70 protein-coding genes, 1 tRNA gene, 1 rRNA gene and 1 pseudogene are annotated in these 93,903 nt (G+C 71.1%); 25 read left to right on the top strand and 48 right to left on the bottom strand.

Annotated elements, in window-relative coordinates; all coding sequences use genetic code 11:
* The coding region (locus ACH45E_RS41690) for an ATP-binding protein (RefSeq protein ID WP_361454616.1) at nucleotides 1–923 on the bottom strand (923 nt) is incomplete at its 3' end.
* A gap of 449 nt (nucleotides 924–1,372) precedes the next feature.
* Between ACH45E_RS41690 and ACH45E_RS41695 the strand changes: the two genes are divergently transcribed.
* Nucleotides 1,373–1,603: a hypothetical protein gene (locus ACH45E_RS41695; RefSeq protein ID WP_141357618.1), complete on the top strand. Its 231-nt coding sequence runs from the start codon at nucleotides 1,373–1,375 to the stop codon at nucleotides 1,601–1,603.
* 160 nt (nucleotides 1,604–1,763) lie between these two features.
* On the opposite strand, the gene ACH45E_RS41700 is transcribed toward ACH45E_RS41695, so the two are convergent.
* The 7 genes and pseudogenes from ACH45E_RS41700 to ACH45E_RS41730 form a co-directional block, all read right to left on the bottom strand.
* Complete coding sequence (locus tag ACH45E_RS41700) at nucleotides 1,764–2,630, bottom strand: serine protease (RefSeq protein ID WP_361454619.1); 867 nt, start codon at nucleotides 2,628–2,630, stop codon at nucleotides 1,764–1,766.
* Nucleotides 2,631–2,752: 122 nt separating this feature from the next.
* Nucleotides 2,753–4,297 (bottom strand): RNA polymerase sigma factor, encoded by a 1,545-nt coding sequence (locus ACH45E_RS41705; protein ID WP_361454622.1) that lies wholly within the window; start codon nucleotides 4,295–4,297, stop codon nucleotides 2,753–2,755.
* A gap of 386 nt (nucleotides 4,298–4,683) precedes the next feature.
* Complete coding sequence (locus ACH45E_RS41710) at nucleotides 4,684–5,571, bottom strand: FadR/GntR family transcriptional regulator (RefSeq protein ID WP_361454625.1); 888 nt, start codon at nucleotides 5,569–5,571, stop codon at nucleotides 4,684–4,686.
* Nucleotides 5,572–5,733: 162 nt separating this feature from the next.
* The gene (locus tag ACH45E_RS41715; RefSeq protein WP_361454628.1) at nucleotides 5,734–7,971 is read right to left on the bottom strand and encodes an ABC transporter ATP-binding protein; all 2,238 of its coding nucleotides are present in this window, start codon (nucleotides 7,969–7,971) and stop codon (nucleotides 5,734–5,736) included.
* A gap of 71 nt (nucleotides 7,972–8,042) precedes the next feature.
* On the bottom strand, nucleotides 8,043–8,801 hold the full coding sequence (locus tag ACH45E_RS41720) for an NUDIX hydrolase (RefSeq protein ID WP_361454631.1): 759 nt from the start codon (nucleotides 8,799–8,801) through the stop codon (nucleotides 8,043–8,045).
* 130 nt (nucleotides 8,802–8,931) lie between these two features.
* Nucleotides 8,932–9,848, bottom strand: a pseudogene (locus ACH45E_RS41725) (glycogen debranching protein); the annotation flags it as partial.
* Nucleotides 9,849–10,190: 342 nt separating this feature from the next.
* Entirely contained in the window at nucleotides 10,191–11,684 is a 1,494-nt protein-coding gene (locus tag ACH45E_RS41730; RefSeq protein WP_361454634.1) for a DUF4192 family protein, read from the bottom strand.
* 140 nt (nucleotides 11,685–11,824) lie between these two features.
* Between ACH45E_RS41730 and ACH45E_RS41735 the strand changes: the two genes are divergently transcribed.
* Both ACH45E_RS41735 and ACH45E_RS41740 read left to right on the top strand, forming a co-directional pair.
* Entirely contained in the window at nucleotides 11,825–13,990 is a 2,166-nt protein-coding gene (locus tag ACH45E_RS41735) for a RecQ family ATP-dependent DNA helicase (protein ID WP_361454637.1), read from the top strand.
* Between the two features lie 232 nt (nucleotides 13,991–14,222).
* A complete protein-coding gene (locus ACH45E_RS41740) occupies nucleotides 14,223–14,843 on the top strand; it encodes a hypothetical protein (protein WP_361454640.1) in 621 nt (206 codons plus the stop codon).
* Between the two features lie 333 nt (nucleotides 14,844–15,176).
* On the opposite strand, the gene ACH45E_RS41745 is transcribed toward ACH45E_RS41740, so the two are convergent.
* The 3 genes from ACH45E_RS41745 to ACH45E_RS41755 form a co-directional block, all read right to left on the bottom strand.
* Nucleotides 15,177–15,809 (bottom strand): hypothetical protein, encoded by a 633-nt coding sequence (locus ACH45E_RS41745; protein WP_361454643.1) that lies wholly within the window; start codon nucleotides 15,807–15,809, stop codon nucleotides 15,177–15,179.
* A 68-nt stretch (nucleotides 15,810–15,877) separates the two neighbouring features.
* On the bottom strand, nucleotides 15,878–16,579 hold the full coding sequence (locus tag ACH45E_RS41750) for a ribonuclease HII (protein WP_361454646.1): 702 nt from the start codon (nucleotides 16,577–16,579) through the stop codon (nucleotides 15,878–15,880).
* An 81-nt stretch (nucleotides 16,580–16,660) separates the two neighbouring features.
* Nucleotides 16,661–17,284 (bottom strand): TetR/AcrR family transcriptional regulator, encoded by a 624-nt coding sequence (locus tag ACH45E_RS41755; RefSeq protein ID WP_361454649.1) that lies wholly within the window; start codon nucleotides 17,282–17,284, stop codon nucleotides 16,661–16,663.
* A 182-nt stretch (nucleotides 17,285–17,466) separates the two neighbouring features.
* Between ACH45E_RS41755 and ACH45E_RS41760 the strand changes: the two genes are divergently transcribed.
* Nucleotides 17,467–19,014 carry an MFS transporter gene (locus tag ACH45E_RS41760; RefSeq protein WP_361454652.1) on the top strand — a complete coding sequence of 516 codons (1,548 nt, stop codon included), beginning with the start codon at nucleotides 17,467–17,469 and terminating at the stop codon, nucleotides 19,012–19,014.
* Between the two features lie 262 nt (nucleotides 19,015–19,276).
* Here ACH45E_RS41760 and ACH45E_RS41765 read toward each other — a convergent pair whose 3' ends face one another.
* The 3 genes from ACH45E_RS41765 to ACH45E_RS41775 form a co-directional block, all read right to left on the bottom strand.
* The gene (locus ACH45E_RS41765; RefSeq protein ID WP_361454655.1) at nucleotides 19,277–20,182 is read right to left on the bottom strand and encodes an ADP-ribosylglycohydrolase family protein; all 906 of its coding nucleotides are present in this window, start codon (nucleotides 20,180–20,182) and stop codon (nucleotides 19,277–19,279) included.
* A 12-nt stretch (nucleotides 20,183–20,194) separates the two neighbouring features.
* The gene (locus ACH45E_RS41770) at nucleotides 20,195–20,854 is read right to left on the bottom strand and encodes a histidine phosphatase family protein (protein ID WP_361454658.1); all 660 of its coding nucleotides are present in this window, start codon (nucleotides 20,852–20,854) and stop codon (nucleotides 20,195–20,197) included.
* A gap of 119 nt (nucleotides 20,855–20,973) precedes the next feature.
* Nucleotides 20,974–21,579, bottom strand: a complete 606-nt coding sequence (locus ACH45E_RS41775; RefSeq protein ID WP_361454661.1) for a YdbC family protein — start codon at nucleotides 21,577–21,579, stop codon at nucleotides 20,974–20,976.
* Between the two features lie 151 nt (nucleotides 21,580–21,730).
* Between ACH45E_RS41775 and ACH45E_RS41780 the strand changes: the two genes are divergently transcribed.
* Nucleotides 21,731–22,255 (top strand): TerD family protein, encoded by a 525-nt coding sequence (locus ACH45E_RS41780; protein ID WP_361454664.1) that lies wholly within the window; start codon nucleotides 21,731–21,733, stop codon nucleotides 22,253–22,255.
* 55 nt (nucleotides 22,256–22,310) lie between these two features.
* Here ACH45E_RS41780 and ACH45E_RS41785 read toward each other — a convergent pair whose 3' ends face one another.
* Complete coding sequence (locus ACH45E_RS41785; protein WP_361454667.1) at nucleotides 22,311–25,214, bottom strand: vitamin B12-dependent ribonucleotide reductase; 2,904 nt, start codon at nucleotides 25,212–25,214, stop codon at nucleotides 22,311–22,313.
* A 163-nt stretch (nucleotides 25,215–25,377) separates the two neighbouring features.
* Entirely contained in the window at nucleotides 25,378–25,929 is a 552-nt protein-coding gene (gene nrdR, locus ACH45E_RS41790) for a transcriptional regulator NrdR (RefSeq protein WP_361454670.1), read from the bottom strand.
* 504 nt (nucleotides 25,930–26,433) lie between these two features.
* Here nrdR and lexA point away from each other — a divergent pair.
* The gene (lexA, locus tag ACH45E_RS41795; protein WP_235460597.1) at nucleotides 26,434–27,213 is read left to right on the top strand and encodes a transcriptional repressor LexA; all 780 of its coding nucleotides are present in this window, start codon (nucleotides 26,434–26,436) and stop codon (nucleotides 27,211–27,213) included.
* Between the two features lie 185 nt (nucleotides 27,214–27,398).
* Here lexA and ACH45E_RS41800 read toward each other — a convergent pair whose 3' ends face one another.
* The 4 genes from ACH45E_RS41800 to ACH45E_RS41815 all read right to left on the bottom strand — a co-directional run bounded on the left by ACH45E_RS41800 (nucleotide 27,399) and on the right by ACH45E_RS41815 (nucleotide 33,986).
* Nucleotides 27,399–29,375 carry an ATP-dependent DNA helicase gene (locus ACH45E_RS41800; protein WP_361454675.1) on the bottom strand — a complete coding sequence of 659 codons (1,977 nt, stop codon included), beginning with the start codon at nucleotides 29,373–29,375 and terminating at the stop codon, nucleotides 27,399–27,401.
* Between the two features lie 170 nt (nucleotides 29,376–29,545).
* A complete protein-coding gene (locus tag ACH45E_RS41805) occupies nucleotides 29,546–30,349 on the bottom strand; it encodes a GNAT family N-acetyltransferase (protein WP_399042643.1) in 804 nt (267 codons plus the stop codon).
* 76 nt (nucleotides 30,350–30,425) lie between these two features.
* Nucleotides 30,426–32,387 (bottom strand): IucA/IucC family protein, encoded by a 1,962-nt coding sequence (locus ACH45E_RS41810; protein ID WP_399042645.1) that lies wholly within the window; start codon nucleotides 32,385–32,387, stop codon nucleotides 30,426–30,428.
* A gap of 63 nt (nucleotides 32,388–32,450) precedes the next feature.
* Complete coding sequence (locus ACH45E_RS41815) at nucleotides 32,451–33,986, bottom strand: diaminobutyrate--2-oxoglutarate transaminase family protein (protein WP_361454681.1); 1,536 nt, start codon at nucleotides 33,984–33,986, stop codon at nucleotides 32,451–32,453.
* Nucleotides 33,987–34,275: 289 nt separating this feature from the next.
* On the opposite strand from ACH45E_RS41815, the gene ACH45E_RS41820 reads away from it, so the two are divergent.
* On the top strand, nucleotides 34,276–35,493 hold the full coding sequence (locus ACH45E_RS41820) for a hypothetical protein (protein ID WP_361454684.1): 1,218 nt from the start codon (nucleotides 34,276–34,278) through the stop codon (nucleotides 35,491–35,493).
* A 105-nt stretch (nucleotides 35,494–35,598) separates the two neighbouring features.
* Here ACH45E_RS41820 and hflX read toward each other — a convergent pair whose 3' ends face one another.
* From hflX to miaA, 6 genes are all read right to left on the bottom strand, one after another.
* Nucleotides 35,599–37,089 carry a GTPase HflX gene (hflX, locus tag ACH45E_RS41825; RefSeq protein WP_361454687.1) on the bottom strand — a complete coding sequence of 497 codons (1,491 nt, stop codon included), beginning with the start codon at nucleotides 37,087–37,089 and terminating at the stop codon, nucleotides 35,599–35,601.
* Nucleotides 37,090–37,295: 206 nt separating this feature from the next.
* On the bottom strand, nucleotides 37,296–38,810 hold the full coding sequence (locus ACH45E_RS41830) for a M1 family metallopeptidase (protein ID WP_399042648.1): 1,515 nt from the start codon (nucleotides 38,808–38,810) through the stop codon (nucleotides 37,296–37,298).
* 98 nt (nucleotides 38,811–38,908) lie between these two features.
* On the bottom strand, nucleotides 38,909–41,113 hold the full coding sequence (locus ACH45E_RS41835) for an HD domain-containing protein (protein WP_361454690.1): 2,205 nt from the start codon (nucleotides 41,111–41,113) through the stop codon (nucleotides 38,909–38,911).
* 284 nt (nucleotides 41,114–41,397) lie between these two features.
* Nucleotides 41,398–42,267 (bottom strand): diaminopimelate epimerase, encoded by an 870-nt coding sequence (dapF, locus tag ACH45E_RS41840; protein WP_361454693.1) that lies wholly within the window; start codon nucleotides 42,265–42,267, stop codon nucleotides 41,398–41,400.
* Between the two features lie 141 nt (nucleotides 42,268–42,408).
* Nucleotides 42,409–42,912 carry a hypothetical protein gene (locus tag ACH45E_RS41845; protein WP_361454812.1) on the bottom strand — a complete coding sequence of 168 codons (504 nt, stop codon included), beginning with the start codon at nucleotides 42,910–42,912 and terminating at the stop codon, nucleotides 42,409–42,411.
* A 108-nt stretch (nucleotides 42,913–43,020) separates the two neighbouring features.
* On the bottom strand, nucleotides 43,021–43,959 hold the full coding sequence (miaA, locus tag ACH45E_RS41850) for a tRNA (adenosine(37)-N6)-dimethylallyltransferase MiaA (RefSeq protein ID WP_361454696.1): 939 nt from the start codon (nucleotides 43,957–43,959) through the stop codon (nucleotides 43,021–43,023).
* Between the two features lie 181 nt (nucleotides 43,960–44,140).
* Between miaA and ACH45E_RS41855 the strand changes: the two genes are divergently transcribed.
* Complete coding sequence (locus ACH45E_RS41855) at nucleotides 44,141–44,440, top strand: hypothetical protein (RefSeq protein WP_361454699.1); 300 nt, start codon at nucleotides 44,141–44,143, stop codon at nucleotides 44,438–44,440.
* A 25-nt stretch (nucleotides 44,441–44,465) separates the two neighbouring features.
* Nucleotides 44,466–44,747 carry an antitoxin gene (locus ACH45E_RS41860; protein ID WP_361454702.1) on the top strand — a complete coding sequence of 94 codons (282 nt, stop codon included), beginning with the start codon at nucleotides 44,466–44,468 and terminating at the stop codon, nucleotides 44,745–44,747.
* A 99-nt stretch (nucleotides 44,748–44,846) separates the two neighbouring features.
* Here the strand turns inward: ACH45E_RS41860 and ACH45E_RS41865 are convergent, their stop codons facing one another.
* Both ACH45E_RS41865 and miaB read right to left on the bottom strand, forming a co-directional pair.
* A complete protein-coding gene (locus ACH45E_RS41865; protein WP_361454705.1) occupies nucleotides 44,847–45,560 on the bottom strand; it encodes a class III extradiol dioxygenase subunit B-like domain-containing protein in 714 nt (237 codons plus the stop codon).
* Nucleotides 45,561–45,661: 101 nt separating this feature from the next.
* Nucleotides 45,662–47,188: a tRNA (N6-isopentenyl adenosine(37)-C2)-methylthiotransferase MiaB gene (gene miaB / locus ACH45E_RS41870; protein WP_361454708.1), complete on the bottom strand. Its 1,527-nt coding sequence runs from the start codon at nucleotides 47,186–47,188 to the stop codon at nucleotides 45,662–45,664.
* 244 nt (nucleotides 47,189–47,432) lie between these two features.
* Here miaB and ACH45E_RS41875 point away from each other — a divergent pair, with 244 nt between their 5' ends.
* Nucleotides 47,433–49,448 carry a serine/threonine-protein kinase gene (locus tag ACH45E_RS41875; RefSeq protein WP_361454711.1) on the top strand — a complete coding sequence of 672 codons (2,016 nt, stop codon included), beginning with the start codon at nucleotides 47,433–47,435 and terminating at the stop codon, nucleotides 49,446–49,448.
* Nucleotides 49,449–49,479: 31 nt separating this feature from the next.
* Here the strand turns inward: ACH45E_RS41875 and ACH45E_RS41880 are convergent, their stop codons facing one another.
* A complete protein-coding gene (locus ACH45E_RS41880; protein ID WP_361454714.1) occupies nucleotides 49,480–49,884 on the bottom strand; it encodes a MazG nucleotide pyrophosphohydrolase domain-containing protein in 405 nt (134 codons plus the stop codon).
* A gap of 92 nt (nucleotides 49,885–49,976) precedes the next feature.
* Here ACH45E_RS41880 and ACH45E_RS41885 point away from each other — a divergent pair, with 92 nt between their 5' ends.
* Complete coding sequence (locus tag ACH45E_RS41885; protein WP_361454717.1) at nucleotides 49,977–50,975, top strand: TAXI family TRAP transporter solute-binding subunit; 999 nt, start codon at nucleotides 49,977–49,979, stop codon at nucleotides 50,973–50,975.
* 10 nt (nucleotides 50,976–50,985) lie between these two features.
* Here ACH45E_RS41885 and ACH45E_RS41890 read toward each other — a convergent pair whose 3' ends face one another.
* Together ACH45E_RS41890 and ACH45E_RS41895 are read right to left on the bottom strand one after the other, a co-directional pair.
* On the bottom strand, nucleotides 50,986–52,398 hold the full coding sequence (locus ACH45E_RS41890) for a HAMP domain-containing sensor histidine kinase (RefSeq protein ID WP_361454720.1): 1,413 nt from the start codon (nucleotides 52,396–52,398) through the stop codon (nucleotides 50,986–50,988).
* A gap of 10 nt (nucleotides 52,399–52,408) precedes the next feature.
* A complete protein-coding gene (locus ACH45E_RS41895; protein WP_361454723.1) occupies nucleotides 52,409–53,095 on the bottom strand; it encodes a response regulator transcription factor in 687 nt (228 codons plus the stop codon).
* A 295-nt stretch (nucleotides 53,096–53,390) separates the two neighbouring features.
* Between ACH45E_RS41895 and ACH45E_RS41900 the strand changes: the two genes are divergently transcribed.
* The 8 genes from ACH45E_RS41900 (at nucleotide 53,391) to ACH45E_RS41935 (ending at nucleotide 59,908) form a co-directional block, all read left to right on the top strand.
* Entirely contained in the window at nucleotides 53,391–54,167 is a 777-nt protein-coding gene (locus tag ACH45E_RS41900) for an amino acid ABC transporter ATP-binding protein (RefSeq protein ID WP_361454726.1), read from the top strand.
* A 79-nt stretch (nucleotides 54,168–54,246) separates the two neighbouring features.
* A complete protein-coding gene (locus ACH45E_RS41905) occupies nucleotides 54,247–55,092 on the top strand; it encodes a glutamate ABC transporter substrate-binding protein (RefSeq protein WP_361454729.1) in 846 nt (281 codons plus the stop codon).
* A 73-nt stretch (nucleotides 55,093–55,165) separates the two neighbouring features.
* Nucleotides 55,166–55,831, top strand: coding sequence for an amino acid ABC transporter permease (locus ACH45E_RS41910; RefSeq protein WP_361454732.1), 666 nt, complete (start codon nucleotides 55,166–55,168; stop codon nucleotides 55,829–55,831).
* Entirely contained in the window at nucleotides 55,828–56,733 is a 906-nt protein-coding gene (locus ACH45E_RS41915) for an amino acid ABC transporter permease (protein ID WP_361454735.1), read from the top strand. Before ACH45E_RS41910 ends, ACH45E_RS41915 begins: the two co-directional genes overlap by 4 nt.
* 262 nt (nucleotides 56,734–56,995) lie before the next feature.
* A complete protein-coding gene (locus ACH45E_RS41920) occupies nucleotides 56,996–58,708 on the top strand; it encodes an FAD-dependent monooxygenase (protein WP_361454738.1) in 1,713 nt (570 codons plus the stop codon).
* A 118-nt stretch (nucleotides 58,709–58,826) separates the two neighbouring features.
* Nucleotides 58,827–58,874 carry a hypothetical protein gene (locus ACH45E_RS41925; RefSeq protein WP_309506048.1) on the top strand — a complete coding sequence of 16 codons (48 nt, stop codon included), beginning with the start codon at nucleotides 58,827–58,829 and terminating at the stop codon, nucleotides 58,872–58,874.
* Between the two features lie 72 nt (nucleotides 58,875–58,946).
* Complete coding sequence (locus ACH45E_RS41930) at nucleotides 58,947–59,474, top strand: cysteine dioxygenase (protein WP_361454740.1); 528 nt, start codon at nucleotides 58,947–58,949, stop codon at nucleotides 59,472–59,474.
* Nucleotides 59,471–59,908, top strand: a complete 438-nt coding sequence (locus ACH45E_RS41935) for a rhodanese-like domain-containing protein (protein ID WP_361454743.1) — start codon at nucleotides 59,471–59,473, stop codon at nucleotides 59,906–59,908. Before ACH45E_RS41930 ends, ACH45E_RS41935 begins: the two co-directional genes overlap by 4 nt.
* A gap of 12 nt (nucleotides 59,909–59,920) precedes the next feature.
* Here ACH45E_RS41935 and ACH45E_RS41940 read toward each other — a convergent pair whose 3' ends face one another.
* The 3 genes from ACH45E_RS41940 to recA all read right to left on the bottom strand — a co-directional run bounded on the left by ACH45E_RS41940 (nucleotide 59,921) and on the right by recA (nucleotide 64,534).
* Nucleotides 59,921–62,449, bottom strand: a complete 2,529-nt coding sequence (locus ACH45E_RS41940) for an ABC transporter permease (protein WP_361454746.1) — start codon at nucleotides 62,447–62,449, stop codon at nucleotides 59,921–59,923.
* Between the two features lie 180 nt (nucleotides 62,450–62,629).
* A complete protein-coding gene (gene recX / locus ACH45E_RS41945; protein WP_361454749.1) occupies nucleotides 62,630–63,403 on the bottom strand; it encodes a recombination regulator RecX in 774 nt (257 codons plus the stop codon).
* A 3-nt stretch (nucleotides 63,404–63,406) separates the two neighbouring features.
* Entirely contained in the window at nucleotides 63,407–64,534 is a 1,128-nt protein-coding gene (recA, locus tag ACH45E_RS41950) for a recombinase RecA (protein ID WP_361454752.1), read from the bottom strand.
* 280 nt (nucleotides 64,535–64,814) lie between these two features.
* Between recA and ACH45E_RS41955 the strand changes: the two genes are divergently transcribed.
* Nucleotides 64,815–65,558, top strand: coding sequence for a hypothetical protein (locus ACH45E_RS41955; protein WP_361454755.1), 744 nt, complete (start codon nucleotides 64,815–64,817; stop codon nucleotides 65,556–65,558).
* A gap of 40 nt (nucleotides 65,559–65,598) precedes the next feature.
* Here the strand turns inward: ACH45E_RS41955 and ACH45E_RS41960 are convergent, their stop codons facing one another.
* Together ACH45E_RS41960 and ACH45E_RS41965 are read right to left on the bottom strand one after the other, a co-directional pair.
* A complete protein-coding gene (locus tag ACH45E_RS41960) occupies nucleotides 65,599–66,858 on the bottom strand; it encodes an AI-2E family transporter (protein WP_361454758.1) in 1,260 nt (419 codons plus the stop codon).
* A 60-nt stretch (nucleotides 66,859–66,918) separates the two neighbouring features.
* Entirely contained in the window at nucleotides 66,919–67,113 is a 195-nt protein-coding gene (locus tag ACH45E_RS41965; RefSeq protein ID WP_361454761.1) for a DUF3046 domain-containing protein, read from the bottom strand.
* An 80-nt stretch (nucleotides 67,114–67,193) separates the two neighbouring features.
* On the opposite strand from ACH45E_RS41965, the gene ACH45E_RS41970 reads away from it, so the two are divergent.
* The 4 genes from ACH45E_RS41970 to ACH45E_RS41985 all read left to right on the top strand — a co-directional run bounded on the left by ACH45E_RS41970 (nucleotide 67,194) and on the right by ACH45E_RS41985 (nucleotide 74,898).
* Complete coding sequence (locus tag ACH45E_RS41970; RefSeq protein WP_361454764.1) at nucleotides 67,194–68,147, top strand: hypothetical protein; 954 nt, start codon at nucleotides 67,194–67,196, stop codon at nucleotides 68,145–68,147.
* Between the two features lie 92 nt (nucleotides 68,148–68,239).
* Nucleotides 68,240–73,198: a DEAD/DEAH box helicase gene (locus tag ACH45E_RS41975; RefSeq protein WP_361454767.1), complete on the top strand. Its 4,959-nt coding sequence runs from the start codon at nucleotides 68,240–68,242 to the stop codon at nucleotides 73,196–73,198.
* 57 nt (nucleotides 73,199–73,255) lie between these two features.
* Nucleotides 73,256–74,101 carry a DNA-formamidopyrimidine glycosylase family protein gene (locus tag ACH45E_RS41980; RefSeq protein ID WP_361454770.1) on the top strand — a complete coding sequence of 282 codons (846 nt, stop codon included), beginning with the start codon at nucleotides 73,256–73,258 and terminating at the stop codon, nucleotides 74,099–74,101.
* Between the two features lie 32 nt (nucleotides 74,102–74,133).
* Nucleotides 74,134–74,898, top strand: a complete 765-nt coding sequence (locus ACH45E_RS41985) for an SDR family NAD(P)-dependent oxidoreductase (protein ID WP_361454773.1) — start codon at nucleotides 74,134–74,136, stop codon at nucleotides 74,896–74,898.
* Between the two features lie 273 nt (nucleotides 74,899–75,171).
* On the opposite strand, the gene ACH45E_RS41990 is transcribed toward ACH45E_RS41985, so the two are convergent.
* The 9 genes from ACH45E_RS41990 to ACH45E_RS42030 all read right to left on the bottom strand — a co-directional run bounded on the left by ACH45E_RS41990 (nucleotide 75,172) and on the right by ACH45E_RS42030 (nucleotide 89,682).
* Nucleotides 75,172–75,642: a DNA starvation/stationary phase protection protein gene (locus ACH45E_RS41990; RefSeq protein WP_361454776.1), complete on the bottom strand. Its 471-nt coding sequence runs from the start codon at nucleotides 75,640–75,642 to the stop codon at nucleotides 75,172–75,174.
* Between the two features lie 151 nt (nucleotides 75,643–75,793).
* Nucleotides 75,794–76,168, bottom strand: coding sequence for a helix-turn-helix transcriptional regulator (locus ACH45E_RS41995; RefSeq protein WP_361454779.1), 375 nt, complete (start codon nucleotides 76,166–76,168; stop codon nucleotides 75,794–75,796).
* 109 nt (nucleotides 76,169–76,277) lie between these two features.
* Nucleotides 76,278–76,823, bottom strand: coding sequence for a CinA family protein (locus ACH45E_RS42000; protein WP_361454782.1), 546 nt, complete (start codon nucleotides 76,821–76,823; stop codon nucleotides 76,278–76,280).
* Complete coding sequence (pgsA, locus tag ACH45E_RS42005; protein WP_361454785.1) at nucleotides 76,820–77,608, bottom strand: CDP-diacylglycerol--glycerol-3-phosphate 3-phosphatidyltransferase; 789 nt, start codon at nucleotides 77,606–77,608, stop codon at nucleotides 76,820–76,822. Before pgsA ends, ACH45E_RS42000 begins: the two co-directional genes overlap by 4 nt.
* Nucleotides 77,605–79,077 (bottom strand): 30S ribosomal protein S12 methylthiotransferase RimO, encoded by a 1,473-nt coding sequence (gene rimO, locus ACH45E_RS42010; protein ID WP_361454788.1) that lies wholly within the window; start codon nucleotides 79,075–79,077, stop codon nucleotides 77,605–77,607. The genes pgsA and rimO overlap by 4 nt, the downstream gene beginning before the upstream one ends.
* A 109-nt stretch (nucleotides 79,078–79,186) precedes the next feature.
* Entirely contained in the window at nucleotides 79,187–80,029 is an 843-nt protein-coding gene (locus ACH45E_RS42015; protein WP_361454791.1) for a RodZ domain-containing protein, read from the bottom strand.
* A gap of 289 nt (nucleotides 80,030–80,318) precedes the next feature.
* The gene (locus ACH45E_RS42020) at nucleotides 80,319–83,087 is read right to left on the bottom strand and encodes a DNA translocase FtsK (protein ID WP_361454794.1); all 2,769 of its coding nucleotides are present in this window, start codon (nucleotides 83,085–83,087) and stop codon (nucleotides 80,319–80,321) included.
* A gap of 124 nt (nucleotides 83,088–83,211) precedes the next feature.
* A complete protein-coding gene (locus tag ACH45E_RS42025; protein WP_361454797.1) occupies nucleotides 83,212–83,895 on the bottom strand; it encodes a response regulator in 684 nt (227 codons plus the stop codon).
* Between the two features lie 327 nt (nucleotides 83,896–84,222).
* Nucleotides 84,223–89,682: a HAMP domain-containing protein gene (locus ACH45E_RS42030; RefSeq protein WP_361454800.1), complete on the bottom strand. Its 5,460-nt coding sequence runs from the start codon at nucleotides 89,680–89,682 to the stop codon at nucleotides 84,223–84,225.
* 377 nt (nucleotides 89,683–90,059) lie between these two features.
* Here ACH45E_RS42030 and ACH45E_RS42035 point away from each other — a divergent pair, with 377 nt between their 5' ends.
* Nucleotides 90,060–92,816, top strand: coding sequence for a SpoIIE family protein phosphatase (locus ACH45E_RS42035; protein WP_361454803.1), 2,757 nt, complete (start codon nucleotides 90,060–90,062; stop codon nucleotides 92,814–92,816).
* A gap of 52 nt (nucleotides 92,817–92,868) precedes the next feature.
* Here ACH45E_RS42035 and ACH45E_RS42040 read toward each other — a convergent pair.
* The 3 genes from ACH45E_RS42040 to rrf form a co-directional block, all read right to left on the bottom strand.
* Nucleotides 92,869–92,944 (bottom strand) — tRNA-Thr (locus ACH45E_RS42040).
* A gap of 97 nt (nucleotides 92,945–93,041) precedes the next feature.
* The gene (locus ACH45E_RS42045; RefSeq protein ID WP_361454815.1) at nucleotides 93,042–93,704 is read right to left on the bottom strand and encodes a DegT/DnrJ/EryC1/StrS family aminotransferase; all 663 of its coding nucleotides are present in this window, start codon (nucleotides 93,702–93,704) and stop codon (nucleotides 93,042–93,044) included.
* Between the two features lie 113 nt (nucleotides 93,705–93,817).
* Nucleotides 93,818–93,903: ribosomal RNA gene (gene rrf / locus ACH45E_RS42050) — 5S ribosomal RNA — on the bottom strand; the annotation flags it as partial.

Genomic DNA, 93,903 nt, shown 5'->3' on the forward strand with positions numbered 1-93,903 from the left:
AGCTCACGGGTGACCTCGGTGGGAGTCATCTGGCCGTGCTCGTCCAGGACCGGAACGGTCTCCTTGAAGACGCCCTGACCCGTCAGGCGGAGGACGTCGCAGACCGGCTTGTCCGCGGCCAGGTACTCACAGAACTCGCTGATGCCACCATCGAAACGGAACGACTCCTCACCCTTGCTGCCCCCCTCGCCCAGGCCGTACTCGTCCCGGACGACGATGGTCAGGCCCGGCACCAGGAACGCGGTCTGACGCGCGCGCTGGTGCAGGTTCTCCAGGGAGAGCTTCGCGTCCTTGAGGAAGATCTGCCGGTCCGCCCAGTACCGCACACGCGTGCCGGTGCGCGACTTGGGGATCTTCTTGGCCTTGCGTAGACCGCCCGTGGCCTCGAACTTCGCGTCCCCGCCGTTGCCCGCGAAGGCACCCGGAACACCTCGCCGGAAGCTGATCGCGTGGGTGTGACCGGCGCGGTCGACCTCGACGTCAAGGCGGGCGGAGAGCGCGTTCACCACGGAGGCGCCGACACCGTGCAGGCCGCCGGAGGCCGCGTAGGAGCCCCCGCCGAACTTACCGCCGGCGTGCAGCTTGGTCATGACGACCTCGACGCCCGAGAGGCCCGTCTTGGGCTCGACGTCCACGGGGATGCCACGGCCGTTGTCCCGGACCTCCACCGAGCCGTCGTCGTGGAGGATCACCTCGATGTGGTCGCAGTAACCGCCGAGGGCCTCGTCCACGGAGTTGTCGATGATCTCCCACAGGCAGTGCATCAGGCCACGGCTGTCGGTCGAGCCGATGTACATGCCAGGGCGCTTGCGCACAGCTTCGAGGCCCTCGAGGACGAGCAGGTGCCGCGCGGTGTAGTTGGAACCGTCCCGGTCTGCTCCTGCCAGCAGCGCTGTGGACGGCACGGACGTCTCGGCGGTCACGCGGTTCGCTCCTCGCTGAATTTCAGGTGGGCCCCACTTGGGTAAGGGCCCGGCTTCGGTCGCCGCTCAGAGGGTACCGAGGCCTGGTAGAGCCGTTGTACCGCCACCCTCGTCTTGAACTCAGACTAGTCCAGACTCGCATACGCGTTCGATCCCTCGTTGGAGTGAAGCACACATCACGTTCCCTTCGAGGCATGAACCATTTAGGCTCCGGGCACGTCCTCATGAACAACCGGCAAGCCAGCCGGGAGGACGGATACCGACCGAACACTGACAGCGCGAACCCGTAAGCACACAAGAAACGCAATACGGCACATTCGCCGCCAACCGGCAGCAGACAGCCGCCCCGGGAAAGATTTTTTCCAGGAGAAGCCACGAGCGGGAACGTTTTCGGGCTGGTTGGATGTTGACCCTGGTACGACAGCTCGTCGAGCTAGAGAAGAGGCGACGTGACTACTGTTCTGACCCCCGCGAGCCCGTTGACGGCCGCCGATCGCTGCGACCGCTGCGGCGCCCAGGCATACCTGCGCGTCGTCCTGCTCAGCGGCGGAGAACTGCTCTTCTGCGCCCACCACGGCCGCAAGTTCGAGCCGGAACTCAAGAAGATCGCCGCTGAGATACAGGACGAGACGGAGCGGCTGACGTCCGTTCCCGCAAACGCGTCCGAAGAAGAACGCTGACATCTCGCACACACGACGAGCCAGCCCCGGCACAGGCCGGTGAACGGGCGGCCCCTCCCGACCGACGGGAGAGGCCGCCCGTACTGGTTCACCCATCGGCTCTGGGCCCGCCTGCCCTGGTTGGCGCCGTCCCAGAAGACCCACAGGGCCCACGGGGCCCTCAGACGCCCTCCTGCGGCCCCCGAACGCCGCTCTGCGGGTTCACCCACCCCAGCGCCCGCATGATGTCGGAGACCCGCGTATACACGCCGGGGCTGCCCGGTCTCCCGCAGCCGTTCCCCCAGGACACCAGTCCGATCAGTCGTCCCTGGGCAACCAGGGGGCCGCCGCTGTCCCCCTGACAGGCGTCAGGGCCGCCCTCGGCCTCACCGGCGCACACCATGGAGTCCGACCGGTACTTGCCGTCGGGCCCACCGGGATAGGCCCGGGTACAGAGGGCATCGGCCAGCACGCGCACGCGTGCGGCGTGCAAGTGCCGGGTGTAGTCACCGGCGCCGGTCGTGTCACCCCACCCGTAGACCAAGGCGTCGGTCTCCGGGGTGTACGCCGGGTCGCCACCGGCCGCCATGGGCACGACAGAGCTCTGCGGCAGGGTCTCGGCCAGGGTGAGCACAGCGAAGTCCCCGGCGTTGCTGACCTTGTCATAGCCGGGGTTGACCCACATGTCGCGCACGGCGATCTCCTCACCCACGCTCGACTGCAGGTCCGTACGACCGGCGATGACCTTGAGGTCGCGCGTCTTGTCCGGCGGCGTCCCCAGAACCTCCTCGGCGAGGCAGTGGGCCGCGGTCAGCACCGTGGTCCGCCCGACCACCACCCCGCCGCAGAACTGCCCCGCCCGCGTACCCCCGAACCGGTCACGGCTGGCCAGCGCCACCGTCCACGGACTCTCGGACACGTCTACGGGAAAGCCCCCCACGACAACGCTGTCGGCCGCCGCAGGAGCCGCGTCGGCCAACGGTATGGCGGCGGTGACGGCCGCCAGGAACAGCGGCCGGATCAACACTCGGACACAGGGCCGGCGCATAGGGGCTCCTCACTCTGGGTGGGATCAGGACACCCAGAGTCATCCAGAGCGCCACGGCGCGCAGCGCGAAGGCCCGGTCGTCCCCGCGCGGGGACGACCGGGCCTTCGATGGAGCGAGTGACCTAGTCGAGGTAGTCGCGCAGCACCTGCGAACGCGACGGGTGGCGCAGCTTCGACATGGTCTTGGACTCGATCTGGCGGATGCGCTCGCGCGTCACGCCGTACACCTTGCCGATCTCGTCGAGGGTCTTCGGCTGACCGTCGGTGAGACCGAAGCGCATCGAGACGACACCGGCCTCGCGCTCGGACAGGGTGTCGAGCACCGAGTGCAGCTGCTCCTGCAGGAGCGTGAAGCTGACCGCGTCGGCCGGGACGACGGCCTCGGAGTCCTCGATGAGGTCACCGAACTCGCTGTCGCCGTCCTCGCCCAGCGGGGTGTGCAGCGAGATGGGCTCGCGGCCGTACTTCTGGACCTCGATGACCTTCTCCGGGGTCATGTCGAGCTCCTTGGCCAGCTCCTCCGGGGTGGGCTCGCGGCCCAGGTCCTGGAGCATCTGGCGCTGCACGCGCGCGAGCTTGTTGATGACCTCGACCATGTGCACCGGGATACGGATGGTGCGGGCCTGGTCGGCCATCGCGCGGGTGATCGCCTGACGGATCCACCAGGTGGCGTACGTGGAGAACTTGTAGCCCTTGGTGTAGTCGAACTTCTCGACGGCGCGGATCAGACCGAGGTTGCCCTCCTGGATGAGGTCCAGGAAGAGCATGCCGCGGCCGGTGTAACGCTTGGCCAGGGAGACCACCAGACGGAGGTTGGCCTCCAGGAGGTGGTTCTTGGCGCGGCGGCCGTCCTCGGCGATGATCTCCAGCTCGCGCTTGAGCTTCGGCGCCAGCTTGTCCGCGTTGGCGAGCTTGTCCTCGGCGAAGAGGCCGGCCTCGATGCGCTTGGCCAGCTCGACCTCCTGCTCGGCGTTGAGCAGGGGGACCTTGCCGATCTGCTTGAGATAGTCCTTGACCGGGTCGGCGGTGGCGCCGGCCGCGGCGACCTGCTGGGCGGGCGCGTCGTCCTCGTCCTCGTCGGAGAGCACGAAGCCCGCGCTCTCGGCACCCTCGGGCTCGTCGGCGACCTTGGTGTCCTCGAGGACCTCTTCCTCGAGGACCTCGGCGTCGTCCTTCTTCGCGGTCGTCTTCTTGGCCGCCGTCTTCTTGGCGGCGACGGTCTTCTTCGCGGCCGCCTTCTTGGCGGTCGTCTTCTTGGCTGCGGCCTTCTTGGCGGGTGCGGCTTCCTCGGCGGGATCGACGGCGGAAGGGTCGGCGGGCGCGGCCGGAGCGGCCGTGGTGGCGGTGGCCTTCCGCGTGGTCACCGTCTTCGCCGCGACCGTCTTGGTGGCGGTGCGCTTGGCCGGACTCTTCGCTGCGACGCTCTTCCGGGTCCGCTTGGGTTCCGCGGCACTGACCATCAGCGTCACACCCTCTTCCTCGAGGATCTGGTTGAGGCTGCGCAGTACGTTCTTCCACTGAGTGGCCGGGATCTGGTCAGCTTCGAAGGCCCGACGCACATCGTCGCCGGCGATCTGCCCCTCAGCCTTTCCCCGCTCAATGAGCGCCATGACAGAGACGGACTCGGCGATCTCCGGCGGGAGCGTACGGGATGTGCTGGCCGACACGAACAACCTCTCGGAACGTTGGAAAACGGCTTCCGGCCCCGTCCAGGACGGACAGGAGCCGACCACCGGCTTGGGGATGGGCCGACGGCGCGGGCGGGGGCCGGGAAGATGCACAGCGCCTTGCATGGCGTCCGTATTCCCTCCGCGGCTGTCACCTCTTAGGTCATCGCGTTGTTCCCACAAGCGTTACGCCCAATCTACGTGGCCCGAGTCACACCCCGTAAACACGCAAAAACGGCCAGACACGGACAGACAAGGTCGCATATGATCACGCCGCCGGACCCGCGGGTTCCCGAAGGATCCGACGCGGTCCGGCGGCTGACGGTTCCCGGGCCCGGCCACACCACGAGAACGCGGCACTCCGATCCCGCCGCCCGACGGAGCGGTCAGTGCTCGCGCGGGGCGGGCACCACGCGCTCGACCTCGGGATGGACGGTGAGCAGTTGGCGCACGGCCGCCTCAGCCGCCACGCCGTCCCCGGTACCCAGCGCGTCGACGATCCGCGCGTGGTGGGCGACCGACGCCTCGTTCGGCCGCTCGCAGCCGGTGACGGGGCCGCCGGAAACCTGCAGGGCGGCCGACACGATGCCGTAGAGGTGCTCCAGCATGCGGTTGCCCGCGATCTGGATGAGCAGCGCGTGGAACTCGGCATCGGCGCGGGAGAAGGTGAGCGCGTCGCCCTGCGTCATGGCGTGACTCATGATCTCGACCATGTCGGAGAGGCGCTGCTGGACGTCCTCGCGCCCGTGCCCTGCGGCCAGGCGCGCCGCGAGCGGCTCGATCGTCCAGCGCAGCTCGCTCAGCTCCCGTCGCTGGTCGTCCCGCTGCGGCCCGAAGGCGCGCCACTCGATGACGTCGGGGTCGAGGAGGTTCCAGTCGCTGACGGGGCGCACGCGCGTGCCGACGTTCGGGCGGGCACTGACCAGCCCCTTGGCCTCCAGGACGCGGAGGGACTCACGGACGACGGTGCGGGAGACCTCGAAGCGCTGGCCGATCTCCTCGGGCACCAGCGGGCGGTCCGCGCCGAGATCGCCCGAGACGATCATCTGACCCAGCTGCTGCACGAGCTGGCCGTGCAGTCCGCGGCCGCGGCTGCCCGCGGCACGTCGGCCCACACGCCCCAGTTCGGGGTCCGCGCCCTCCCAGACGGGCGCTCCCACGCGGTCGACGGCGGACGTCTCGGCGTAGGGGTAGCGGTCGAGTTCGCCCGGACCGGACAGACCTGAGTCGGCGGAGCGGGCGGCGGTCATCATGGTGTGCGCAAGGGTACTCACGGATCCTTTGTCGGCGCCGTTTCCAACTCCCTTGAGGGCTTTGGTGAAAAGCACACGAAAGGGTGATCGCTTACCCCGTCGCACTTGACGCCTTATCGGAAAGAAATGGGCTTTCTGTGGGGAGTTGTGCGCATGACGGGGTCAGGCAAGTACGGACAGTAGTCAGCGGAGCCTGCTCCTCAGGGTCGTGAGCAGATACGCGCAGAGCAGGGCGGTCAGCGACAACGTCAGGGCGCCGCCGACGGGTTGGGCGATGACCCGGGCCGCGGCGACCAGGTAGCGCTCGCCGCCGAAGGGCCACTGCAACAGGAAGACCTGATGCATGCGCAGCGGGAAGTCCGCCGCCATCCGCACGGCGGGTCCCTCCAGTGCCTTCTCCACGAGGGGTACGACCACGACCGGCACGGCGACCACCGCGGCGAGCCCGGCCGTGGTGGACCGGAAGACTCCTGCGGCCAGCACACCGGCCCAGGCGCACCCGATCACGAGCCCGAACCAACTCGCGCCGAGCGAGAGCCAGTCGGCGGGAACCTTCGCGAGTTCCTGTCCGTAGACGACGTAGAGCACCTCGGCGTCGCAGCCCACGGTGAGGAAGGCCAGCAACCCCGCCGTGGCACCGGAGACGAGGAGTTTCGCGGTCAGCAGCCCCAGCCTGCGGGGCACGGTGCCGCGGTCGGCCGCCAGGGCGGGATGGCGGAACTCGTCACCAAAGGCCAGCGCGCCGAGCAGCGCCGCGCCGAGCGCCGCGGGCGGCAGGGGCAGCTCCAGCGGCCATGCGGCGAACAGGCGCGCCTGTGAGGTGTGACCGAGGCGCGCGAGCAGCACGGCGGCGAGCGCGGACACCAGGAGCACGGCTCCGCAGGTGAGGAAACCCGTGCCGATGCCGGAGGCGCGACGGAGTTCGTAGCGGAGCGGCCGGAGGGGGCTGGGGGCGGAGCGTACGGAGATGGGGGGTGGGAGCGGGGACAGGGGGTCGGGGACGGGGTCGGGGACGGCATCCGCGGTGGCGAGCCCGAAGCTGCTCGGGACGGTCCGATCGCCGGCCGGGGCATGCTCGTCGTGCGGCGCGTACGTTTCGGTGCGGGACGGACGACTGGTCACTGCGGCGGTGGAAGCGTCTGCCTGCGCCTGGACGGCCTGGGCCGTGGCGGAGTCCTGAGCGCCATGCGTGGCGGTGGCGGTCGCGACCGTCACCACGGCAGACGGGGCGGGGATCGACGGTGCCGCGTCCGCGGCCGGCGAGTCACCGTCGTGCTGCGACTGCCCTCGAGTCCACAGCGAACCGCCGACCGGGGCCCGGTCCGCCACCGACCGCTCGCGGGCGGCCTGCGCTCGGTCCAGGTCCGAGAACTCGTGGGTGTCCTCCGCTCGCTCCACCGCGGACGCCTCCTCCGCGCCGGAGCGCTCGCCCTTGCGTGGCTGCCCGACAACGGGGTGCCCGTCAACGGCTTTCCGCCGGCTCGCCGACGCCGCTTCGTCCGCGTCGCGAGGTCCGCCGCCCGCCGACGGCCGCGCTCCGGCACCGGGCCCCATGTCCCCCACCTCGTCCGCGAGTTGGTGGACGAGGATCCCATGGCGGAACGCGGTCTCGCCGACCTCGGCGGTCGTACTGCCGTACACGGACAGATGGTTGCCGCCCTCCGGTACGACCTCGACGGAGCGCCGGGCTGTGCGGGCCTCCTTGGCGAGGAGGGCGGCGAGGCGTGGGGCGTGCGGGCTGCGGACGGCGACGCGGGGACGCAGACGGGTGCGGCCGAACTCCGAGGCGTCCTGGTCGGCGAGGAGCCTGCCCCGCTCCAGCGTGACGACGCGGTCGGCGGCGCGAGCGGCCTCCTTGGGGTCGGCCGTGGTGAGCAGGACCGTGCCGCCCTGCTCTGCGTGCGCACGCAGCATGCAGTGCAGCCAGCGACGCTCCCGGACGGACAACCCGTCGGCGGGATCGTCCAGCACGAGCGTGTGCGGGTCGGGCAGCAGGGCGCAGGCCAGGCCGAGCCGACGGTCCACGCCGCGCGAGAGCGTGCCCAGGCGTTCCTCGCGCAGGCTGACGAGCCCGACCGCCTCGAGCACCTCGTCGGCACGCCGGACGGGCACTCCCGCCGCGGCGCAGAGCATGCGCAGATGACCGCGGACCGAGCGTGCCGGGTGCCCGGGTACGTCACCCAGGAGCGCGCCGACCTCACGCGACGGGTGGGCGATGCGGTGCAGGGGCAGTCCCTTGAAGTAGGTGATCCCGCGCCCCGGTTCGAGTTCCAGCATCAGTCTGAGCGTCGTCGTCTTGCCCGCGCCCGGTGTTCCCAGGAGCGCGGTGACACAGCCCGGCCGCGCCTCGAAGGAGACGTCGTCGACGGCAGGCGGGCATCCCTTGCGGGCGTTGCTGGTCAGTCCGATGGCCTGGATCACCCGCAGCAAGATAGCGCGATATGTCCGAATTTTCGGGTACCGCTTCACTGTCGTCGCTCGGCGCCGGAGCGTCAGACCTCGGGGCGCAGCATCGGAGGGTTGAGCAGTGTGGCGCCGCCGGCCCGGAAAAGCTGGGCCGGGCGGCCACCTTGGCGAGTGGTCGTACCGCCGGTCGGAACGAGGAACCCCGGGGTGCCGGTGACCTTGCGGTGGAAGTTGCGGGGGTCGAGCGCGACAGCCCACACCGCCTCGTAGACCCGGCGCAGCTCCCCGACGGTGAACTCGGACGGGCAGAACGCGGTGGCCAGCGACGAGTACTCGATCTTGGACCGCGCCCGCTCCACCCCGTCGGAAAGAATCTGGGCGTGATCGAAGGCGAGAGGTGCCACCGGCTCCCCGGCGCGGCCGTAGCCGCCCTGCTGCAGCAGTTCCTCGACGGGCGCCCAGCGCGCGTTGCTGGCGTCGCCGCCCGCGCGGGGTGCGGGCAGGTCAGGGGCGAGCGCGAGGTGCGCCACGCTGACCACACGCATCCGCGGGTCGCGCTTGGGGTCGCCGTAGGTCGCCAGCTGCTCCAGATGCGCACCGTTGTCCTGGGTCTCCGCGTCCGGGTCGTGGGAGCGCAGCCCGGTCTCCTCGGCGAGTTCGCGCGCCGCGGCCTGTGCCAGGTCCTCGTCCTCCCGCACGAAGCCGCCCGGCAGTGCCCAGCGACCCTGGAACGGCGGCTCGCCCCTGCGCACCGCCAGCGCACACAGGGCGTGACGGCGCACGGTCAGCACGACCAGGTCCACGGTGACGGCGAAGGGCGGGAACGCTGACGGGTCGTAGGGCATGCCGCGATCATAGTCGTCTGCCTGACGATAAACACGCCCTTCGCCGGTCGCATCGGCGTCTGATCCACTTCAGCCCGTTATGCGGCCCGTGATCGGCTCCAGCTGATGTCATCCTTCGTATCATCCGTGGTCACACTCCCGGTTGCAGGGCGTCCGCAGCCTTCTCGACCATGGCCAGGCCCAGTCTGCTGATTCGCATGGAGAAGGGCGCGCCCGCGACCCGCAGTCCGGTCAGGCCGATCTCGCCCAGGGGCGCGCTGAGCATGGGGCGCAGGGTGACCGTGCGGCCGGGCACGTCGGGGCGGATGCCCGCGAGCGCGGCGAGGACCAGCACCCCGGAGGCCGCCCCCGTGGCCGCCGGGCGGCAGGCCGCCGGATGCGGTACGGGCGCGCTGCCGTCGGCTCGCTGCTCCCCGGCGTACATCTCGGGCAGCCGGTGCCCGAAGTGCCCGGCCGCGGCGAGCAGCCCCCGCAGCAGTCCGCCGGCCTCCTTCTCGTAGCCCGCTTCGGCCGGCCCGACGACGGCGAGGCCCGTCTCCTGGACGCGGACGGCTCCGGTCCGGTGGCCGAACGGATTGTGCCCCGCTTCTTGGCGCCCAGCCCACGCAGGCCCCAGCCGGAGTGCATGGCCGGGCCGCCGAGCAGCCGGGCGAGCTGCTCGGTCCGCACCTTGTCGAGCAGACCGGGCGCGAGCTCTCCGGCGCCCAGCAGACCCCTGTTTCAGGAGATGGACGGCGGCGGAGCCGAGGTGCGGAACGGGGCGGCCGTCCGGACCGCGGGCCGCGGCAGGGCGGCCGCCGCCCGGAACCTCCGCCCAGAAGTCCTCGCGGGACGCACTCCGCAGCTCCTGCGCCCACTGCCGCAGCCCGTCGCCGCCCGGTCTGCCGTACGCGTCGAGCAGATCGGCGCCGTGCAGCGCGGCGCGGTGCGCGTGGGTCTGTGTCTCGCAGCCTATGGGCCCACCCGGTTGTGGATCGCGGAGGTAGGGGCCCCCTCGATCGTCCGCAGCCACGTCAGGCAGCGCTCCGCCGTGGGCAGCAGTTCTTCGGGAAGGACAGGGAACGTGCGGCGGCACGGCCCGTCCAGGCGTGTCCGCCCCTCAGGTGAACGGATCGGGGCTCCTCCGCATCACGCCTCCCCTCGGATGAGTCGAGTGGATGGCTGCGCGTCCGGAGGGCCGGGGCGGGGTTCAGGCGGCCGCGCCGGTGCCGGCATAGGTGCCGGGCCACCGGAACGGGCGTCGCTCCCCCGGACCGGGCGATGCCCGCGCCAGCCGGTCGGCGGCGGCCCTTCGCAGCCGTCACAGCCCAGCCCCACCGGGGCGACGCCGGAGCCGGAGCCGTGCGAAGGAGCGGGGACGGGCCGCCGGCAGTCGAATCCAGCCGGTGTTCACATGTCCCCCTCCACGCCGTTGCCCATGGACCGCGTGGCCTCGGGCGCGGTGGCGTCGCGTCGGCCGCGGCTCTTCCCCGCCGCACGCGTGCGCGTGCCGCCCGGCTTCGAAGTGCCGGGGCGGGTGCGGTCCGGGGCAGGGGGACGGGCTCGCCTGCCCTGCGCCGTGCGTGCCGGGCGCGGGTGGGCCTCGGGGCGCTCGCCGGAGCGGGAGCGGTGGCGTCGGTCGCCGCCGCTCTCCGGCACGTCCTGGCCGGTCGCGGCGGCGTCCGTCTGCGTGATGTCCTCGGCCGTGTCGTCCGGCCGGGCACGTCCCGCGCGTTCCGCGCGCAGGCAGCGGCGGATCGATTCCGGGTCCAGGCCCTCGTTGCATGCCTGGTGCAGGAGGCGGGCGAAGAGGTAGTCGGGGTCCGCGCCCAGCGCCATGGCCAGGGCTTCACGGGCCTCGAGCTCGTCGCCGGCGGACCAGGCGACCCAGCCGGCCAGGGTGAGGGGTGCGGCGGCGTGTTCCCCGTACGGTCCCACGCAGCGGCGGGCCAGGGCGCGCCACAGACGCAGGGCCGGGCCGGCCTCCTCGCCCTCCATCCATGCGGCGGCGCGGTCGCGGGTCGTGCGGTCCTGCAGGCCGAGAATGAGCGTCGCGGCCTCGTCGTGACCGATCAGTTCGTCGTCGCGGCGGTCCTCCTGGAGTGCGCCGGACACGGAAGGAGCCGCCGCGAACCGGCCGATGATCCGCTCGGCCAGCCCGAGGGTTTCCTCCGCCACGTCCGCACGGCTCGCGTCGTCGAGGATCCGGGGCACCAGATCCATGCCGGCGGCGTCCAGGGCGATCTCCTGCTCCAGCGCGGCGGCGGTCTCCCAGGGCAGCAGCCTGGCATGCACCTCGCGGAGTGTGCCGCGCACCTGGATGCCGGCATAGGTGGCCGCAGCCGCCAGCACCGAGGTGCCGGGCAGGCCCATCGGCGTGCCCTCGGCCGGGCAGCAGCCCTCGTGCGGGCAGCAGTACGACCAGAAGCGGCCGCCGGAGACGCACAGCGCCTCGATCACCGGTACGTCGAGGCGGCCGCACTCGGTGCGCAGCAGCTGGGCAAGCGGACGCAGTCGCCGCATGACCGCGTCGCCCGGCTCGCCCTTCAGCGGTTCCTGGCAGACGTAGGCCACCATCTGCTCCGGGCGCGCGCCCCGGCGTTCGCTGCCGGTCACGAGACCGTGGGCCAACTGCCGGGCGGCCGCGGCCCAGTCGTCCGGGTTCGCCGGGATGCCGAGCCGGGCCCGCCCGCCGAGCCGGCCGCGGCCGTCGCGGTCGTGGAGGGCTACCAGGACGATGCTGTCCTCGGGGCGGTACCCGAGCAGGTAGGGCAGGGCGTCGGCCAGCTCGGCCGGGGAGCGCAGGGTGACCTGGCCGTCGTGTGCGATGGGTGCGTTCGGTGCGCCGGGTGCGGCGACGTCACCGTTTTCGGCGGGTCCGGTCGTTTCGCTGTGGTTCGTCATGCGCCGACGATCTCGCGGATCCCGAAATTCCGCTTGCGCCTGTGGATAACTCCGAGCAGGGACACGCCAAGCGCCATCGCTTCCCGTTCCGGGCGCCGCGGCGTGCCCGGCTGTCAGTGCCGTCCTGTTGTATGGAACGCATGGAGCACACGAGCAACGCGGATCTCCGGACACAGGCCGACGCCGTCCTCGCCCGCCTCGTCGGGGACACCACCGGTGCCGCCCGGCTGCGCGAGGACCAGTGGCGGGCGATCGAGGCACTGGTCGCCGACCGGCGCCGGGCCCTGGTCGTCCAGCGCACCGGCTGGGGCAAATCCGCGGTGTATTTCGTGGCGACCTCGCTGCTGCGGGCCCACGGCAGCGGGCCCACCGTGATCGTGTCACCGTTGCTGGCGCTGATGCGGAACCAGGTCGGGGCGGCGGCCCGCGCCGGCATCCACGCCCGGACGATCAACTCCTCGAACACCGAGGACTGGGATGCCGTTCAGGCCGAGATCGCCGCCGGCGAGGTAGACGTCCTGCTGGTCAGCCCGGAGCGGCTCAACAATCCGGACTTCCGCGACCAGGTCCTGCCCAAGCTCGCCGCCGCGACCGGCCTCCTCGTCGTGGACGAGGCCCACTGCATCTCCGACTGGGGCCATGACTTCCGCCCGGACTACCGCCGGCTGCGCACCATGCTCACCGACCTCCCGCCGGGCGTCCCCGTACTGGCCACCACCGCCACGGCCAACGCGCGCGTCACCGCCGACGTCGCGGAGCAGCTCGGCACCGGCGGTACTTCGGACGCGCTGGTGCTGCGTGGCCCGCTGGACCGGGAGAGCCTCACCCTGAACGTCCTCGGGCTGCCGGACGCCGCGCACCGCATGGCGTGGCTCGCCGACCACCTGGACGACCTGCCTGGCTCCGGGATCGTCTACACGCTCACCGTGGCCGCCGCCGAGGAGGTCACCGCCTTCCTCCGGCAGCGCGGGCACGCCGTCGCCTCGTACACCGGCAGGACGGAGAACGCCGACCGGCAGCAGGCCGAGGAGGACCTGCTCGCCAACCGGGTCAAGGCGCTCGTGGCGACCTCGGCGCTCGGTATGGGCTTCGACAAGCCCGATCTCGGATTCGTCGTCCATCTCGGCTCGCCTTCCTCCCCCATCGCCTACTACCAGCAGGTCGGCCGCGCGGGCCGTGGCGTCGAGCACGCCGAGGTGCTTCTCCTGCCGGGCAAGGAGGACGAGGCGATCTGGGAGTACTTCGCGTCGCTCGCCTTCCCCTCGGAAGACCTGGTGCGCCGCACCCTCGACGTGCTCACCCGTGCCGACGGCCCGGTGTCGCTGCCCGCCCTGGAGCCCCGGGTGGAACTGCGCCGCTCCAGGCTGGAGACGATGTTGAAGGTCCTCGACGTGGACGGCGCGGTCAAACGCGTCAAGGGCGGCTGGATCGCCACCGGCCGGCCGTGGACGTACGACTCCGAGCGGTACGACTGGGTGGCACGCCAGCGGAAAGCCGAGCAGCAGGCGATGCGTGAGTACGCCGCCACCACGGGCTGCCGGATGGAGTTCCTGCAACGCCAACTGGACGACGAGGGCGCGAAGCCCTGCGGCCGCTGCGACAACTGCGCGGGCGCGCGTTTCACCGCGGACACCTCGACGGCCGCGCTGGACGCCGCGCGTGTCGATCTGGGCCGGGCCGGTGTGGAGGTGGAACCCCGCCGCATGTGGCCGACGGGACTTCCGGCGATCGGCATCGAGCTCAAGGGCCGTATCCCCGCCGCCGAACAGGCTGCCCCGGGGCGGGCCCTGGGGCGTCTGTCGGACATCGGCTGGGGCAACCGGCTGCGGCCGATGTTCACGCCCGGGGCCGCCGACGCACCCGTACCGGACGACGTCGCACACGCCGTGGTGGGCGTTCTGGCCGACTGGGCGAAGGGCCCCGGCGGCTGGACCCCCGGCGCGTCCGATGCGCAGGGCCGCCCGGCGGGCGTCGTCACCGTCGCCTCACGGACCAGGCCGCGGCTGATCCATTCCCTGGGCGCCCGCATCGCGGAGATCGGCCGGCTGCCCCTGCTGGGCTCCGTCGCGTACGCCGGTGACGTGCCGCGTGCCTCCCGCAGCAACAGCGCGCAGCGACTCAAGGCCCTGGACGGTGCGCTGACCGTGCCGCCGGAGCTCGCATCGGCCCTCTCCGGGGCACAGGGCCCCGTCCTGCTCGTGGACGACTACACCGAGACGGGCTGGACCCTGGCGGTCGCGGCCCGGCTTCTCAGGCGGTCCGGCGCACGGGGGGTGTTGCCGCTGGTCCTCGCCGTCCAGGGGTGATCGTCCTCCTCTTGCGTCACCAGGCGGCCCAATGGGTAGGGATATAAGCCACGCACCGCCAGATAACAGTCGGTGGCCCCAATTGCTCGTTGCCGCATCCAAGTTCGACAGGAAGAATTGAAGTCCGCTCCCCGCACGGCTCGTCCGTGATCCGACTGGGTCCTGTTGCGGTGCGCGCTCCCCTGACATCCGACCTCGCCCCCAGTGTGGGCGCGTAGCCGAAGGGAGGAACGTGACCTTCGGATTCGCTCCGTCCTCGGCGGCATCGCTGTCGACGTCCGCGTCCGCCGCGTCCGCCAGTCGTCTGCTCGAGCCGGCGGAATGGGCCGCCGCCGGAATCCCGCTGCTGCGCAACCCCCGCGAGGTGGTCAGCGGGCTGCACGCCCGGCACCTCCCCAAGCCGGCCACCGCGATCGTGGCCGTCCTGGACCCGGAGGACCGGTTGTGCGCCAGCGCCTCGTTCACCCGCCGCACGGCCCCGGCCGACGGCTGGATGTTCCGCAACGCACTGCTGGCACAGCTGCGCCGGGTCATTCCGCACGACCTGCGGCGCCGCACCCCGGTCCGCACCGCCGTGCTGCTCTACTGCCGCGCGGGGGACGCGCGTTGGACGGAGGAGGACGGAGCGTGGATGTGGGGCCTGCGTGACGCGTGCACCCTGCACGGGCTGCGCTGCGGGGCGTACATCACGCTGACCCGGGACGGCTGGCAGGTCCTCGGCGAAGGCCGCGGTGGCCGCCGCCCGAACGCGGACTCGGCACCGGAGTCGCTCGCCGCCTCGGACGCTTCGCCCCCGCTGCCCCGTACCGGCGGCGCCGTCTCGGAGGTCCTTCGGCGCGCGGCGGCCCGCTGAGCAGGGCCCGCACGGGCACAGGAGCCGTTACGGCACCCCCGCGACGCACGGCAGTCGCCTGTCGGCCAGGCACTTTTCCGGTACGACGCCAGGGGGTGACGTACGACGGCGACGCCGCACTGCGGCGACGGTCGCTCTGCGGTGGCATACGACGGCCACGGCATCGTCGGACAGCGCACGCAAACCCCGCGCGCGATGTCCCCGCGCCGTGCCGCGCGGGGAGCGCCGCCGCCGCCCGCCCGTCACGCGGGCATCCCGAAGGCCGCACCGTGCACGTGCCGCCGCAGCGGCACCGGGGTCACGTACGGTGCCCCCGGACGGGCCGGACGTGGATCAGACGCCCGCGCCCAGCACCGAGTTGATCTGCTGCGGGTCGCCGCAGACGATCAGCAGGGCGCCTGCCCGCGCGTGGGCCAGCGGCAGGGCGGCGGCGGCACCGTCGGAACCGCCGTTGACAGCGACGACGACCACAGGGCGGGACGCGGCGCGGGAGGCGATGGCGGCGTCGGTGTAGAAGACGTCGTCGCCCGCGTCATGCTGCGCCCAGTAGGAGGCTTCGCCGAAGGTCAACTCGTGGGCGGCCCACGGGTGCGATTCGCCGGTGGTGATCACCAGCACCTCGCCGGGGGCACGACCCGATTCCAGGAGCAGGTCCACTGCTTCCTCGGCGGCGTCGAGGGCACCCTCGGCGGAGGCGGGGATCAGCTGGATCTGCGGGGTGGCCGTCGCGGTGGCGGCGGCAGCGGCCGGGCCCGACGGGCCAGGCTTGGCAGTGGCCGTGTCACGCGGCGTGCGTTGCACCGGCGGCGCGGGCCGCAGAGGGCCCGGACGACCGGGACGCGACGGAGCCGCGGGGCGGGGGCCGGGTACGGGACGGGGGGTCGGCGCGGTACGGCCACTGGCCGGGGTGACGCGGGGACCCTGGGCACTCTCGTGAATCTGAGGCTCCTCGGGAATGAGAGGCATGAGCTGATTTTTATCAAACGTTGGTGCGGCTCGCGTGACCGGGTGGTACATCAGTGCGAGCGGAAAGGTCAGAAATCGAAGCCGAGCTGACCCTCGATTTCCGGAACGCTTCCATCCGCCCAGCTGCGGACCTTCTTGAGGTGCCGCCACTGGGGCAGCGCATCAAGATACGCCCACGACAACCGGTGGTGCGGGGTGGGGCCTCGCTCCTCCAGTGCGGCCTTGTGCACGGGTGACGGATACCCGGCGTTGTCCGCAAAACCGAAGTCTGCATGGTCGATACCCAGTTCGGCCATCATTTTGTCGCGCTGAACCTTGGCGATCACCGAAGCCGCCGCGACAGCCACGCACGACCGGTCACCCTTGATCACCGTGCGCACCCTCCAGGGCGCGCCGAGATAGTCGTGCTTCCCGTCGAGGATGACGGCTTCGGGTCGGACGGGCAGGGCTTCCAGGGCGCGGCCCGCAGCGAGCCGCAGCGCGGCCGTCATCCCGAGATCGTCGATCTCTTCCGGTGAGGCATGTCCCAGGGAGTAGGCCGTCACCCACTGACGCAGCACCACGGCGAGCTCCGAGCGCCGCTTGACGGTCAGCAGCTTGGAGTCGGTGAGGCCCAGCGGCGGGCGGCGAAGGCCGGTGATCGCCGCGCAGACGGTCACGGGCCCGGCCCAGGCGCCGCGCCCCACCTCGTCGACACCGGCAATGACCTTGACTCCGGTCGTGGCTCGGAGCGAGCGCTCGACGGTGTGAGTAGGTGGTTCGTACGGCATGGCGCCCTTAGCCTACGCCGCCGAGATCGCCGCGCGACACCCTGGTTGCCCAACCGTGGCCGAGACCGATGCGGCCGGCGCTCAGGGGCTGTTCGGCCGCAGCAGCGGAAGCATCAACTCGTCGATCAGCTCCTCCAGATCCCGGTCACTCCATTCGCTGCCGCCAACCTTTGATCGGTACATCATCATCGCCGGAATGGCGTCGAAGACATAGCTGTTCGCCGCATCGAGCCGCACCTCTCCTCGCTCTATTCCACGAGTGATGACGTCACGCAGCAGCCTGACAGTCGGCTCGACGACACCGTTGAAGATCACACTGTGGAAGCGTTCTGCCTGTATGGGATCGCATTCGTGAATCACGGCGCGCAGCGCGAACCCAGGGCGGGAGAACATGGCCCGGCGGGCCTGGAGGCAGAGCGCGAGCAGGTCCTCGCGAACACTGCCCAGATCGGGCGCCTCCTCGAGGCGCGGCAGTCCGGCCTGCAGCGCGTCCACGACGAGGTCCTCCTTGGACGGCCAGCGGCGGTACACCGCCGCCTTGCCGGTCTGTGCTCCGGCGGCGACACCCTCCATCGTGAGGCCGTTCCAGCCGACCGTACTGAGCTGCTCCAGTGCGGCGTCCAAGATCGCACGTTCGAGTACGGCGCCGCGCCGACGGGGGGCGGCCGGCCGGGCGGGAGCGGCCGTCCAGCGCGAGGTAACCATCCGAGTTTCTCCAGGGAGCGGGGAGCGGGGATTCAGGTAGCAGGGCAGGCGCCGCGCGGCAGCAAGGGGGACGCACCGCGACGGCACGTTAAGTGAACGCTTGCGTTCTCTATCGGGGACTCACTACCGTTGACGCGACAGTGAACGCGAGCGTTCACTAACGGCTTTGTGGGGGACCGAAGGTGACAACCTCTCAACTGATTCAGGACGACAAGCCCAAAGCGGCCCGCCGGGAGGGGCATCCCGGCATCGCACTCACCGTCATCGCAGCCTGCCAACTCATGGTGGTACTCGACGCGACGATTGTGAACATCGCGCTTCCGCACATTCAAGACGCGCTCAAGTTCAGCACCACGGACCTCACATGGGTGGTCAGCGCCTACACGCTCACCTTCGGTGGCCTGCTGCTGCTCGGCGCGCGTGCCGGTGACATCCTCGGCCGCCGTCGGGTGTTCATGACCGGAATCCTGCTGTTCACCTTCGCGTCGCTGCTCGGCGGTCTCGCGCAGGAACCCTGGCAGCTGCTCGCGGCACGGGCACTGCAGGGCATGGGCGGCGCGATCGCGTCGCCCACCTCGCTGGCGCTCATCACCACCACGTTCCCCGAAGGTCCGGAGCGGAACCGCGCGTTCGGCGTGTTCGCCGCGGTCTCCGCGGGTGGCGGGGCCATCGGCCTGCTGGCGGGCGGCATGCTCACCGAGTGGCTCGACTGGCGCTGGGTGCTCTTCGTCAACGTGCCGATCGGAGTACTGATCGCCTTCCTGGCACCGCTCTACATCAGCGAGTCCGAACGGCACCCCGGGCGCTTCGACATCGCCGGGGCGCTGACCTCCACGGCAGGCATGGCGACGCTCGTCTACGGTTTCATCCGGGCGTCCGAGGAGGGCTGGCGCGACGGTCTGACCCTCGGGTCCTTCGGCGCCGCGGTGGTCCTGCTGCTGGCCTTCGCCTTCACCGAGAGGCGGGCCAAGGAGCCGATCACCCCGCTGAAGATGTTCGCCGACCGCAACCGGTCGGGCACGTACGTGATCATGTTGAGCCTGGCCGCGGCGATGTTCGGCATGTTCTTCTACATCGTCCTGTTCGTCCAGAACGTACTGGGCTACAGCCCGATCAAGGCCGGTGTGGCCTTCCTGCCCGTGACGGTCGCCATCGCCGTCGGCGCGGGGCTGTCGCAGCGTTTCCTGCCCGTCCTCGGCCCCAAGCCGTTCATGACGGTGGGCTCGACGCTCGTGGCGATCGGGCTCGTCTGGCAGGCCTTCATCAGCCCCGACAGCTCCTACCTCGCTGGGGTACTGGGGCCGATGCTGGTGTTCGGCTTCGGCATGGGCCTGAACTTCGTGACGGTGACGGTCACGGCGGTCTCCGGCGTCGCCCAGCACGAGGCCGGCGCCGCGTCGGGGCTGCTCAACGCCACACAGCAGGTGGGCGGTTCGCTGGGGTTGTCGATCCTGACCACGGTGTTCGGGTCCGCCAGCAAGGACGAGGCGAAGAAACAGCTGCCGAAGTTCCTCGCCGACAGCACCTCCCAGCAGCAGGCCGAGTTCGCCAAGACGCATCAGCTGCCCGCCCCTTGGGGACACGAGGTGCTGGCCCATGGCATCTCGACCGCGTTCGTCCCCGCTGCCGCGATGGCCGTACTGGCGCTGGCCACCGCCGGTCTGGTGATCAAGGTGCGCAAGAGCGACCTCGAGGCCCTCGCCGGCAGCGCGGGCCCGGGCATCGGCTGACCCGGCCGGGTCCGCGCGAGGCCGCGGACGGCCGGCCCGACAGACCGGCAAGCAGGCACGGAGGAGAGGCATGAAAAGTGCCATCACAAACACGTATGCCACGCCCCCACCTCCTGCTGCCCGAGCGGCTCGATGACCGCGCGCCTTCTGCCGTCGCACGGCAACTGTCCGGACAACGCGCAACGATCACGCACAGTTCCCATCGGGCACGCAGAGTTTCCGCACGGGCGCCGGGCGAACCGCGTTCAGGCACCCACGGATGTCACCCGGTCACCGGCGCCCAGTCCGGCAGCGACTCCGTCCGCTGCACCCACTCGGCAGGCGGAGTCCCCGCCCTACCTGCCGCCAGCACACCTCCGACGATGGCGCAGGTGGTGTCCACGTCACCGCCGACCTGCGCGGTGGTCCAGAACGCCACCTCGTAGTCACCGAGGGACCGGGCGGCCGACCAGAGGGCGAAGGGGACTGTGTCATGGGCGCTGGTACGCCGACCGCAGCCCAGCACCGCGGCGACGGTGCCGGCGTCGCCGTAGTCGAGCATGTCGCGGGCGCGGCGCAGGCCCGCACCGACGGCGCTCTTCGGGACGAGGGCGACGACCGAGTCGAGAAGTGCTTCCGGGCTCGGCGGACCACCGGGGGCCGCGACCAGGGCTGCGGCCGCGGCGACGGCCATCGCGCCGACGACGGCCTCGCGGTGCTGGTGCGTGGGATACGCGGAGATCTCCGCCTGGTGAGTGGCCTGCTCGGGGTCGTCCGCGTACCAGGCGCCGAGGGGCGCGATCCGCATCGCAGCGCCATTGCCCCAGGAGCCCTGTCCCTTGAAGAGCGCGGCGGCCAGCTCTCGCCAGTCCTCGCCCTCCCGGACGAGACGCAGCAATCGGTTGACCGCCGGGCCGTAGCCCCGGTCGAAGTCGTGGTGGTGGGCGAAGGAATGGGCCAGGGCGTCCTGGTCGATGCGGTGATGGGCGGCCAGCACGGCGACCACCGAGCAGGCCATTTCCGTGTCGTCGGTCCACTGCCACGGACCGGCGGGCAGCTCGCGGCGTTTGAGCAGGGGATAGTGCGCCGGAACGAAGAACTGTGAGCCCAGCGCGTCCCCCACGGCGAGCCCGCGCAGGCTGGCCAGGGCGCGCGCCAGGCGGTCGAGGGGAGAGGAGTCAGCGGTCATCGCCCTGTCACTCTAGCCGTTGATCCAGTACGGCATCGGTTCCCGCCACCGCTCGAAGGGCCGGTCGAGGGCGTACTTGCCGTCGTCCCCGAGAACGAGCATGCGCATCTCGGCGTTCCCGGGGTTGGACAGTGCCTCGAACTCCGCGACCGGCCAGTGGAACCAGCGCATGCAGAAGAGGCGCATGGCCAGGCCATGGGTCACCAGGAGCACGTTCGGCGGATGGTCTGGGGCCTCGAAGCTGCGGAACAGGCTCTCCAGGAAGCCGCCGACCCGGTCGTACACGTCGGCACCGGACTCGCCCTGCGGGAAGCGGAAGAAGAAGTGCCCGTAGGCGTCCCGGTATGCCTTCTGGAGGCGTACGTCGTCGCGGTCCTGCCAGTTTCCCCAGTCCTGCTCGCGTAGCCGGGGCTCCTCGCGCACACGTATGAGGTCCGGGTCGAGGTGGAAGGCGCTCAGAGTCTCGTGGGTACGCCGATATGGGGACACGTACACGCTCACGCGTTCGCGTCCGAACACCTCGCGGATTGTTTTCCCGGTCTCTTCCGCCTGCTGCCGGCCCCGCTCGGTGAGCGCGAGGGCGTGGTCGGGCTCCCGCTCGTACACGGAGTCATCAACATTGCCCGTTGACTCCCCGTGTCGGACAAGAACGATGCGCCGTGGTCGTGCCATGCCAGAACCCTAGATCGAATGAGAGCCGGTCGAGCACTCGTACGGGCTCCATACGGCATAGGTCACATGAATCCCGCGTCACGGACCACACAAGCACACTCGGCTCGGGGCTGCGGGTGTCAAACCGTCCAGCTCGGCTCCAGTTCCACGATGTCGCCGGTGAGTGCGGCGATGTCCGCCTCGGTCTGTGCGCGCAGGGCGAGGCGTTCCACACGCTCGGTGCGGTACTTGCCGTGTTCGGCCGCCGATCGCCACATGGACAACACCAGGAACTCCTGCCCCGGAGCCTCACCGAACATGCCACGGATCATGCCGGGTGAGCCGGCCATCGCGGGGTTCCAGACCTTCTCCTGCATCAGCGTGAAGTGCTCGACGCGCTCCTCGTGGACACGGCAGAGGGCCACGCGGATCAGGTCGGTGTCCGTGAACCGTGGTTCGAAGCCGGTCTTCACGTCGAAGCGGTACTCGAACAGCTTGACCTGGATGTCCTTGAAGGTGCCCGATTGCGACGCCGCCAGCCGGTCGTGGGAGCGGGCCATGAAGGAGTCGTAGAAGGCACGGCTCTCCCAGAAGGCGAAGGTGTGCGCCACCCCGGGCCGCTGTCGGCTCCACCCTCCCCCCTGCCCCCGAAATCCCGGCTCCCCCAGAAGCCCCGCCCACTTTCGCTGCCCCCGCTCGAAGCCGCGGCGGTCCACCACGGTGCAGCGAATCCACTTGACCAGCACCGCGCCATGGTAAGGCCACGGGGCGTGGCGTCGGTCACGCTCCGGCGAAGATCGCCCGCGCACGCGCCCCCGCGCCCATGGCACGATGGACAACGACCTGTCGCTGTTCAGCAGTTGAGGCAGTGAAGCCTCTAGGGGGAAGGGGACACCGGTGACCGGCTTCAGCAAGGGGATCCGCAAGGCCGAGGTGGCACTGAAGTGGGACCCGAGCCCGGTGGGGCAGCCACCCACCGATCTGGACATCGTCGCCGCGCCGTTCCTCGCGGGTGACCCGCACGGTGCTCCTGCGTATGTGGTGCACTTCGACAGCCGCTCCCCCGACGGCACCATCTTCCTCAACCGGGACAGCACGGACGGCAAGGGCTTCGGCTGGGACGAGGTCATGACCCTTGAGCTCGACCGGATCGACACCCGGTACGCGCGCGTGGTGGTCGGTGTCGTCATCCAGCAGCGCATCGTGGACCGGACCTTCGTCGGCGTTCTGAACCCCGCGGTGCGCATCCGGGAGGGTTACAACGTGCTCGCCGAGGACGACTTCGGCTCGGTGCTCGGGGCGACGGCGGCGACGGTCGCGGAGTTCGTGCGCGACGAGTCCGGCGGCTGGAACTTCCACCCGGGCGTGCACGGCTTCGAAGACGACCCGGCGACCTTCACCAGATCCATGGGCCGGATGTGACGGTAAGGGGCGCCGGCCTATGGCCGGCGCCCCTTACCTCAGGCGATGCCTGTCATCAGCTGCAGCCGCTGGTCGAGCCGCAGCCCTCGCAGATGTAGCAGGAACCGGCCCGCTGCATCTTGGTGCCGCAGGAGAAGCACAGCGGGGCGTCGGCCTGGATGCCCAGCTGCATCTCCACCAGCTCGGCGCTGGTGTGCGCCTGCTGCGGGGCGGGCTTGGCCGCCTCGGACTCGGTCTTCGGGGTGGCGACGGCCTTCAGCTCCTGGGCGCGCGGCGCCGACTGAGCCAGGCCCTCGACGTCGACCTCGTCCTCGGTGGGCTCGTAGGAGCCCGTCTCGAGGTGCCGCTGGCGCTCCTCGGCGGAGTGGATGCCGAGCGCGGAGCGGGTCTCGAAGGGCAGGAAGTCCAACGCCAGGCGGCGGAAGATGTAGTCGACGATCGACTGGGCCATCCGCACGTCCGGGTCGTCCGTCATGCCGGCCGGCTCGAAGCGCATGTTGGTGAACTTCGAGACGTACGTCTCCAGCGGCACTCCGTACTGGAGGCCGACCGAGACGGCGATGGAGAAGGCGTCCATCATGCCGGCGAGGGTCGATCCCTGCTTGGACATCTTCAGGAAGACCTCGCCGAGACCGTCGTCCGGGTAGGAGTTGGCGGTCATGTAGCCCTCGGCGCCGCCGACAGTGAAGGAGGTGGTGATACCGGGACGTCCCTTGGGGAGGCGCTTGCGGACCGGGCGGTACTCGACGACCTTCTCGACCGCCTCGCGGATGACCGCCTCGGCCTTCTCCGTGACAGCGTCGGTCGCGGACTTCTCCTTCTCCTTGGTCTTGGCGGAGAGCGGCTGGCCGACCTTGCAGTTGTCGCGGTAGATGGCGAGGGCCTTGATACCCATCTTCCATGCCTCGAAGTAGACCTCTTCGACGTCCTCGACGGTCGCCGTCTCCGGCAGGTTGACCGTCTTGGAGAGCGCGCCGGAGATCCAGGGCTGGATCGCGGCCATCATGCGGACGTGGCCCATCGCGGAGATGGAACGCTCGCCCATGGCGCAGTCGAACACCTCGTAGTGCTCGGACTTGAGGCCGGGGGCGTCGATCACGTTGCCGTGCTCGGCGATGTGGGCGACGATCGCCTCGATCTGCTCCTCCTGGTAGCCCAGGCGGCGCAGGGCCTGCGGGACGGTGCCGTTGACGATCTGCATCGAGCCGCCGCCGACCAGCTTCTTGAACTTGACCAGGGCGAGGTCGGGCTCGAGGCCGGTGGTGTCGCAGGACATCGCGAGACCGATGGTGCCGGTCGGGGCGATGACGGACGCCTGGGAGTTACGGAAACCGTTCTGCTCGCCGATGCGCAGGACGTCCTGCCAGGCCTCCGTGGCCGCGGCCCAGACCGGGGTGTCCAGGTCGTCCATGCGGACGGCCACGGTGTTGGCGTCGGCGTGCTGCTTCATGACGCGCTTGTGGGCGTCGGCGTTGCGGGCGTAGCCGTCGTACGGACCGACGACCGCGGCGAGTTCGGCGGAGCGCTTGTACGCGGTGGCGTTCATGAGGGAGGTGACCGCACCGGCCAGCGCGCGGCCGCCGTCGGAGTCGTAGGCGTGGCCGGTGGCCATCAGCAGGGCGCCGAGGTTGGCGTAGCCGATGCCGAGCTGGCGGAACGCGCGCGTGTTCTCGCCGATCTTCTGGGTCGGGAAGTCGGCGAAGCAGATGGAGATGTCCATCGCCGTGATGACGAGCTCGACGACCTTGGCGAAGCGCTCGACCTCGAAGGACTGGTTGCCCTTGCCGTCGTCCTTGAGGAACTTCATCAGGTTCAGCGAGGCGAGGTTGCAGGACGTGTTGTCCAGGTGCATGTACTCGCTGCAGGGGTTCGAGCCGTTGATACGGCCGGACTCCGGGCAGGTGTGCCAGTGGTTGATCGTGTCGTCGTACTGGATGCCCGGGTCGGCGCAGGCCCAGGCGGCCTCAGCCATCTTGCGGAAGAGGGACTTGGCGTCGACCTCCTCGATGACCTCGCCCGTCATCCGCGCGCGGAGGCCGAACTTGCCGCCCCGCTCGACCGCCTTCATGAACTCGTCGTTCACACGGACCGAGTTGTTGGCGTTCTGGTACTGGACGGAGGTGATGTCGTCGCCACCGAGGTCCATGTCGAAGCCCGCGTCGCGCAGGGCGCGGATCTTCTCCTCTTCCTTGACCTTGGTCTCGATGAAGTCCTCGACGTCGGGGTGGTCGACGTCCAGGATGACCATCTTGGCGGCCCGGCGGGTGGCGCCACCGGACTTGATGGTGCCGGCGGAGGCGTCGGCGCCGCGCATGAAGGAGACCGGGCCGGAGGCGTTGCCGCCGGAGGACAGCAGTTCCTTGGAGGAGCGGATGCGGGAGAGGTTCAGGCCGGCACCGGAGCCGCCCTTGAAGATCATGCCCTCTTCCTTGTACCAGTCGAGGATCGACTCCATGGAGTCGTCGACGGACAGGATGAAGCAGGCGGACACCTGCTGGGGCTGCGGGGTGCCGACGTTGAACCAGACGGGGCTGTTGAAGCTGAAGATCTGGTGCAGGAGGGCGTACGCCAGCTCGTGCTCGAAGATCTCGGCGTCGGCGGGCGAGGCGAAGTACTTGTGGTCCTCACCGGCCTTCCGGTACGTCTTCACGATGCGGTCGATCAGCTGCTTGAGGCTGACCTCACGCTGCGGGGTGCCCACGGCACCGCGGAAGTACTTGCTGGTGACGATGTTGACCGCGTTCACGGACCAGAAGTCCGGGAACTCGACGCCACGCTGCTCGAAATTGACCGAGCCGTCGCGCCAGTTGGTCATGACGACGTCACGGCGCTCCCAGCTCACCTCGTCGTACGGGTGTACGCCGGGGGTGGTGTGGATGCGCTCGATACGCAGGCCCTTGGTGGCCTTGGCGCCCTTTGATCGGGAACCTCGTGCCGGACCGCTCGCCGTCTCTGTCATGCCGCCTCCCTGTACGGGCAAAAACGCCCTGAAATGCCACGATGTTCCCGTGGCACGGTGTTCTGTCGTGTGTTGCGGACGCCCTCACGCGTCGCCCGCAACAGGTCTGTGGTCGCCGCCGTCCTGCCGGAACCGGTGTCTCCGACCCGTTCCGGCCTGCTGGTCAGTCGGCGGCGTGGGCGGGCACGGGGACCTGGGAGGTCCCTCCGCGCCCGCGATCGTCTTCCTTGCTCCCCGCTCCCGCGTCTTCGTCGTCCGCGGCGGGGCCTCGTGGCGCCTCCCTGAGCTCCGCGATGGCGGCCTCGAAGTCCTCGAGCGAGTCGAATGCCCGGTAGACGGAGGCGAATCGCAGATAAGCGACGAGGTCGAGCTCCTGCAACGGGCCGAGTATGGCCAGCCCCACGTCGTGGGTGGTCAGCTCGGCGCTTCCGGTGGCCCGCACCGCCTCCTCGACCCGCTGGCCGAGCAGGGCGAGTGCGTCCTCGGTGACAGGCCGCCCCTGGCATGCCTTGCGCACACCGTTGATGACCTTGGTACGGCTGAAAGGCTCGGTGACTCCGGACCGCTTGACCACCATGAGCGAGCACGTCTCCACGGTCGTGAAACGACGGGAGCAGTCAGGGCACTGGCGGCGCCGGCGGATCGACGTGCCGTCGTCGGTCGTGCGACTGTCGACCACGCGGCTGTCGGGGTGCCTGCAGAAGGGGCAGTGCATGATCTCCAACCCTCCTCACAGCAGACTGAACAGCCCCAAGAGGCCTCACGGGCCCTCGAAGCAGCCACCAGCATAGGGGATCACAGGAGCACCACCGACCCCGGGGACCACAACTTGTGGGTAGCTGTAGCGATCCAACCACTACATGTAGGGCTTGGCCCATACACCGACACGCGCGCGTGTCGCAGACGTGTCGCGGGGGCGGATACGGAGATACCGTGGGCGCGGCACGGAGGACGCGTAGGACTCCGGCGCAGAAGGAGTCCGCTACCCGGTTGACGAGCTTCCGGATGGCAGACTGGGGACGCGACCCACGAGGTCGCCACCCCGGCGGTGAAGAGTACCGCAATGAGCCTTTTTGTCCGCCAGGTGCCGCGTTGGCCATACACCTGCACAAGTGATCGCGTCAGGTGAATCGCGTTTTTTCACTCGAACGTGTGTTTGGCGCAACCTTTCGAAAGCAACTACCGTTGTCCAGCAGGGAGACCATCGAGAGGGGCCGACGTGACCACCACCGCAGACAGTGCCACCATCACCGCCCAGGACCGCTCCCAGGGCCGACTCGAGCCGGTGCACGCGATGAACGAAGCCACGAATCCCGAGGGACACAAGCGCTCCCTGCCGGGCCGACCTCCAGGCATCCGGGCGGACAGCTCCGGACTCACCGACCGGCAACGCCGGGTGATCGAGGTCATCAGGGATTCCGTACAGCGGCGGGGCTACCCGCCGTCGATGCGGGAGATCGGCCAGGCCGTCGGTCTCTCCAGCACATCCTCGGTCGCGCACCAGTTGATGGCGCTGGAGCGCAAGGGCTTCCTGCGCCGTGACCCGCACCGCCCGCGCGCGTACGAGGTGCGCGGCTCCGACCAGGCGGTGACGGTGCAGCCCACCGACACCGCGGGCAAGCCGGCCGCGTCGTACGTCCCACTGGTCGGCCGTATCGCCGCCGGTGGCCCGATCCTCGCCGAGGAGTCGGTCGAGGACGTCTTCCCGCTCCCCCGACAGCTGGTCGGTGACGGCGAACTCTTCGTCCTCAAGGTCGTCGGCGACTCCATGATCGAGGCCGCGATCTGCGACGGCGACTGGGTCACCGTCCGCCGCCAGCCGGTCGCCGAGAACGGCGACATCGTGGCGGCCATGCTCGACGGCGAGGCCACCGTCAAGCGCTTCAAGCGCGAGGACGGCCATGTCTGGCTCCTGCCCCACAACTCGGCCTACGAGCCGATCCCCGGCGACGACGCCACCATCCTGGGCAAGGTCGTCGCGGTGCTGCGGCGCGTGTGACGGCTGCGGCGGACGGCCGGAGGCGGCTCGTCCACTGACCGGGCCCCGGAACCCCTGCGCCGGTTCCGGGGCCCTGTACTGTGCGGACCTCGGGGGCCCGGTGCTGGGCGGGCCGGAGGCCCGGTGCTCGCGTCAGGGCTTGCGTCGTGGTGGCCCGTCCCGGCAGGCGGACGGGCCACGGTTGATCAGCTCGCTTCCGCCTGCTTCGCCGCCGCATCGATGGCGGCCAGGGACTTCCGGACCTGATTGCGGTCCGTGGTGTACCAGAAGTCCGGCAGGGATGCCTTGAGATAGCCGCCGTACCGTGCGGTGGCCAGCCGCTGGTCCAGTACGGCCACCACACCCCGGTCCTCCGACGCCCGTACGAGACGGCCGGCACCCTGGGCCATGAGGAGCGCGGCGTGGGTGGCGGCGACCGCCATGAAGCCGTTGCCGCCGGCATCCTCCACCGCCTTCTGGCGGGCGCTCATCAACGGGTCGTCGGGGCGCGGGAACGGGATCTTGTCCATGACGACCAGCTGACAGCTGGGGCCGGGGACATCGACGCCCTGCCACAGCGACAGCGTGCCGAAGAGACACGTTTTCGGGTCCGCCGCGAAGTTCTTGATCAGTTCGCCGAGGGTCTCCTCTCCCTGGAGCAGGATCGGAAACCCGGGGATGCGGGAACGGAGCTCCTCGGCGGCAAGCTGGGCGGCACGCATCGAGGAGAACAGGCCGAGCGTGCGGCCACCGGCGGCCTCGATGAGCTCGGTCAGCTCGTCGAGCATGTCGACCCGGTCGCCGTCCCGCGCGGGACGTGCCAGGTGCTTGGCGACGTACAGGATGCCCTGCTTGCGGTAGTCGAAGGGCGAGCCGACGTCGACACCCTTCCACTGCGGGATGTCGTCGCCCTCCGTGCCCTCGGGAGCAAGCCCCACGGAGGCGCCCACACCGTTGAAGTCACCGCCGAGCTTGAGCGTCGCGGAGGTGAGGACGACGGAGCGATCCGCGAACAGCTTCTCCCGCAGGAGGCCGGAGACGGACATGGGGGCGACACGCAGGGAGGCACCGAAACGGTCGTGCCGCTCGTACCAGACGACATCCCACTCGGAGCCGTTGACGACGCGCTCGGCCACGTCGTGCACCGTCTCCACAGAGGCGAGGGCCTGCTTGCGGACCGCGTCCTCGTCCTGGACCGACTTGTCGCGGGTCGTACCGATCGCCGAGATGACCGTGCGCGCAGCGTCCCGAAGGGCCATGAGGGCGTACCCGAGGTCCTCCGGGATCTCCTCGAGACGGCCGGGCAAAGCGAGCTCCATCAACCGCTCGAAGCCCTCGGCAGCGGTCTGCAGCTGGTCGGCGGCCTTCTCGTTGACCAGCTTGGCGGCGCGGCGCACCGCGCGGTTGACCTGGCCGGGCGTGAGCTCGCCCGTGGCGACACCGGTGACGCGCGAGACCAGTTCGTGCGCCTCGTCCACGATCAGCACCTCGTGCTGCGGAAGCACCGGCGCGCCCTCGATCGCGTCGATGGCGAGCAGAGCGTGGTTGGTGACGACGACCTCGGCGAGCTTGGCCCGTTCGCGGGCCATCTCGGCGAAGCACTCGGCGCCGTACGCGCACTTCGAGGCACCCAGGCACTCCCGGGAGGACACCGACACCTGGGACCAGGCGCGGTCGGAGACGCCGGGTGTGAGGTCGTCCCGGTCGCCCGTCTCCGTCTCGTCCGTCCAGTCACGCAGCCTCAGCAGGTCCTGGCCCAGCTTGCTGGTCGGTGCGGCGGCCTCGAACTGGTCGAAGAGACCCTCCTCCTCGTCCTGCGGCATGCCCTCGTGCAGACGGTGCAGGCACAGGTAGTTCGACCGGCCCTTGAGCATGGCGAAGTCCGGGCGGCGGCGCAGCAGCGGATGCAGCGCCTCCACCGTGCGCGGCAGGTCGCGCTCCACGAGCTGGCGCTGCAGGGCCAGGGTGGCGGTCGCCACGACGACGCGCTCCCCGTGCGCGAGCGCCGGCACGAGGTAGCCCAGCGACTTGCCGGTGCCGGTGCCGGCCTGGACCAGCAGGTGGGATCCGTCGTCGATCGCCTCGGCGACCGCTTCGGCCATGGTGACCTGGCCGGGGCGCTCCGTGCCGCCGACGGCTTCGACAGCCGCGTGCAGGAGTTCGGGGAGAGAGGGCTTCGTCATAGCGCGTCAACCCTACGGCCCGGCGCTGACAATCGGGCGATCAAGTCCGGAACCGGGGGTGGGAACGCGGAGGCGCGGGACGGGATCAAGAAATTTCCAATTCGTCCGGCCGGCTGGGAACCGGGTCGGCTCGGGCTTCGTTCCATCTGTGACGGCGTCATCACGCAGTGCTACATCAGATGGCGCAGGGTCCGGTCCCGGAGCATGAGGGCGGCCCGCTTGGCGGGTAGGTCGACCTCGGCGCCGAACCGGAAACCGGCGCTCAGGAAAGCGGCCACGGAGGGGGTGTTGCGAAGGTCGGGTTCCGCGACGACGCGAGCGCAGGCCGGGCGGTGGTCCAGGATCAGGTCGGCGACCGATCTGAGCAGGGCCGAGCCGAGGCCCCGCCCACGGTCGGCGACCGCGCCGATGAGGAGGTGGATCCCGGTGTCGTGCGGACGGGCCGGGTAGTGGCGGGCCAGGGGGTCCAGGTCGGCCCGGTACACCTCCCAGTAGCTCATCGGGGTGCCGTCCAGCATGCCGACGCACGGGACGCTGCGTCCGTCACCGTCCAGTTGGGCGCGCAGGTGTTCCTCGGTCCGCGCCGGGGAACCGGCCAGCTCCCAGAAGGCGGAGACTGCGGGGTCGTTCATCCAGCGGCTGATGAGCGGCAGGTCACGCTCGACACGGACCCTGGCCAGCTGGAACATGCCTACGGGTGTGGAGGCCGGGCCCCAGCCTCCGACTCCATCGAGCAGGGCGTCGGCGGGCGGGGACGGCGCGCCGGTCTCCTTGGAGCCGCCGAGTGCGTGCCCGTCGGCAGGTGCGCATCCGTCGCGGGGTGCGGTGCCGGCCGTCTCCGCGGTGAAGAGAGCGACGAGTTCGTCGGGCAGCCGCAGCTCCAGTGTGTCCTCGCTGTCGCCGCCCGGATCCGCGCAGTCCGGATGGTGGACCGGGACGGGGACGGCGTCGGTGCTCGCGTCGATGGGAGGCACGGCGCGCTCCTCTCAGGAGATGGGGTGGGTCATGTTCCTCGGAGGTGGATGAAATCGGTGGTGTCTTGCTGTCGGTTCAGGAGTGAAGGGGGTTGGCGATGGTGACGTAGACGGACTGGGTGTCGACCGGGCCGACCAGCTCGTCGAGGCCGTGCAGCCGGGTCAGCAGGTTGGCCTTGCAGCGCAGGACGGGCGAGTCGAGCAGGAGGGCGGGCAGGGCGGTTCGCAGCGGGGCGGGGCCGGAGGCGACGTCGCCGAGGAACCGGCGGAAAGCGGCGAGCAGCAGGTGTTCGTCCGACAGGTGCTGGGATCCGAACGCACCGATGAGGCCGAGCACGTTGTTGATGGCGAGGTAGTACGCGAAGCGTTCGTTCGTGACCTCGTCGGAGACGAAGGTGTCGCTGTGCACGCCGATCCCGGGCAGACGCGCGTCGAGTTCGGCACGCCGGGACTCGCGGAAGTAGTAGCCCTGGTTGTCGCGGTAGCGGCCACCCGCGGGCCAGCCGTCACCGTCCAGGAGGAGCAGAGTGTTCTGCTGGTGGGCTTCGAGGGCGATGCCCGCCTCGCTGTCCAGCCACAGGACGGGCCGGACGACCTGCTCCAGGTAGCGCAGGAACCACTCGGCGGCGACGGCGCCCCGGGGCCGGCCCGTGCGCTCGGCGAGCCGCGTGACGACAAGGGCCAGCCGGGAGCGGAGGGGCCGCATGCCGGTCCGTGGACGATCGCCGCCGGTGGCCGGGTGTGCGCCGGGCCGGGGTGAGACGAGTCCGGCGACGCAGGAGACGTCGTCGGACGGGGTGAACGGGTTGTGCCGGATCATCACGTCGAGCCCGGGCACGGGCCTGCCGTGCGGGTCGTCGACGGCCAGCCATGCCGGGTCGCGGACGATGTCGAAGCCCGGGTGCGCGGCCTGCCATTGCCGGGACAGGCCGCCGCGCAGCAATCGGTGCACCTCGACGCCGCGGTGGAGTTCCTTGCGGAGGTTCTCGCGTCGGGAGTTGGTGATCCGCAGGCCGAGGGACAGCTTGAGCATGGCGGCGGAGCCGGACTGGTGGACGGTCCGTACGGAGGAGGTGGGGTGCCATGGGGAGCCTTGGGTGCCGAGTGGCCTGAGCAGCCCGGCGTCGAGGAGGGTCGCGGTCGTGTCGCGGTGCCGGACCTCGCGCCACTGCCAGGGGTGCACGGGCAGGGCGGCGTATCCGTCGGGCAGGGGCAGACCCGGGCCGGCGAGCCGCGCCGTCAGCCGGTGGGCCGGCACGGGTCGGCCGCTTTCGGTCCAGGCCGAGTCGGTCGCGAGCAGCGAGGGGGCGACAGCGATCCAGTGCAGGGGGAAGGAGCCGCGCAGTTCGGGTGAGTAGAGGAGGGCTTCGGAGTCGGTCAGGCCCTCGCGGCTCTTCGGGGTCGGGTGGAAAGGGTGTCCGAGCAGCAGTGCCTGTTCGGCGGCGAGGAAGCGATCGGGGCCGTCGGCGGGACGTGCGCGCCGGTCGCTGATGAAGGTGACGGTGCGGCGGAGGGAGTCGGCCACGCGTGCGACGAGGTCACCGTCGTCGGCGGCGGCGCCGTACGGGTCCGCGTCGGTGCCGTCGGTTCGCCCGTGTGTCTCCCGGCTGATCAGGGCCGCGAGAGTCACCGCGTCGAGCGGTGGGGCACTCTCGGGGGCGTCGGCGAACCGGGGCGGTCCGAAGCGGTGCCAGCCGGTCGGGGACCAGTGGTGGACGGGGGTGATCGCAGCGGTGCCACTGGCGGGGAAGGGGATGTGGAGGGCGCCGGTGTCCGGGGCGGAGAGGTCCGTCTCGCGTACCCAGCAGCGGAGCAGGTTCTCCACGGCGGCGGCCTGTGCGGCGGTGTGCGGGTCGGGGTGTTCCAGAGGGTCGGCGGTGACGACGCGCGCCGGCCCGGTCTCCGGGGACCGCGATGTCAGGCGGGGCACCGGCTCCGCGGCCGGTTCGGGTGGGGCTGGTACGGGTGGAGAGGGGATGCGGTGGGCGCGGAGGTGGGGGGCGTGGGCACGGCCGTTCGGTGCCGGGGTGGCGTTCAAGTCTGGTCCTCCGGGGTTCGTGCGGGGGGTCGCTCGGCGGCGCGGTGGGCGGAGGGGTATGCCTCAGGTTCGGGGCGTGGCGGCTCCGTCGGTGCGGGACAGTCCGCGGGACACGGCCTCGACCGCGTCGGCGAGGCGGTCGAGTACGGCGGAGGCCTGCTCGTCGCTGATCGTCAGGGGCGGCAGGAGCCGTACGACGCTGGAGTGGCGGCCGCCGAGTTCGACGATCAGGCCGCGGCGCAGGCACTCCCGCTGCACGGCTGCGGCGAGTTCGGGGTCGGCGGGGCAGGGACTGCCGGGACTCCGGGGTCCGGCGACAGGCGCTTTCGGACCGCCTTCCGGGCCGCCTTCCGGACCGCCTTCCGGACCGGGAACAGGTCCCGGCACGAGAGGGGCGTCGCCCCGCCCGTCCGTGTTCGTCTCCCCGCCGGCTTGCCCGCCCGCCTGGCCCTCTCCCTCCGAGTCCACCATCGGGTCCACCATTTCGACGCCGATCATCAGCCCCCGGCCCCGCACATCGCCGACGCAGGGGAACTCGTCTTTGAGGGCGTGGAGTTGGGACAGCATGCGCGAGCCGAGCAGGGCGGCGCGTTCGGCGAGGCGATTCTCGCGGACGTGGGCGAGTGTGGCCGTGCCCGCGGCCATGGCTAGCTGGTTGCCGCGGAAGGTGCCCGCGTGGGCACCCGGTTCCCACACGTCGAGGTCGTCGCGGTAGACGACGACGGCGAGGGGGAGGCTGCCGCCGATGGCCTTGGACAGGACCATCACGTCGGGCGTGACGCCACTGTGCTCGACCGCCCAGAAAGTGCCGGTCCTTCCGACTCCCGTCTGGACCTCGTCGGCGATCAGCGGGACGGAGCGGGTGGCCGTGATCTGCCGCATGCGCCGCATCCAGGCGTCCGGGGCGGGAATCACTCCGCCCTCGCCCTGGACGGGTTCGAGGATCATCCCAGCAGGCAGTGGCACACCCGACTTGGGGTCGTCGAGGACGGACTCGGTCCAGCGAGCGGCGAGTTCGGCGCCGCGCGGACCGCCGACGCCGAACGGACAGCGGTAGTCCTGCGGGTAGGGCAGGCGGGCCACCCGTACGTCGCAGGCGCCGCCGGACGCGGCCAGGGCGCCGGTGGTCATGCCGTGATAGGCGCCGGTGAAGGCCAGAATGCCGGAGCGGCCGGTCGCGGCGCGCACCAGCTTGAACGCGGCCTCCACGGCGTCCGTGCCCGCGGGTCCGCAGAACTGCACACGGGCCCGGTCCGCGAGGCCGGGCGGCAGGGTGCGGAACAACTCGGTGATGAAGGCGTCCTTGACCGGGGTCGCCAGGTCCAGGACGGACAGAGGAGCGCCCGAGTCGAGAACCTTGCGGATCGCCTCCAGGACGACCGGGTGGTTGTGGCCGAGAGCGAGGGTTCCCGCACCGGAGAGGCAGTCGAGGTAGCGGCGGCCGTCGGCGCCCTCGATGGTCAGGCCGCGCGCCCGGACCGGCACGATGGGGAGGGCGCGTGCGTAGGTGCGCGCCGCGGACTCGCGCGCCGACTGCCGCCGCAGGATCCCCTCGTGTGTTCCGCGCGCTCCCCCGGACACCGATTCCGTCACGGCCACGGCCTTGTCCTCCCGCTGTCCAGAGGCGACTTGCTCCCTCATGGGGACCGGGCACAGGCAGCAGGCCCCCCACCGCTACCAACCTCCGACCGGCCCACCGGTTACGGGTTGCTTCAAGATCCTTACCGTGACGGAACCGTTGCCGTTCCGTCGGAAGTCCCCCACAGCGAGCGCATAGTGTGTGATGCCGTTCCCAGACGTCCGTGAGACCGGCGTGAACTCCCCATGAGTTCCGCCGGATCACGCGGACACAGCGCCGAGTTCCTTTACAGCAGGGGGAGTCAAGACCATGCGATCCATACGGCCGTCGTCCACCGTCCGCCGAGGGAGGGGCGGGCCCCGCAGAACCTCCCCCGTGCTGGCGGCCGTCGCCCTCGCCTCCGCGCTGGCGCTGACCGCCACCGCCTGCAACGGTGACGACAATGCCGACAGCAAGCCGACCACCGCCGCGACCATCGGCGACGGAAAGATCAAGATCCCGGACGACATCAAGAACAAGCTCAAAGAGCACGGGATCGACATCGACAAGTGGAAGCACGGCGCCTGGAAGAACTGGGACAAGGACGACTGGCTGCGCGAGGCCAACGACTTCGTCAACCCGATCATCAAGGGCCTGTGGGACCCGGGCCGCATGCGGGACGCCAACGACCCGGACAAGGGTGTCGACGACAACGACATCTCCGGTGACCAGGGCGTGACGGACCCGACGCCGGCTCCGGTCAAGGCACAGGCGGTGCGGGCGCCGTACCACGCCAACGCGGCCACGGCCGGCAAGGTCTTCTTCGACTCCCCCGAGGGCACGATGGTGTGCTCGGCCACGGTCGTGAAGGACCCGGCGCACCCGGGCAAGTCCAACCTCATCTGGACGGCCGGCCACTGCGTGCACGCCGGCAAGAACGGCGGCTGGTACCGCAACATCGCCTTTGTGCCGTCGTACAACAACGCCGGCATGACGGCCAAGCAGTTGGAGAGTGCCAGCAGGGACCAGGTCGCCCCGTACGGGGTCTGGTGGGCCGATGCGGCGCAGACGTCCCAGCAGTGGATCGCGCAGGGCGGTGAGACCGGCGGGAACGGCGCTTCGTACGACTTCTCCGTCATCCACGTCACGCCGGAGCAGGGCAATGGCGGCAAGTCGCTGGAGGAGACGGTCGGTTCGGCGCTCCCGGTGAACTTCAACGCACCGGCTGTGCCGAAGGTGCAGAGCATCACGGCGACCGGCTACCCGGCGGCGGCGCCGTACGACGGCCGGCTGGCGTACCAGTGCCAGGACAAGCCGGGCCGGCTGTCGATCCAGAAGTCGGACCCGACGATGTACCGCATCGGGTGCACGATGACGGGTGGTTCGTCCGGCGGCGGCTGGGTGGAGACGGGCTCGGACGGCAAGCCGGCCCTGGTCTCGAACACCTCCATCGGTCCAGTGTCCGCGGGCTGGCTGGCGGGTCCGCGGCTGGGTGACGTGGCCAAGGACGTGTACAGCAAGGTCAGCAAGCAGTTCGCCGGTCGGTAGACCTCGGTGAGCCGGCCTGACGCCGGTGTGCGAAGGCCCGCCCCCTGGACCGGGGGCGGGCCTTCGCCGCTGTGCGTCAGAGCGGTTGTGCGGGAGCGGTTGTGCTCAGTGCGCGGGGGCGGGCGTGTACGGCGCGAGGTCCGACGCCAGCTCCTCGTGCACCCGTACCTTGAGCAGGGTGCCCTCCGCGGTGTGCTCCTCGGAGATCACCTCGCCCTCGGTGTGGGCACGGGCGACCAGCTTGCCGTGCGTGTACGGCACCAGCGCCTCGATCTCGACGGACGGCCTGGGCAGCTCGTTGTCGATGAGTGCCAGCAGCTCGGTGATGCCCCGGCCGGTGCGGGCCGAGACGGCGATGGAGCGCTTCTCGATCCGCATGATCCGCTGGAGCGTCAGCGGATCGGCCGCGTCCGCCTTGTTGATCACGACGATCTCGGGCACGTCGGTGGCGCCGACGTCCCGGATCACCTCGCGCACGGCGGCCAGCTGCTCCTCCGGGTTCGGGTGCGAACCGTCCACGACGTGCAGGATCAGGTCGGAGTCGCCGACCTCCTCCATGGTGGAGCGGAACGCCTCGACCAGGTGGTGCGGCAGATGCCGGACAAAGCCGACCGTGTCGGCCAGGGTGTACACGCGGCCGCTCGGGGTCTCGGCCCGGCGCACGGTCGGGTCGAGGGTCGCGAACAGGGCGTTCTCGACCAGCACGCCCGCGCCCGTGAGGCGGTTGAGCAGGGAGGACTTGCCGGCGTTGGTGTAGCCCGCGATGGCGACGGACGGCACCTTGTTGCGTCGGCGCTCCTGGCGCTTGACCTCGCGGCCGGTCTTCATCTCCGCGATCTCCCGGCGCATCTTCGCCATCTTCTCGCGGATCCGGCGCCGGTCCGTCTCGATCTTGGTCTCACCGGGGCCACGCGTGGCGAGGCCGCCGCGACCGCCACCCATCTGCCGGGACAGCGACTGACCCCAGCCTCGCAGCCGCGGCAGCATGTACTGCATCTGCGCGAGCGCGACCTGCGCCTTGCCCTCTCGTGACTTGGCATGCTGGGCGAAGATGTCCAGGATCAGGGCCGTACGGTCGATGACCTTGACCTTGACGACGTCCTCCAGCTGGATCAGCTGGCCAGGACTCAGCTCACCGTCGCAGATGACGGTGTCCGCGCCCGTTTCGAGGACGATGTCACGCAGCTCCGCGGCCTTGCCGGAGCCGATGTAGGTGGCCGCGTCGGGCTTGTCCCGGCGCTGGATGACGCCGTCGAGCACGACCGCACCGGCAGTCTCCGCGAGGGCGGCGAGCTCCGCGAGGGAGTTGTCGGCGTCCTGGGCGGTTCCGGTGGTCCACACCCCGACGAGGACGACGCGCTCCAGCCGGAGCTGGCGGTACTCGACCTCGGTGACGTCCTCGAGCTCGGTGGAGAGGCCCACGACGCGGCGCAGGGCCGCGCGCTCGGAGCGGTCGAACTGGTGGCCGTCCCGCTCTCCGTCGATCTCGTGGCTCCAGGCGACGTCCTCTTCCATCAGGGCATCGGCCCGAAGACCTTCGGGGTAGGCGTGCGCGAAGCGCTTGGTGTCCTGGGAAGAGGAAGAAGAGGAGGTCATTTGATCCTTACGTCGATGGGGAATCCGATGGGGCGGCAACGGTGTGATTCGTCCGTCACTGTGAACAACGCACGAGTACCCGGAGAGATTCCCGTCTCCGTGCCGCGCCGACCCGAAGATGGTCGCACGGCACGACCCGTCTCGTCACCGCCTTATTCCGCGGCGGTGGGACCACGAGCCCCTGTGTCTTCGCCATCCGCCTGCGGCTATTTCTTCGCCACCCGCCGCGGCGCCGCCGCCTTCCAGTCCGGGTGACCGGGCATGGGCGGCGTCTTCTCGCCGTACAGCCAGGCCTGGAAGAAGCCGGTCAGGTCGCGGCCGGCGATGTTCGCGGCGAGGCGGGTGAAGTCGGCGGTGGTCGCGGTGCCGTCGCGGTACAGACGTACCCAGGTCCGCTCCAGGCGTTCGAAGGCGGGGCGGCCGATCTCCTGGCGGAGGGCGTAGAGGGCCAGCGCGGCTCCGTCGTACACGTTGGGCCGGAAGATGCCGATCTTCTGGCCGGGCTCGGGCGGCTTGGGCAGTGCGGGCGGGCCACCTGAGGCGCGCCAGCGATCGGAGGCGGTGTAGGCCGCCTTCATGCGGTCGACCATGGGCTTGTGCGCCTTCTCCTCCGCGTAGAGGGCCTCGTACCAGGTGGCGTGCCCCTCGTTGAGCCACACGTCGGACCAGGTGCGCGGGCTCACGCTGTCGCCGAACCACTGGTGAGCCAGCTCGTGCACCATGATCGACTCGATGTACCACTTGGGGTAGGCGGCGTCGGTGAAGAGGTCCTTCTCGAAGAGGGAGAGGGTCTGAGTCTCGAGTTCGAAGCCGGTGGCGGCCTCGGCCATGAGCACGCCGTACGTCTCGAAGGGATAGGGCCCGACCTTGCTCTCCAGCCAGGCGATCTGGTCCGGGGTCTTCGCGAGCCAGGGTTCGAGTTTCTTGCGGTCGGCGGCGGGGACCACGTCGCGCACCGGCAGTGCGTGCGGTCCGGTGCGGTGCAGCACCGCGGATCGGCCGATGGACACCTGTGCGAGTTCGGTGGCCATGGGATGTTGGGTCCGGTACGTCCAGGTGGTGGAGCCGCCCGCCCTGGTCACGCCGGCCGGGATGCCGTTGGCGACGGCCGTGTAGCTGTTGGGCGCGGTGATCCGGATGGTGAACATCGCCTTGTCGGAAGGGTGGTCGCTGCAGGGGAAGACCAGGTGCGCGGCGTCGGCCTGGTTGGCCATGACCAGCCCGTCGGTGGTCCGCACCCAGCCGCTGTCCCGGCCCGCGACGGCTCTGGGGTCGCTGGTGTGCCGCACGGTGATCCGCGTCCAGCTGTCCTCGGTCAGCGGCGTCCCGGGGGTGACCACCAGGTCGTCGCCGGCGCCGGTGAATGCGGCGGGCCTGCCGTCGACCTCCACGGACTCGACGGTGCCGTGGGCGAAATCGAGGTTGAGCCGTTCCAGCGGGGCGGTCGTCCGGGCGTGGATCGTGGTGACGGCCTGAAGGGGTTTGTCGTTGCCGCCGGGATAGATGAAGGAGAGGTCGTACGAAGCCACGTCGTATCCGGGGTTGCCCAGGTACGGGTAGAGCCGGTCGCCGACGCCCAGGGGGACGGCGGGGGCGCTCGCGGCGAGGAGACAGGCGGAGACGGCGGAGGCGAGGAGGGCGGCGGCCCTCCGGCGGCGGGCGGCGGGTCGGGCACTGGGGACGCCGGGTCGCCGATCCGGCATGCGGGGCGTGAGCAGCATGGACCACGGCTACCAGCACGCGCCCGCCCCGCCGCGACGGCGCGCGACCGGCCCACCCGAACGGGGGCCGCCGGGTTGCCGGGGCGTGTTTCTCGGGATCAGGAATCGGGTCCCTGGTGCTGGGCCCGGCCGACGTCGTACACGCCCGGCACGTTCCGCATCGCGCGCATGAGAGCCGGGAGGTGGGCCGCGTCGGGGAGCTGGAGGGTGTAGGTGTGGTGGACGCGCTGCTGGCTCGGCGGGGCGACGGTGGCGGAGACGATCTCGGCGCCTTCGAGGGCGATCGCCTCGGTGAGGTCGGCGAGCAGATGGGGACGGCCGAACGATTCGGCGACCAGTGTGACCCGGCACTCGGTGGTGTCACCCCAGCGCACGCCGACCTCCGCGCGCCCGGCGCTCTTCATACGCGCCACTCCGGCGCATTCGACGCGGTGCACGGTCACCACGCCGCCGCGTACGGCGAAGCCGGTGACCTCGTCGGGCGGTACGGGCGTACAGCACCCGGCGAGCCGCACGGCCGCCCCGGGCCGGTCGACGACGGCGCTGGCCGCCGCGGGGCGGGTGGCAGGGGCGTCGGTGGCGGGACCGGTTCCAGCGCGGGAATCCCGGTCGGCCGCCGCTTCGGAGTGCTCGCCCGTGCCGCCGTCCGCCCCGCCGGGGGACTCCGTACCGCTCCAGTGGACCTTGCCGGTCTCCCGTGCCCCCGCGTCGCCGCCCTCCGGGTGGGCGGCCAGCCACCGCTGGATGGCGATCCGGGCGGCGGGGGTGTGGGCGTGGTCCAGCCACTCCCGGGAGGGCTCGGAGGCGGGGTCCTGGCCCATGAGGAGCTGAACGGTGTCACCGTCCCTCAGCACGGTGCTCAGCGTCGCCAGCCGGCCGTTGACGCGCGCGCCCATGCAGGCGTGCGCGTCCTCGCCGTACTGCGCGTACGCGGCGTCCACACAGGTGGCGCTCTCCGGCAGGCCCAGCGTGCCCCCGTCGGGCCGGAAGACGGTGATCTCGCGGTCCTGGGCGAGGTCCTCGCGCAGGGTGGACCAGAAGGTGTCGGGGTCGGGTGCCGCCTGCTGCCAGTCGAGGAGACGGGAGAGCCATCCGGGGCGGGTCGGGTCGACGCGCTCGTCGCCCGCGGCCTGCTCCTCCGAAGGGGGCGCGTACGGGTTGCCGAGCGCGATGACCCCGGCCTCGGCGACCTTGTGCATCTGGTGGGTGCGGATGAGGACTTCGACCACCTGTCCGTCGGCGCGGGCGACGGCGGTGTGCAGCGACTGGTACAGGTTGAACTTCGGTACGGCGATGAAGTCCTTGAACTCCGAGACGACGGGGGTCATGCAGGTGTGCAGCTCGCCCAGCACGCCGTAGCAGTCCGCGTCCTCGTTCACCAGCACCAGCAGGCGGCCGAAGTCGGCGCCGCGCAGCTGCCCGCGCTTGCGTGCGACGCGGTGGACGGAGACGAAGTGCCGGGGGCGGATGAGGACTTCCGCCTGGATGCCGGCTTCGCGCAGGACCACGCGGGCCTCGTCGGCGACCTCCGCGAGGGGATCGTCGGGACGGTTCGCGTTGTCTGCGATCAGCCCGCGCGTGTGGGCGTGCTCCTCGGGGCGGAGGATCGCGAAGACGAGGTCCTCCATCTCGGTCTTGAGGGCCTGGACACCGAGACGCTCGGCGAGCGGGATGAGGACGTCCCTGGTCACCTTGGCGATGCGCGCCTGCTTCTCGGGGCGCATCACGCCCAAGGTGCGCATGTTGTGGAGCCGGTCGGCGAGTTTGATCGACATCACGCGGACGTCGTTTCCGGTCGCGACCAGCATCTTGCGGAAGGTCTCGGATTCGGCGGCGGCCCCGTACTCGACCTTTTCGAGTTTCGTGACCCCGTCGACGAGATAACGAACCTCCTCACCGAACTGTTCCCGCACCTGATCCAAGGTCACATCGGTGTCCTCGACGGTGTCGTGCAGCAGAGAGGCCGTCAGGGTCGTGGTCTCGGCGCCGAGTTCGGCGAGGATCAGGGTCACGGCGAGCGGATGCGTGATGTACGGCTCGCCGCTCTTGCGCATCTGGCCGCGATGCGAGGACTCGGCCAGGACGTAGGCCCGCCGCAGGGGTTCGATGCCGGCGTCGGGGTAGTGGGCGCGGTGCGCCTCTACGACGTGGCCGATGGCGTCGGGCAGCTTGTCGCGAGCGCCGGGGCCGAGCAGCGCGGCCCGGCCGAGTCTGCGCAGGTCGATCCGGGGGCGGGCCTTCCTGCGGGGCACTGTAGGGGCTACAGGGCCAGGGCTCGCAGGATTCGTGGCCTCCGCACTCATGGGCACCTCCGGCTCGTGGACCGGCGGACGGGCCCCCCAGGGCATACACGGCTCAGGGATGGCGACGTTCCCCCGTCCGTGCCGGTGCTTGATGCTACCGAGCCCACCATGCCCGACTGACCGCCTCTCGCCGAGCGTGAAACGGATCACCCGTTCGTGCGACGGCTGAGAGGTTTACGATTTTGCGCCACGTGGTCGTCGACCTGCCGTCGATTCGCGCCGATCCGGCCGCCGGAAGGCGCGAATCGGGTGGCCTGGGCCGGTTGGAGCCACGGTTCATATGGTCAACGGACCGCGTTTTCCAGCCATTCGGCGTCGATCTCGCCCTCGGCGACGATCACGGCGGGTCCGGTCATCTCGATCTGGCCGTCCGGCCGCTCGGTGATCACCAGTCGCCCGCCGGGTACGTCGACCGTGTAGGTCGCCCGGGTGCCGGTGACGGCCGGATCGGCGCCGTCCCGGCGCGCGGCGGCCACGGCGACGGCGCACGCGCCGGTGCCGCAGGACCGGGTCTCGCCGGAACCGCGCTCGTGCACGCGCATCGAGACGTGGCGGGGGCCGCGGTCGACGACGAACTCGACGTTCACCCCGTCCGGGTAGGCGGCGGCCGGGCTGAAGGGCGGCGGTGCGAGCAGATCGCCGGCGTGCGCGAGGTCGTCGACGAAGGCGACCGCGTGCGGGTTGCCCATGTTCACGTTGCGCGCGGGCCAGCTGCGCTCGCCTACGCTCACCGTGACGTCCCCTTCGGGCAGGCGCGCGCTGCCCATGCCGACGGTGACGTCCCCGTCCTTGGCGATGTGGACGGTCTTCACGCCCCCGCGCGTGGCGATCGCGGTGTCGCCTTCGGTCACGTGCCCGGCGTGCTGCAGGTAGCGCGCGAACACCCGCACTCCGTTGCCGCACATCTCCGCGATCGAGCCGTCGCCGTTGCGGTAGTCCATGAACCACTCCGCCTCGCCCGCCATACCCTCGGCCTCCGGGTGGGCGGCGGACCGTACGACGTGCAGCACGCCGTCGGCGCCGATGCCGGCACGGCGGTCGCACAGGGCGGCCACGGCGGCCGGGGTCAGGTCGATGGCGTTCTCGGGGTCCGGGACGATCACGAAGTCGTTCTCCGTGCCGTGACCCTTGAGGAAGGCGATCCGCGTGCTCATTCCTCGATCGTACGGGAGCGCTCCGCCGGCGGGCCCATGGAGCGGTGCGCCGGGAGGACGGGTGCGGGCCGTGTGTGGCTGATCGCGCCCACGCGGCGGAGCCGCATGTCGACACCGGACCCGCGCCCCTTTCGCGGCGCCTCAGCGAAGCCTTGCCACCCGCCACACGGCGAGAACCGCCACCACGGCCACCAGCAGCACGTACCCGAGCACGACCCGCCAGTCGGCGCGGCCGGCCGAGCCTCGGGCCGGCAGGCCCGGCCAGGTGTAGCCGACGCGGCGGGCGGCCATCATGCCCCAGCCCGCGGCGCAGGAGCAGATCAACAGACCCAGCATGGCGATGACGGCGCCGCTGTCACCGAAGTCGAAGGCCAGCGGGAAGGCGAACATCAGGGAGCCGACCGCGGCCAGGCCCACGATGGGCGCGAGCTGCCAGATGCGCAGCCGGCGCTGCGGGCGCAGCTCGACCTCGACCTCCGGGCCGCCCGCGAACATCTCCTCGGGCTCGGGGCCGTCGTCGGTCACACCGTCCGGCGTCTCGTCCGGTCCGTCGGGGCTGAGTCGGTCCTCGCCCTGTTCCGGTTCGCCGCCGCCGGTGGTGACGTACTCCGTGCTTCGTGCGGTGTCGCGAGGGCCGGCCTCCATCGCCACGCGCCCTCCCAACTAGGACTCCACTTGGTCGATCGAAGCTCGATGATGGCACGGTGTCGGAGGCCGCGATGACCGGCGGCGCATCCCGATGCCATGACGTGATCAGGCTGTGACCGGTCGTTCGACCAACGCCAGCGCGAGCTGCGGAAGTTCCTTGCGGTCCGCCGCGGCCCCACTCAACCACTGCACCCGGGGATCGCGCCTGAACCATGAATCCTGGCGGCGCGCGAAGCGTTTGGTGGCGCGTACGGTCTCGGTCCGGGCCTCGTCCTCGGTGCACTCCCCGGCGAGCGCCGCGAGGATCTGCTGGTAGCCGAGCGCGCGCGACGCCGTACGCCCCTGGCGCAGGCCCCGCGCCTCCAGTGCGCGCACTTCGTCCACGAGCCCCGCCTCCCACATGCGGTCGACGCGGCGCGCGATGCGCTCGTCGAGTTCGGGGCGGGCCACGTCGACACCGATCTGGACGGTGTCGTAGACGGAGTCGTGACCGGGGAGGTTGGCGGTGAAGGGCTGGCCGGTGATCTCGATCACCTCCAGGGCCCGGACGATGCGACGGCCGTTGCCGGGCAGGATCGCGCGCGCGGCCTCGGGGTCGGCGGCGGCCAGCCGGGCGTGCAGCGCGCCGGAGCCGCGCAGCGCGAGCTCGTCCTCCAGGCGGGCGCGGACCTCGGGGTCGGTGCCGGGGAACTCGAGGTTGTCGACCGCTCCCCGGATGTACAGGCCGGAGCCACCGACCAGAATGGGCCAGCGTCCCTCGGCGAGCAGTGCGTCGATACGGGCGCGGGCCAGCTTCTGATACTCGGCGACGGAGGCCGTGACGGTGACGTCCCAGATGTCCAGCAGATGGTGCGGGACGCCGTCACGCTCCTCGAACGTCAGCTTGGCGGTGCCGATGTCCATCCCTCGGTAGAGCTGCATGGAGTCGGCGTTGACGACCTCGCCGCCGAGCTGCCGGGCCAGGAATACGCCCAGATCGGACTTTCCGGCCGCGGTGGGTCCGACAACGGCGATGACGCGGGGGGCGGGGGATGCACTGCTCACCGCACCAGTCTCGCAAACCTCCCGGCCGTGCCTCGAACGAGTTACGTGACGAGCCGGGTCCGGGGTCGTTGCCCGTTGCGAGGTACCTGCCGCCCGCTCCCGGAGGCGGTGAGCCGGGTCGCGCAAACGGGCGCACCGGGCTGCGCGGGATTCGCCCGCACGAGTAACGTATGGAGTGGATATGGGTGTTTTTGCGCGACTTTTGCGGAGGTCGAAGGCGACGGAGGAGGCGTCGGCCACCGAGCCGCTGACCGGAGCGGAGTCGGGCGGGTCCGAGGCGGAGGAACCGCCGGAGGAGGCGACGCCGGCGGCGTCGGCCGAGAGTGGGGCGTCCGAGAGCGGGGTACCGGCGTCGGAGGCCGCGTCCTCCGACGGCGGGGAGACCGGCCAGGCGGCTGCCACCGAGGCCACCGAGATCCCCAAGCAGCAGTCCGCCGAGGAGGCCGCCGACAACGAGGCCGGTGACGGCGCCCGTACGTGACCGCACCGCGAGGGAAGGTGGATCAATGGGTCTCTTGCACAATCTGAAGAGCAGGCTCGCCCCGGCCAAGGACAAGATGTCGCACTTCGCGCACCAGCACGAGGACACGATCGACAAGATCGAACACGGCATCGACAGGGCCGCGAAGGCCGTGGACGAACGGACCAAGGGCAAGTACAGCGACAAGATCCACGCCGGTACAGGGAAGGCCAAGGGCGCCATGGACCGGTTCGCGCACAAGGGCGGTACCCAGGCGAGTGACGACGGGCCCGGCACGGGACCGGACGTGCCGCCGCCGGTTTCCTGACCGGCAGCGACCCATCGATCGGCGGACGGCCGCGGAGCGGGACGCCTCCCGGCCGTCCGCCGTTCGCGCCGCGCCGCCGGTCCGTCAGGGGCCGGCCCGCTAGGACCAGGCCGCGACCACGTACCCCACGCCGTACGGCGCGTCCTCGTAGAGCAGCGTCCCTGTCAGGCCCGCGTTCTCGGCCGCGCCCGCCAGGACCTGCCAAGGGGCGCGGCCCGACGCCTTGAGCTCGGACGCCAGCCGGGCGTCCAGCGCCTTCAGCGCCACCACGTCCGCCGACCCCAGTGCCCGGGAGACCCCCGCGTCGAAGGGCGCGGCACGCTCGTCGAGGTAGCCCGGTGCCTTGACCGTGCGGCAGGCGCTCGCGTCGCCCATCACCAGCAGCCCCACCCGCGTCCGCCGCGCGCCGATCTCCCTGCCCGCCTCGACGCACCGCTCGGGGGCCAGAAGCTCCCCCACTCCGAGCCCCTCGATCGGCGCGTCCGCCCAGCCCGTGCGCTCCAGCAGCCAGCCGGCGACGGCGAGCGAGGGCGGCAGCGTACGGTCGTACGCCGCCCCCTGGCCGGGGCCGAGCCGTACGTCGAGGTCCACGCCGAAGCCGCGGAAGGATCCCGGAGTGCCCTGCGGGTGCGGTCCGCGCCCGCTCCGCCCGGCGGGCCCGACCACCACCAGCAGGTCGGTGCGGGCGGCGGCGAGCACACCGAGCGCGTCCGTGCACGCGGCACGCGCCGCGTCCAGCTCGGGTGCGGCTCCCGCGGCGACCTCCGGCACGAGCAGCGGCGGACAGGGGCAGAGTGCGGCGGCGACAAGCATGATCGGCAGGGTAGCGCCGGCCCGGGCCTCAGCCGCAACCGCTCGTCAGTCGTAGCCGCTCGTCAGTCGTGGCCGCGACAGTTCGTCGGCCGCAACCGCTCTCAGTCGCAGCCGCAACCGCTCGCGGCGACGGGCAGCGGTGCCGGCACGCCGATCTTCGGCAGCCCGAGCAGCACACCGGCCGGCTTGGCGGCCTCCGCGGCGTTGCGCTTCTCCCAGGCGTCGCCCGCGCGCGTGGGTCGCACGGCGAGGACGGGGCCCTCGGCGAGGAGGTGGTGCGGGGCGGCGTACGTCACCTCGACCGTGACCACGTCGCCGGGGCGCACCTCCTGCTCCGGCTTGGTGAAGTGGACCAGCCGGTTGTCCGGGGCGCGGCCGGACAGCCGGTGGGTGGCGCCGTCCTTGCGGCCCTCGCCCTCGGCGACCATCAGCTCCAGGGTGCGGCCGACCTGCTTCTTGTTCTCCGCCCAGGAGATCTCCTCCTGGAGGGCGACGAGACGCTCGTAGCGCGCCTGGACGACCTCCTTGGGGATCTGGTCGTCCATGGTCGCGGCGGGCGTGCCGGGCCGCTTGGAGTACTGGAAGGTGAACGCCTGCGTGAACCGTGCCTCGCGCACCACGTGCAGGGTCTGCTCGAAGTCCTCCTCGGTCTCGCCGGGGAAGCCCACGATGATGTCGGTGGTGATCGCGGCGTGCGGGATGGCGGCGCGCACCTTCTCGATGATCCCGAGGTAGCGCTCCTGCCGGTACGACCGGCGCATCGCCTTCAGGACGGTGTCCGAACCGGACTGGAGCGGCATGTGCAGCTGCGGCATCACGTTCGGGGTCTCGGCCATGGCGGCGATGACGTCGTCGGTGAAGTCACGCGGGTGCGGGGACGTGAAGCGCACGCGCTCCAGGCCCTCGACGCCGCCGCAGGCCCGCAGCAGCTTGCTGAAGGCCTCGCGGTCGCCGATGTCGGATCCGTAGGCGTTGACGTTCTGCCCGAGCAGCGTGATCTCGGAGACGCCCTCGGCGACCAGGGCCTCGACCTCGGCGAGGATGTCGCCGGGACGGCGGTCCTTCTCCTTGCCGCGCAGCGCCGGGACGATGCAGAAGGTGCAGGTGTTGTTGCAGCCCACGGAGATCGACACCCAGGCCGCGTAGGCGCTCTCGCGCCGGGTCGGCAGCGTGGAGGGGAAGGCCTCCAGCGACTCGGCGATCTCGACCTGCGCCTCCTCCTGCACGCGCGCGCGTTCCAGCAGGACCGGCAGCTTGCCGATGTTGTGCGTGCCGAAGACGACGTCCACCCAGGGCGCCTTCTTCACGATGGTGTCCCGGTCCTTCTGCGCCAGACAGCCGCCGACCGCGATCTGCATCCCGGGGCGCTGCGTCTTCTTCGGCGCGAGCCGGCCCAGGTTGCCGTACAGCCGGTTGTCGGCGTTCTCCCGGACCGCGCAGGTGTTGAAGACCACGACGTCCGCGTCCCCGTCGGATCCCTCGGGCGCGCGCACGTAACCGGCCTCTTCGAGCAGCCCGGACAATCGCTCGGAGTCGTGGACGTTCATCTGGCACCCGTAGGTGCGCACTTCGTACGTCTTGGATGAGGGGACGTCCACCGCGGGGCTCCGGTCGCTGCTGCTGGTCATTCCTCAAGGGTAGGCGGTCCCGGGAGTGCCCCGGGCCGGGCGGTCGGTACCGGTCCGGGCGCGGCCCACGAGGTCGCAGCCGCTCTCGCACCAGGCGGTGATCGTGTCGCGGAGGGCCGGCCGGTCCGGCGGGACCACCCCCGCGACCTGCCCCGGCTGCGCCGCTGGGCCGGCACATCGGCACCGGCCCGTAAGACGCGTGATGCAATGGGCCCACTGAGCGGATCTCGGGCTGGAGTGAGGCGTGTTGAGCGAGGGCGGGGCCGATGCGGGGAGTTTCGAGCCGCTGGAGGACGGTGATCCGCGGGTCGTCGGCGGGTACCGGCTGGTGGCGCGGCTCGGGTCCGGCGGGATGGGGCGGGTGTATCTCTCGCACACGCCGGGCGGGCGGGCCCTCGCGGTCAAGGTGATCCGGCCGGAGCTGGCCGAGAACGCCGAGTTCCGCAAGCGGTTCCGGGCCGAGGTGGCGGCGGCGAGCCGGGTGCACGGGCTCTATACGGCTCCGGTCGTGGACAGCGACACGGAGGGAGCCGTGCCGTGGTGCGCGACCGCCTATGTGCCGGGGCCGTCCCTCGCCGACGCGGTCCGCGGCCACGGGCCGCTGCCCGTCGGCACGGTGCTGCGGCTGATCGCCGGTGTCGCGGAGGCGTTGCAGGCGGTGCACCGCGAGGGCATCGTGCACCGTGACCTCAAGCCCTCGAACGTGCTGCTCGCCGCCGACGGCCCGCGTGTCATCGACTTCGGTGTCGCGCGGGCCGCGGACGCCACGTCGGTGACACAGAGCGGCACCACCTTCGGCACGGTCGCCTACATGGCGCCGGAGCAGGTACTCGGCGGGGTGGCCGCCGCCTCCGCCGACGTGTTCGCCCTGGGGCAGACCGCCGTGTTCGCGGCGACGGGCGCCGGTGCCTTCGGGGACGGGGATCCGCACGCGGTGCTCTACCGGGTGGTGCACGAGGAGCCCGACCTCAGCCGTGTGCCGCGGGAGATACGGGAGCTGGTGGCGCGGTGCCTGCGCAAGCCCGCTGCCGAGCGGCCTTCCGTGGAGGAGGTCATCCGCGCCGTTCAGACGATCCAGGCCGACCGCGGGGACGACGCGCGGCTCACGTCCGGGGCGTGGCTGCCGGACGAACTGGCGGCGGGGATCGCGGCTCGGGTGGAAGGCGCTGATCAGGGCCGGGCGGGAGCGGGGCCGGGAACGGTGGCGGGAGCGGGAGCGGCTGAGGGCGCGCAGGCCTCCTCCGGTGCCGGGCCCGCGAGTACGGAGGGCTTCGGGCCTGCGGGTTCCGGCGGTTTCGGGCCCGCGAGCAGTCCCGGCGGCTACGGTGCCGGGAGCAGCCTGGGCGGCTACGGTCCCGCGGGCGATCCGGGCGGTTACGGTCCCGCCGCGGCCTACTCCCCCACCCCACCGTCCCCTTCCGTGCCACCCGGGCCCTTCGTGACCCAGCCAGGAGCCGCACCGAATCCATACGCTCCGTCTCCCTGGGCACAGTCGCAGGAGGCGGCCTCCGCGCGGACCGCCCCGCAGACCTCCGCCGGGCCCGCGGGCGGAAAGGGCCGCCGGGCACGGGTCTGGATGCTGTCGGCGGCCGCCGTCGCGCTCATCGCCGGTGGGGCGGCCGCCGCACTGCTGTTCGTCCCGCGGGAGGACGACAAGAGCGCCGGCCGGGTGCGGGAGGCGGCAGCGTCGCGGTCGGCCACGGCCACCGAGGCGTCGCCGTCGGCGTCCGGCTCCCCGTCCACCCGGGCCTCGAAGAAGCCGAAGCCCGCCAAGTCCGCTCCGCCGCCCAGCCCTTCGGGACCGGCGACACCCACGCGGACCGCGGCCTCGGCTGCCCCGACTGCCGCGACCGGCAAGCCCACGGCCTCGAAGGCCCCTGTCGCGACCGCTTACTCCGGGATCCGGATGACCGCGAGCCACGACCTGTACCTGGCGGACACCCCGGTGCGGTCCAAGGCGGACACTGGGACCTCCGACGAGGATCTGACGTACGCCGTCTACTCCTCGGGCGCGGTCCTCGCCCCCGGCACCGACTCCGGCAGCTCCCTCGCGCTGCTGCCCACGGGTCGGCAGGGCGGCCTCGACGCGTGCAAGGCCGCGACCGGCTACAAGAGCTACATCTGGGTCAAGGACCTGGCCGTCGGCCAGCAGATGTGCGTCATCAGCGGGACGGGGCACGTGGGGCTGGTGACGTACCGGGGCTCGTCCGGGACGACGTACGCGACCTTGGACGTGAAGGTGTGGCGCGACGCGGCCTGAGGCCACGGACCGCGCGCGGCCTCGGGGTCGGTCAGGCGCCGCCGGAGGCCCATCCCTGGCGGCGCAGGACGGCCGACACGTCCGGCGCCCGGTAGTGCTCGCCCTTGAGGACCTTGCCGTCGGCGCGGCGGGCTATCTGCCCGTCGGGGCCCAGCTTGCTCATGTTGGCGCGGTGGATCTCGGCGATCACCTGGTCGAGGTCGACCCCGTGCACCAGTGCCGTGCCGTACGCCACGTAGACCACATCGGCCAGTTCGTGCACGAGCCGGTCGAGCGGGCCGGTGACCGACACCTCGGCGACCTCCGCGGCCTCCTCGGCGAGCAGTTCCCCGCGGTGCGCGGCCAACGCGGGGGCCACCTCCGTCGGCACGGTGCGGGCGTCGAGGCCGAAGGCGCGGTGGAACTCACGGACGAGGTCGGCGGGCGATGAGCTCATGCGGCGACTCTAACGGCCACCACTGACAGTCCCCGTCCTCGTCGCTCGCCCCGCGCTGGTCAGGACCGCGGGCGGCTGGCAGGATCGCGCGCATGTCCAAGGTGTTCCCCCGTATCGGCAGGCGCCGGGCCCTCCAGGGCGTGGCCGCCTGCTTCGTGGTTTTCGGGCTGCTGCTGTGGTGGCTGCTGCCCCTGGGCGAGGACCCGCCGAGCGGGACGATCACCTTCAGCACCGGGGGCTCCCGGGGCGTCTACCAGGAGTACGGCGACCGGCTGCGCAAGGAGTTCGGCAAGGACATGCCGGGTCTGAAGGTGAAGCTGCTGGAGAGCGCCGGCTCGCAGCAGAACGTGCGGCGCGTGGCCACGGGGGAGGCCGACTTCACCATCGCGGCGGCCGACGCGGTGGAGACGTACGAGCTGGAGCACCGCAGTGGCGCCGGGCAGCTGCGCGGTGTGGCGCGGCTCTACGACGACTACGTGCAGCTGATCGTGCCGCGCGACTCGGACATCACGACCGTGGCGGACCTGCGGCACAGGCGGGTGGCGATCGGGCTGCCCAACTCGGGCGTCCGGCTGATCGCCGACCGGGTCCTGGACGCCGCGGGGATCGACCCCCACAAGGACATCACCCCGATGTCCGACGGCATCGACACCGGACCCGGCCGGCTGCGGCACGACAAGATCGACGCGTTCTTCTGGTCGGGCGGGCTGCCCACCAACGGCCTGGTCGAGCTCGCCAGGAAGTTCCCCTTCCGGTTCATTCCGATCGACGGCGAGGTGGTCACCAGGCTGCACGCCCAGGGGGACGTCGCCCGCTACTACCGGACGACCAACATGCCCGAGTCGGCCTACCCGTCCCTGCGGCGGACCTCGACCGTGGCGACCATCGCGGTGTCCAACCTGCTGATGACCCGCAAGGACATGGATCCCCGGCTCACCGAGTGGATCACCCGCATCGTCATCAAGAGCCGTGACGGCATAGGCGCCCACGTCCACTCCGCCCAGCTCGTCGACCTGCGGACGGCGATCTACACCGACCCCCTCGCCCTGCACGAGGGCGCGCGCCGCTACTACCGGTCGGTGAAGCCCTAGCGGTTCTGGATCAATCCCGGTGCGTGGGTCCGTTCCTCGGCACCGTGACCGTCACCCGCAGCCCCTGCTGTTCGTGGTGGGCGTACGCGATCGAGCCGCCGGACGCCGTGAGCAGGGCGCGGGTGATGGACAGGCCCAGGCCCGAGCCCTTGACGTTCTGATGGCGGCCGCTGCGCCAGAAGCGGTCGCCGACCCGGGCGAGTTCCTCGTCGGTGAGGCCGGGGCCGGTGTCCGTGACGACGACCGTCGAGGTCTCGCCGTTGGAGGAGACGGTCACCCCGACCGTGCCCCCCTCGGGGCTGAACTTCACCGCGTTGTCGATCACCGCGTCCAGCGCGCTGGACAGCGTGATCGGATCGGCCCAGCCGGTGGCGGGCGGGCAGTCGCCGACCAGCCGGACGTCCTTCACCTCGGCGGCCGGTGCCCAGGCGGCCACTCGCTCGGCGGCCAGCTGACCGATGTCCGTGAGCCGGATGTCCGCCTCGGCGTGCTCGGCCAGCGCCAGGTCGAGCAGGTCGTCGAGGACCTGCGCGAGGCGCTTGCCCTCAGTCCGGACCGAGGCGATCTCCTCGTTGTCCTCGGGCAGTTCGAGGGCGAGCAGTTCGATACGCAGCAGCAGCGCCGCGAGCGGGTTGCGCAACTGGTGCGAGGCGTCGGCGACGAAGGCGCGCTGCTGTTCCAGCACGTCCTCGACGTTGTCCGCCATCTCGTTGAACGACCGGGCCAGCCGCCTGAGTTCCGGCGGCCCGCCGGCCACCGCGACCCGGGACTTCAGGCGTCCGGTGGCGATGTCGTGGGTGGTGGCGTCGAGGACCCGTACGGGCAGGAGCACCCAGCCGGTCAGCCGCAGTGCGGCGCCGACGGCCAGCAGCATCGCGGCGATCTCGCCCGCGCCGATGAGCAGCCAGCCGTGCAGGATCCGCGAGCGCATCGCGCCGGTGGGCGAGTCGGTGACCACGACCGCCACGACATCGCCGTCCCGGATCACCGGCGAGGCGACGATGAGACGCGTGCGCTGCCAGGGCCACACCTGCTCCGGGTCGTGGCTGCGCCGGCTGAGCAGGGCTTCCTGGAACGCGTCCCGCATCACGCCCCGGTCGGGCAGGATCCAGTCGTCGGGCGCGTTGGCCATCGCCGAACCGTTGCGGTAGAAGACGCCCGCGCGAATGCCGTAGACGCCGTAGTAGCTGGCGAGTTCACGGCGCAGGGTCTCGGTGCGCTCGTCGACGCCTGTGCGCCCGGATTCGCCGGGCCCGTCGGTGACGAACTGGGCGAGCGCCGCGAAGCGGGCCGTGTCGTCGATCCGGTCGACGACCACACCCTGCTGCTGGGCCGCCGCCACACTGACGGCGAGCGGGAAGCCGAGGGCGAGCAGTACGGCTGCCATCAGGACGATGAGCAGCGGGAGGAGCCTGGTGCGCACCCGTCCCCCGCTAGGCGGCCGGGGCGACGAGGCGGTAGCCGACGCCGCGTACGGTCTCGATCAGAGCGGGCATGCGCAGCTTGGCGCGCAGGGAGGCGACGTGCACTTCCAGGGTGCGCCCGGTGCCCTCCCAGCTCGTCTGCCACACCTCGCTGATGATCTGTTCCCGTCGGAAGACCACTCCGGGGCGCTGGGCGAGCAGGGCGAGGAGATCGAACTCCTTGCGGGTCAGTTGGACGACCGAACCGTCCACGCTGACCTGGCGGGTGGGCAGTTCGATGTGCACGGGACCGAGTCGCAGGGTGCTCTCGCCGCCCGGCCCGGCGTCCTCGTGGGCGGTGCGCCGGCTGACGGCGTGGATCCGGGCGAGCAGTTCCCCGGTGTCGTACGGCTTCACCACGTAGTCGTCGGCGCCGAGATTGAGGCCGTGGATGCGGGAACGGACGTCGGAGCGGGCGGTGACCATGATCACCGGGATGCTGGTGCGCTTGCGGATCTTGCCGCAGACCTCATAACCGTCCTGGTCCGGCAGGCCCAGGTCGAGCAGGACGACGCCGAAGCCGGCGTCTTCCGGGACGAGGGCCTGCAAGGCTTCCTCACCGCTGCGCGCGTGGGTGACGTCGAACCCGTGCCGCTTGAGGACCGCGGACAGCGCGGCGGCGACGTGGTTGTCGTCCTCGACGAGCAGCAGTCTCATCCCGGCCCCCTCCGGTTCGAACGGTCGTAGTCTCTGTTTGTAGAAATCCGTGAAAACTCGCGTGCACGCGCGCGTGCACCAAGGCAGTCACGCTGATGGACGACGACGGCGTCAAGAGGGTTCCGGTTGCCCGCGACTTCCGTTACCCGGCCGATACCGCACCGGTGAGAACTGCTACGACACGTGTCCGATTGCTATCGGATCGTGATGCTCAGATTCCCCTCAGATGTAATGACGCAGGTCACTCGGCCTCACTACTGTCCTCCGAAACCGAGGAGGACGGAGCCTGAAAGCGATGACCGAAGTATCGGTGGCCAAGGAAGACGTGGCCGCGACCGGCGAACTGGTCGTCCTGAAGAGCGTCAACAAGCACTTCGGCGCGTTGCACGTGCTCCAGGACATCGATCTGACGATCACCCGCGGCGAGGTCGTCGTGGTCATCGGGCCCTCCGGGTCCGGCAAGTCCACCCTGTGCCGCACCATCAACCGGCTGGAGACCGTCGATTCGGGCACCATCGCGATCGATGGCAAGCCCCTTCCCCAGGAGGGCAAGGAGCTGGCGCGGTTGCGGGCGGACGTCGGGATGGTCTTCCAGTCCTTCAACCTCTTCGCGCACAAGACCGTGCTCGAGAACGTGATGCTGGGCCAGATCAAGGTCCGCAAGATCGACAAGAAGCAGGCCGAGGACAAGGCCCGCGCCCTGCTCGACCGGGTCGGTGTGGGCACCCAGGCCGACAAGTACCCCGCGCAGCTCTCCGGCGGCCAACAGCAGCGTGTGGCGATCGCCCGGGCGCTGGCGATGGGCCCGAAGGTGATGCTCTTCGACGAGCCGACCTCGGCCCTCGACCCCGAGATGATCAACGAGGTCCTCGAGGTCATGCAGCAGCTCGCCCAGGACGGCATGACGATGATCGTCGTCACCCATGAGATGGGTTTCGCACGATCGGCTGCAAACCGAGTGGTCTTCATGGCGGACGGCCGGATCGTCGAAGAGGCTGCGCCCGACCAGTTCTTCAGCAATCCGCGCAGCGACCGTGCCAAGGACTTCCTGTCGAAGATCCTGCACCACTGACGGCGGCCGCCCCACCCCAAGCTCTGTGCTCACCCGGGCCGAGGGCCCGCATCTCCTCACCACACGAAGGATGTTCACCATGAAGCTCCGCAAGGTCACCGCCGCCTCGGCCGTCGTGCTCGCCCTCGCCATGGCCGCCACGGCGTGCGGCGAGAACAAGAAGGACAAGGAGGGCGGCTCCTCCGGCAGCGGTGGCGGCAACAAGATCACCATCGGCATCAAGTACGACCAGCCCGGCATCGGCCAGAAGACCCCGCAGGGCTACGCGGGCTTCGACGTCGACGTGGCGACGTACGTGGCCAAGAAGCTCGGCTACAGCGCGGACCAGATCGAGTGGAAGGAGTCGAAGAGCGCCGACCGCGAGACCATGCTCAAGCGCGGTGACGTCGACTTCATCGCCGCCTCCTACTCGATCACCCCGGAGCGCCAGAAGCTGGTCGACTTCGCCGGCCCGTACCTGCTCGCCCACCAGGACGTGCTGGTCCGCGCGGACGACAACACCATCAAGTCGCCTTCCGACCTGAACAAGAAGAAGCTCTGTTCGGTGACCGGCTCCACGTCGGCGCAGAACGTCCACGACAAGCTCGCCCCCAAGGCGCAGCTCCAGGAGTACCCGACCTACTCCGCGTGCCTCACCGGTCTGCAGAACAAGGCCATCGACGCCCTGACCACCGACGACTCGATCCTCGCCGGTTACGCCTCCCAGGCGCAGTTCAAGGGCAAGTTCAAGCTCGGCGGCCTCAAGATGACCAACGAGAACTACGGCATCGGCGTCAAGAAGGGCAGCGACCTCAAGGCCAAGATCAACAAGGCGCTGGAGTCGATGGTCTCCGACGGTTCCTGGCAGAAGGCCGTGGACAAGAACTTCGGTCCGGCCGGCTACAAGAACGAGCCCGCCCCGAAGATCGGCGACGTCAAGAGCTGAGGCAGTGCCCGCCGGTGCGCCGTCCAGCGGCGGCGCACCGGGGGCATCCCTACACGCGGAAGCGCGGGAGATCGTGTTCGACTTTGTTGGCAATTATGACGTGTTGGGAGCCTTCTGGACGACGGTGCAGCTGGCTCTGCTGTCCGCCGTCGGCTCCCTGATCTGGGGCACCCTGCTGGCCGCGATGCGGGTCAGCCCGGTGCCGCTGATGCGCGGTTTCGGGACCGCCTATGTGAACATCGTGCGGAACATCCCGCTCACGGTGATCATCCTGTTCGCCTCACTCGGCCTGGCCAATACGCTGAACATCACCCTCGGCGCGGACCTCGTCAAGGACATCAACTTCCGGCTCGCCGTGCTCGGTCTGATCGTCTACACCTCGGCCTTCGTGTGCGAGGCGCTGCGCTCCGGCATCAACACCGTCCCGGTGGGGCAGGCGGAGGCGGCGCGGGCCATCGGTCTGAGCTTCACCCAGGTGCTGGCACTGGTCGTCCTTCCGCAGGCCTTCCGGGCCGCGGTCGGCCCGCTGACCAACGTCCTGATCGCGCTGACGAAGAACACGACCGTGGCCGCCGCGATCGGCGTGGCGGAAGCGGCGTACGTGATGAAGGAAATGCTCGACAAGGAAGCCCAGCTGATGGCGATCTCCGCGGTCATCGCCTTCGGCTTCTGCTGCCTGACGCTGCCGACCGGTCTGATCCTCGGCTGGGTGGGCAAGAAGGTTGCGGTGAAGCGATGAGCTCGGTCCTGTACGACGCCCAGGGTCCCGGTGCCAAGCGGCGCAACGTCCTGTACTCGGTGGGCTTCCTGGTCGCCTTCGCGGCCGTCCTGTGGTGGGTCTTCAGCTCCCTGTCCGACAAGGGCCAGCTGGAGTGGGTGCTGTGGAAACCGTACTTCGGCGGCACCGAGGCCTATTCCGCGTACATCTGGCCCGGTCTGCAGAACACGCTGAAGGCCGCGGCGCTCGCCATGGTCATCGCGCTGCCGCTGGGTGCCGTCTTCGGCATAGCCCGGCTGTCGGACCACGTCTGGATCCGCGTACCGGCCGGGGTCGTGGTCGAGTTCTTCCGGGCCATTCCCGTGCTGATCCTGATGATCTTCGGGAACGCCCTGTACGCCGACTACACCGACATCAGTTCGGACGACCGTCCGCTGTACGCGGTCGTCACCGGCCTCGTGCTGTACAACGCGTCGGTGCTCGCGGAGGTCGTCCGGGCCGGCATCCTCTCGCTGCCCAAGGGCCAGTCCGAGGCCGCGATGGCGATCGGGCTGCGCAAGAACCAGGTGATGCGGCTCGTCCTGCTGCCGCAGGCGGTCACCGCCATGCTCCCGGCGATCGTCAGCCAGCTCGTGGTGATCGTGAAGGACACGGCTCTGGGCGGCGCGGTCCTCACCTTCCCCGAGCTCATGTCCGCGGCCAACACGATGAGCGGCTACTACGGTGCCAACACCATCGCCTCCTTCACCATCGTGGCGCTGATCTTCCTGGCGCTCAACTTCTCCCTCACGAGCTTCGCCACCTGGCTGGAGAGCCGCCTGCGGCGCGCCAAGAGGACGAGCGGCGCGGTGCTGGCGCCGGACGACGCGTCGATCGCGGGCACCGCAGGGACGGGCGCGGGCGGTGGCATGGGAGCGCTCTGACGTCCCTGGCTCGGCCCTCGGGCCGAGTCCGGTCTTCCAAGGGGTGGCACGCATGCGTGCCACCCCTTTTCCGCGCACCACCCGGCGCGCGACCTCAGACCGCCCCGAGGGGCGACTTGATCTTCCCGACCGCCACCACCCCCCGTCGCTTGACGCAATCACCGCGAATAGGTTGCATACGTTCTGTGATCGTGCACCCTGCTCCACCTTTTTGTTCACACTCATCCGTCAGGGCACCGCTGCGGGCAGGGGGCGACGCGCTGTGGACCCGGTGATCATCGTCGGGGCGGGGCCCGTCGGGCTCACGCTCGCGCTGGCGCTGGCCCGCCAGGAGGTGCCGTGCGTCGTCCTCGACGAGGGGCCGGGCAAGGACGAACCACGGCTCGCGCGCACGGTCGTCCTGCGCGAGGACACCGCCGCGCTGATGGAGCGGCTGACCGGCGTCCCGCTCGGCGAGCGGGGTGTCCACTGGGCCGGATGGCGGTCATTGCGGCGCAAGCAGGTGATGCGTGAGATCACCTTCGGCACCCCTGGTGAGGAGGCCGCGGCCACCGAGGGCACTGTGGTGTCCGAGGAGGGGGCCGACGGGGGCACCGCCCCCGCTCCGCTGCACCTCGCCCAGCACGTGCTGACCGGCGCGCTGCGTGCCGCCGCAGCTCGTGAGCCGCTGCTGAAGGTCGCCGTGGACAGCCGCGTGGACGCGATCGAGCAGGAGCGTTCCGGCGTCGCCGCGCACACCCGGGGGCCCGGCGGCACCTGGTGGCGCGGCAGTTACCTGGTCGGCTGCGACGGCCCCCGCTCGACCGTGCGCAAGCTGCAGGACATCCGCTTCCCGGGCCGTACGGCGGTGGAGCGACACGCCGTAGCCGCCCTGCGCGTGGAACTTCCCTGGCCGGGTCGTGCGTTGTTCCATCGGATGCCGCCGTGGCGGACGTCCGGACCCTCGGCCGCGGAGGTGACCGCCCGCCCCCTCCCGGACGGGGTGTGGCGGCTGGACTGGCTGTTGCCACCGGGCAAGGACCTGGTCACGCCCGAGCTGCTGGTGGCCCGTGTCCGCGAGACCCTCGCGGGCTGGACGGACGGCACCACACCGCCGTACGAACTCCTCGACACCGGAGTCCACACGGTGCACCACCGGCTCGCCCGCCGGTGGCGCGCCGGCCGGGTCCTGCTCGCCGGGGACGCGGCCCATCTGCTCGGCGCGCTGGGCACCCAGGGGCTGGACGAGGGGCTCCGGGACGCCGACAACCTCGCCTGGAAGCTGGCGCGCGTCTGGCACCACGGCCCGCACGAGCCGCTGCTCGACAGCTACCAGGCCGAGCGGCGCGCGGTGATCGCCGCCAGACTGCGGGCCGCCGACCAGGCGCTGCCGGTGCTGCGCGGCGGCGGTGGGCTGCGCGCGTACGTCCCCGGCACCGCCCGGGGGCAGGACGCGCTGTTCACGGACGGTCATCTGGGGCGAGGGCCACTCGGTGCGCCGGGGACGTACGCCGACTCGCCGCTCGCGCCGCCGCGCCTCGAGGGCGAGATCACCGTCGGCACCCCGCCCGGCGCACAGGTGAGCGATGTACGGGTCACGGCGGAGGACGGCACCTTCGTACGACTGCGGGACCGGCTCGGCCGTGGCGCGCTGCTGGTCGTCCTGATCGCGCCCGGCACGGGCGTGTGGGACCGCAAGCACTGGGTGACCGCAGGAGTCATGCCCCGGCTCGCGGGCGCGGTGACCGCGCTGCCGCACCCCGCAGAGCTGCTGGTCGCCGAGAGCTATCCGGGTGCGCCCGCGCACAGCGTGCTGCTCGTGCGCCCCGACGGTCACCTGGTGACCGCGCTGAGCGGGGTCCGCCCGGCCGATCTGTACACGGCGGCGGAGGCGGCGGTGGGCGGCCCGGCCGCGGAGAAGAGTGAGGCGGACTCGGAGGCTGACGCCAATGCCGGCGCGGAAGCGCAGGCCGGGGCGGGCTCCGGCGCGCGTTGAGCGCACATACAGTCACACTGTGGTCCACATAGTGACTGTGAGTTGACCGGTGGACGCCGCCAATGGTGTACTCCGGACCATGACCGACACTGATGTGCGCCTGTGGCGGAGGGTCCATATGGACCTCGTCCGCTATGCGGGCTGCGTGTGTCGCCCGTCCTGCTGAATTCGCTTCCCCTTCTCTCTCCGGGCGCCCCGTTGGGCGCCCCTTCGGCGAACGTTCTTCAGGACGGTGCACGTGTCTGTCTCTCCCCCCGTGTCCGCGGCCGTTTCGGCACCCACGCAAGCGGACCTCCTCGACTTCGTACGGCGTACGGCTGCCGACGCCGAACTCATCGCCTCGCTCCCGCTCGACCCGGAGGGCCGTACCTGGGTGCGGCTCGAGGGCCCCGGCGGCAGCGAGGCCTGGCTGATCGGCTGGCCGCCGGGCACCGGCACCGGTTGGCACGACCACGCCGAATCGGTCGGTGCGTTCCTCACCGCGGCGGGCGAGCTGAAGGAGAGCTCGCTCGCCGCCCGGCTGCCCACCGACGGCTGGAAGACCCTGGAGCTCAGCGACGGCGTGGACCGCGAGCGGCGGTTGCCGGCCGGCAAGGGCCGTTCCTTCGGCCGTCACCACGTCCACGAGGTGCTCAACGAGTCCACCGAGCGGCACGCGATCTCCGTGCACGCCTACTATCCGCCGCTGCCTCAGATCCGCCGTTACAGTCGCACCGGACAGGTGCTCCGGCTGGAGCAGGTCGAACGCCCGGAGGACTGGCAGTGAGCGGCACGACAGGACAGCCGCCCGGCATCGACGAGTTGCTGGAGCGCGTACGCGCGGGCTACCAGCGCATCGAGGCGCGGGAGGCGTACGAGGCGGCACGGGCGGACCACGCGCTGCTGGTCGACATCCGGTACGCCGCCCTGCGCGACCGGGACGGCCTGATTCCCGGCGCCCTGGTCATCGAGCGCAACGAACTCGAGTGGCGCCTCGACCCCCAGGGCAGCCACCGGGTTCCCGAGGCGACCGGTCACGACCTGCACATCGTGGTGATCTGCAACGAGGGCTACGCGTCCAGTCTGGCCGCCGCCTCCCTGCACCAGCTGGGACTGGACCGGGCGACCGACCTGGTCGGCGGGTTCCAGGCGTGGAAGGCGGCGGGACTGCCCGTGGTGCCTGTGTCGCCTGTGTCGCCTGTGGTGTCGGAAACCGCCTGACGATCTGGCGGGCTACTCCCTCGCCGTCGCCACCCTCACCGCGGGCACCCTGAGGGCCACGCGCCCCGGCAGGGCGGTGGCCACGAGGGCGAGGAGGGCGGCGGTCGCGACGACCGTGACGTACAGCAGGGGCGTGACCGCGGGCGCGGCCCGGCCCGTCATGCCGACGCTGAAAGCGGTCAGGACGGCGAGGGCGATGCCGCTGCCGAGCGATGTGGCGAGGAGCAGCACCGACAGCGCCTCGGTCCGCAGCATGCGCAGGACCTGCCGGCGGGTCGCCCCGGCGAGACGGAGCAGGGCGAACTCCCTGACCCGCTCGGACACCGACATGGCGAGCGTGTTGACGACGGCGATGGCGGTGAAGACGAGGACCAGTCCCATGGCCAGGAAGTTGACCTCGGCGTTGGCCTGCTGCCGTTCCGCCTCGAGGGAGTCCGCGGCGGCCGGGGAAAGAATTCGGAGACCCGGGAACTTACGGAGCGTAGTCGCGAGTTGTGTCTGTGTACGGGTCGTGGCGACGAGCACGGAGGAGGCGAGCGGGTTGTCGACGTGGTGCGCGACCAGGTCGTGCGCGAAGGTCACGTCGCCGAAGCCGAGACCCCGGCGGTAGACGGCGGCGACGGTCAGCGTGGCGGGTGTGCCGTCGCCGAGCGTGAGCTTCAGGGTGCTGCCGGGCTTGAGATGCTGCTGGTCCGCGGCCAGTTGGCTGACGGCGACGGTGCGCGCGGTGAGCCGGCTGAGGGAACCGGCGGTGACGTCCGGGTCCCATGTGCGGGTGAGGCCCGCCGGGGTGACGCCTTGGGCCGGGTATTTGTCCAGGCCGACGCGGACGGTCGTGCGGACGACTTCGGTGACGGCGTCGTCGTGCGTGCGCAGCAGCCGGGCGGCCTCGGCCGGGACGCCCGGCCCCTGGGCCGCCACCACCCAGTCGGCACGGACGCCCTCGCGTGCCTGGGCGCGGGCGGCGTCGCCGAGGGTCGACTGGACGAACAGGACGGTGCAGGTCATGCCGATGAGCAGGGTGAGAGGGGTGACGACGGAGGCCATCCGGGCGGCGTTGCCGCGCAGGTTGGCGGTGGCGAGCCGGCCGCCGGGGCCGCTGAGCCGCAGTGGTCCGGACAGCAGCAGCGTGGCCGCCCGCACCAGCAGCGGGCCGAGCAGGGCCACGGAGGTGGACAGCACGATGACGGCCAGGAAGGTCACCGGCGTCGAGGCGGGCTCGGTGCGCAGACCGGTGAGCACGACGACGAGGACCACACCACCGGAGAGGAGCAGCAGACCCGCGACGATCCTTCCCCACGCGGGGCGGGTGCGCTCGGTCCTTGCCTCGGCCAGCGCCTCGGCCGGACGGATACGGGTGATCCGGCGGGAGGCGACCCGGGCGGCGGCCCATGCGCCGAACAGAGTCGCGGCGAGGGCGGCGAGCGGGGGAAAGACACCGGTGGTGTGCTGGAGCGTGGCAGGGACGGCGCCCTTGGCGACGAATCTTGCGTGCAGCCAGCCGCCGAGCGGCAGTCCGAGCAGCGCGCCCACCGTGCCGGCGGCGGCGCCGACGATCAGGGCCTCCCGGCCGAGCAGCTTGCGGATCTGACCGGGCGTGGCGGCGATGGCGCGGAGCAGGGCGAGCTCCCGGTGGCGCTGCTGCACGCCGAGCGCGAAGGTTCCGACGACCACCAGGACCGCCACCAGCAGTGAGGTGCCGCCCATCGCGCCGCCCATGCTGACCAGCCGGACGCGGGCCGCGGCGGCGTCCAGGAACTCGACGGGGCCGCGTGCGTCACCGGCGCTGACCTGAGCGGTGGTGCCGTGCAGCGCGTCGGCCACGGCATGCTCGAGCCGGCCGGCGTCGGTGCCCTGAGCCGGGATCACGCCGAACGCGGTGACCTGCCCTGGGTGCGCGGCCAGGCGGCGGGCCTCGCCGGTGGAGAAGAACAGGGACGTCTGGTGGCTCACGTCCGCGGCCGGGGCGGCGATACCGGTGATCCGGTAGCTGCGCGGGGCCTGGGTCGACTGGACGGTGAGGTGGTCGCCGGGCTCGAGACGGGCGCGTGCGGCGAGGTAGCGGTCGATGACGAGGTCGGTGGCGGTCTTGGGTGCGGTGCCCGCGGTCAGCCGGTACGGCGTCAGCGCGGCGGAGTCCCAGGCGTGCCCGTAGGCGGTACGGCCGCCCGTGCCGGCCGGGGTCAACGGCTGGGCGAGGAAGGTGAGTTCAGGGACGACGCGGTCCACTCCTGGGGTGTGGGCGAGGGTGTGCTCGAGGTTCGCCGGCAGCCAGGCGCGCTCGGCGATGGGCTTCGCCTTGTGCTTGACCTTCGTCTTGCCCTTCTTGTGCTTGACGATGGTCCGGTGCACGTTCTGGTCGGCGGAGACCACGACGGGGGCGGCCGCGTAGCGCTCGGTGCGGATCGTGCCACGCAGGCCGGTCTCGAGCAGAGTGCCGCAGGCGGTGATGAGAGCGGCCGCGCACATGAGGGCGAGGAAGGCCCCGAGGAAGCCCGCCTTGCGGGCACGGACGGTCTGTAAGGCGTAGCGCAGCATCATGCGTACACGGTCGTCGACGCACCGGTGTCCGCACACTGCGGTGCTCCGGCGTCTTCGTAGGGGGTTAACCCCACCCCCGTCGTCGGGAAACCGGGCCGTCGTCGACGGGATCGGCGACGGCCCGCGCTGCGCGAGAGTGTGCCGGGCGGGTGTCCGGCACCCGCCCCCGCCGAACGCCGGTCAGTAGCCCTCGTCCTCTAGGAACTCCGCGTCCTCGCCTTCCTCCTCCAGCGCCTGCCGGACGACCCGGAGGGCCATGCCCTCGGGGTAGCCCTTGCGGGCGAGCATGCCGGCGAGGCGTCGGATGCGCTTGTCGCGGTCGAGGCCACGGGTGGCCCGCAGCTTGCGGGCGACGAGTTCACGGGCCGTCGCCTCCTCCTGCTCGGAGTCCAGCTGGGCGACGGCGTCGTCGATCAGCGTCGAGTCGACGCCCTTGGTCCTCAGCTCCCGGGCAAGCGCACGCCGGGCCAGCCCCCGGCCGTGGTGCCTGGACTCCACCCAGGCGTCGGCGAACGCCCCGTCGTCGATCAGCCCGACCTCCTCGAACCGCGACAGCACCTCCTCCGCCACGTCCTCGGGGATCTCCCGCTTGCGCAGGGCGTCCGCGAGTTGCTTGCGCGTACGCGGGGTCCCGGTGAGCAGACGCAGGCAGATCGCCCGCGCCCGCTCAACCGGGTCCCCTGAAGACTCCCCCCGCTCGGCCCTCGACGAGGAAGGGGCGCCTTCGTCTTCCCGGGGCGCGGACGGCCCCCCGAAGCCGCGCCGACGGCGCCCGCGCCCACCACGGGGCCCGGCCTCACGTGAGCCGTCGTGGGCCCGCTCCTCCCCGTACCCGTCGCCCCCGTACCCGCTGTCACCGTCCGGGGCGGAGCCCGTGTCGCCCCCGGTGCCCCTCCCCCGTGGGGCACCGGGGGAGGCGTATTCGTACTCGGCCCAGTCGGTTCGCCGTGTCACGGGTCAGCTCTTGGCAGCGGCGGCCTTGGGCTTGGTGGCCTTGGTGGCCGCCGGGGCGGGCACCGCCTTGGCGGCGTCCTCCGTGGCGGCACCGGCGGCGGCGTCCGCGCCCGGCTCGGCGGCGGGCTCCTCCGGCCGCACGCCCACGCCCAGCTTCTCCTTGATCTTCTTCTCGATCTCGTTGGCCAGGTCGGGGTTGTCCTTCAGGAAGTTGCGCGCGTTCTCCTTGCCCTGGCCGAGCTGGTCGCCCTCGTAGGTGTACCAGGCACCGGCCTTGCGGACGAAGCCGTGCTCGACGCCCATGTCGATCAGGCCGCCCTCGCGGCTGATGCCCTGGCCGTAGAGGATGTCGAACTCGGCCTGCTTGAAGGGCGGCGCGACCTTGTTCTTGACGACCTTGCAGCGGGTGCGGTTGCCGACCGCCTCCGTGCCGTCCTTGAGGGTCTCGATGCGGCGGATGTCGATGCGCACCGAGGCGTAGAACTTCAGCGCCCGGCCACCGGTCGTGGTCTCCGGGGAGCCGAACATCACGCCGATCTTCTCGCGGAGCTGGTTGATGAAGATCGCCGTGGTCTTGGACTGGTTGAGCGCGCTGGTGATCTTCCGCAGGGCCTGGCTCATCAGACGGGCCTGCAGACCGACGTGGCTGTCGCCCATCTCGCCCTCGATCTCCGCGCGCGGGACGAGCGCGGCGACGGAGTCGATGACGATGAGGTCGAGGGCGCCGGAGCGGACCAGCATGTCCACGATCTCCAGGGCCTGCTCGCCGTTGTCCGGCTGGGAGAGGATCAGGTTGTCGATGTCCACGCCGAGCTTGCGCGCGTACTCGGGGTCGAGGGCGTGCTCCGCGTCCACGAAGGCGACCTGGCCGCCGGCCTTCTGTGCGTTCGCCACCGCGTGCAGGGTCAGGGTGGTCTTACCGGAGGACTCCGGCCCGTAGACCTCCACCACACGGCCGCGCGGCAGGCCGCCGACGCCGAGGGCGACATCGAGTGCGGTCGACCCGGTCGGGATGACCTCGATGGGCTCCATCGACCGGTCGCCCATGCGCATGACCGCGCCCTTGCCGAATTGCCGTTCAATCTGTGCGAGCGCGGCGTCGAGCGCCTTCTCGCGGTCGGTTCCTGCCATGGGTTCCACCCGGTTTGCTTGAGTCGATCGCTTCACGTCAAAGACGCTAACGCCTGCCACTGACAATGCGCCCCGACGCCGGTCCGGCCTGTGGATAACTCGGGTCCTTCTCCACTCAAACCGTGTCGAAATCCCCACCTGGAGCCTCGCCTGAGCCTCCATAAGAATAGATGTTCGATTTTTGTGTCAAGCGCACCACCCCGCTACTCCCCGGGGCGTACGAAGGGTGCCTCCGGGCGGACGACGACCGCGCGAGGGCGCTCCCGGGAGCCTTTGGCCCATGAAGAATCCGCGCCCCGCCGAGCGCCTCTGCCACACGACCGGTGTACTCCTCGTCCTCTCCGGCCTCGCGCACCTGCTGGTGTTCGCGGTCGACGGCGGCCCTTGGGAGGGGCCTGTCTCCTGGCGCAAGCCCGTTACCTTCGGGCTCTCCTTCGGTGTGACGCTGATCGCGGTCACCTGGGTCACCTCATACCTGCGCGTCGGCTCGCGGCTGCGCACGGCCCTGCTCGTCGTGTTCGCCGCCGACTGCGTGGTGGAGGTCGGCGGTATCACCCTCCAGGCCTGGCGCCGGGTGCCCTCGCACCTCGACATGGAGACCCCCTTCGACACGGCGGTGTCCATGACCCTCGCGGTCGGCGGCGGTGTCCTAGTGGCGCTGCTCACCGTCCTCGCCGTGGTGTCCTTCCGGCACCGGCCGACGGGCCCCGTCGGCATGCCGCTCGCGGTGCGGTCCGGGTTCGCGTTCCTGCTCGTGGCACTGGCCTCCGGCGCCGCCATGATCGCGCGCGGTGTCATGCTCAGCCGGACCGGCCATCAGGAGGCGGCCTACCACTCGACGGCCCCGCTCAAGCCGCTGCACGGGGTGAGCCTGCACGCCGTCCTGGTGCTGCCGGCGCTGGCCTGGCTGCTGTCCCGGACCTCCTGGAGCGAGCGGGCCCGGCAGCGGGCCGTGGGCGCGGCGGTCGGCTGCTACGCGGCCGCCGTGGCCGGGGCCGGGGTGTGGGCGGTCCTCACGTACTGAGGTCCTCGCATGCCGAGGTCCTCACGGACGAGGGACGTGCTCAGGAGCCGCCGCCCTCCTCGGAGGCCCGCGTCTCCGGCGGCCTCGCCCACAGCCGCCGTGCGCGCGTGAGCAGGCCCCGCCCGCCCGCCCCGCGTCCGCGGTGGCCGTGGACGCGGGGATCGTCCGTGACGGCGTACCGCTTGACGTACGCGCCCAGGAACGCCTGGAGCGTGGCGACCGCGGGGATGGCGATCAGCGCGCCGACGGCGCCGAGGAGGGCGGTGCCCGCGATGACCGAGCCGAAGGCGACCGCCGGGTGGATGTCGACGGTCTTGGAGGTCAGTTTGGGCTGCAGCATGTAGTTCTCGAACTGCTGGTAGATCACGACGAACACCAGCACCCACACCGCGTACCAGGGGGCGACGGTGAACGCGATCAGCATGGGAAGGGCGCCCGCGAGATAGGTGCCGATGGTGGGGATGAACTGGGAGACCAGGCCCACCCAGACACCCAGCACGGGCGCGTACGGCACGCCCAGGGCCTGGAGCAGGATGTAGTGCGCGATCCCCGAGATGAGCGCCATCAGGCCGCGCGAGTACAGGTAGCCGCCGGTCTTGTCGACGGCTATCTCCCACGCGCGCAGCACCTCGGCCTGGCGGGCGGGCGGCAGGACGGAACAGATCGCCCGGCGCAGTCGCGGCCCGTCGGCGGCGAAGTAGAACGAGAACAGCGTGATCGTCAGCAGCTGGAACAGGCCGCCGAGCACCTGGGCGGACACGTCGAGCACACCGGCGGCGCTGTTCTGCGCGTACTTGCGCAGCCAGTCGGAGTGGAGCAGGCCCTCCTGGACGTCGACTCGTCTGAGCTTGGTGTGGAAGGTCTGGTTGACCCAGTGGATGACCGAGTCGAGGTACTGCGGGAATCCCTCGACCATCTTGATGATCTGGCCCGCGAGCATCGAGCCGAGCAGTGTGACGAACCCCGCGGTCACGATCATCAGGCCGAGGAAGACCAGGAAGGTGGCGAGCCCGCGGCGCATGCCGCGGGCGGCCATCCGGCTCACCGCGGGTTCTATGGCGAGGGCCAGGAAGAACGCGATGAGTATGTTGATCAACAGGCCGGTCAGCTGGTGGAAGGCCCAGCTGCCCAGCTGGAAGGAGGCGATGAGGGCGAGCGCGAGCACCATGGCGCGCGGCAGCCAGCGCGGCATGCGCGCGACCGGCGCGGCGGCGCCGTCGGCCGGGGGCCGGGGGGACGGCGTCGTACCGGAAGGGGGTGCCTGCTGGGCGGTCTGCCCTGTGTCGTCAGTGGGTGCCACGGTGCAAGTCTCGCCCACGCCACCGACAACCCGGCACACCCCTGCGATCTCCGTGACGGATCAGCGCCTCTCCCCCGGAACGTTCATGACGGCGCAGACCACGCGCCACACCTCCCTGGCCTCCCAGCCCTCCGCGAGCGCCTGGTGCACCGTGCGTCCGCCGAGCTCCGACATCACGTGGTCGCGCGCGAAGGTGTCGGCGTACCCCGCACCGAAGTGATCCGCCATCCGCTGCCAGAAGACCGTCAACCGCATGACTTCAGTATCCCGCCCCTGGGGGTGGGCCCCGTCCAGGACCGCCTGCCGAGACCGCTTTCCGTCCTACGGTCTGACGCATGCCCGAAACAGGAGCTTCCCCACTCCCCCCACGCCCCGCCGCCCCCTCCGCGCACTCCCCGCTCTTCCGTGCCGAGCATTTCGTCTGGCTCACCGCGCGTGTGCTGGAGCAGCGCCTCTTCGCGTACCACTTCCTGAACGGCGGCGCCGATCCGGTGGAGACGGCGCTGGACGCCTACCGCAACGAGGACGGCGGGTACGGCCACGCGCTGGAACCCGATCTGCGCGGCCCGGTCAGCCAGCCGCTGCACACCGGCCACGCGCTGCGTGTGCTGGACGCCGTCGGGCGGTGCGGCGGGCAGCGGGTGGAGCGCGTGTGCCGCTATCTGACCTCCGTCTCCACCGCGGACGGCGCGCTGCCCGCCGTCCGTCCCGGCCAGCGCGGCTATCCGGCGGCGCCCTTCATCCCCGTCGTCGACGACCCGCCCAGTGAACTCCTCGCCACCGGGCCGGTGGTGGGCCTGCTGCACCGCAATGGTGTGTGGCATGCCTGGCTGTTCCGGGCCACCGACTTCTGCTGGCGGGCGGTGGAGTCCCTGGAGAAGTCCCACCCCTACGAGATCGAGGCCGCCGTGGCCTTCCTCGACTCGGCACCCGACCGCCCGCGCGCGGAGGCGGCCGCCGACCGCCTCGGCCGTCTGGTGCGTGAGCACCGGCTCGCCGCGCTCGATCCGGAGCGCCTCGGTGAGTACCCGGTCGCTGCCGGATACGCCCCGGGCGAGCACCACTTCCCGCACGACTTCGCCAGGACCCCCCAGTCCCTCGCACGTCTTTGGTTCACCGACGACGAGATGGCCCGCTCCCTGGACTTCCTGGCCGCGGACCAGCAGGAGGACGGCGGCTGGCCCGTCCGGTGGCGCCAGTGGGCACCCGGCACCGCCCTGGAGGCCCGCCCCATGGTGACGATCGACGCCCTGCGCACGCTCAGGGCGTACGGGCGATTCATGGGCTGACCGGTACCCCTCCGCACCCGCCCACGGTCGCTCGACGGAACGCGTTTCCCCAGGTCAGGGCGATTGTCAGAGCCGGGGTGCAGGATGGACGCATGGTCAGCTCCGCACACCGGGCCCTCGACGGCTTCTCCCCCGCGACCCGCGGCTGGTTCACGGGGGCCTTCTCCGCGCCCACGGCGGCCCAGTCGGGGGCGTGGCGGGCCATCGGGGAGGGCTCGGACGTGCTGGTGGTCGCGCCGACCGGTTCGGGCAAGACGCTGGCCGCGTTCCTCGCCGCCCTGGACCAGCTCGCCTCGACGCCTCCGCCGGCGGATCCGAGGAAGCGCTGCCGCGTGCTGTACGTGTCTCCGCTGAAGGCCCTCGCGGTCGACGTGGAGCGCAATCTGCGCAGCCCGCTGACCGGCATCCGCCAGGAATCCGTGCGCCTTGGCCTGCCCGAGCCCGAGGTCAAGGTCGGCATCCGCTCCGGCGACACCCCGGCCGCCGAGCGCCGCGCCCTGTCCACGCGGCCGCCGGACATCCTGATCACCACCCCGGAGTCCCTGTTCCTGATGCTGACGTCGGCCACGCGCGACGCGCTGACCGGCGTGGAGACGGTGATCCTGGACGAGGTGCACGCGGTCGCGGGCACCAAGCGCGGCGCGCATCTCGCGCTGTCCCTGGAGCGCCTCGACGAGCTGCTGCCGAGGCCGGCCCGCCGCATCGGCCTGTCCGCGACGGTCCGCCCGGTGGACGAGGTGGCCCGCTATCTCTCGCCTCGCCGCAAGGTGGAGATCGTCCAGCCGGAGTCCGGCAAGGAGTTCGACCTGTCCGTCGTCGTCCCGGTCGAGGACCTGGGCGAGCTGGGCGGCTCCCCGGTCGCCGACGGCAGCGAGGGCGCGGAGCGGCCGTCGATCTGGCCGCACGTCGAGGAGCGGATCACCGACCTGGTCCAGGCCCACCGCTCCACGATCGTCTTCGCCAACTCCAGGCGGCTCGCGGAGCGCCTGTGCAACCGGCTCAACGAGATCGCGTACGAGCGGGCGACCGGCGAACCCCTGGACGAGCACCACTCGCCGGCCGAACTCATGGGCGGCTCCGGCGCGGCCCATGGCGCGCCCCCGGTCATCGCGCGCGCCCACCACGGATCGGTCTCCAAGGAGCAGCGCGCCCTGGTCGAGGAGGACCTCAAGGCCGGCCGTCTCCCGGCCGTGGTCGCCACCTCCAGCCTCGAGCTGGGCATCGACATGGGCGCCGTCGACCTCGTCGTCCAGGTCGAGTCCCCGCCCTCCGTGGCCTCCGGCCTCCAGCGTGTCGGCCGCGCGGGGCACCAGGTGGGCGCGGTCTCCACCGGTGTGGTCTTCCCCAAATACCGAGGAGACCTGGTCCAGGCCGCGGTGGTCACCGAGCGGATGCGTTCCGGGTCCATCGAGTCCCTGAAGGTCCCCGCGAATCCCCTGGACGTCCTCGCCCAGCAACTGGTCGCGATGACGGCGCTGGACAGCTGGCAGTTCGACGACCTGCTCGCCACGGTCCGCCGCGCCGCCCCCTTCGCGTCGCTCCCCGAGTCCGCGTTCACGGCCGTCCTGGACATGCTCGCGGGCCGCTACCCCTCCGACGCCTTCGCCGAGCTGCGCCCGCGCGTGGTGTGGGACCGCGTGACCGGCACCGTCACCGGCCGCCCGGGCGCCCAGCGCCTCGCGGTCACCTCCGGGGGCACGATCCCCGACCGTGGGCTCTTCGGTGTCTTCCTCGCCGGCGCCGACCCCAAGAAGGGCGGCGGCCGGGTCGGCGAACTCGACGAGGAGATGGTCTACGAGTCCCGGGTCGGCGACGTCTTCACGCTCGGTACGAGCTCCTGGCGCATCGAGGACATCACGCGCGACCGCGTCCTGGTCTCCCCCGCGCCGGGCGTGCCGGGCAGGCTGCCCTTCTGGAAGGGCGACCAGCTGGGCCGCCCGCTGGAACTGGGCCGTGCGGTGGGCGCGTTCCTGCGCGAGGTCGGCTCACTGCCCAAGGACGACGCCCGGCTGCGGCTCCTCGCGGCCGGCCTCGACGCGTGGGCGGCGGACAACGTCCTGTCGTACCTGGACGAGCAGCGTGAGGCCTGCGGTCACGTCCCGGACGACCGCACAATCGTCGTGGAGCGCTTCCGCGACGAGCTCGGCGACTGGCGCGTGGTCGTGCACTCCCCCTTCGGCGCCCAGGTGCACGCCCCGTGGGCGCTGGCGCTCGGCGCCCGCCTGTCCGAGCGGTACGGCATGGACGCCCAGGTCATGCACGCCGACGAGGGCATCGTGCTGCGCCTGCCGGACGCCGACCTCATGGGCCTGGACCTGCTCGACCAGGGACCGACGAAGGCCGGCGCGTCCCCGGGTACGGAGTACGACGCCGACCAGGCCCCCGTGGGCGCGGCGGACGTCGCCTTCGACAAGGGCGAGGTCGACCAGGTCGTCACCGACCAGGTCGGCGGCTCGGCGCTGTTCGCGGCCCGCTTCCGCGAGTGCGCGGCCCGCGCCCTGCTGCTCCCGCGCCGCAACCCCGGCAAGCGCACACCGCTGTGGCAGCAGCGTCAGCGCGCCGCCCAGCTGCTGCAGGTGGCCAGCGAGTTCGGCTCGTTCCCGATCGTCCTGGAGGCGGTCCGCGAATGCCTCCAGGACGTCTTCGACGTCCCCGGGCTCGTCGAGCTGATGGGCGACCTCGAGTCCCGCAAGGTCCGCCTGGTCGAGGTCACCACACCCGAGCCCTCGCCCTTCGCCCGCTCCCTGCTCTTCGGGTACGTCGCCCAGTTCCTGTACGAGGGCGACTCCCCCCTCGCCGAGCGCCGCGCGGCCGCTCTGTCGCTGGACTCCCGGCTGCTGGCCGAGCTGCTGGGCCAGGCCGAGCTGCGCGAGCTGCTGGACGCGGAGGTGCTGACCGAGCTGGAGCGGGAGCTGCAGTGGCTCGCCGAGGACCGCCGCGTCAAGGACGTCGAGGGCGTCGCGGACGTCCTGCGGGTGCTCGGGCCGCTCACGGACGCCGAGCTCGCCGAGCGGGGCGCCGAGCCGCACTGGGCGCGGGAGCTGGCCGGCGCCCGCCGGGCCATCCGGGTCCGCGTCGCGGGCGCGGACCACTGGGCGGCGATCGAGGACGCGGGCCGCCTGCGCGACGCCCTCGGCACGGCGCTGCCGGTCGGCGTCCCCGAGGCCTTCACCGAACCGGTCAAGGACCCGCTGGGCGACCTGCTCGCCCGCTACGCCCGCACCCACGGCCCGTTCACGTCGACCACAGCGGCGGCCCGCTTCGGGCTGGGCGTGGCGGTCACGGAGGGCGCGTTGCAGCGGCTGGCCGCGGGCGGGCGTGTCGTCCAAGGTGAGTTCCATCCCGCGGGCATCGGCCAGGAGTGGTGCGACGCGGCCGTGCTGCGCCGGCTGCGCCGTCGGTCCCTGGCCGCCCTGCGGCACGAGCTGGAACCGGTGCCGCCGGCCGCGCTGGCGCAGTTCCTGCCGCAGTGGCAGCACATCGGCAAGGGCCACGGCCTGCGCGGCGTCGACGGACTGGTGCGCGCCGTGGAGCAGTTGCAGGGCGCGTCCGTGCCCGCGTCCGCCCTGGAGAAGCTGGTCCTGCCGTCCCGCGTGGCGAACTACACCCCGTCGATGCTCGACGAGCTCACCGCCGCCGGAGAGGTGGTGTGGGCGGGCGCGGGCGCGCTGCCCGGCAAGGACGGCTGGGTCTCGCTGTACCTGGCCGACGCGGCCCCGCTGCTGCTGCCGCCGCCCCACCCGTTGGAGCTGACCGCCCTTCACCAGTCGGTCCTGGACGCCCTGTCGGCGGGCTACGGCCTGTTCTTCCGTCAGATCGCCGACCAGGTCCGCGCCACCACCCACCCCGACGCCACCGATCCCCAACTCGCCGACGCCGTCTGGGACCTGTCCTGGTCGGGGCGGCTCACCAACGACACGCTCGCCCCGATGCGCTCCCTGCTGGGCTCCGGCCGCACCGCCGGTTCCACGGCCCATCGCGCCAAGCGTGCTGTCCCGCGCGGGCGTTACGGTTCGCTGACGGCCGCCGCCCGCCCCGTCTCCCGCAGCGGGCCGCCGACCGTCGCGGGCCGCTGGTCCCTGCTCCCCCAGCGCGAGCCGGAGCAGACCGTGCGTGCCCACGCCCTGGCCCGCGCCCTCCTCGACCGGCACGGCGTGGTCACCCGGGGCGCGGTCGCCGCGGAGGGCGTGGAGGGCGGCTTCTCGGCCGTGTACCGCATTCTGTCCGCCTTCGAGGAGACCGGACAGGCCCGGCGCGGCTATGTGGTCGAGGGCCTCGGCGCCGCGCAGTTCGCGATGGACGGAGCCGTGGACCGTCTGCGCGCGGTGTCCAACGCGCGCGACCGGGGCGAGGGGCTGCCCGGCCCGGGTTCCGGGGGCGCCGTTCCCCAGCCTTTCGGCATGCCCGGCAGCCACCCGGACGCGGACCCCTTCGGCCAGGGCGACGGCGAGCACGGCATCGCGGACTTCGCCGACTTCGACTGGCCGGCCGACCACCGCGCCGGCCCGGGTGACTACGTCTCCCCGCGCGACGCCGCCTCCGATCTCTCCTCGCCCTCCGATCTCTCCTCGCCCGGCTACGGCGGCCCCCGGGGCGGCCCCGTCTCCCCGTACGGCTCCGGCTACGGCGCCTCGCGTACCCGTACGTCTTCGGCCCCCGACTCCCGCGCGGTCGTCCTGGCCGCCGCCGATCCCGCGAACGCCTACGGCGCGGCCCTGCCCTGGCCCGAGCCGCCGGACGGGGCGGGGCACAAGCCGGGCCGCAAGGCGGGCTCGCTGGTGGTGCTCGTCGACGGCGAGCTGACGCTGTACATGGAGCGCGGCGGCAAGACGCTGCTGGCCTGGCCCGGTGCGCCGGACAGGGAGGCGTCCGACGACCCCCGCCTGCGCTCGGCCGCGGACGCCCTGGCGGCGGCCGCCCGCGCGGGCACTCTCGGCACGGTCACGGTGGAGCGCGTCAACGGCGCCTCGGCCCTCACCGCCCCCGTCGGCACCCTGCTGGAAGGTGCGGGATTCATCGCCACCCCGCGCGGCCTGCGGCTCAGGGCCTGATCCACGGGGCAGCCACACGGTCCGCCGCGGGTCACCCCGCCGTGTCACCCTTGACGCATGCCCGAAGGTGACACGGTCTGGCAGACCGCGAGACGGCTGCACGGCGCGCTCGCGGGCAAGGTGCTGACCCGCAGCGACTTCCGGGTGCCGAAGTACGCCACGGTAGACCTCACCGGCCGGACCGTCCTGAGCACCGTCCCGCGCGGCAAACACCTGCTCACCCGGATCGAGGGCGGCCTGACGCTGCACACCCACCTCCGTATGGAGGGCTCCTGGAAGGTCTACGGCCCGGACGAGCGCTGGCGGGGCGGCCCCGCCCACCAGATCCGGGCCGTCCTCGGCACCGCCGACCACGCGGCCGTCGGCTACCGCCTTCAGGTCCTGGAGTTCCTGCGCACCGGGGAGGAGGAACGCGTCGTAGGGCACCTCGGCCCCGACCTGCTCGGCCCGGACTGGGACCCCGAACGCGCCCTGGCCGGCCTGCTGGCCGACCCCGCCCGCCCGCTCGGCGAGGCCCTGCTCGATCAGCGCAATCTCGCCGGCATCGGCAATGTCTACAAGAGCGAGCTCTGCTTTCTGCTCGGCGTGACCCCGTGGCTCCCCGTCGGCGCGCTCCCGGCGGACCGCGCCGCCCAACTGCCCGCCCTCGCCAAGAAACTCCTCGAGGCGAACCGCGACCGCCCGGTCCGGCAGACCACGGGAGTCCGCCACCACGACCTGTTCGTGTACGGCCGCGCCCCCCGCCCCTGCCTGCGCTGCCACATGCCGGTCCGGGTGGCGGACCAGGGCGACGGCACCCAGGAACGCCCCACCTACTGGTGCCCCACCTGCCAGCGGGGCCCGGCCCCCGTACCGGGAGCGCCGCAGACATGGCGGGACCGCTATCGGCGCACAGCCAATTGACGATCCGTCAGAAACGCTCGTACCGTCGCTGCATGCCCGTCAAGGCGTACGACCTCACCGGACGCACCGCATTCGTCACCGGCGCCGCCGGCGGCATCGGCCGGGCCTCGGCCGTCCTGCTCGCCGAGGCGGGCGCGACGGTGCACTGTGCCGACCGGGAAGCGAACGGCCTGCACGAGACGGCGGCCCTCATCGAGGACCGCGGCGGCACCGCCCGCACCCACCCCCTCGACGTCACAGACCGCGCCCGGCTCGGCGAGGCCGTCCGCTCCTGCGAGCGGCTGGACGTGATGGCGGCGATCGCCGGCGTCATGCACAGCAGCCCGGTCCTGGAGACCCGGGACGAGGACCTCGACCGGGTGCTGAACGTCAACTTCAAGGGCGTGCTGTACGCCTGCCAGGAGGCGGCCCGGCTGATGCTCGCCCGGCACACCCGGGGCAGCATCATCACCATGGCCTCGGGCGCGATCGACACCGGCGGACCGGGGCTGCTCTGCTACGGCGCGGCGAAGGCGGCCGTGGTCCAGCTCACCAAGACGCTGGCGGCCGAGGTCGGCCGGCACGGCATCCGCGTCAACGCGGTCGCCCCCGGCTGGATCCGCACGCCGATGACCGACCGCCACGACCAGGAGGCCCAAGCGCACACCGAGGCCCTGATGGCCCGCATGTCCCCGCTCGGCCGGGTCGGCGAGGCCGACGACATCGCGCACGCCGTGCTGCACCTGGCGTCCGACGCGTCGTCCTTCACGACGGGCCAGATCCTGCGTCCGAACGGTGGTGTGGCGATGCCCTGGTAAGACCTCCGGCCGACCGTTTCTTCGGCACACAGTGCACCGGCAGCAGACTGAGCCCCCATCCCCCGGTGACGACCGCCCCCTCGACCACACCGCCGTCCCCCACGGCGACCCGTACCGCGGCCCACCACCACACCGTCCCGAGTCCCAGGACGACTCCCCAGCGCACTGTCCGCCCCACCATGGCCGCCTCCTCCAGCCGGACGCTAGAACGCCACCGAACCCGCCGGGGAGGCGCACCAACGGCTCACTGATGCAATGACATCCCCGGCCGGCTCACGCGTTCTCGGCCTGGAACATCCAGTGGTGCTTCTCGAGATCCGCGGTGATGCTGATGAAGATGTCCTGGGACACCGGATCCGGGTCCCCGGTCGCCGTCACCCGGTCCCGCATCCGTGTGATCACCGCGCCCAGCGCGTCCACGAGCGCCCGCACCGCGTCCGTGTCCTTGATCCAGCCCGAGGGCGCCGTCGCGATGCCGCTGGCGGCCGCCACGGTCGCCGCGCGTCCGTCGGGCGGGACGCCCAGCGTCGACGCCCGTTCCGCCACGGTGTCGGAGTGGGTCCGCGCCGAGGCGACCACCTCGTCGAGCTGGAGGTGGATGGAGCGGAACCTGGGACCGACGATGTTCCAGTGGACCTGCTTGGCGACCAGCGACAGGTCCACCAGGTCCACGAGGGCGCCCTGCAACGCCTCCGAGACGGTCTTCAGGTCCGCGTCGGGCAGTGGGCTCTTCACGACGGACATGCGCACCTCCGATGCCTCGGCCTCGTCACGTCCCTCCACGATGACCGCGCCACCGGACACCGGCAAACGGAGGCGGCAGCACGAAGGCCCCCGCCGGGCTCCTCCAGGTCTCCCCGGAGAAAGCCCCGGCCGGGGCCTTGGACGTGTCGCGTCAGGCGGCGACGACATCCACCGCCTCGGCGGGCGCCTTGATGGTCACCCGTTCCGGTGGCACACCGGTCACCGACACGGAACCCAGCATCGGGCGAACCGGCGTGGGTACGGGTTCGGTGGCCGCGGCAGACCGGGCCAGCTCGGCGAGGGCGAGCTCGTCGCTCACTTCCCGCATGAGCTCGGACATCCGTACGTCCAGCGCGTCGCAGATGGCGGAGAGCAGTTCGGAGGAAGCCTCCTTCTGCCCCCGCTCCACCTCGGAGAGATAGCCGAGCGAAACTCGGGCGGACGAGGAGACTTCGCGCAGAGTACGGCCCTGGCGCTGGCGCTGCCGACGCAGCACGTCACCCAGCAGGCGACGGAGCAGAATCATCGGTGGCTCCCTCCTCGGACCGCGTAGCCGCATCCTTCTCGCCCCACCGTACCGCCTCGCGCTGCGGCCGTGCGGGGAGCGATGTCGTGTTCACTCAGGGCTGCAAACATCAAAACCCCCCGTTCCGTTCCGTATCCTGTGTCCGCTCATTCCCGCTGTGTTCGCTCGCGAGCCGCTCGAGAAGCAGTGCGAGCACGCTCCGTACACTCTCCATACGAATTTCCGCACGGTTGCCGTTCAACCGCAGAGCCGTGACTTTTCCGCCACCGGCAGAACCGGAACCGGTCCCGAACGGCCCCTCCACGGCCACGAAGACCGTGCCGACGGGCTGCCCGTCCTGCGGGTCCGGGCCGGCGACCCCCGTCGTCGCCAGCCCCCAGTCGGCGCCCAGCGCATTGCACACCCCGGCCGCCATCTGGGCCGCGACCTGCGCGTCCACCGCCCCCCGCTCGGCCAGCAGGGTGGCGTCGACACCCAGCAGGGCCTGCTTCAGGTCGGTGGCATAGGCGGTGACCGAACCCCGGAACACCCTGGACGCCCCGGGGACGGCCGTGATCTCCGCCGCCACCAGGCCACCGGTGAGCGACTCGGCGACGGCGACCGTCTCGCCCCTCACCGTCAGTAGTCGCACCACTTCAGTGGCCGCGGAACTCACGCTTCCGACTCCTCCAACGCCGCCTTGCGCTCGGCGATTCCCCGCCGGCGCAGCACAATGGCCTGTCTCACATAGTCGAGACCGGTCACGACGGTCAGCACGACCGCCACCGCCATCACCCAGAACCTCAGGGTCGCCAGCCATCCCGTCAGTGCCAGCACGTACATCCCCACGGCCACGCCCTGGGTGAGCGTCTTCAGCTTGCCGCCGCGGCTCGCCGGGATGACGCCGTACCGGATGACCAGAAAACGCAGAAGCGTGATCCCGAGTTCCCGGCCGAGGATGACGGCCGTGACCCACCACGGCAGATCGCCCAGCCCGGACAGACAGATCAGCGCCGCCCCCATGATCGCCTTGTCGGCGATCGGGTCGGCGATCTTCCCGAAGTCGGTGACGAGGTTGTAGGTACGCGCCAGGTGACCGTCGAACAGGTCGGTGATCATGGCGATGGCGAAGGCCGCCCAGGCCAGCGAGCGCCACGCCGGGTCGTACCCGCCGTCGGCCAGCATCAGGGCCACGAAGCCGGGCACCAGGAAGAGCCGGAGCATGGTCAGCAGATTGGCGACGTTCCAGACGCTGGCCTGGTTGACGGCCGCCGCCGCCAGCTTGGCGCCCCGGGGCGTCTTGGCCGCGCCCAGCGCACCGTCCGCGGCTCCGCCGGCGGAGCCGCCGGAAGCGGTTGTACCGGAGCCCGAGCCGGCCGCCGTGCCGGAGGCACCGGCGGAGCTCGCGGCGCCCTGCGCGCCGGTGGAGCCGCCCGCGGCGGACGCCGGGACTCCGGTCATCTGTCCGCCTCCTCACTACACGCGAGCGAAGCCTCGAGCGGCTCGGCCACCAGGTCGACACCCTCCGTACCGACCACCTTCGCCTCGACCATACGGCCGACGCTCAGGCCGGCGCCGCTCGTGAGCAGCACCTGGCCGTCCGTCTCCGGGGCCTGGTGCGCCGCACGCCCGTGCACGCCCTCCTCGTCGTCCACGGACTCCACGAGGACGTGCACGGTCTCACCGAGGCGCTCCTCGGCCCGCTGCGAGACAAGTTCCTCCGCCAGCCGGGAGATGTGCGCCAGCCGCTCGGCGACGACGTCCTCGTCGAGCTTGCCGTCGTAGGTCGCCGCCTCCGTGCCCTCCTCGTCGGAGTAGCCGAAGACGCCGATGGCGTCCAGTCGCGCGCCATTCAGGAAGCGCTCCAGCTCGGCCAGGTCCGCCTCGGACTCCCCGGGGAAGCCCACGATGAAGTTCGAGCGCACGCCGGCCTGCGGGGCCTTGTTCCGGATGGTGTCGAGCAGCTCCAGGAAGCGGTCGGTGTCGCCGAAGCGCCGCATCGCGCGCAGCACGCCGGGCGCGGAGTGCTGGAAGGACAGGTCGAAGTAGGGGGCGACCTTCGGGGTGGAGGTCAGCACGTCGATCAGGCCCGGGCGCATCTCGGCCGGCTGGAGGTAGCTGACGCGCACACGTTCGATCCCGTCGACGTCCGCCAGCTCGGGCAGCAGCGACTCCAGCAGGCGGATGTCGCCGAGGTCCTTGCCGTAGGAGGTGTTGTTCTCGGAGACCAGCATGATCTCCTTGACGCCCTGCTCGGCCAGCCAGCGCGTCTCGTTCAGCACGTCGCTCGGGCGGCGGGAGATGAAGGAACCGCGGAAGGACGGGATGGCGCAGAAGGAGCAGCGCCGGTCGCAGCCGGAGGCGAGCTTCACCGAGGCGACCGGGGCGCCGTCCAGCCGACGACGCAGGGGTGCGCGGGGACCGGACTGCGGGGCCAGGCCCTCCGGCAGGTCGGCCGGGGCGCCGTGCCCGGGCAGGGCCACATCGGTCGCCGTCTGCCGCTCGGCCGGGCTGATCGGCAGCAGCTTGCGGCGGTCGCGCGGGGCGTGGGAGGCGTGGATACCGCCGGAGAGGATGGTCTGGAGGCGGTCGGAGATGTCCGTGTAGTCGTCGAAGCCGAGCACGCCGTCGGCCTCGGGGAGGGCCTCGGCGAGCTCCTTGCCGTACCGCTCGGCCATGCAGCCCACCGCCACGACGGCCTGGGTTCTGCCATGGCCCTTGAGGTCATTGGCCTCCAGAAGGGCGTCCACGGAGTCCTTCTTGGCGGCCTCCACGAAGCCACAGGTGTTGACCACGGCGACATCGGCGTCCCCGGCGTCCTCGACGAGCTGCCAGCCGTCCGCCTCCAAACGGCCTGCGAGCTCCTCCGAGTCCACCTCGTTACGGGCGCAGCCGAGAGTGACTAGTGCGACGGTACGGCGTTCAGGCATGGGCTCAAGACTACTTCGTCCCGCTGACACCCCACGTCGACGGGGTTGGCCGATCTTGGCCAACCCCGTGTGAAGACACCCTCTCCGGGCCGCTCGTGCCCAGCGGCCGCTAGCCGACCTCGGGGTCGCCCTTGGTGTACGTCAGCCGTTCCACGGCCCCGGGCTGGAAGTCGTCCTCGATCTTCTTGCCGTTGACGTAGAGCTGTATGGCACCGGCGTCCCCCAGGATGAGGTTGATCTTCGTGCTGTCCTGGAAGGTCTTGGACTCGCCCTTGTTCAGGAGCCCGTCGAACAGCATGCGGCCGTTGTGGTCCTTGGCCGAGATCCAGCTGCGCCCGTCCGCGGCGCTGACCCGGACCGTCACCTTGTCCTGCGGCGCGGCCGCGATGGCGCTGTCGGACGGGTCGGCCTTCTGGCCGGCGGGCTTGCCCTTCTTGGGCGTGGGCGAGGCGGCCTTCTTGGTCGTGGGCGTGGCCCCCTCGGCGACCTGGGCCTTCGCGTCGTTGCCGGAGTCGCCGCCCTTGACGATGGTGAACCCGACGAAGCCGATCACCGCGACGATCGCGGCGACCATGGCGGCGGTCCAGTTCGGCCCGCGCCGCTCGGGGCGGATACGTTCCGCCTCGAACAGCGGGGCGGCCGGGGTCGGGGCGGGGCGCCCGCCGTGCTCGGCGTCGAACCGGGCCAGCAGCGGGGCGGGGTCGAGGCGCACGGCCCTGGCCAGGGTCCGGATGTGCCCGCGGGCGTACACGTCGCCGCCGCAGGGTGCGAAGTTGTCCGCCTCGATGGCGTGCACGATGGCGATGCGGACCCGAGTGGCGCTGCTGACGTCGTCGACGGTGAGCCCGGCGGCGATGCGCGCCTGCCGCAGCGTACGGCCGATGGAGGGATGGGCTTCCTCGGAGACGTCGGGGAACGGACGGTCGTCTTCGGGAGAGTTGCCGATGGACACGGGGGCGCCTTTCGAGCGTGTAGCCACCTGTGCTGGAAATTCAGTCTAGGGGTGCAAAAGGGTGGGGCAACCGGGCGGTTGGGCTCTGTACGTCATCGGTATGGCCCGACATACCGACGACGGGCCAGGCACGAACCCCGGATCGGAGCCCGCACCTGTCCTCTCGCTCAACTTGACGTGCGGCAAGGGGAAACGGTTGCCCGCCGCTCTCTAACGGGTGGATCACGACGAGGCAACCGTCCGGCTCCATCCCGGCCCCCGGACGGCCCGTGTCCCTTGGGACCAATCCCTACCCCTCAGACTCCCCGCGTATCACCGCGAGCACGCCGTCCAGGTCATCGGGTTTCACAAGAACGTCACGTGCCTTGGACCCCTCGCTCGGTCCCACGATGCTGCGCGACTCCATGAGGTCCATGAGCCGGCCGGCCTTGGCGAAGCCGACGCGCAGCTTGCGCTGGAGCATGGACGTGGACCCGAACTGCGTGGAGACCACCAGCTCGGCGGCCTGGCACAGCAGGTCGAGGTCGTCGCCGATGTCCTCGTCGATCTCCTTCTTCTGCTTGGTGCCGACGGTGACGTCGTCCCGGAACACGGGCGCCATCTGGTCCTTGCAGTGCTGGACGACGGCGGCGACCTCGTCCTCGGTCACGAACGCGCCCTGCATACGGGTCGGCTTGCTCGCTCCCATCGGCAGGAACAGGCCGTCGCCCTTGCCGATCAGCTTCTCGGCGCCCGGCTGGTCGAGGATGACCCGCGAGTCGGCGAGCGAGGATGTGGCGAAGGCGAGCCGGGAGGGCACGTTCGCCTTGATCAGGCCGGTGACGACGTCGACCGACGGGCGCTGCGTGGCGAGCACCAGATGGATACCGGCCGCGCGCGCGAGCTGCGTGATGCGCACGATCGCGTCCTCGACGTCGCGCGGCGCGACCATCATCAGGTCGGCCAGCTCGTCGACGATCACCAGCAGGTACGGGTACGGCTGGAGCTCCCGCTCGCTGCCCTCCGGCGGCTTGGCCTTCCCCTCGCGCACGGCGCGGTTGAAGTCGTCGATGTGCCGGTAGCCGTAGGCCGCCAGGTCGTCGTAGCGCAGGTCCATCTCGCGTACGACCCACTGGAGCGCCTCGGCGGCCCGCTTGGGGTTGGTGATGATCGGCGTGATCAGGTGCGGGATGCCCTCGTAGGCGGTCAGCTCCACCCGCTTGGGGTCGACCAGGATCAACCGGACGTCCTCGGGGGTCGCCCGCATCATGACCGAGGTGATGAGGCAGTTGATGCACGACGACTTGCCGGAGCCGGTGGCACCGGCGACCAGCATGTGCGGCATCTTCGCCAGCGAGTGCATGACGTAGCCGCCCTCGACGTCCTTGCCGAAGGCGACCAGCATCGGGTCGTCGTCCTCCGCGGACTCCGCGAGGCGCAGTACGTCGCCGAGGTTGACCATCTCCCGGTCGGTGTTGGGGATCTCGATGCCGACCGCGGACTTGCCCGGGATCGGGCTGATGATCCGTACGTCGGGGCTGGCGACGGCGTACGCGATGTTCTTGGTCAGTGCGGTGATCCGCTCGACCTTCACGGCGGGGCCGAGCTCGACCTCGTAGCGGGTGACCGTCGGGCCGCGTGTGAAGCCGGTGACGGCCGCGTCGACCTTGAACTCGGTGAAGACGGTGGTGAGCGAGGCGACGATCGCGTCGTTGGCGGCGCTGCGTGCCTTGCCGGGGCCGCCGCGGGTGAGCAGGTCGAGGGTGGGCAGCGCGTAGGTGATGTCGCCGGAGAGCTGCAGTTGCTCGGCGCGCGGCGGCAGGTCGCGGGACTGCTCGGGGGCCGCCTTGGTGAGGTCGGGGACCGGACCGGACCGGAGCTTCTCCTGCTTGGGCCGTCCGGCCGGGGCCGGGACGGGCGGCGCGGTCTGCTCCGGAGCGGGCGCGGGGGCCGGTACGGGTGTCGGCGTCGTGTCCTCGCGGTCGCCGACGCTGACGCCCTGGGTGAGGTCGGCGACGATCCGCGAGGGCGGCATGCCGTGCAGGACGGCGCCGTCGAGGTCGGCCGCGGCGGCCGCGGCGATGTCCACGGCGTCCATGTGCCGGTCCATGGCGGGCTGCGGCACCGCAGAGCGCCTGGGGCGGCTCCGGCGCTTGGCGAGTGCCTCCTGCTCGGCGCCGTCGGGGTCGTACGTCTCAGGGGCGCTCCGGCGCCTTCGGGGGCGCGCGGGCAGCGCCTCGCGCCACTGTTCGTCGTACCGCTGGTCGTCGTCGGTGAATTCATCGAACTCGTCGTCGACGGGGTCGGGCAGGAGCCCCAGGCGTACGCCGAGCGCGCGCAGCCGCTGCGGGATGGCGTTGACCGGGGTGGCGGTGACCACGAGCAGCCCGAAGATCGTCAGCAGCACGAGCAGCGGTACGGCCAGGACGTCGGTCATGGCGTACGTCAGCGGCGTCGCCGCGCCCCAGCCGATGAGGCCGCCGGCGTCCCTTATGGCCTGCATGCCGTCGCTGCGGGCGGGCGAGTCGCAGGCGATGTGGACCTGGCCGAGGACGCCGATGACGAGCGCGGACAGGCCGATGACGATCCGGCCGTTGGCCTCTGGCTTCTCGGGGTGCCGGATGAACCGCACGGCGATGACCGCGAGCAGTATCGGCACCAGCAGGTCGAGTCGGCCGAAGGCGCCGGTCACCAGGATCTCCACGAGATCCCCCACGGGGCCGCGCAGATCGGCCCAGGTGCCGGCGGCGACGATCAGTGCGACTGCGAGCAGCAGCAGCGCGACGCCGTCCTTGCGGTGGGCCGGGTCGAGGTTTCTCGCGCCCTGTCCTATGCCGCGGAAGACGGCGCCGACGGCGTGCGCCAGGCCGAGCCAGAGGGCGCGCACCAGCCGGTAGACGCCCCCGGTGGGGTTGGGGGCGGGTTTGGGCGCGGGCGCGGCCTTCTTCACCGGAGCCTTCTTGGCGGGCGCCTTCTTCGCCGGGGCCCTCTTCGCAGCGGCCTTCTTCGCCGGCGCCTTCGCCGCAGCGGCCGCCTTCTTGGCGGGCTGCTTCTTCGCTGCGGAGGGACGTGAGGCCATGGGTGTGAGGTTACCGGTGGAGAGGACAGCGGACACGCGTGCTCAGTGCTTCACCCGTTCGTGTCGTCCTTGGGAGGGCACCGAGCTGACGCCCGCTCATTCGCAAGTGCGGCCGCCGCGGGCGTCAGTTCTGCGAGGGCATCGCCGCGGCGCCGCCCGTACCCGGCTCCAGGGCGTCGAGTGCGCGGCGCAACCCCGTGAGTTTGCGTTCGAGATGGGCCGCGGTGGCCACCGCGGCCGCGTCCGCCGACTCGTCGTCAAGCTGCTTGGACAGGGCCTCGGCCTGCTCCTCGACCGCCGCGAGCCGGGCGGACAGCTCGGCGAGGAGTCCGGCCGACTCCTTGCCGCCGCCGACCGTGCCCTTGCCGTTGCCGCCCTCCAGCTGCAGCCGCAACAGCGCCGCCTGCTCCCGCAGCTGGCAGTTCTTCATGTACAGCTCGACGAAGACCGAGACCTTCGCGCGCAGCACCCAGGGGTCGAACGGCTTGGAGATGTAGTCCACCGCGCCCGCCGCGTAGCCCCGGAAGGTGTGGTGCGGGCCGTGATTGATGGCGGTGAGGAAGATGATCGGGATGTCCCGGGTCCGTTCTCGCCGCTTGATGTGCGCCGCGGTTTCGAAACCGTCCATTCCCGGCATCTGGACGTCCAGCAGAATGACCGCGAAATCGTCCGTGAGCAGTGCTTTGAGCGCTTCCTCCCCGGACGATGCCCGCACCAGTGTCTGATCGAGCGCAGAGAGGATGGCCTCCAGCGCCAGCAGATTCTCCGGCCGGTCATCGACCAGGAGGATCTTGGCCTTCTGCACCATGGCCCGCCCTCCTCGCCCCGGCGGTACACCGGGCGCCGCCCCAGGGGACGACTCCCTTTCGCCGCCCGTCCTTGTGCCGGTCATGGTAGCCGCACCCCGCCTGTCGCCACACCCTGTCACCGCGATGTCACTGTGCACGTAGCAGAAACGCGGCGAGAGACCAGAAGGTTCCCCGATTCCCGCACTTCCACACCTCCGCGGCCACCCTGCGTCAACAACTTCGCACACGCATCGCCGGTTCCCGGCGCCTTCACCCGACTTTCACCCGGGCCCGCCGACACGGTCACTCAGCCCTCATGCGTCGCTCATGCGAGGCTCACCCGGCGCTCATTCCGCGCGCATCCACTGCTTCATCACCGCCAACAGGTGATCGGGGTCGACCGGCTTCGTCACATAGTCGGAAGCACCCGACTCGATCGCCTTCTCCCGGTCGCCCTTCATCGCCTTGGCGGTCAGCGCCACGATCGGCAGCCCGGCGAACTGAGGCATCCGGCGGATCGCCGTGGTGGTCGCGTACCCGTCCATCTCGGGCATCATGATGTCCATCAGCACGACCGCCACGTCGTCGTGCTGCTCCAGGACCTCGATGCCCTCGCGGCCGTTCTCGGCGTACAGCACGGACAGGCCGTGCTGCTCCAGGACGCTGGTGAGCGCGAAGACGTTGCGGATGTCGTCGTCGACGATCAGTACCTTCTCCCCGCCGAACCGCACCGGCTGGTGCGACGGGTGCACCGCCTCCTGCTGCCCCGCGACCGGCCAGTGCTCGGTGCGCTGCTCGTTCGACGGAGCGCCCCGGCGACGGCGCCGGAAGAGCGCGGCGGCGCCGTTCTGGGTCTCCCGGTACGACTTCACCTCGGCCGGCGTCTCGATCTCCACGGGGGACAGCTCCATGGAGTGGGCCTCCGAGGCGACCAGGTCGCCCGCCTCCAGCGCGGGCAGGGACTGCTGGTAGCCCTGCGGCGGCAGTTCGCTGGGGTGCAGCGGCAAATACAGCGTGAACGTCGAGCCGCGTCCCGGCTCGCTCTGCGCGTGGATCTCACCGCCGAGCAGCTGGGCGATCTCCCGCGAGATCGACAGCCCGAGGCCCGTACCGCCGTACTTGCGGCTGGTGGTGCCGTCCGCCTGCTTGAACGCCTCGAAGATCACCCGCATCTTGCCGGCGGCGATGCCGATGCCGGTGTCGGTCACGGAGAACGCGATCAGCGGCGCGTCCGCGTCGGTCAGCGACCCGGCCTCCAGCAGCTGCTCCCGGATGCGCACCGGCACGTCGGAGCCGGCCGGCCGGATCACCAGCTCGACCGAGCCGGAGTCGGTGAACTTCACCGCGTTGGACAGCAGGTTCCGCAGCACCTGGAGCAGCCGCTGCTCGTCCGTGTGCAGCGTGGCGGGCAGCTCCGGCGAGACCCGCACCGACAGGTCGAGGCCCTTCTCGGCGGTCAGCGGCCGGAAGGTGGCTTCCACATAGTCCACGAGCTGGACCAGCGCGATACGCGTCGGGGAGACGTCCATCTTGCCTGCCTCGACCTTCGACAGGTCGAGGATGTCGTTGATCAGCTGGAGCAGGTCGGAGCCCGCCCCGTGGATCGTCTCGGCGAACTCGACCTGCTTCGGGGAGAGGTTGCCCTCGGCGTTGTCGGCGAGCAGCTTCGCCAGGATCAGCAGCGAGTTCAGCGGCGTGCGCAGCTCGTGCGACATGTTCGCCAGGAACTCGCTCTTGTAGCGCATCGAGACCGCGAGCTGCTCGGCGCGCTCCTCCAGGACCTGCCGCGCCTCCTCGATCTCGGTGTTCTTCACCTCGATGTCGCGGTTCTGCTGGGCCAGCAGCTCGGCCTTCTCCTCCAGTTCGGCGTTGGAGGCCTGGAGCGCCTTCTGCCGCTGTTCCAATTCCTCCGACCGCAGCCTGAGTTGCTCGGTCAGCTCCTGCGACTGCCGCAGCAGCACCTCCGTCTTGGTGTTGACGGAGATGGTGTTGACGCTGGTCGCGATCATCTCGGCGATCTGGTTGAGGAAGTCCTTCTGGATCTGCGTGAACGGCGTGAAGGACGCCAGCTCGATGACGCCGAGGACCGTGTTCTCGAACAGCACCGGCAGCACGACCACCTGGGCGGGCGGTGCCTCGCCGAGCCCCGAGGAGATCTTCAGGTACCCGCTGGGGGCGTTCTCCACGATGATCGTGCGCCTCTCCTGCGCGGCCGTTCCGATCAGCCCCTCACCCGGCCGGAACGACGTCGGCATGGAGCCCATCGAGTAGCCGTACGAACCGAGCATGCGCAGCTCGTACGCGTCCTCGCTCTCGGCGCTCATGTCCTTGCCGTCGACGAGCGGCATCGCCAGGAAGAACGCGCCGTGCTGCGCGGAGACCACCGGTGTCAGCTCACTCATGATCAGCGAGGCCACGTCCTCCAGGTCGCGGCGGCCCTGCATCAGCGCGGAGATACGGGCGAGGTTGCCCTTGAGCCAGTCCTGCTCCTTGTTGGCGATCGTGGTGTCGCGCAGGTTGGCGATCATCTTGTTGATGTAGTCCTGAAGCTCCTGGATCTCGCCGGAGGCGTCGACGTCGATCTTCAGGTTCAGGTCGCCGCGGGTCACCGCGGTCGCCACGCGCGCGATGGCACGCACCTGCCGGGTCAGGTTCCCGGCCATCTCGTTCACGGACTCCGTCAGGTCCCGCCAGGTGCCGTCGACGTCACGCACCCGCGCCTGACCGCCGAGCTGCCCCTCGGTGCCCACCTCGCGGGCCACCCGGGTGACCTCCTCGGCGAAGCTGGACAGCTGGTCGACCATGGTGTTGATCGTCGTCTTGAGCTCGAGGATCTCGCCGCGGGCGTCAATGTCGATCTTCTTGGTCAGGTCACCCTTGGCGATGGCGGTGGTGACCATGGCGATGTTGCGCACCTGACCGGTCAGGTTGGACGCCATCTGGTTCACCGACTCGGTGAGGTCCTTCCACGTGCCAGCCACACCCGGCACCCGCGCCTGACCGCCGAGGATGCCGTCCGTGCCCACCTCACGGGCCACCTTGGTGACCTGGTCGGCGAACGAACTCAGCGTCTTGACCATCGTGTTGATCGTGTCGGCGAGCTGCGCCACCTCGCCGCTCGCCTCGATCGTGACCTGTCGGGTCAGGTCGCCGTTGGCGACCGCGGCCGACACCTGGGAGATGTTGCGCACCTGCATGGTCAGGTTGTTGGCCATCAGGTTGACGTTGTCGCTGAGGTCCTTCCAGATGCCCGTGACACCCGGCACCCGCGCCTGACCGCCCAGAATGCCCTCCGTGCCCACCTCACGGGCCACCCGGGTCACCTGCTCGGCGAAGCTGGACAGCTGGTCGACCATCGTGTTGACCGTCGTGACGAGCTCGAGGATCTCGCCCTTGGCGTCCACGGTGATCTTCTTCGACAGGTCACCCTTGGCGACCGCCGTGGTGACCTCGGCGATGTTGCGGACCTGGATGGTCAGGTTGTTCGCCATGAAGTTCACGGACTGCGTGAGGTCCTTCCAGGTACCCGCGACCCCCTGGACCTCCGCCTGACCGCCGAGCATGCCCTCGGTGCCCACCTCGCGCGCGACGCGCGTGACCTCCTGGGCGAACGACGACAGCTGGTCGACCATCGTGTTCAGGGTGTTCTTCAGCTCGAGAATCTCCCCGCGCGCGTCCACGGTGATCTTCTGCGACAGGTCACCCCGGGCCACCGCGGTCGCCACCTGCGCGATGTTGCGCACCTGGGCGGTGAGGTTGCCGGCCATGCCGTTCACCGAGTCGGTCAGGTCGCGCCACACACCGGCCACGCCGGGCACCTGCGCCTGACCGCCGAGGCGGCCGTCCGTACCCACCTCACGGGCCACCTTGGTGACCTGGTCGGCGAAGGCGGAGAGCTGGTCGACCATCGTGTTGATGGTGTTCTTCAGCTCGAGGATCTCCCCGCGCGCATCGACGTCGATCTTCTGCGACAGGTCACCGCTGGCCACCGCCGTCGTCACCTGGGCGATGTTGCGCACCTGCGAGGTCAGGTTCCCGGCCATCGAGTTGACGGAGTCGGTGAGCTCCTTCCACGTACCCGACACACCGTCCACACGCGCCTGACCGCCCAGGCGGCCCTCCGTGCCCACGTCCCGTGCCATCCGCGTCACCTGGTCGGCGAAGCTCGACAGCTGGTCCACCATCGTGTTGACGGTGTTCTTCAGCTGGAGCATCTCACCGGAGACGTCCACCGTGACCTTCTGGGAGAGATCACCGTTGGCCACGGCCGTCGTCACCTGGGCGATGTTGCGCACCTGGCCGGTGAGGTTCCGGAACGCCGTGTTGACGGAGTCCGTCAGGTCCTTCCACGTACCGGCCGCCCCCGGCACCTGCGCCTGACCTCCCAGCTCACCCTCGACACCGACCTCCCGCGCCACGCGGGTGACCTCGGCACCGAACGACGACAACTGGTCGACCATCGTGTTGACGGTGTTCTTCAGCTCCAGCATCTCGCCGGCCACGTCCACGGTGACCTTCTGCGAGAGGTCACCGCTGGCCACCGCCGTCGTCACCGCGGCGATGTCCCTCACCTGTGTGGTCAGATTCCGGAACACCGTGTTGACGGAGTCCGTCAGGTCCTTCCAGGTACCCGCCGCTCCCGGCACGTTCGCCTGCCCGCCGAGCTGTCCCTCGGCCCCGACCTCGTTGGCCACGCGGGTGACCTCGTCGGCGAAGATCCGCAGCGTCTCGGTCATCTGGTTGATGGTCTCGGCGAGCTGCGCGACCTCGCCACGCGCCGGGACGGTCACCTTCTGCGACAGATCACCGTTGGCCACGGCCGTGGTGACCTGGGAGATCCCCCGCACCTGGGCGGTGAGATTGCCCCCCATGGTGTTGACGGAGTCGGTGAGCTCCTTCCACACCCCGGCGACCCCGGGCACCTGCGCCTGCCCGCCCAGGATGCCCTCCGTGCCCACCTCACGGGCGACACGGGTCACCTCGGAGGAGAACGAGGACAGCTGCTCCACCATCGTGTTGACGGTGTTCTTCAGCTCCAGCATCTCGCCGGCCACATGCACGGTGACCTTGCGTGACAGGTCACCCCGCGCGACCGCCGTGGTCACCAGCGCGATGTCACGCACCTGCGCGGTGAGCCGGTTCGCCATCGTGTTGACGGACTCCGTCAGATCCTTCCACGAACCGGACATACCGCGCACCCGGGCCTGACCGCCCAGCTTGCCCTCGGTACCCACCTCGCTGGCCACGCGCGTGACCTCGTCGGTGAACGTCGACAGCTGGTCGACCAGGTTGTTGACGGTCCGCCCGACCTTCAGGAACTCGCCCCGCAGCGGATGTCCGGTCCCGTCCGGGGCCTGCGTCCTGAGCTCCATGCGCGGCGACAGATCGCCCTCCGCCACCGCGGACAGCACCCGGCCGACCTCGGAAACCGGCCGTACGAGATCGTCGACGAGCGCGTTCGAGGCGTCGATGGCCGAGGCCCACGAACCCTCGCAGGCACCGGTCTCCAGCCGTTCCGTGAGTTTTCCCTCACGTCCCACCACACGCCGCACTCGCGACAGTTCACCCGTCAGGTGCAGATTCCGGTCGGCCACCTCGTTGAACACGGCCGCGATCTCCGACATCACGCCGTCCCCGGACACCGTGAGCCGCTTGCGGAAATTGCCGTCCCGCATGGCCACGAGAGCCACCAGCAGCCGGTCCAGGGCGGCGGTGTCCACCTGGGTGGTGCCGCCCCGCCGCCTGCCCTGGGACGGTCCGCCCTTCGCGCGCGTGTTCGTGCTCCGCGTCGCTGCGCCAGACTCCACTGTGTCCCTCCCGCAGGGATCGACCGTTACTGCTGTGCTCGCGTACTTCTGTTCGGCTGCCGGTTACTCGTGCGTATTTCTGCCAGAAGAGATCCGCTCGCACCAGAGGCTGCTGCCCTCCGTACACGGAACGCACTCAGCCTGACCGGACCTTCACCAGAAGCTTGCCCAGTGTTTCACCCCGGCCGAACCAGGCCATAACAGTTCGGCAGCTTCGCACATCGTCCGCACACCCTGGGGGCGTAATCACCGCCGACCGGCATCCTCACGGGCCGCGAAGGTAAGTAACCTTGCATGCGGCTGTCCAGCCGCACCGGTCCGTCCGGCCTGGGCGGTGGCACGAGCACGAGCGGGCATCGGAGGGGCGGCCGCAGACCATGACCACCGGACTGATCCCGGGGGGACAGCCCCCGGACCCCCAGCCTACGGGCACGCGGATGCCGCACCAGCGGCGCGAGCCGGACGGCACCGGATCCCTGCACGTCGACAACCGGTCGAGGAGTTCTGTGATCACCGCGCGCGCGGCCGCCAGCTTCGAGCCCGTCGGACGATCGGTCGCGACCGCCCGATCCTTCGTCCGCGACAGCCTCCAGGGCTGGGGTTTCGCCGACATCGTGGACGACGCGGTGGTCCTCACCAGCGAACTGGTGACCAACGCGGTCGTCCACGCGGGCACCGCCGCCGACGTGCTGTGCCTACGCACCGACGACGGCGTACGCATCGAGGTGGCCGACCGGTATCCCGAGCGCGAGGTGCCCCTCCAGGGCCCGGCCTCCACCATGGGCAGCCCCGACCGCGAGGGCGGCCGCGGACTCCAGCTGTGCGCGGCCCTGGCCGCCCGCTGGGGCGTGGACTACACGCCCACCCACAAGAACGTCTGGTTCCAACTCGACCTGCCCGAACGCCCGGTCGGCACCCGCACCGCCGGCCCGTCCCTGCCCGCCGACCTCCTCCCGCTGGCCGACGGCCGGGTCCGCGTCGCGGTCGTCCAGATCGACCGCAAGGGCGCCATCACGGCCTGGAACGAGGACGCCGAGGAACTCTTCGGCCACACCGCCGGCCAGGTCACCGGCAGGCCCCTGACCGACTTCGCGGCCTGGCCGCACACCCCGGGCACCGGCACCGGAATCGCCGAGGCACTCCAGCTCTCCCGCTGGGAGGGCAGCTACGGCATCCGCGGCGCCGACGGCCGGGTGACCTCGGTGTACGCCTCCCACCTCCGGGTCCGCGACACCGCCGGCGAGCCCTCCACGGTCTGCCTCCTGGTACGGGACCATGAACGCGCCGTCCTCCAGACGCCGACGCGCGTGCCGTCCTCCGACCCGGCCCCGGCCGCCGACGGCCAGAGCACCGACCCCTTCGAGGTGTTCATCGGCTCCCCGGCGCCGGACGACCTCGACGGCCTCCTGCAGCGCACCGCCGAGCGCGCCCGCGACATGCTCGACGGAGACGCGGCCTTCCTGCTGCTCGCGACCGACGACGAGACGGAGCTGGAGGTCCGCGCCTCCACCGGCCTGCCCTCCGCCCGCCAGCGCTTCGCCCGCGTACCCGTCGAGGCGGGCCCCGGCCGCTACGGCTCGGCCCGCATGCCCGCCGTCCACGACGACCTCACCGCGGTCCCCGGCGCCGTACCCCTCCTCAACGACACCGGCATGCGCTCCGTCGTCACCGTGCCGCTGAAGGTCGAGGGCCGCCTCACCGGATCCCTCGGCGTCGCGGCGGAGGCTCCGGGCAGATACTCCAACGAGGAGGCCCTGCGCCTGCAGTTCGCCGCCGACCGGATCGCCCTGGCCGTCGAATCGGCCCGCCTGGGCGAGCTGGAACGCCTGCGCCGCGGTTCGCTCAGCTTCCTCGTCGAGGCCTCCGACCTGCTCGCCGGCACCCTCGACCGCGACCAGACCCTCGCCCTGATGGCGCAGATGACGGTACCGACCCTCGCCACCTGGTGCGCCGTCTACACCATCGCGGACCAGGCCTCCGAGCCGTACCTGTCGTACGTGCTGCACGAGGACGAGGATCTCATCGACGGCATCAAGTCCCTGCTGTCGAAGGTCCCCCCGCCCGACCCGGTACCGACGCCGGGCGCCCGCGTCTGGACGACCCCCGGCGAGGTGGCCCACCAGGCGGCGCTGCGCTCCTCGATGCGCAGCCTCGGCCTGACGGGCGGGCCCGCATACCCGGTGTCCTCGAGCATCGGCCCCACGCTCGCCACTGCCTCCGCGGTCGGCGGCGAGACGGTCGTCCTGCCGCTGGTCGCCCGCAACCGTGTCATCGGCATGCTGACGCTGGGCAAACCCACCGACGAGCACTTCCGCCAGGAGATCCTGGAACTGGCCGAGGACCTGTCCCGCCGGGCCGCCCTGGCCCTGGACAACGCCCGCCTGTACTCGGAGCGGACGGCCATCAGCCAGGCCCTCCAGCGCAGCCTCCTGCCGCCCGGACAGCCGCAGATCAACGGCGTCGAGGTCGAGGTCATCTACCGCGCGGCCGGCGAGGGCAACGAAGTGGGCGGCGACTTCTACGACGTCTTCCCGATCAGCGACGGCGCGTACGGCTTCGCCATCGGCGACGTCTGCGGTACAGGCCCGAACGCCGCCGCGGTCACCGGCCTGGCCCGGCACGCGCTGCGCCTGCTGGCACGCGAGGGACTGAGCGGCCCGGCGGTCCTCGAACGCCTGAATTCCGCCATCCTCGACGAGGGCGCCCGCAGCCGCTTCCTGACGCTCCTGTACGGCGAGCTGCGGCCCAGGGAGGACGGCAGCGCCGAGCTCAAGGTGGTGTGCGCCGGCCACCCGCTCCCCCTGCGCCTGCGCCAGGACGGCACGGTGGAGGCGGCGGCCGAACCCCAGCCGCTCCTCGGGGTCATCGAGGATCTGGAGCTGTACGAGGAAACGGTCGTCCTGGACCCGGGCGACGTCCTGCTGTGTGTCACGGACGGCGTCACGGAACGCCGCGAAGGCACCCGCATGCTCGGCGACGACGGCCTCGCGGAGGTCCTCACCACCTGCACGGGCCTCACCGCGGGGGCGGTGGCCGCCCGGATCATGCGCGCGGTGGAACGCTTCGCGTCCGACGCCCCGTCCGACGACATGGCCATCCTGGCGATGCGCGTTCCCGGTATCCACACGGAGTAGGACATGAAAAGACCCCGCCCAAATGGGCGGGGTCTTTTTTGGTTCCTTCTGCTGGAGCCCCCAAACGGAATCGAACCGTTGACCTTCTCCTTACCATGGAGACGCTCTGCCGACTGAGCTATAGGGGCCTGTCGCTTTCGAGGTTTCCCTCGCGGCAACGGGATAGATCATACCCCGAACGGACCCGGGTTCCCAAACTCGTTCAGTGCACGCCTCAGCGCCCACTCAGAAAGCGGGCTGGAGCAGCCCTCCGAGGGCATTGCACGCGGAGACGATCCGCTGCATGTCCCGCCTCGTCAACGAAGCGTGCGCAGGCAGGGCGAGCGTCTCGTCGGCGGCCCGTTCGGTCTCCGGCAGTGCCACGCAGCGCCGGAACTCCGGCAGCCGGTGGACCGGCGTCTTCACGGGCACCCGGCACTCAACTCCCTTGGCCCGTATCGCCCTGGCGAAGGCGTCCCGGTCCGGCCGCCCGTTGCCCGGCACCCGCACCACGTACTGCTGGTAGGTGTGTCCGTCACCGCCGTCGGGCGTACGCACGCCCCTGAGCTTGGCGTCGAGATAGGCGGCCCGCTCCCTGCGCTGGGCGACCTCGTCGTACGGCGCCTCGGACTCGCCCTGCTCCAGCACCAGCAGCCCGTTCCGCTGACCGACGGCGTGCAACCGGGCGATGTCTGCCCGCCGTCCGAAGCGGTGCACGGCAACGACCGCCGCGGTACGAGGAGTTACGGCCGCCTCGACGGCCTCGGCGTCGAGGCAGTACGTCGCCGGGTCTATGTCGGCGAACACCGGAAGCGCACCGGCCAGGGTCACGGCCTCGGCGACTTCGACGTTCCCGAAGGCCGGCACGACGACCTCGTCACCGACTCCGACGCCGGCGGCCCTGAGCATTGCAGCAGTACCCATGTGATGGATGCTGGTTGCGGAACGTGAACTTCAAGTAACGCATAACAAAAATGGGTTGGTCCCCGAACCGAAGTTCGGGGACCAACCCATCAATATTTGTTCGGCGGTGTCCTACTCTCCCACAGGGTCCCCCCTGCAGTACCATCGGCGCTGTGAGGCTTAGCTTCCGGGTTCGGAATGTAAC

The organism is Streptomyces sp. NPDC020299, from assembly GCF_044387825.1.
Lineage (GTDB): Bacteria > Actinomycetota > Actinomycetes > Streptomycetales > Streptomycetaceae > Streptomyces.

Coding starts and splice junctions, on each gene's coding strand:
- ACH45E_RS41830 (WP_399042648.1), bottom strand. CDS start 38,810: ATGCTGCTCACGCCCCGCATGCCGGATCGGCGACCCGGCGTCCCCAGT.
- ACH45E_RS41915 (WP_361454735.1), top strand. CDS start 55,828: ATGAGCTCGGTCCTGTACGACGCCCAGGGTCCCGGTGCCAAGCGGCGC.
- ACH45E_RS41835 (WP_361454690.1), bottom strand. CDS start 41,113: ATGAGTGCGGAGGCCACGAATCCTGCGAGCCCTGGCCCTGTAGCCCCT.
- ACH45E_RS41900 (WP_361454726.1), top strand. CDS start 53,391: ATGACCGAAGTATCGGTGGCCAAGGAAGACGTGGCCGCGACCGGCGAA.
- ACH45E_RS41905 (WP_361454729.1), top strand. CDS start 54,247: ATGAAGCTCCGCAAGGTCACCGCCGCCTCGGCCGTCGTGCTCGCCCTC.
- ACH45E_RS41940 (WP_361454746.1), bottom strand. CDS start 62,449: ATGATGCTGCGCTACGCCTTACAGACCGTCCGTGCCCGCAAGGCGGGC.
- ACH45E_RS42025 (WP_361454797.1), bottom strand. CDS start 83,895: ATGGTGCAGAAGGCCAAGATCCTCCTGGTCGATGACCGGCCGGAGAAT.
- dapF (WP_361454693.1), bottom strand. CDS start 42,267: ATGAGCACGCGGATCGCCTTCCTCAAGGGTCACGGCACGGAGAACGAC.
- ACH45E_RS41770 (WP_361454658.1), bottom strand. CDS start 20,854: ATGGCACGACCACGGCGCATCGTTCTTGTCCGACACGGGGAGTCAACG.
- hflX (WP_361454687.1), bottom strand. CDS start 37,089: ATGACCTCCTCTTCTTCCTCTTCCCAGGACACCAAGCGCTTCGCGCAC.
- ACH45E_RS41865 (WP_361454705.1), bottom strand. CDS start 45,560: ATGCTTGTCGCCGCCGCACTCTGCCCCTGTCCGCCGCTGCTCGTGCCG.
- ACH45E_RS41700 (WP_361454619.1), bottom strand. CDS start 2,630: ATGCGCCGGCCCTGTGTCCGAGTGTTGATCCGGCCGCTGTTCCTGGCG.
- ACH45E_RS41955 (WP_361454755.1), top strand. CDS start 64,815: ATGAAGAATCCGCGCCCCGCCGAGCGCCTCTGCCACACGACCGGTGTA.
- ACH45E_RS41855 (WP_361454699.1), top strand. CDS start 44,141: ATGGGTGTTTTTGCGCGACTTTTGCGGAGGTCGAAGGCGACGGAGGAG.
- ACH45E_RS41800 (WP_361454675.1), bottom strand. CDS start 29,375: ATGACGAAGCCCTCTCTCCCCGAACTCCTGCACGCGGCTGTCGAAGCC.
- ACH45E_RS41860 (WP_361454702.1), top strand. CDS start 44,466: ATGGGTCTCTTGCACAATCTGAAGAGCAGGCTCGCCCCGGCCAAGGAC.
- ACH45E_RS41750 (WP_361454646.1), bottom strand. CDS start 16,579: ATGCCGTACGAACCACCTACTCACACCGTCGAGCGCTCGCTCCGAGCC.
- ACH45E_RS41970 (WP_361454764.1), top strand. CDS start 67,194: ATGCCCGAAACAGGAGCTTCCCCACTCCCCCCACGCCCCGCCGCCCCC.
- ACH45E_RS41985 (WP_361454773.1), top strand. CDS start 74,134: ATGCCCGTCAAGGCGTACGACCTCACCGGACGCACCGCATTCGTCACC.
- ACH45E_RS42035 (WP_361454803.1), top strand. CDS start 90,060: ATGACCACCGGACTGATCCCGGGGGGACAGCCCCCGGACCCCCAGCCT.
- ACH45E_RS41785 (WP_361454667.1), bottom strand. CDS start 25,214: ATGACAGAGACGGCGAGCGGTCCGGCACGAGGTTCCCGATCAAAGGGC.
- ACH45E_RS41885 (WP_361454717.1), top strand. CDS start 49,977: ATGTCCAAGGTGTTCCCCCGTATCGGCAGGCGCCGGGCCCTCCAGGGC.
- ACH45E_RS41755 (WP_361454649.1), bottom strand. CDS start 17,284: ATGGTTACCTCGCGCTGGACGGCCGCTCCCGCCCGGCCGGCCGCCCCC.
- ACH45E_RS41880 (WP_361454714.1), bottom strand. CDS start 49,884: ATGAGCTCATCGCCCGCCGACCTCGTCCGTGAGTTCCACCGCGCCTTC.
- ACH45E_RS41975 (WP_361454767.1), top strand. CDS start 68,240: ATGGTCAGCTCCGCACACCGGGCCCTCGACGGCTTCTCCCCCGCGACC.
- ACH45E_RS41995 (WP_361454779.1), bottom strand. CDS start 76,168: ATGATTCTGCTCCGTCGCCTGCTGGGTGACGTGCTGCGTCGGCAGCGC.
- ACH45E_RS41745 (WP_361454643.1), bottom strand. CDS start 15,809: ATGCCTCTCATTCCCGAGGAGCCTCAGATTCACGAGAGTGCCCAGGGT.
- ACH45E_RS41720 (WP_361454631.1), bottom strand. CDS start 8,801: ATGCCCTACGACCCGTCAGCGTTCCCGCCCTTCGCCGTCACCGTGGAC.
- ACH45E_RS41735 (WP_361454637.1), top strand. CDS start 11,825: ATGGAGCACACGAGCAACGCGGATCTCCGGACACAGGCCGACGCCGTC.
- ACH45E_RS41980 (WP_361454770.1), top strand. CDS start 73,256: ATGCCCGAAGGTGACACGGTCTGGCAGACCGCGAGACGGCTGCACGGC.
- ACH45E_RS41990 (WP_361454776.1), bottom strand. CDS start 75,642: ATGTCCGTCGTGAAGAGCCCACTGCCCGACGCGGACCTGAAGACCGTC.
- ACH45E_RS41765 (WP_361454655.1), bottom strand. CDS start 20,182: ATGACCGCTGACTCCTCTCCCCTCGACCGCCTGGCGCGCGCCCTGGCC.
- ACH45E_RS41845 (WP_361454812.1), bottom strand. CDS start 42,912: ATGGAGGCCGGCCCTCGCGACACCGCACGAAGCACGGAGTACGTCACC.
- ACH45E_RS41965 (WP_361454761.1), bottom strand. CDS start 67,113: ATGCGGTTGACGGTCTTCTGGCAGCGGATGGCGGATCACTTCGGTGCG.
- miaB (WP_361454708.1), bottom strand. CDS start 47,188: ATGACCAGCAGCAGCGACCGGAGCCCCGCGGTGGACGTCCCCTCATCC.
- ACH45E_RS41895 (WP_361454723.1), bottom strand. CDS start 53,095: ATGAGACTGCTGCTCGTCGAGGACGACAACCACGTCGCCGCCGCGCTG.
- ACH45E_RS41820 (WP_361454684.1), top strand. CDS start 34,276: ATGCGATCCATACGGCCGTCGTCCACCGTCCGCCGAGGGAGGGGCGGG.
- nrdR (WP_361454670.1), bottom strand. CDS start 25,929: ATGCACTGCCCCTTCTGCAGGCACCCCGACAGCCGCGTGGTCGACAGT.
- pgsA (WP_361454785.1), bottom strand. CDS start 77,608: ATGACCGGAGTCCCGGCGTCCGCCGCGGGCGGCTCCACCGGCGCGCAG.
- ACH45E_RS42045 (WP_361454815.1), bottom strand. CDS start 93,704: ATGCTCAGGGCCGCCGGCGTCGGAGTCGGTGACGAGGTCGTCGTGCCG.
- rimO (WP_361454788.1), bottom strand. CDS start 79,077: ATGCCTGAACGCCGTACCGTCGCACTAGTCACTCTCGGCTGCGCCCGT.
- ACH45E_RS41730 (WP_361454634.1), bottom strand. CDS start 11,684: ATGACGAACCACAGCGAAACGACCGGACCCGCCGAAAACGGTGACGTC.
- recA (WP_361454752.1), bottom strand. CDS start 64,534: ATGGCAGGAACCGACCGCGAGAAGGCGCTCGACGCCGCGCTCGCACAG.
- ACH45E_RS42020 (WP_361454794.1), bottom strand. CDS start 83,087: ATGGCCTCACGTCCCTCCGCAGCGAAGAAGCAGCCCGCCAAGAAGGCG.